We start from the raw sequence: 115,343 nt of genomic DNA on the forward strand, positions 1-115,343 counted from the left end.
GATAATAATTATCATTTTCATTTAGATATTATATCCCCACTTTTTTTAAATAGCAAACTATTTTTTTACTTTGTTAAAATATTAAAAACACTTATTACAATCTCGTTCCAAAACTTACAAATACATGCAAAATAGAATACTGTTATATTTTTGAAATTGTAGTATACTTAGTAATTATTTCGATTTTTCTAATAAACAGTTTGAAGGTGAAACAATGTTTTATGTAAAACAACTACTCTATTTCACTTACGAACAAGCATTATCTTGCTTATTCCCAGTCGTTATTTTTTTAACACTAGCCCTTTCAAAAATCATTTCGATTCCAGGGTTATACCGGTATGATTTCATACTTATCGTATGTCTTCTGATGCAATGGATTATGTACAAGACAGGTCTTGAAACAAAAGACGAACTAAAAGTAATTACTGTCTTCCATCTCATCGGCCTTTTACTAGAAATATATAAAGTACACTTCGGTTCATGGAGTTATCCTGAAGAGGCATATTCGAAGATTTTTGGAGTTCCACTTTACAGCGGTTTTATGTACGCAAGTGTCGCAAGTTACATATGCCAAGCTTGGAGAAGATTACATTTACAAATGCATCATTGGCCTAAAACTATTTTCACAGTACCACTAGGAGCTATGATTTACTTCAATTTTTTCACACACCATTTTCTATACGATTTTAGATGGGTCTTAACTTTACTTTTATTCATTGTATTCTCTCGAACTTTTGTGGAGTTTTCCTTACAAGGGGTTACATATAAAATGCCACTCGTTCTCTCATTTTTCCTTATTGGATTCTTTATTTGGATTGCAGAGAACATCGCAACATTTTTCGGAGCATGGCAATATCCAAATCAACGAGAAGCATGGAACCTCGTTCATCTTAGCAAAATTAGCTCATGGTTTTTACTCGTTGTTATTAGCATTATGATTGTTACACAACTCAAACATTTGAAGGAGTCGAAAAGGTAATATTAATACTGTATTAAGCTCGATCCTTCTTTGCTTGCTCAATAAAAAAACGAAATCCATCTAGGATTTCGTTTTTTTAGCTTTTCAAATCTATAGCGTTTTAATAAGACGTTCCATCGCTTTCATTTGACCGATATGATCCGCTTCATGATAAAGCATCATACCGTAAAGCTCCCCTACTGTTTCCAATCCTAAAAATGGCTCTGGAAGTTTATTTTCAAATGCTTCTGCTGGAATTTCGTTAATACGCTTTGCTTGTTCTTTTAATTGAGCCGTTAACACTTCTAATGATGGTCCTTCTTTTTCCCATTTAGATGGTCTTGATCCATATCCAAACATACCTGGATATTCAGTTGGTAAGTGTTTAAACTCTCTTCCAAACATGAAAGTTTCTGCTGCACTTAACACGTGACCAATATGCCAGCGAATTGTATTGTTAAAGCCCTCTGGCTGCGTATCCGCAGTTTTATCATCTAACGTTTCCATAAATTTAAGCAATGCCCCGCGCGTTAATTCAAATTGTTTTAAACCAACTGTTCTATTCATTTTATCGCTCCCCTTTTTTTATGTACAATTTATTATAAGCTAAGAATGTTCAACTTATTAAAGTTTCACCTTGTTTAATCTATCAGAAACGATTAAGAAAAACATCTAATATGCTTAACGCACTCTAACAATGCGATAAAAAAGGTACAGCTCTTGTAAATATAGAATTACTTACTGCGCAAATATTTCAGTGAACAAAAGAGGAGTGTACTTATATGTTAGATGTTTTAAAACAACAATATAATCTAATTCGTTCTACAAGAGAAACTCTATTTACGTTTTTGGAAGAAATCCCATTAGAAAAATTGCACAGCACAGTTCCTAATTTCGGAAGCGGCAGCATTATCAAAACCCATATTCATGTGGCTGATTGCTATCGATATTGGCTCGGATCATTCGCATTTAAGCAAAAACGAGCAGATTTTTTATTTGCTAGTGATTATGAAATTGAGCATGCCGATGTCGAAAAGGTTCGTGCTAGGTTTAAGTTAGTAGATGAGGTTGTACTACGTTTTTTAGATGAATACAATGACCGGTGGCTCGAAAATGTAGCAAATGAAGTGAAATGGCAAAAGGAACCTTGGAGCACAACTCCGCTATGGCTTTTAACTCATACGGAGACACATGAATTTCATCATAAAGGCCAAATCGTATCTATGGCCCGTCACCTTGGATATACCCCTCCTGACACAGACCTTAATTAATTACTACAACTGAACTTAATAAACACAAAAAAGAAAGAGCATGTTTTGATTAATCTTTTTCAAAACATGCTCTTTCTTTCCTTAAATAAGTTAACCGTTCATTATATCACTTGTTCACCTATAACACCTATTCATTAAAAGACTCCCTCGTTACATCAATAAATTGCTGTAGCGGTGATGTCATCCATTTATCTTTATGCCAAGCGATTTGCGTATAAATCGGAGCGATTGTATTTTCTAAATGTAACTCTTTTATCGTCCCTTCCCGTATATCTTTTTCTACAACTATCGCTGGTAAAACGGCTACACCTAAATCTGCAATAACACATTGTTTAATCGCCTCTACGCTAACAAATTCGATTTTATTTGCCGGATATACGTCTTCTGCGCGAAATAACTCTTCAAATAAAGTCCGATACGAGCAACCGAGTTCTGTTAGTAAAAGTGTTTCACTCTCTAAATCTTTTATAGAAACGGAAGGTTGTTCAAGTAAACGATGCGCTGGAGCCGCCACTACTTTTAATTCTTCTTTCATAAGCGGTTCTACATGCAAAACATCTTCTGTTTTACATTCATCCAAAATAAACACAAGGTCTACTTTCCCCTCCATCAATTGTTCCTTCGCATCTTTATTGGACTGCGCTGGTTTAAATATAAGCTTTATTTGAGGAAACTGTGCTTTAAACCTCTTTAATATAGATGGAAGCCTATATGTACACTGACTTTCTTGTGCACCAATTATTAACGTACCTGCTATTTCTTCATCATCTTTCACAGCCATTTTCGCTTCGTTACTGAGTGCAATCATCTTATCGGCATATAGTTGAAACTTTCTTCCTGCTTCAGTTAAGAAAAGTCGTTTTCCTAACCGCTCAAACAACGGCGTACCAAGCTCAGCCTCTAACGTTTTAATTTGCGCCGTTACGCTCGATTGAGCAAAGTTTAATTTCTTCGCGGTTTGGGTAAAGTTCAAAGTCTCTGCCGCTACTTTAAATGTAATTAATTGTTTTATCTCCATTTATCATCCCTCTTTTCAATCGATATTTCCGATTGATTTTATCGAAATAATCCTCTTTTCCTATTGATATTTGTATTGTATGATAAAGAACATCGACAAACAATATAAATGGAGGTATTCCATATGAAAGCACTTTGTTTCGAAACATTCGGAGACGCTAATGTACTACAATATAAAGAAATACATGATCCAATCATAAAGCCAAATGAAATTCTTGTCCGCACGAAAGCAATCGGTTTAAACTTTGCTGATATTTATAGACGCCGCGGCGATTATCATCTCGCTGGCAACCCGCCCTATGTATTAGGTTATGAAGGGGCTGGGATTGTTGAAAAAGTAGGAGCTGACGTTACGACTATCAATCCTGGAGACCATATTGCATTTGCTGACGTTCCATTCGCAAATGCAGAATTAGTTGCCGTTCCATCTGAAAAAGCAATTCCACTTCCAGATTCTATCTCTTTTGAAACAGCCGCTTCTGTCTTATTGCAAGGTCTAACAGCACACTATTTAACGAAAGATAGCTATCAAATACAACAAGGTGATGTAGCTTTAGTTCATGCCGCAGCTGGTGGTGTTGGTCAACTTCTCATTCAAATGATTAAACTACAAGGCGGAAAAGTAATCGGCCTCACGTCATCAAAAGAAAAAGCAAACGTAGCCACATTAGCTGGTGCCGATCAAGTATTTTTATATACTGAATCATGGTCTACGAAAGTACTTGAAATAACAAATGGTACTGGAGTAAATGTTGTATATGAATCAGTAGGTTCTACACTCGAGGAAAGTTTTAACGCTACTAAAGTTGGTGGTACTGTCGTATTTTACGGAATGGCTGGTGGTAATCCTGCGCCTGTTGATCCGCGTATGCTTATGGATACTTCAAAAACTTTAACTGGCGGAGACCTTTGGAACGTGCTTACTACTTTTGAAGAACGCAAGCAGCGCTCTACTCAATTATTTGATTGGATCGCTAGTGAAAAATTAAACATTGCGAGTCCTACTACCTTCTCTTTACAAGATGGTGCCCGCGCTCATGAATTATTAGAGAGCAGAAAAAGTACAGGGAAGATTTTATTAATCCCGTAATACACAAAAGGAAGCTAGATTTCTCTACCTTCCTTTTCTTATTTCTATATGTGATTTTTTATATTTCTACACTTTCTTTTCCTTTTGCAACATAACTCATATCTCCAACCGACTCGACGATGTACCCCCCATCTTTATATAAAATTTTCGTCACACTTGCATTTTCTACTCCAAGTTTTGTTTTACTATGATCTATCATTTCTATTAATGCAGTTATAAGAAGTCCATGAACTACAACTAAAACGTTGCCTCCGCCATTTTTAGCAGCTTCCTCACTAATTTTATCAATCTCTATTTTTATACGAGTAGAAAACAACTCCCAATCTTCCGCTTGTTTCGTAGGATCTGCTGCTCTAATAAGATCAATAACTTCTTGAATAGAAAACTTCATAAGTTCTTCTGGTGATGTAACGCCCGCAGCTTTTCCAATCGTTTCCCACATATTTTCAAGCTTTTCACCTTCAAAAATACCGAAATTTAATTCTCGTAAAGCTTTTCTTTGCTCAAGTTTCAATTCTGATTGCTCACTATATTTTAATACTAAATTAGCAGTTTCAATCGCGCGGCCACTATCACTACTATACACAGTAGTAAAATGAATATCCTTTAATCCTGTTCCTAAATTTGTGGCCACTTCAACACCTTTTTCTACTAACGGAGAGTCTGCCCAACCTTGCGCGCGATGGTTCGTATTTAATATTGTTTTACCGTGTCTTGTAACATATAACGTAACTACATTCTCATTGCTATCTGTTTCTCGCTTATTCATGCTCTTCTCTCCCTTTACATTTCTATATCAATTTTACCATCTTAATTATTCATTGAGCAAAATATACGTCAGTAAATTTACTGAATAAAAAACACTACCTTTCTGTATATTTCAACAAAAAGATAGCGTTTTTTATGATTAGATTTCTTAATCCGTACTTTTATTCAGAAAAGGCACTAGAGTATTGTACAATCCCTTCTACACCTTCAAGAGCATTCCCTCTTAATTCCATTACCATAAACACTTCATCAGGCACTTCAAATGGTGCCTTTATATTCCACTCACTTGCTTTCTTAAAACCAAATTTCGGATAGTACTCTGGATGTCCTAATACAACAACCGATCCATATCCAAGTTCTTTCGCTTTTTCTAATGCAGCTACAATAAGTTTTCCACCAATTCCTTTTTTCTGATGGCCCCTAGCAACTGAACTGAAACTGGTGCAAGTGCTAACGAATCTACAGAAGTTCCATCCTGTTCTATCGTAATTTTCGATAACAGAATGTGACCGACTATTTCCTCATCTACCGCAACAATAGATAACTCAGGAACAAACGCGTCACATTCTCTAATACGTTTTACAAGTTCATGTTCTGTTTTATCACTCAATTCTTCATGTAAAAATGCTTCTTTTACCACATCTTCTGTCTTTCTATAATCATTTTTTTGTTCTTGTCTAATCGTTACCATTTTAACTTATCCTCTATTCTTTCTCATTTCTTTTTGAATTTTACGGAGTGCTTTTTTCGATCCGCGCTCTATATCATGTTGCATTTTTCTTTCTTTATAATCGACAAATAGTGTACTTAAATCGTATCCTTCTGGGTATAATTCTTTCGCCGCTACCTCTAATGTAATACGTTTTACATTCACTTCTATAAATTCACCGTTATAATATACAACGACGTTATAGAAATTATCTATTTCCTTATAGATGATACCAAAATCATCATGATCCAATAAATTTACACGGTCGCCGATTTTATACTCATAATGATTTTCTCTTTTTTCTTGCACAAATTTCGGTTTTCTAATTTTACTTTCATTCACTTTTTCTAGAGCGTATTCTTTATTTCCCATATACTCTTTTGCTCGTTTCAGTACATGCGCTTTTACGTTCATTTTATTCGCAATCCAAAGTGCATTACTTTCACCCGATTTTCCGATTACTAATTTATAAAGTGGTTCTAACGTTTCACTATTAAATTGCATCGCTGCATTCATAAAATCATCATGCATTTCTGAGAATCGCTTTATTTCACCGTAATGCGTACTCGCAACTGTAATACATCCCGCAAGGTACAACTCTTCTAAAATAGAAATCGCAAGTGCAGCCCCTTCATTTGGTTCTGTACCGCTTCCTATTTCATCAAATAATAGTAACGTATTATTATTTGACATCCTCATAATCTCGGATAGATTTTTCATATGAGATGAGAATGTACTTAGTGCATTTTCGATACTTTGATTATCACCAATATCTACGAATACATTTTCGAAAATAGCGATTTCTGTCTCTTTATCTCCTGCAATATGAAGGCCTGACATTGTCGCTAATGTTAACAATCCAATTGTTTTTAGCACAATTGTTTTTCCGCCTGCATTCGGCCCTGTAATAATTAAACTACGGTACTCTTGACCAATGTCAAAGTTTAACGGTACAACTTGCCCTGTTAATAGCGGATGCTTACAATTCACTAAATGAATGTAGCCATGATCGTTTAACTTCGGTTCTATTCCATCAATAGATTTACTAAACTTTGCTTTCGCAAACACCATATCATATTGACTGATTAGCTCCATATTAATTTTTATACTATAAATGTTTTCTAGTACCATTCCTGATAAAGTCGCTAAAATTTGATACTCTTCCATCGCTTCTTCTGCTTTGAAATTTGCGAGTTCTACATTTAACTTCTTAACCGTATGCGGTTCTACAAATACAGTAGAACCTTTTGCCGAAGCTTCAACAATACTTCCTGCAACTTGATTTTTATAGGATGATTTAATTGGAATCGTATAGCGATCATCCTTTTTACTAATAAAGAATTCCTGAATATATTTCTTATTTGCACTACTATTTAAAAACTTCGTTAAACGTTCTTTTATTTTTCCATCTACAGAATCGATGTGATTACGAATTCTCTTTAACTCTTTACTAGCCGCCGCATCAATACTATTTCCCTTAATTGAAAAGTTAATTTCCTCTTCAATACTTTTATATTCAGTCATTGAATTTGCATAAGAAGCTAATACTGGCGCAAAAAATTCTTTATCTAACATAAACTTTTTAATCTTTCTACATCCACGTAAAAAGTCTGAAACGCTTACTAATTCTTCTGGATCTAAAATCATTCCTTTTTCTAATTTTTGAATTGTACTAGCGATATTAGAAATTCCGAAGAAAGGCACATGTCCTTCTGCATCTAATATAGCTCGCGCTTCGGTTGTTTCGTTTAATCGATTCCTGACTACTTTTATATTCGTACTCGGCTCTAATTTATTTAATAATTCTTTTCCTAATCCACTTACACAATAAGATTTCACTATTTCCTTTAACTCGTTATATTGTAATTTTTCAAAAGTCATCGTATTCATTTTGTTTCTCCTCACTATGATTGTTTTCTATCATAAATGAAGATACCTACTCATTAGATTCCAATGAGCCCTACATTATTCAATTACCATTTTTATACATTAAAAATATATACAAAAAAGCTGCGGGGATACCGCAGCTTTTACATTTACAAGGCATGTGTAATAACATATGAGGAAATAAGCCATAAAAACAGATGGCAGTCCCCTTATTACACGCTTTATAAAGTATTGTAGGTATCTTCATAGGTATCGAAATAAATCCATGACAAAATTAGGGGTATGATGTACATAAAAATCCCCTGTTTTTTTATCTGATTTATTTCATTAAATTTTTCCTATTTAGTACCTACCGCACTCACAAAAAGCACCTCTCATTAATTTATATTATAGTCATTGAAATCTAATTTATTGAAATCATCATACTATATGTATAGCAAGAAGTAAAGGTGTCAGACTATTGTCCTTCACACACCTGAGGAAGGATAATCTTTTCACCTATTAAGCTGTAAAATTTTCATATAATCATCCTTTTTCTCAAGGGTCTTTTTTGCTTCCTCAGCCGTTAATATATAATCCACTGCAATATTTTGTAATACATCCTTATTAGTATTTGGTAACTGAATCGTTATATCTTCCACGCTACTCTTATTATTTTCAAGTGTTTTATTGAATTCCTGAATACTTCTTGCAACCTCCGCTAATATTTCCATATGTGAAGGATTATTTACATCTAAAACCGTATTACTTCTAAAAACTGCCGTATAATACTGCTTCAAATTTTTCTTCTCTATTTCTTTCTCAGCATTCTTATCGGAAACATTATCCCCCGTCTGTATTTGATCGAAAGCAAGTATAGTATTATTCTCTTTTTCTTCATAATATGTATTGAATCTTTCTTGTAAATCATTCGCTTCTTTTTTTATTTTATAGTTATCATTATTTACTTTTGGAGAAATTTGTCCATCGAAATAAAGTTGAAATTGCAAATGCGGTTCATCTACTTGTTGTACAGAAGCTATCCGTCCCTTTGGACCGAGGAAATCTTTTCCGTTATCCAATGTTTCAACTTGATTTAGTTTAACAGAAATACCATACTCCGATTTTGTATAACTTTGTGCTTTTTGTTCAATTTCTTTATCCGATATATCACATGATGTTAATAGTAATAAACTAAACGTCATGCTATATGTCATTGTTATTCTTTTCATATTTTATCTCCTTTAGCTTCTACTTCATATACAGAAATATCCTTATACATTTTTATATAATCACGATGTTTATAAGAAAGACGAGAAGTTTTGAATAAACCTACACTCTTCTAATCTCTCACATTATTTTTTAGCATAACTTCAAATATTTCACAAGTACTTCAGCATAGTTTTAATTTCACATCTTACTCACTTTTGTTTACAATTTACCTATACAGGTCTAACGGAGGGATTTCCATGACAGACTTTCAAAAACAATTTTTCACACGATTAAATATAGAAGAAAAAGAAACAGTTTCATTTGAAGATCTATCTCATATTATGTACGCAATGGCACAAACTGTTCCATTTGAAAACTTAAATATTCTCGAAAAGAACTTTAAAGAAATATCAAAAGAGAATTTAGAAGAAAAAATTTTAGTAAACAACCGTGGCGGTCTTTGTTATGAACTAAACCCGACTATGTATTACTTCCTTAAAGATTCTGGATTCAATGTTCATCTCGTTTCAGGAACAGTTTATAACGCTGCAAATTCTCTATGGGCTGTCGACTCTGGACATATCGCAACAGTTTTAAAACACCATAATGAATTTTATTTAATTGAAGTTGGATTCGGATCGTACTTACCTCTTGCACCTGTCCCTTTCTCAGGTGAAGTCGTTCACTCTGTTACAGGAGATTATCGTATTCGTAAAGAAACGACCGAAAAAGGTAATTACATTTTAGAAATGCGTAAAAACAATGAATTTCTCAATCAATCTTCTGCTGATGATTGGACGTTAGGATATGCATTTTATATAGAAGAAGTAGATGAAAAAAAAGCAAATGCAGCACAAAAAATTATCGTTGAACATGAAGGGTCACCATTTAATAAAATGCCTCTTATTGTAAAACTTACAGAAGATGGGCATGCATCTTTAACGAAAGATAGTCTTACTACAACAAAAGATGGGGCAAAAACGAAAGAAGCAGTTACAGAAGAGCAATATATAAATCTTTTACATTCGAAGTTCGGAATTACATTATAAAATTTCAGCCTTGCTATTTACAGCAAGGCTGAAATTTTCAGCAGGGATTTTTTGCAATTTGTTGTATTTCATAGTTATATAGAAATGTAACTACGTTTTTAGAAAGGAAATGATTATGACAGAACTTAAAGATCGATTACAAGTACCTGCTAATGAAAAATGGAATTTAACAGATATTTACCATACAATTGAAGATTGGGAAAGTGATTATAAAAAAATTGAAGTATTAACGAATGAACTAAAAGAGTTTAATGGAAATATTCACGACGGCAATAGTTTATTAGCTTATTTAACAAAGAGTGAAGAAATTTCTAGCATAATATCTTTAATGTTCGCTTATGCACGATTACAATCCGACTTAGATACACGCGATACTGACGCCCAATCCCTTGTCGATAAAGTATCACAATTACATGTAAAAGTAAGTGCAGCGAAATCATTTTTCTCTCCATTCTTACTTAGCATAGATGAAAACACATTACATACTTATATAGAAGAAACAGAAGGCTTACAATATTATAAAGAAGATTTATTTGAGTTATATCGCTATAAAAAACACGTATTAAATAAAGACCAAGAAGAAATTTTATCACAAATGGGGGAAGCACTTTCCTCTCCGCAGCACACGTTTGGTATGTTAAATAATGCGGATATACTATTTGGTGAAGTGACAACTGATGATGGAAAGAAAGTGAACTTAACACGCGGAATGTATTCAAAGTTAATAGAAGACGAGAATCGTGAGAAACGTAAAGAAGCGTATAAAGCGTATTACAAGCCATATGTGCAGTTAAAGAACTCCATCGCTTCTACTTTATCCGCTGCTATTAAAAATAACGTTACTGTTTCAAAGCTAAGAAAGTATCCATCCGCTTTAGAGAAATCATTATTTGGCGATATGGTTCCGAAAGAAGTATATGACAATTTAATTAATACGACGAAGCAAAACATTCAATCTTTACATACTTATAACGAACTTCGAAAAGCAAAATTAAACGTAGAAGAACTACGCCAATACGACTTAAGTGTCGATTTAGTAGCGGGTGTAAAACAAGATATTCCATATAACGAAGCCTTTGACATCATGATTGCATCACTTGCTCCTTTAGGAGAAGAATATATTGAAACATTAAAAAGCTTTAAAGATAAACGATATATAGACGTGAGAGAAACACCTGGAAAACGTTCGGGTGCTTATAACTTCGGTGTATACGGTGTTCATCCTTTCATTCTTTTAAATCATCACGATGATTTAAATAGCCTTTTCACTCTTACTCATGAATGTGGTCACGGTATGCATACACATTATTCACACGGATACCAACCAAGAATTTCTGCACACTATTCCATTTTTGTTGCAGAAGTCGCTTCTACAGTAAATGAAGTGCTATTAATTCACTATTTATTAAAAGAAGCGAAAGAGACGAACGTGCGTAACCATTTAATTAACTACTTTATCGATAGCTTTAAAGGGACTTTCTTTACACAAATCATGTTTGCAGAATTTGAAAAAATCACACATGAAATGGCTGAGCAAGGTAAACCATTAAACGCACAAGTCTTCAGTGAAATTTATGAAAATCTATTTAGAGAATATAATGGTGATTCACTTGTATTTGATGAAGAAGTAAAATACGGATGGTCTAGAATCCCTCATTTCTATCGTCCATTTTACGTATACAAATACGCAACTGGATTTGCCTCTGCCATTCAAATCGCAGATAAATTATTAAGCGGCGATCCGAATGCTCAGAAAAACTATATTGAATTCCTTAAAGGTGGAAGTTCCGATTACCCACTAAATCTACTGAAAAAAGCTGGTGTTGATTTAACTACGCCAGAACCGATTGAAAGTGCATTAAATCGCTTTAGTGAACTTGTTGAAGAATTTTCAGCATTATAGAAAAAAAGCATGCAGAATATATGATCTGCATGCTTTTTTCACTTGAATCACTTTATTCTATATGTTGCTGCGTCACACAGTGAATCATGCCACCATATGCATACAGTTCATTTACATAAATACCAACAATTCTTCTCCCTGGAAACTGACCTTCAATGATTTGCAGCCCTAACTTGTCATGTTCGTCACCGTATATAGGTACCAATACAACTTCATTACCAATATAAAAATTCAAATATGAGCCCTTACAGTCTGCCTCTTTTACCATTTTTCTCGTTACCGGCACTGGAATAAGTTGAAATGGTTTTCCATCTATATTTCTTGCTTGGCGCAATTCTTGATAATGTTTTTCATACGCCTCCAAAAGATACGACTCTCCTTCCTTAAAAGGATCATATTCATACAGAATCGTATTTTCATTTACAAAACGTGCTGCTCCATCTATATGGTAATCCGTATCTTCATCATAATTATCCTCACCGTGAATACCAGTTATCCATATAAAATTCGTTACCCCAAAATACTTCGTTAACTCCATTTCGATCTCTTTCTGACTTAATGTAGGGTTTCGGTTCTCATTAATAATAGAAGTTTTCGCTGCCATTAAGGTTCCATTTCCGTTTATCTCAATTCCCCCGCCCTCTAGACAGACACTAGATTCAACTTTTGGAATGCTATGCATTTCACTTATTTTAGTCGGAATAACAGCATCGTTTTCATACGGATATTTATCCCCCCAACCATTAAATATCCAATGTGTTAGGCAGAGATTTCCTTCTTTATCTTTTACAAATATTGGACCATTATCTCTTATCCAAATATCATCAGTTTCTTGAACTAAGAAATCAATTTTATCCATATTTACTTTCGCTTCAACTAACTTTGATTGGACATGTACTTTTTCTTCCTCATCAAATACAACTATATGCACATTTTCTCCATAATGAAGCTCCTTTGCCATCGTTACCCAAATATCATCCAACTTAGCTCGGTAACCTTCACCTCTATGTGCTTTATCATGAGGCCATTGGAGCCATGTCCCCTCATGTTTTTCCCATTCTGCAGGCATATAAAACAAACTATTTTCTATATTTCTCATACATGTTCACCCCTTCTCTGAATGTAAGTTCAGTCTATACTTTGACATCGTGTTAAGGTCAACAGAAATATATTCATCTACTTGTGGCAACTTCATAAAGCGACTCTTTATTTCTCCTTGCGATACACTACTTCTCCTTGTAAAACTGTCATTAAAACTTTTGCATTCGGAATCTTATCGGCGCTCATTTTAGTAATTGCTTTTGTATACAGAATAAGGATTGACATAATGTTAATGTCAATCCTTATTCTCATTCTATTTTCGCAACTAAAAAACAAATTTGGGTCACATACTCCTCTACTAAACAATCACATTCAGGTCCCTTTAAATAGACTTCATATGGGGAACTCTTCATTATATAGCGATTCTTTTCCAACCACTCTTCTAACGCCATATATGCATAACCTATATAGTCATAGCTACCATAATGCATAGTAGTAACGATTTGATGTTGATTAAGCTTTTTTATTTCGCACTCTTGTAATACGCCTTTATCGTCATCATCCATAATCGGTATCCTTAATTCAATATCACTGCGATCTGGAATATACTCTTTATCATAAAAAACTACGGATGGAGAGCCAACTATTTGAATACTATTTTTTTGTACTTTTTCATATAAGTCATAAAAATAATCATCCATATCGTCTATATCTATTTGTAATCTTTGAGCAATTACCGTTATTTCATTTCTCATTCCAATTAATATATCGTAACTTCTATGGCGAGCAATATTTAGACCATTGTTCATACTTACCATTTCATTCATTTCTGAAATAACCTGTAAATTTTGTTTCACTTCATGAGACAACTCTATAATTTGCGCTTGCATATGTTTAATAAATGAATCTTGATCTGATGACTGCAGAATTATTTTAATTTTCGGTAGAGGGAACTTGTACTCCCTTAGCTTTTTAATTTTCAATGCTATTTCTAGCTGTCCTTGCTCATAATATCTATATCCATTTACCGGATTCACATATGCTGGTTTCAATATTTCCTCTTTATCATAATGCCTTAGCATCCGTGTACTCATTTTGCAAATCCGCGAAAATTCAGTAATTGTATACATATAAATACCCCTTGAATACATTTTCTTATAAGCTTATTGATTAAAACCAATCAAATATTTTTTTGATTGAAGAACCTTCATTCTGATTGTCCAACCTCTTCATTTTTGAAGGTAACAAATGACTCGGACAATACCACGTTAAACAATTCATTGCGCCTCCCATAGTCGATATTTCTCCTACATAAATTTGAATAACTTGTTTCTCCGTATGTTGTTGAATATATCGTAAAACTTCCCCGTCTTTAGCTAATCCAAACTTAGGAACATAAAGGGCGTCACATGTTTCTAACATATTTATATATAAGCCTTTTGCCGAGGCTATTTCTTGATCATATTGTCCTTTCTCTGTATATGACGAAGGAACAACTATAAATTCAGCTTCTGGCATTTGCTCTTGAATAATCTCTTGAACATTATATCTAAATTCATGATCCCCTAGAAAATCACTAATAAACATTGTGTGTTCATCAATAAATTTAACCATTCCGTCTGCGTGTGCGAGTACATCTCCTTCTTCAGCAGGAATAATAATAACTCGGCTCACATCTAAATCCCATTCTAATTGCTCAATAATCTCCTCTTCTGTCCAATCATCGTTATCATCAAATATGCGTTCTGTTAATATAACGGTATCTTTTTTATTCCAAATAAGATTACCACCATCCAATATTAATGGTGATTTCGCATACTCAAAGTCATTTTTTTTCAACCATTTATTAAATTGTTGATCTAAATATCTTCCTTGATCATCTGGTAAATAATTTGGTCGATATTTAAATTTAACAAGATGATTCGTTACAACTGGTGCAACATCTCTTAGCCAAATATCATCATACTCAAAAAAGCTCGTATGGAATTCTTGTTCTTCAACAGATAAAGAAATAAGTTGGTCTGTAACTCCCTTCTTTTCATTTAAATTTTCATTAAAATAAATAAGTTCTTCATAAAACGGTTCATAATATTCATTTGATTCATCTGGTATCGCAGTAAAAATAATTCCCTTTTGTTTTTGTTCCATATATTTTACCTCGCTTTTTTTTATAATAATTGAGTAGCCGATTTAAAAACGCCCGCTCTTCCTCAATACCTTTCACTTTTCATTACAATTTTTAAAACGTACACATTTCATGAATGGATTATAGCACGGAGAAATATTATATATTTATATAAAAAATATAAAGCTGTCGTTAAGCTTTATATTGACTCTTGACAAGATTTTAGAATGCAGTATTTCATAACAACATTAAAAATGTAATCGCCATACACAATTAACGATTAAATGATCTTTTTATCATGATTCATATCCATTACTTCTAACAAACCATTTTGATTATATAAATGCAACAAATGCGTTTCTACACCTATACAAATCCCTTCTAGCGGAAGATCGTTTGGATCCTGACCAAATGGATCTTCAATTTCAACCCCTATTGCTTCTATCCCTATAAATGCAAAACTTATAAACATAGTTGCCAGTATTGTAACCCAACCAAGACTATCAACAAGACCAATCGGTAAAGTCCCGCAAAATATGAGCAGTAAAATTTTAATATGAGCAAAATATGCAAAAGGAATAGGCGTTGTTTTGATACGATCACATCCACCCACAGCCGTAAGCAGATTATTCAGATCAGCTTCCATATTAATTATTGCATTGGGATGAATTCGACCCGTTTTCAAACCTTTTGATAGTATAGTTTTTAACATAAAAACTATACTAATCGGTAAATGAATAGACTCAATCAATATTTCTTTTTCCTTCTCAGAACAAATATCAAGCAATGATTTGATTTCAGATAAATCTTTTTCGTCTCTCAAATGTCCTTTCGCTATCTTTGGAAAAGCAATTAATAAATGTAAAAATTTCAGCTTTTCCTGATCCGTCTTTTTCCCTTCAGACTCCCAATGACATAAAAAACTAACTGCTAAATTTCTAGTACAGGCACCAATCGTGCCAAATAACTTTCTACCTTCCCAGTACCTATCATAGGCAGTGTTAGTACGAAAAACTAACAGTAAACCTAAAGCTCCTCCAACAATTACCCAAGGAGTTTGATTAATTTTTATTGCTGCATAATAATAATTAATTACAGTTACTACCGTTGAAACGCATATATATAATAAAATTTGTGGGAATATATCTCTTATAACCGTTCCCTTTAATGTAAATATTTGATGTAAACTATTTTGATTATTGTAATGTACCATATTTACAAAAGCCTCTTCCCTTTTTAACTTTTTATTCTTTAAAATTACGAAAGTATACAATTAAATAGTAGAATCATAAACCCTATCATTAGGAAACTGGTTAAAATTATTTCTTTCAATACCGTTACTCCTTTTTTGGCCAAAAGATAAAACACCTTTTAAATTTAAACAACAAATGTTCACTATTCTAAATCACGACGCATTACTTTAGAATTCGCAATGAATAAAGCACAAATTAACACAAGAATCGCGCAGGCGTATAACAATGAATCTATGGGACTATCGTGATCTATAATAATAAGACGAACAATAGCCGTTATACCTATATATATAAAATATCGTAACGGAAAATGAAAATTCATTTGAAAATACTTTATAATCATTACGCTGAATTCAAAATATAAAAAAATACGACGATACTATCAATTAAATGATAACTAGATTCCTCACCATTTAATTTCAGCTCTTGTATAAATTGAATGACTTCTTTTATAAGAAATACACTTAGAACAATCCCTAAACAAATCAAAGCTACATTTAATATGTGCTGTAGAACGATAGGGAAAAACGAAAATACTATTTTTAAATTCTTTAACACGAACATTTTCTCCTTTTCCATATAAAGTGAAACTTTAATCAGTGGGGGTTTTGTTCCTCCCCCACTGATATTAACCCACACCAATCGGGCGTTTATGGGCAGTAAGGCTCCCACCTAACTTCTTTGCTCGAGTCGAATTTTGAGGTAGAAGTCTTACTACCTACAAATAGCGGAATAAAACGAAAAGCGATAGCACACTATAATTTAATTATCATTATATTTAAATGTTTTATTGTTACAAATAATAAAGTAAGACAAAATAGGTAAAGGTAACATTTTACCTATTTTGTCCTATAGATACTAAATTTCAATACATTATTTCAAATTAATCGGTTGTTGTTGCGTCACACAATGAATCATGCCGCCATTTTTATAAAGCTCTCTCACATCAATACCGACTACTTTACGATCTGGATATAACTTCTGAATCGTATCGTTTGCGATTTTGTCATTCGGATCATTATAATTAGGCACCAATACCACTTTATTCCCAATATAATAATTGATATATGATCCCTTATAATTGAGAGTCTTTCCATTTTCTAACGTAACCTTTTCTTTACTAAGCGGTAAATATTCATACTTATACTTCTTGCCTGAAGCATTTTTTGCATCTAATAATGTATCTATATCTTTGTTTGACAACCCCCATTCAGCTAGGTCATCTTCTTTCATCGTTACAATAGTAGATTTATCATGGAATTTAGCAAATCCATCAATATGAAAATCTGTAATATCTAAATTAGGAACTCCATCTAACCAAATAAAGTTTGTCACACCAAGATCACTTATATATTTTTCAATTTCCTTTTCTGATAAATCTGGGTTCCTGTTTTTATTCGTTACAGCGCTCCGAGTTAATAAAGCTGTGCCATTGCTATCTAATTCAATTGCACCACCTTCAAGGACAAATTTCCCCCAATCAATTCTTTCAATCCCTAATTGTTTACTAACGTTTTCTCGTATACGAGCATCATTTTTGTAAGGTGTTTTATTCCCCCAACCATTAAATGCTGGATCTAATATTTTCAGATTTTTGTTTTTGTCATAAACAAAAATCGGTCCACTATCCCTTGCCCATACATCATCAGTAGGAGCGATAAAGAAATCAACTTTCTCCATATTCAGCCCTTTATCTATCAATAGCTTATTGATTCGCTCTTTCTCCTCCTCATCGTATGCAACAATGTGGACTTTTTCACCCTCAGTTAAAGCACTTGCCATCTGAACCCAAATTGGTTCGACTTCTTGTTTATATTCATGACCATATGTGTATTCATGTGGCCATTGCAGCCATGTACCCTCATGTTTTTCTTTTTCATCCGGCATCGCATATTTTCCAGCGTTTTTTTGTACCTCTACTTTTTCACCCTCTTTCCCTTTAGCATTTTCATTACTCCCTTCAAAAGAACATCCACTAATAATCGCTGTAGACAATGCACTTATTAAACAAAGCTTTACTATTTTTTTCATTTGTTCAACCTCCTGTTCTTATCTCCAATAATGTAAAGCTTCACATAGTGTGAAGCTCAAGCTTTTTTATCAATGTAAAATTTACCAATTATTCTTCCGCATAAATTCAATGCAAATAGATAACCTTCATGCAGAAAATTCTCTATATTTAACATCCATATTATTTAACTTCCTCTATAAATTTATTCTAATATTAACTTTCTCTCCTAGCTGCTTATTCACTTCGTAGAACATTGCTCAATAAAAAAATCGGTATTGATAATTTTCATATCAATACCGATTTTAAAATAATTATTTTTCTTCTATTAAATCATTCGCCAACTTCCTAAACTCTTGATTAAACGTATCATTCATACCATTTTGTACGTTAGAGAATAATATTACAAATGTTCGTTTATCCCAGTTAAAATTATTAAATGTGTTCCAACCAGCTAGTACACCATGGTTATGATAATAATCTGGGTAAATATAGAAACTAAATCCATATTTTCTTGCAGGTGATACAGTAAACATATCTGTTAAGCTTTGTTTAGAAAGTAGTTTACCATCCATAATGGCTTCATCTAACTTTTTCATATCTTCAACAGTCGTATACATTTCACCACAACCATACAGCCAATTCATCCTTAAACGAGGCGCAGCTATTAACTTATTATCTTTTTTCGTATAACCTTCTGCTAAGAAAATATCTTCAGGGAGAGTTGCTCCCATTCCAGATTCATGCATCTCAACAGGTGTAAAAATATTTTCTTTCACATATTCAGCGAGCGGTTTCTTCGATATCTTTTCTACAATATACGCAAGCACCATATAATTATAATCTGTATATTTCCATCCTGCCCCTGCAGGAAATTGTAACGTTTGCGCTCCGATCCAATTTACTAACTTTAAACGTGACGCTGCATCAACACTACCTTGTCCCTGTTCAGGTAACCCGGACGTATGTGTTAACAAATTTCGTAACGTAATGTTTTTATCTGCCGGAAACGATGGAATATACTTATTTACATTGTCATCAATATTTAATTTCCCATTTTCTCTTAATTGCATGATAGATATTGCAACAACTGTTTTCGTAATAGAACCAATGCGATATTTCGTTCTTGGCGTTGTTAATACATTATCTTTTACATTCGCATACCCGTAACCTTTTCGTAAAATCACATGATCTTTACTAGCTACAAGAACACTCCCATTAAATCCTTTATCTTTCAAATATTGATCTAGTTTTTCAGCTGCCACTTCATAGCGCTTTTTTTCAGCTATACTAACTTCTTGCGTAGCGTCCTTTTGCTTACCATTTAAATTTGAAAATGCCTGTATATCATATTTTTTATCTTTATTTGCATATATTAGTGCAACGACACTCCCACAAAAAATAGCAAAAATAAAGCAAACGATTAACCATTTCTTTAACATAATAGGAACCCTCTTTTATCTAGTTTCACTTAACGCGCATCCATTCTATTCTATATCTTTTAATTTTCAAATGTTTTATAATATTATCTAACATTCACTCTATTAAAACTAGATCCCTTTTTTTCATATTCAATTTTTGACTACTCTCTATTGTATTTCTTTCTTATAAAATATCCACCATACAATCCGATGCGTCAAACTATAATTTCAATTTCTTTTGTAACATTTGTTACACACCGTAAAGAATGGAGAGGTAATATGAAAAACACTGATAGACACAATCGTTTAGATGATAGAATGTTTCATTATCGGGTAACAAAAAACAATATTATTTTAATTGAATATTACGGAAAACAAATTATGATTTTAAAAGGAATTGACGCTGAAAAATTTTTAAACAAAATAAATTATGCAAATAACGATAAAGAAAAACAACTAATTATGGCTAAAATTACAGGTAATTTTAAAAGAGGAAATGAACGTCATTGAAAACGAATCTCATTAACACTTTGATTATACAGCATATTCAAAAAGAAATGTCGCTCATATGGCATTTCTTTAGACTTTCTTCATAAAAAATTTACATTGCTAACATTTCTTTATTTTTTATTCTTCTTATATAAGCTGACTGCTGAAATATTTAGTAATACAACTATACACAACCACGCATACGTATAGCCTTTCTCATCTACAATATAGCCAAATAACACAGGTGCAACAATAATAGCAATTTGATTTAATGTAAGTGCAAAACTCACTGTCATCCCTACAGATTCCTCATTTACCGATTCTGCAACTTCAACCATAAAAAGACTGAACCACCCAATTGAAAAGAAACCTAATACTGCACTTACAACATACAATACTCCACTCGGTATTGTATGTATGTCTATCACTAACATTAAAATGAAACCGATAGAAGTGCAAACAGCTATAAATAAAGGAATGCGTCTATTTCCCTTATAAAACAAATCACTAATAACTGCCAATACAATACGGCCAATTATTCCAAAAAAGAACATAACTGAAAATACTTTCCCTGCTAAAATAGGTGTAATTGATTGTTCCATTACTAAAAATTTTATAAAGTGTGCAACTAATACCATTTGCAACGAAATCATACAAATACCAGTTATATAAATTGGATACAGCTCTTTTTTACACATCACTGCTTTTAACTGCATCCAAAAAGTGAGTTCAATACGTTCATGCCTTACTTTCTCCTGAACATATGGCTCCTTATAAAATATGAAAAATAAAAGTCCTCCAATTATACAGATGCATGCAATAATATTTATCGCATAAGTCATACTATATTTTATCGTAAGAAACGGAATCAACACTCCCGCTAACGCACCGCCAATCGGTATTCCAGCTTGCCTGATCCCCATCGCCAATCCACGATTTTCTTTTGGGAACCATTTTAAAATCACTTTACTTCCTCCTGGCTGGGAAACACTATAAAACGTTCCTATTAATAAAAGTACAAATAGTAACCCATTAAATCCACTTACTATATTAGTCAGTAAAAGCGAACTCCCTAGCAAAAATGAACTGATAGAAATTAATATTTTTTCATTATATTGATCAAGTAGCCGACCGACAAAAAGCATACAAAATAACGGTCCAACATTTACAACACTTACTAACAATCCACTCTCCATATTCGTAAGCGCATATTCTTCTTTCCAAAATAAAGCGAAAGCTCCGACACCATATGTTATAAGTGTCGCTGTTGTTTGAGCAATCATCGCAACAATTAACATAACCCACTTATAAGTACTATTCATCCTTTCTTCAATTAACACAATAATCCCTCCATCCCCTTCCATTGTATGAAAGTTCTGATATCATATAAAATAAAAATTCATCATATAATCCATCAAAAAAATTGATACCTTTTTGGAGGGATGATACGTGGACATAAAAGATTTAATTGTATTTTACGAAGTCGCGAAGGAAAATAATATTTCTCGCGCAGCGAAAAATTTGAACTATGTACAATCAGGCGTAACAATGCGTATGAAACAACTAGAAAATGAATTAGGCGTGCCTTTATTTTACCGTAACGGAAAAGGTGTAACTTTAACTTCTAACGGTGAGATTTTATTAACGTACGCCAAAGAAATTATCCACTTAATGGATCAATCTATAAAAGCGGTTCAAAGTAATGGAACTGAACCAAAAGGCACTTTAAAAATTGGATGTACAGAATCTACAACTGCTGTAAGGCTTCCATCTATATTAACGTCCTATTATGAGAAATACCCAAAAGTTGAATTGATTTTAGAAACAAATACGACTGAACAACTAATTAGGCTTGTGTTAGAACGAAAACTAGATGGAGCGTTTATAGCTGGATCTACTCAGCATACCGAACTTCATACAAGTGTATTTCATGAAGAAGAATTAGTTCTCCTTAGTAAAAAATCTTTATCCTCTCTTAAAGACATAGAAGATATGAATTTACTCGCTTTTAGTCACGGTTGCTATTATAGAAGTTTATTAGAAGACTGGCTTCAAGAAGAAGGAATCTCACCTAAACGAGTTTTAGAGTTTGGTACAATTGAAGCAATACTTGCATGTGTAAATTCAGGTATGGGCATAGCAATTATGATGAAGTCTATTTTAAACGGCCATAAACATGACGTATCATTCAACCCTTTACCAAATAGCTTTAAAAAAGTTCCTACTACTTTTATTACTAGAACCGATATATTTCGCACAGCTGCATTACAAAAATTTATGGAGTTAATTCACAATGCGTGAAAAGAAAATACGTGGTATGAAACGAAGAACAAACACTATGATAAAACGAATTGAAGAACATACAAAAACGTTCCCTTCTACTTTCCAAACGTTGCACGTTCAAGAAGTCATTCATGATGAAGGTGAATGCTATAAAAAAGAGATTTGGTTTATTGGAGAGTTAGCGTAAAATAGAAGAATTGTCTTATATTAGACAATTCTTCCAAGCTACTTAAAAATTACATAATAAATGATTCATTACCTCGTTAAGCACTGTACCTAGATTTGCTACCTCTATTTCCGAACGCCATCCAATAAAGCCATCTGGTCTAATTACTACAGCTCCTTCATGGCCTATCCCATATCGTTCACGAAAAACATTTTCTTGAGCAATAAAGTCTCCACTTAAACCAACTCGATACACTTTTATATTTATTCCTAATTTAGATGAAACATCCTGTGCAGCTTCAGCCCAAGAACTATTTTCTACTCCAGTAAGTAATACAAAATTGTTACCGAATAAATCAAGTATCGAAGCCTCTTTTCCATCATACGTTCCCCAGAAATGTGGTGCTCGTGTGCCAGGTCTTCCGTTCAATGCTACTATATCCATTCGATGTGGAATGGCTGAATCATCTATAACCGCATCTGAACCATATTGATATCCGACAGTAACAGCTAAACCGTCCATATTACTCAAACTTCCTTCCTCTCTCTTGGCGGCACGGAACAGCAAACTATTCGCATAATCCGTCGTTAATTTTGCAACAGGATATCTTTCCTCATGGTACGTTTCTAACAATTTGGGATTTGCTTGCCCTTTTATAACAGCTGCCAATTTCCATGCTACATTATGCGCATCTTGTATTCCTGTATTTGAACCAAATCCTCCTGTTGGTGGCATAATATGTGCAGAATCGCCAACTAAAAAAGTGCGATTTTCTTGAAATTTCGTAGCTGTACTTTCAGCCGCTTCCCACGGTAAAACACTTAATATTTCCGGCTCAACATTTGTACTCCCAATTGCTGTTTGAATAATTTGTTTACAACGTTCCATATTAAAATCTTCTGGTCGTTCTCCTTTTAATGGGTCGTAGGATACATGATAAATCCATTTTTTTACGTTATCGACCGGAATGAGCGCACCAAGAACCTCCGGATGAAGTACCATAGAAAAACCGAATGCGTCCCCTTGTATAAATTCACTTAAATCCGCTTCAAAATAAATATTCATATAATACCCACCGATTGTACCCCGTCCCTCGGTCGTAATCCCTAACTGCTCGCGTATCTTACTTTTCGCCCCATCTGCTGCAATTACATAGTCACAATGTATGACACTTTCTTTTTCTGTTTCCCGATCTCGAATAATCGCTATTACCCCGTTTTCATTTTGCTCATAAGAAACCAGTTCATGATAAAAAGATAGCTTTCCGCCTAATTTTTCCGCGTACTGTAACATCATCTCTTCTAAAATAATTTGATAACAAGCAGTTTGTTTTGATGGACTAATCTCTTCTACTTTTTGAAGTAACTTTTCATCGTTTCCATACTGAGTTTGTGCAAACTCTTCATTATTCACCTCAGCTATTGTATGAACCGCTATTCTTCCTCGGCAATTCTCTAATGCTTTACCTGCCAACCTAATTTTATTTTCTAAACCTAACTCTCGAAATAACTCCATCGTACGTAAAGTAAGCCCGCCTGCTTTCGGATGAATTGCCGTAGTCTCATGCCTTTCAATAAGCATGTAATCAATGTTATGTTTTGCAAGAAATAACGCAGACGCTAATCCTGATAATCCCCCTCCAACAATTAAAACTGGTACGTAATTTGATTTCATATATTTACCCTCCACATCATTCTTCTGAGCTCAGTGACATTAATATAATCAAAAAAGACATAAAAATATAGACTTATATTTCATTTTGAATTATCATATAGATAGATTACGCCCCAAATTACTTTTATCCTTTCATACACAGACAATTCGCCTAAATTTTGTGTGTATGAAAGGATAAAATTGAAGAGCCTGCTTTACGTTGAATTATTTTCTGACAGAGACATCAAAAATATTATAAGCGGTCGTAACCCTATAGATTATACGGGGTTACGACCGCTTATTTTTTTAAAATGCCTTTTCTATCTCCTATAATTTTCAATACATAAAATTTGATTCGTCTCGATTTTCTTTCTCAATATTGCAGCTCATGCAACTATCATGTAGCATTACCGTATCGATATAATGGTCCATCATCTTAAACCTTTCGACTAATTACCAGGAGGCAAAGTGATTGAAATGAATAAACACGAACAATTAAATGTTATAAAAAAAGATTTTATTGATTCTCAAAAAGTATTATTGGCAATTGGTGATGAAACACGTCAATCTATTTTGTTAGTTCTCATGGAAACGGAATGTCAAACAGGATTACGTGTAGGAGAAATCACGAAGCAAACACACCTTTCTCGACCAGCAGTATCACATCATCTTAAAATTTTACGAGAAGCCGGTATAATTTTAATGCGAAAAGAAGGTACAAAAAATTTCTATTATATTGATATACGTACAAAATTAGGTTTATTAAAAAACCTTGTATTAGATATTGAGAAGCTATTGCAAAACTTTTATTGAAATAAAGATACGGTATTTGGAGGTTTAAGAAATGAAAGCAATGATAATTGATAAGTATGGGAAAGTCCCAATGCGTATGACAGAGGTGCCTACTCCTGAAATAAATGAGTATGAGGTGCTTGCGGAAATTCATGCAGCTAGTATTAACCCAATTGATTTTAAAATACGCGATGGAAAAGTAAAGATGTTGCTTAAATATGAAATGCCCCTAATCCTTGGGAATGACTTTTCCGGTGTCATCGTGAAGATTGGAGCAAAAGTAACTCATTTTAAAGTTGGTGATGAAATATATGCCCGTCCAAGAAAAGATAAAATCGGTACTTTTGCAGAATATATAGCCATTCATGAGGATGATATAGCCTTAAAGCCAAAAAATTTAAGTTTTGAGGAAGCTGCCTCAATTCCACTCGTTGGCTTAACATCCTATCAAGCATTACATGACATCATGCACTTACAACAAGGACAAAAGATTTTAATTCACGCTGGATCCGGTGGTGTTGGTACTTTCGCTATTCAGTTGGCGAAAATAATGGGTGCTACCGTTACAACGACTGCTAGTGAAGCTGGTGCGAATTTAGTAAAATCTCTTGGCGCAGATGAAATTATTAATTACAAAACAGAAAAATTTGAAGATATACTAAAAGATTATGATGCAGTATTTGACACAATCGGTGGAACAACACTTGAAAAATCATTCAACATTATAAAAAGCGGAGGCAACATCGTTTCCGTTTCAGGAATGCCGAATGCTCGATTCGGTAAAGAATTTGGTTCCGGATTTTTCAAAACATTCTTATTTTCATTAGCAAGTAAAAAAATTACTGCACTTGAAAAAAAACATAATGCTCAGTACTCATTTTTATTTATGAAGCCAAGCGGGGATCAATTACGTACTATCGCAAACTATATTGAAGCTGGAAAAATCAAACCGGTAATCGACCGAGTTTTCCCTTTTGAAGATGCTCAAAAAGCAATGAAATATTCGGAGTCTGGCAGAGCAAAAGGAAAGATAATTGTAAAAATTAAATAATAACAAAACTCCATTTTAATCAATCTTTTTGAAAAATGGAGTTTTTGTATTTGCTGTAAAATAGACACAATGCACTGAAGTCCTTACAATAGATTGCAAGGGGAAATAATACATTATACTTTTAGTTAACTTTACAAAGAATACATAAATACAAATACATAATTAAAATACAAAAAGGAGGAGATACAATGACTAAAAATAATAAAACAGGTTGGGATTTAGATAATAGTTATTCGACTTTACCACAATCATTTTATACAGAAATCCCCCCTACTCCCGTAAGTTCACCGGAGCTAGTTAAACTAAACCATTCACTAGCGATATCTCTTGGCTTTACCCCTGAAGAACTGAAAAAGGAAGCTGAAATTGCTATTTTCGCTGGTAATGCACTCCCAGAAGGAGCTCATCCATTAGCTCAAGCATACGCTGGCCATCAATTCGGACATTTTAATATGTTAGGCGACGGTCGTGCTCTTTTAATTGGTGAACAAATTACTCCTTCAGGTGAACGTTTCGATATTCAACTAAAAGGTTCCGGCCCTACTCCCTATTCACGCCGAGGAGATGGTCGTGCTGCACTCGGTCCGATGCTACGTGAATATATTATAAGCGAAGCAATGTATGCACTTGATATTCCGACTACTCGTAGTTTAGCAGTTGTCACAACAGGTGAGCCTACGTACCGTGAAACAAAGTTACCTGGAGCAATTTTAACTAGAGTAGCAAGCAGCCACATTCGCGTCGGTACTTTTCAATATGCTGCAGCTCGTGGCTCAATCGAGGATCTTAAATCGCTTGCTGACTATACGATAAATAGACATTATCCAGAAATTGAGTCCCATGAAAACCGATATACTGCATTACTACAAGAAGTTATTAAAAGACAAGCAAGTCTCATCGCAAAATGGCAACTCGTCGGGTTTATCCACGGCGTAATGAACACTGATAACATAACAATTAGTGGTGAAACAATCGATTACGGTCCTTGTGCTTTTATGGACACTTACGACCAAGGAACCGTATTTAGCTCTATTGATACACAAGGTCGCTATGCATATGGAAATCAGCCCTATATGGCCGCATGGGACCTCGCGCGATTAGCTGAATCTTTAATACCGATCCTACACGAAGATGAAGAAGAAGCATTAAAGATTGCTCAAGACGAAATTTCAAGGTTTAGCGTACAATATGAAAACCATTGGTTCCTTGGAATGAAAAAGAAATTAGGACTATTTGGCAAAGATGAACAAGACAAAGCACTTATTGAGAAACTTTTAAAACTGATGGAGAAATATAAAGCTGATTACACAAATACATTCCGTTCATTAACTCTCGATACATTAGAAAATACACCACTATTTGAAAGTCCAGAGTTTAAAGAATGGTACGGACTATGGCAATCTCGATTAGAAAGACAAGAAGAATCGAAAGAGAACGCCTACGAGATGATGAAAAATAATAACCCCTCAATCATCCCAAGGAACCACCGTGTAGAAGAAGCACTAGAAGCAGCTGTTACAGATGAAGACTATAGCGTAATGGAGCAGCTTCTTGAAGCTTTATCAAATCCTTATGCGTATTCTACAGACCAAGAAGCATACTGCGTTCCACCTGTGCCGACGAATCGTCCTTATCGTACTTTTTGTGGGACTTGATTGTTTAATATCTTTTAATGTGCTTTCAATTTTTGAAAGCACATTTTTTGTTTAACATAAACATAAATCTTATTCCAATCAAACCGTAGATATACCACTATTCCAATCATATTAATTGATTATCTTCGTGAAAAATGTTGAGAAATATAAGTTTTGCTTTTTAATATTATTATTTTTGTTATCATTAATTATAAGAATATTCCAAAAAGGAGGAGTCTTCATGTTTACACCCACTAAAAGTGAACAAATCACACAACTATTAAACGAATGGTACATAGAAATCCGTTTAAGACGCATTGACAGTGCAAACCGTTTTAAAGAACAAATAGATAATAAAATTAACATTTTAAAAAACGAATATCCAAATGGTTTACCTGATCAAAACTTATTACTCTATTATTCTCTACTAAACTTCCGATACAATTATTTAATTGATAACTTAGGCGTCTCTAAAGACAGTTTTAATAAAATTGAGTCGTTTGAAATTCCAACAAATAATTTCTTATCATATTACTATCATTTCTTTAAAGCTATTCACTCAGATGCAATTGGAAACTATATACTAGCGAGGGATCATTATGATAAAGCTGAAGCTTTGCTTCAATACATTCCAGATGAAATTGAGAAAGCAGAGTTCTACTATAAACTAGGATATTCCTACTACGATAATCAACAAGCACTTCAAGCCATCAAAGAAGTAACAAAAGCTAAAGATATGTTTTCTAATCATCTAGGATATGAAGTGAATGTAGCTTTTTGTGATAATATTTTAGGTTTAGCATGTATAAATTTAAAAGAATGGGAACTTGCTGAAGAACACTTTACAGCTGCAATGAATCAATTTCAAAAAACAGGAGGAGAAAAATTCATTTTAATGGTTCGACATAACTTAGGATGGATGTATTCAAATCAAAACCTTAATGCATTAGCTATTCGTTATCTCTCTGAAGTTGTCGAGAAATCCCCAAATCATTATAAAGCTATCTTTGCTAGCGCTTTAGAATACTACAAACTAAAGAAACTTAACGTCGCAGACGAGCTAATAAAAAGAGGATTAAATATTAGTAACGAACTAAAACAAGAGGAATTCCAACACCGCTTTATGATTTTACAAGAACTAAATAACAGTTCACCTGCTAAAACATTTAAAAAAGTAGCATTAGCAGGAATTAAATATTTCGAACGAGAAGAATTATATGAAGATGTTCAGGAACAATATGAAACATTGGCAATTAAATTCTATGATGAAAACGAACATTCTGAAGCAAGTAAATATTTTTATATGGCATTACAAGCAAAGAAAAAAGCAAATGCTAAAGGAGGATTAAAATGAAAAAGTTACTCTTAAGTTTTATGGGAATCGTTACAATTCTAGCATTTAGTACTGGTATAACAAGTCCAACAAAGCTGGATCATTCTAATACTAAGATACAAAACCTTTCTGTAGGTGATGGCGGCGGTTGATCTATACTTTTTTTACGCAAGAATATAAAAATGAAGTCATGCATTATTGTATGACTTCATTTTTATTCGTTGAAATTTTTACTTCTTTTTCCTAGCTCTCTTATTTCATTTACATTACCAAGATCAATAATATATAACTTATTTTTCTATTACAACGAATTCCACGTCATCATTCTAGCTATCTCCCTACTCCCCTCACTTCCAACTTTCTCAAGTTCCTCCACAACTAAATTCCGCCTCTCTACAGAATGATTTTGACTTAATTTCGCTTTTCCTTCTATTTTATTTATCTTTATCTTGAACCCAACTATTCCCTTGCTTAATCCTGTCATATAATTCGGATCTACATCATTTAGTGAGTACGTGCTATTTGGATCTTCATATTTATGTACTAAATCTTGAAGAGATTCTATTAATTCCTGTTCATCTTCAACAATTTCTAATTCACCGTATACATGTACTGCAACATAATTCCATGTTGGTACTGCCCATCGCCATCAAGTTAAGAAATTCCTTGTTCCCCAAAATGAAAAAATGCGATGAACCTATATAATTAACTAACCGTAGAGAAGTAAAATTCTCGTTTAGGGGGACCTCAAAATCTTAAGTTGACGGGCATGTGGCAGGACCCTGCACCACTCAATATAGAGGCTGATGTTTTGTATTAGTTCCCAATCAATTTTTCCGAAAAAAAGTTCATTAAAATGTTCGTATACTTCTTCCTTGCTAGAGCGAAAAAAACTCCAATTTTTCCCGATTTCGAATTCGAGGCAGCAACTGAATTCCAAGCAAAACTGCTAACTAAAATAGGAGCCTACTATTCTCCGTGTTATTCTTCATATATTTCCACCAGCCCCAAATAAATTAGTATCTCTCCAATAGAGGCACATTAATTTAAGTTATAATATTTTTTGCATAAAAGGAAATGTTGTTTTTCATGTATACCTATTAAATGAATACTTTGTATTAAGTTTGGATTATGAGCGATTGGATCCGGGAAACGTATGTGGCCAGCAATGTCATCTTCAATTTTAGAAAGTATTTTTTCTAAATTCTTCGTTTCATTATCCAGCCCTTTAATTAATCTTTCGAATGAAATTTTACTTTCTATTCTTTTAGGTGGTAGCAAAATAAAAGGTGCTTTCATTGGTTTGTTATGTTTCTCTTTATATTCAGTATATATGTCCTTACTATGGGTTTTGTAAGGTGACTTTTTTCTCGCTGCAGCAATTGGTCTAGACAGTGGTAAATATAACTTATTTAATTGTCGAAATCGCTTGACCATTAAGTATAAATGATAATATGTTTCTCCAAAAGACCACTTATCCTTATAAGGCCGCTCCCATTCTTTATTTTTGAAATGCTGTATTTCATTAGCGAATTCTTCTCTTTGTTGATAAATTTTGTTAAAGTGATTAGTCATGTAAATACTCTGCATAATTCCCCCTGTGTATGCTAGTTAAAGTTTCTATAATTTGCGAATAGCACACTAACTTAATATTATAGTTAGTAAAGTTCTTTCCGCTTAACAAACACCAACTATAATTTTCGATAACCCCACGTACATAATGAAATAATTCACCTTCAATTTCTGTTTCATCCTTAATAAAAGAATTCCTTACTAAAGGTGAAGTGATATTGTTTTTAATATCGAATAAACTAATCCCTTTACATTTCACATAACTTTCTTTAAAAGTCCATGCATCTGTAAAAAAATTGATTTGTTCTCTTTGTGATAGAGTTAATAAGTGTTTTAGTTCTTCTTGAGTAAAGAAGAATTGTGCTAACTCATGATTGCACCGCTTATATTCCTCAATATCAGCCCCTACGGCAGCATTATCACTGTAAGTACACATAACCCATTCATTACAATTTGAAATATTAAAGAAGCCTTTCGATAATAGAGGTTTCCCTCGCATATTATAGGTTATACTCAACGGATATTTCATTCTTTGTTTTGTGAACAGTACATACTGTATAAGTAAATCGCTGTACATAATATGAAGCTTTTTTTTAGGATGTGTAGTTTTTTTTAATCTCTGTATAGCTCGTTTAGTGAGAATTCTTCTTGATATAAGATTACTTTGGTTTTTATTTATCTTACAGAAGAAAATATCCATAATTAATCCTGAAAGCTCGATAATAAAATTGAGGCATTATGTCCACCAAACGCAAATGAATTATTTAAGATCTTACCACCATTATAATTAGATACCTCTTCTAGAAGAAGGTTAACTTCTATATCCTCTCCAACACTGTCTCTTGATACATTAATAGTAGGAATTAATTTTCCTTTTTTAATCATCATACAACATAATGCTATTTCAATTGCTCCAGCAGCCCCTAAAGCATGTCCATGTAAAGATTTAGTCGAGGATACTAAAGGATTGTGATTAAATACTTCCTTTATAGCCTTTGATTCAGTTAAGTCGTTAAGTTTAGTAGATGTACCATGAGCGTTTATGTACTCTACCTCATCAGAACTACATTTAGCATCAATTAATGCATTTTCCATACATCTTGTAACACCATTGAGGTCAGGCGCCAATAATGAAGTAGCATCTGATGAACTTCCATAACCTTCTATTTCACAATAGATATGAACCCCACGCCCCTTTGCATGATTAAGCTCTTCAAGAATAAGAAAGGCCGCCCCTTCACTCATTACAAATCCAGATCTATCTTTTGAAAAAGGGACACTAGCTTTATCTAAGGTTTTAGAGTTCGTCAAAGTTCTTAACTTTCTAAAAGCTTCTATAACTTGTGGAATAACACATGCTTCTGCTCCACCTGCTACTATTATTTTTTTGCTACCATTTTGAATTTTTTTAAATGCTTCTCCTACCGCTACTGTTCCTGAAGCACAGGCAATTGAATAAGCAAGAGATTCACCTTTTATACCTAAATCAATACTAATATTTGCTGTTATCATATTAATTAGATTTCTAGGTATCACAAGCATTGTCATTTGATCTACACCTTTTACAGCTGCAGTTCCAAACTCATCTGCGAGGGCACGAATGCCCCCAACAGAACTTCCAACAAACACAGAAACATTTTCATTATTTTCATCATTAATTAATAAATCTGCATCTTTAACGGCTTCTCTTGATGCAATTACGGCCATTTGAGTACAACGATCCATATACCGCTTATCCTTTGTTGTAAGTGGTTCATTAAAAATGTCATCTACTTCCCCAACAAATTTTGTATTTTCATATTTGGAAGGAATAATACCACTTTCAAGGTTAACAATACTTTCCCAGGAACTTTCTCTGGTAATACCATTTGGTGAAACAATACCTATTCCTGTTACCACGACTCTATTCATAAACTCGTCTACCTCCATTGTCATTTCAAATGCATTTCATTTTTGACCTTATTCTTATTAAAAAGAAGGTAAATACGGCAATTATCATTCCATTACTTGCAAATATAATGTTTAGATTATCAGTAACTCTAACAAAGTTGACAAAGTCAAACATAATTTGATCCAAAAACACTCTTACACCTATTCTTGATAAAAGGTATGATCCAATAATAGTTAGGACCGCAATAGGAAAACTAAAGGCAAAATGCATTCTCATTAGTTCTTTTAATGAATAACCTTCTAATTTTAATGTCTTAATTGATTTGATACTATTTTGATAACTGAACTCAAGAAGTGAGTAAAGTAATGCAACTTGTAGAACTATAGCAAGCCCTAAAATAAGTGTGATCTGTTTGTTTATAACATCTAAGATATTTTTTCCCGAAGTTATTATCTCGTTCCTAGTCAATGTAGCTTCTATCCCACTATCGTTAGCATTATCATATGGGTTTGATAGAGCTACTGCAGGTACTGAATATGTTTCATGGTTGAACATTTCTCCGTTATCGGAAACTAAATATATATTACTCACTGTAGTAACATTGTTGACTTTATTAATTTTAAATGAGTAATCTTTTTGATTAGTTACATCTTTTAGTAGTAACTTATCTCCCACTTTTTTCCCATATTTATCAGAGAATGCTTGAGTAATTATTACATCTCCATCTGCCAGCTTGAGATTATAATTATAATACTTAGAATCAGAACCGATTACATAAACACTTTGTGTAATACCGTCTTCATCATGTAAGTTATATAGTTTAAACTCTTCACCCTTGATATCATGTTGATTAGGTGGATTTAAAAACAAAATTTCTTCAAAAATATTCTCTGATGCTAAGTCATCGACATACTTAGTTACAGAGCCTTTCAATAAAAACGAAAAATTAATCAGTAAACCTACAAAGAAAATCAGTACTATAAACAAAGCCATTTCCTTTTTATTTCTATTTATCCGCTTTAACCGATACCGGTAAGTAAAAGGAATGAACTTCATGATTTTGCTACTTCTTTTTCTTATAGATTTAACTTTATTTTTCTTCTTTTTAAATTTTATATAAAACTGATAAACTAAAACAAAGTTAATCACTAAAACAATAGCTAACGAGAAAACTAAACATTCCGTCAATAGAATATAATCAATTTTAAGAATTGGATAATTATATATTTGGCTATTCATTTGCATAATCGTATCAATCAAAAATATACCGATTGTACTACCGATAAACCATGCAATTAAAAGTGTTAAGCTCGTTTCAGTTATATAATGTTTAAAAAGCATCCATTTGTTAAAGCCTAACTTATTAAATGTTGCTAGGTTATTTGATTCTTTCTTGGATACTTCAAAATGGTAAACACTTAAAAGAACCCCAACTATTAGATATAGTAAGCATGTTAAAAGCAACGCAAGATCCCTTGGTGCTTTTGCATCACCTATTACTTGTTGTATCCTCGTGTTATTTTGAGAATCATTTATATAAGTTGGTTTAACGATTTCCGAAACCTCTTGAACATCTAGATTGCTAGTATAAGCATAATATGAAGAGAACTCATTACCGAACAGCCTTTGAAACGTTTCTTCATTTACAAATGCTATACCAAAAACTTCAGAATTAGCTTGCAACACTAGATTACTATTTTTGGTTGTAATATAATCCGGTGATATTGCAGTTCCAACTATTTTTAATTTTTCTCCATTAAAGGTCAATTCATCATTGAGCGCTAATTTATTTGCTTTTAAATAGTTATTGTCAATTAGAATCTCTTTATCGTTTTGAATATCACGACCGCTGGTCACTTGATATTTATTAATTTTTTTTCTTGACTGGAATATTCGAACTGTACTGCCGCCTTCCCTCACTTCCCCATTTTTAATTTGTTCGAAGGAAATATCCTTAAATTTCTCGTCAATATCGTCATTAGTTATAAATATACCGTCCTCTACGTTATATTCGCTGTTGAATTTTTCAACTGATTGTAGAACGCTACTTGTACCAACAAAAAAGCTTATAAAGATACCAGTTGTAGCAAAAACAACAAGAAATATAACTAGAAACTTTAATTTATAAGTGTTTAATCTTCTTATTGTACGTTTTCTGAATTTTCTCTTTATATTTTGATTTACCATTCTAAATTCTCCGCTAATTCAATGTCTTCATTTACCATATCATTAACCTTTTTCCCATCATGAATAGTAATAACACGATTGGAAATTTTCGTTATTTGTTCATTATGGGTTATAAGAACAATCGTAGTTTGATGACTTTGTTGCAGCTTTTGTAATACTGTTAAGACCTCCTTAGATGAATTCCCATCAAGTGCTCCTGTAGGTTCATCACAAAAGAGTATTTTAGCTCTTTTCACTAAAGCTCTTAATATCGCAGCTTTTTGCTGTTGACCTCCGGAACATTGATTAGGAAATAAATTAATTGCTTTACGAATATCCCAATCATCGATAAGATTTTCAATTTCCTCAGTAACACCATGTTCTAAATAGATATTCTCATGCAAGGTTAAATCATCAATTAAGTTATATTCTTGAAAAATAAAAGCAATATCATTTTTTCTAAAAACATTTACTTCTTTTTTAGAAAGATTACCTATATTTCTTTTATTTACTTGAATTTCACCTGAAGTAACACTCTCTAGTCCCGATAAGCATTTGAGAAGTGTAGTTTTACCCGACCCAGATTTCCCAATAATTGTACATAATTCACCCTTAGTTATACCTAAATCAATTCCTCTTAACACTTTTAATTCATTTTGCTTATTTGCATTAAAAACCTTTATAACGTTAGTAGCATTAATCATTTGTACCTCCATATTTATGTTTAACTGTAATAAAATACGAATAATATGTATCATCTGCTGGTGCAATTTCACTTACTTCAAATCCTGATGAATCTAGTAAATTAAGGAAAATATTCCACTGTTCCGCTTGAGCAAAATCAATAAGCATATTATTTAATACAACTTCAGCTTGGAGAATACTATTACAGATATCAAATTTATAGCGAGATATAAGATTCCAATCCTTATTATGCTTTGCCATTAGCTCTTGATAAATCTCAAAGTTAGGATAATACTGACAAATCACAATAGAACCGTCCCTATGCAAAATTTCTTTTAGTCGCTTGAAGAGCTTTTCTTTTTCGTCTTGAGTAAGATAAAATAACATGTAGCTCATATTGATCATGTCAAATTTACATTCAAATGAAAGGTCTATAATGTCCTCGTTATGTATAACAACATTCGATTTATCCTTATATTTAGTTTGTAATTTTTCAAACACCTTCTTTTGTCTTTCTACACCAACAATTTGTTTATCATCAGAACTCAAATGAACATCAATATAATTACCATTTCCACATCCAATATCAAGAATTGACTTAAATTGTTTTTGAGAAATAAAAGTTGCATAGTTTTCTTTTGTGTAAATATTAAACGCTAATTCTCCAAGATCCGTGTAAAAATCCTCTGAAAAGCTAGGAGATATTTGTTTAAAAAAATCCAATTTATTAATCTCTTGTAAATAGGTAAGAACCTCTTTAATATATACAAACTCTAATTTTCCTATTATTTTTCCTAATGTTGTATTATGTTCTGTATCAATTACACGCTCAATAAACTTGTAATCGCTTTGTATTTTATTTACAATCTTACTATAATTTTTGTCTTCAAATGCAACTAAGCTGTTTCTGTCCTTTACTGCCAAAAGGTATTCTTGATTTAAGGTATATACATTCTCATTTTGTGAAATCATCCCCAACTGGATACCTAAATCCATAAATGAATGAAATATATTATGATGCATATTTCCTTTTGTCATTTCTTGAACATTATCAAAATTTTCATATATCTTCCTTAATACAATAAATCTTATATAGTTTTTAACTTTTGAAAACAAAAGTAATTTGAATAAAGGAGTATCTCTTATCCCTACAATCTTAGATAATCGAACTAAAATGTTTATACGAATGGACTTCTCCGGTAACTTATAACGTTTGTTTGGAGAATATGATTGATACTTGCTCATTAACAAACTGTATTGCATTTAATAACCTCCTCTTCTTTTAAAATTAATTGATAGGAAGCAGAAAGCTCCCTATCTATATAAATTTCCACGTAATTTATAAAGGTATTAACACGGACTCATTGTACGTAGATAAACTTTGAATGTTTTCTTTAATTACTTTTAAAGTCATATCCAGGTCTTCTCTTGAATGAGCAGCTGAAATGAAAAATCTTATTCTAGCTTCACTCTCTTTTACTGCAGGGTAAATTATTGGCATTGCATTTATTCCATTTTTAAATAATATTTCCGAGAATTTAAGAGCTTCATCAGAGTTTCCAATGATTAAAGGTACTACTGGAGTGTCATAGCTTTTACCTGTATCCACTCCTAGTTTCTTTAATTCATTTAAGAAATAAGTATGGTTTTCTTTTAATCTTACAAATAAACTTTCTTCACTTTCACAGATTGTTAACGACGCTAATGCCGCAGCTGCATTAGCTGGTGTCATTCCTACACTGAAAATAAATCCAGGTGAATTGAATCTTAAATATTTAATAAAGGATTTGCTACCAGCAATATATCCCCCACAACTATTAAGGGATTTACTTAATGTTCCCATTAGAATATCTACTGATTTAGGGTTAACATCATAATAACTTGTAACACCTCTACCATTCTTACCAATAGTACCGATTGAATGCGCTTCATCCACCATGAGAATAGCATTATACTTTTCTTTTATTCTGATTAGTTCTGGTAGTTTACAAATATCTCCATCCATGCTGTAAACACCTTCTACCACGATTAAAACCCTGCGGAATTTCGATCTTAGCTTTTTCAGCTCATCTTCTAGATGATCCATATCATTATGTTTAAAGGGTTTTCGCTTGGCATTAGAAAGAATTGCACCTTGAATAATACTATTATGAGCCAATGCATCATGTAGAATTAAATCTTCTTGATTGACAATATTTCCTATAGTATTAACGTTAGTACTGTGTCCTCCCACCTGAATTAGAGCATCTTCTACATCTAAGAATTCAGCAATTTTTCTTTCAAGCTTTTGATGGATTTCAATTTCTCCGCTAAGTAACCTACTACCAGAAACACTCGTTCCATAACGATTTATCGCTTCAATGACGGCCTGGTTAATTATATTTGAACCATTAATACCGAGGTAATTGTAAGTGGAATAATTTATCTTCTCTTCTCCATCTATAATAATTCTATTTGATGCTATTCCATGGTTTTTTCTGAAATAAGGAATGTATTCTCTACTTTTAAGATATTTATGAAACTCTTTAACTTCAGTGAAATCATCCAGTAATGAAGCTGTCTCTTGATTCATTTCCATCCCTATTTCCTTATATATTAAATGTAAAATATTATCTACAGTTGTATCCTCTTGTTGAAAAACTTCTTCCAAGTCGACTTCTTTCATTTCAGGAAAGTCATGTACTACTAATCTATGAAAATCCATAATCATCATTGAGTCAAGACCAAGATTATTAACTAACGAATCAGTTACAGCAATATCACTTTGATCATAACCTGTTATTTCAGCCAAATGGCTAATGATTTTATCGTATACTTTATTCATGGTAAACCTCCATTATTCTTTTATGTGATAGCGAAATGATTTATTAAGAAGTTAGCAGCATTTACTGGACCATCAATATTTTCTAAAAGTTCCTGCATTTCTTTTGCCTTATTATGCATCTCTTTATTTGTTAGAGAGAAGTCTATCAATTCACCAATTTTCTGAGTCGTAATATCTTTTCGTTTAAGTTCCAATGCATTACCAAAAAGAACACATTCATTTATATTGGCTTTTTGTTCTGCTTGCAGTCCAAGCCCAAGGAATGGTTTTCCAGACAAACAAGCTGTTTGAACTGTACCTTCACCGCCATGAATAATAGATAAATCTATTATATTTCCCAATTTATGAGCAGGAAGCAACTCACAAAGGATAATATTCTTATTGCTAGAAAAAACATTGCCACTAGACGCAAGTATTTTCTTCATAGGACATATAACTGTCACCGGAAGTTCCTTTAAAATATGTAAGAATTTCATTACAATTTCTTTACTTCCCGAGCTTCCCATCGCAAAATAAATAACTGGTTGATCTGAGGCAAGATTATCTAAAAATGAAGGTATGGGCATATCCAGTTTTGCATAAACCGGGCCAATATATTTATAGTTAGCAGGAAGATCGTCCACACCACTAATTTCAGGAATGGTTGTAATTAAATTATAATCGGCATCCAGTGCATCTATGGTGTATTTTGGAAGTTCTACTCCTTCTTCTTTTGCCAATTTAGAGAAAGATTTTGGTTTATAAGTAATACCTAAAGCAACCTTTTTATAGAGATTCATGGTGACTTTTTTAGGTAAGAAAGGCTTATTAATTATGGGAGGTAATTCTAGGTGTCCTTTTAATAAAAAAGTTCTGGTGTATGCTAGTGGTTTAATATATACAAGTGGTGTTTGACAAGCTCTCGCTGAAATAAACATACTTAATGTAGTTCCGATAACGACAACCGCCGGACAATAAGTATTTATAATTCTTTTCTCATTCCCAATTCGTTTTTTAAGATGTTCGTATGTAAAGGGATGTTTTATGCCCTTCATCTGATCAACTTTCATGAGCTGAGTGATATCGTCTTCACTTAAAACCGGTTCAAGGTGGATAAATTCAAAGTTAGCTTTTTCAATAAGATAAGCATATTTTCTAGAGTAGCCTATAAATATGCAATGAAAGTATTCGGAACATTTCTTTGCCACTTCTATTGATCTGGTAGTTTCGGCCAAGTTAAAAGTTTCTGGTGCAAAAATAATGTTTTTTTTAATTATTCTCACCCTCCTTAAGTGTATTTACAATATATATAAATAACTACACGTAATATGCAGTTTATATATAACTTTTTACTTTCATTCCATTTATGGCTAGATAATAGTTAGTAAGTTTTTGTCAGGCAAATAGGTACCATAGCTTTAATTCTTACTTTTGACTTCATTTGTTTATATCCTTCCAATATATTTATACCTAGCGTTATAAATTAATGTTAATACTAGGTACCATCTTTTGTCAATGAATTAAAATGAAAATAATGGTAATTGAATGACCACTGGAGATCCTGCCAAACATCCATCAACTTAAGGATTTAGACTATTCTCGACATTAAAAGCGCGTTACTATTCTCGTATGTTAATAAGAAGGGTGACGTGCTTTTTATGCATCAAACACAAAATTTGTCTTTATTTTCCGAAGAGTTATATCAATAAGCATTTTAAATTATTCCTCCTAGCATTTGTTTAACAAAATGATAGATAACAAACAACGTGTCGTTTATAATAAATTCATATTGTTTATAATGGAATTATATCCTTTTTTTCACAAAATTCAATTTACACTTAAGGCATAAATGTAAGATAAGAAACAAAAGGATGAAATCTGTTGTTTATAATGACAATAACGAACAGGGAGGCATAAAATGTTGAATAAAACGGATCTGCGGATTATTCGAACGAAGAAATTTATATATGATGCTTTTATCAAACTGATAGCGGAAAAGGGATACGATGCTATTACCATTCAAGACATCGCAGATGAGGCACTCATCAATCGGGCAACATTTTACTCGCATTACAGAGATAAACAAGATTTATTAACAAAGGTTAGCGAGGGTGCACTAGAAGAGTTGACAAGTAAGATGGTCCTATATGCCCATGTGCAGGGACATCAAATAGATCTCTCGAAATTCGAGGAAGTTTTACAATCGATATTTGAGTGTATGGTAAAACATGCAGACTTTTATAAAACCATGTTTGGGCCTCATGGCATTCATGATTTTAACCTACAAATGCAGCAGACTATAATGGATAACCTTGAACGAAATTACATTGAACTTAAAATTGGAGAACATAACTCAGATATTCCAAAGGATATGGTATTACGTTTCATCACTTCCTGTGTTGTTGGGATGGCAATTTGGTGGCTTCAAAATGACATGAAATATTCACCGAAATATACTGCACAACAATTAGTGGAGCTTATGACTAAAGGACCCTTTGGTGCAGTGGGTTTTACTTTTTTTAATGAGCGCTAGAAGGAGAAACTGTGCCGGGAAGCGCAAAGTTTTCTCAATAAATGTATTGAAAAGAAACACGAAGTTTTTTACTTCTGTGTTTCTTCAATTTCCCGCTACTTGATGGGCATGTGGTACTGCTTTATTTGTTTCATACCATGACGGAGAGATGTAACTATGCGGTCCTTGAAATATAGCTAGTACTTGTTGATTCCCACTATCTTTCCACTGTTCATTCGGACGTGCGAAATGGCCATGTAGAGTAAGGGTCTCCCTATTTAGTAACAACGGTAAATGCGTTGCATATGATTCTCCATTATGCTGAGAAAATAACGTCGCAAAGCTATTTTGTTCAATTATTTCATACTTCATCTCTTCAACTTGTATTGCGAAATATTTTGGTATGTACATAAACTCCCTCTTTTCCGTTCTTTTATTTCTAATTATATTTAGAAATCAGTTCATTCAACAGGGCCAGTTTGTGTTTGTTTTACAATGGCAGCTTTCTAGCTAACAAGAATAGGCCGCATGTACTTCATGCCGCCTTAGTTTATTTTTTCTAATATATTTGTCATAAATGCCGTCTTACCTTCACTATAACTTGTTCGATTTTTCGACTCTCTTGCTAACTTTTCCTTTAAGCGTCCATATTCAATAGCAACATCGTCATGTTCACGAAGGTAATCTCGAAACGCTACATGTCTTCTCAACTCTTCACTATTCTTATCACACACATATAGATGTTGGTCCATCCAAACTGTATGTTCCTCGCTCCACGGAACGAAAGCATCCTTTCTTCCAAACGCCTCTCTCCCTTTGTAGCTCCATTCTGCTTGATGATAATACCCTATCGTTTCCAGCTTTTTTACTACTTCAGGAAAAATTTCGTAATCTTCTATTACTATATCAATATCTAATATTGGTTTTGATGCAAGTCCTTCAACCGCTGTACTCCCAACATGTTCAATGGATAAAACGCTGTCTTTCATTACATTATTAATGAGAGTTTGTAGTTTATGAAATTCACTTTCCCATTTGACGTTATATTCTTCAATAATAATTCTCTGTTTCACTTAGCTCTCTCCTCAGACATATCAAAAAACAATTATAACCTCTGAATATGAGTATCTTTAAAATCCGTCTCATATTTCAACCCATATCCAAACATTCGATCCATTCCAATATGTGCTGTCCATATTAGGCCCACCATTAAAATCGTATCCATCTTTAAATAGACCCCTATTAAAACAAGTAATATTGATATAATATATGTGTGAAATAGATTATAAATTTGCGCACCGACACGATTATTTATCGTGTATGCTACCATCGCTAAATCAGGTGCAAAAAGTAATACGATAAATAATAACCAACTAAATCCACATAATGAATATATATAAATCGCAGCTAATAAGACAATCAATCCTTCAAAGTGTATAATTCGTTTCTCCAAACTTCATCATTCCTTATCTGTTAACTTGAGAATTTTATTTGGATTCAAAATATTTTGCGGATCAAGAGCTTTCTTTATTTTCTCCATTACGAATAATGCCGCCCCATGTTCTTCTTCTTGATACTTTCGTTTTCCAATTCCAACGCCATGTTCTCCAGTACACGTTCCACCTCGTTTAAGAGCATATAAAACGATACTTTCGTTTATTTCGTCTGATTTTTTCACTTCTTCTTTATCATTTGTATCAATCATTAAAAGCACATGGAAATTTCCGTCCCCAACATGACCGAGAATACCACCAATAAGACCTACTTTATCTAATACGTCTTTCGCATGATGAATAGCGCCAGCTAATTCCGAAATCGGTACACATACATCCGTACTCATTAACTTTTTACCAGGATAACTATGTACGTAAGAGTACGCTAAGTTATGTCTTGCATCCCATAATTTATTTCTCGCCGCAGTTTCAGTCTCAAACGCAATTTCTTTACACTTATGATCGAGAACAATTTCTTTCGTAAATTCAATATCTTGCTTTAGCCCTGCTTCATTGCCATGAAACTCTAAAAATAATGTAGGTTCTTCTCTGTAACTTGTTTCATTATAATGATTTACTTGCTTCATAGATAATTCATCAACAAGTTCAATTCTCGCAATTGGGATACCTGCTTGTAATATATGAATAACAGCTTCTACTGCATCATTTATAGTTGGAAACGATGCTCTCGCAGCCATAACATGTTCTGGTATGCCGTATACTTTTAAAGTTAACTCTGTAAAGCATCCAAGCGTACCTTCTGATCCGACGAAAACACCATTTAAATGATAACCTGATGATGACTTCGCTGCTAAATTCCCCGTATGTATCACTTGCCCATCAGCAAGTACCACTTCTAAATCACGAACTTGATCACGCATAACACCATACTTAACCGCTGTCGTTCCACTCGCATTTGTAGCAGCCATTCCACCTAACGTTGCATCTGCTCCTGGATCTACACTAAAAAACAAACCGTATTTCTTTAGTTCTTTATTGAGCTGAGAGCGCGTTACTCCTGGCTGTACTCTCACAAGAAAATCTTTCTCTCTTATTTCTAGTATTTTATTCATAAGCGAAAAGTCCATTGTAATTCCTTTTTCATAAGGAATTACATGTCCCTCTAAACTGGATCCTACTCCAAACGGCACGACAGCTGTTCCTTGCTCACCTGCTACTTTCATTATCCCGCTAACCTCTGCTGTCGTTTTCGGAAAAACAACTACATCAGGTAAACTACTAGCATGGTAAGATTCATCTTTACTATGTAACTCCCTTACTGTCGTATTGATTACTACTCGATCTTCAGGAAGTATATCCTTTAATTCATTTACTAAATGTTCAATTGTTATCTCCATAACTACCTCTCCTTTTTTAATTTTAAAACCAGTATACCATTTTTATACAAAACAATCAGAAAAATAAGATTATTAGCTTTCAGCACAACAAAAAGAACTTGCAGCACTCGCTACAAGTTCTTTTTTTATTTCATATTAAATGACTTCTTTATTAACAGCATAAACCAAACTAAAGTAAATGCCAGCATAGAATGAGAGAAACCTACAATATACGTTAACCCTTTAAAGTCTGCTCCATTTAGTTGAAGAAGCCCTCTCGCTGCCAGAGAACCTAACATTAGAGTTAGTGCAATGTTATGTAAAACAAACCATTTATTAAAACCTTTCACTTCATGAAACGCGAATACTTTTGCTAATCCTAAAGCAATTAAGAAGAAGAAAAAGCCAAGTACAAGCGTATGCGTATGCAAAAGATTTAATAGTGTAGATCCTACAATCCCTTTTAATTTTCCATACTCCCTAGCAAATATTCCTGACAATAAACCGATAATCAAATACGTAAACGATGCATTATATAATTTTTTCATTATGTACCTCCTTGAGTAGAATGTGTAGTGTGTCATATTTAGTAATAATGATAGTTATATAGTAAAAACTCCTAGTTGCCTAGGAATCATTGTATAAGCATCTCACTCTTTACAATCAATCCTAATTATAAAATATCCTTCTATACAAAACAATCGAACTTTATGTGAACAAGTAGAGCCCTACTGAAATATGTTGCACTTTTGTTTCACACAATCCATACTAATTGTTATAACTTTTAAAGGTGGTGCAATAAATTGATAGTTCTTGAAACTGAACGACTCACTCTTCGCTGGTTTGATATAAAAGATGCTCCGTTTATTCTCGAATTAGTAAACGATCCTGCATGGATTCAGTTTATCGGTGATAAAGGGGTCAAAAACTTAGAAGATGCAAAAAACTATATCGTAAACGGACCAGTCGATATGTATAACAAAATTGGATTTGGTCTTTACTTGGTAGAAAGAAAAGAAGATCTCACGCCACTTGGTATGTGCGGTCTTATTAAAAGAGATTCATTAGAAGATATTGATATCGGCTTTGCCTTTTTAGAAAAATTCCGCTCACAAGGATACGGCTATGAGTCAGCTTCTGCGGTAATAGACTACGGTGTACAGAAGCTAGGAATGAAACGAATTGTAGCAATTACTTCTACAGATAATGTTAATTCAGGAAAACTTTTAGAAAAGGTTGGACTGCGATTCGAAAAAATAATTTCAGACTCAGGAGAAGAGCTAAAGTTATTCGGGTATAACGCATAGTAAAAAAGGGCGCCATTCACGGCGCCTCTTTTATTACTTCACTTCTACCGTATAATTCCCTGTTCCCCCACCATACTGATATACATGTAAATAATATTTCCCTGGATACGTATAGTAGCTGCCCACTAATTTATTTCCTTGCGGCTGGGCATACGTAACATAATTATTTAAATCTGCTTCCGAATAAAGAACCCAGTTTACCCCAATGTTATTTTCCTTCGTTACATTAATTTGAAGGTTTTTCGCAGTTTCTACATTTATTTCAAAGTAATCACTTGTATCACCGTTTCCTAAACTAGCACGTAAAACTTGATTTAACTGGAGTTTATTTGCTGTTTGGAATGAATTGTTTGGTTCTTTTTCTATACTGTTATCCTCTTTCTTTTGAACAGTAACGCTTGTTGTATTAGTATTCGTTGCTCCTTTATCATCTGTTACTGTCAATTTCGCTGTATACGTTCCTTCTTTTGTATAAACGTGAGTTGGATTTTGTTCATTACTTACAGTACCATCACCAAACTCCCATTTATAAGAAGCAATTTTCCCATCTTCATCTTTTGATCCATCGCTTTTAAACGAGATCGCTTCATTCACGTTTCCATTGTACGGACCATTTATAACTGCTACTGGTGCTTTATTCTCTGTACCTTCTTCCGTATTAATACCGTGGAATACAACATCATATTCAAATTGCCCAGATGCATTCACACGATAATTTACGAAGTATGCTGTTACTGTTTTATAGCCTGTCCATTCTTTTGCACTTAAACGTTTTAGCGTATCGTTAACGTTTTGTGTAATTGTTTTCCAGTCTTCATACTCTCCTTTTGCTGCAGTTCCTGTATATGTTCCTTGTAGTGTAAATGTATTAAAGAACTGTGATTTATTTTTCTTTACTGATACATTACTTAATTTTGCTTCCACTGTAATTTCTGCCGCAATATCTGAAACTGGTTTTGGTGCATGAGTTGCTACATAATCGTCTGATACGAGCGGAACATTATATTTATCACGATTATCAACTAACATTTGCATGTAGTCTTGATATTCTTTATTTAAATTTGCATCTTTACTTAAAGCAGAGCGATATGCATCATATGCTGTTACATCATTCTTTCTAATAAGATCATGAATTTTATCGAACATATCATATCTCTTATTGTACATATAAGATTGCAAAGCAAAGGAATAGTTATAAAAGTCCCAAGTTCCATACTTTGCATTTAACGTTCGCTCTGCCGTATAACGTTCTGCTGGATTTGAAGATAGTCCTCCTATCATGCTCTTTCTTGGAACAACATTATCCGTTCTCGTTGCACCTGCAAAAAATTCAGCATTCCCTTCTTCAAACCAAGATAATCGCTCATTTTCATAAAACTTACCTTGCCCCCAAAATCCTGGCACTTCATATCTACCTTGTAAATAATGCGTGAACTCATGTCGAAATAACTCTTCTAAACTATATATACTCTCCTGTGGTGTACGTTCATAAGTAAAGAACGTTCCTGTTCCTTCTATATAAATACCACCATTATTTGTTTCATATCCGTATAATTGACGATTAAATTGATATTCAGCTGGGCTATTATAAATAACCATCGTCAACACATCATCAGGATTTCCTTTTTCTAAAGGCTGGTCACTTTCAACAGTACGATGAAATTGTGCCTTTACCTCTTTCGCTGCCCAATATAGACGTTTTACTTTTTCCTCAGTCACTTTATCTCCAGCTTTTAACACAATTGCCCCATCATCAAACGTATACGTTTTCGGCAAATATTTTTTCTTTGCCTCTTCCCGTATTTGATCTAAATCAACCACTTTACCATTCGCATCTTTTCCGCTATAATTCGTCGTAATTTGCTCAGCTGCTACGAAATATTGCTCACCTAAATACGGATAGAGTTTCATCGCATCCGTTACAACTTGCAGCCCTTTCGTTCCTGTACTATGGAACGTACCGAGTCTACCTGTATAATAGATTCCATTATTAATAAGCCATCCGTTTTTCGCTGTAACTGTTCCAATTAACGCAAACCTACTTAATTCGTTAATATAACTATCTATTTTTTGATACCACATTGTATCTTTCGGCGCCTTTTCCGTGTCATATAAATAAGATTGAATATCATAATCTACACCTTGCATAATATCGTACACTGCATTACCTGCTGAACGATTATCTATAAATGTAGAGAGATTATCATTATATTGTTTAAAAATGTTCGCAGCCGATGTAACCGTTTCTGCATCACTAGAAGCGTTTCCTATTAATTTCCCATATAATGATACGACTTTATTTTGTTCTAATGTACCAAGTTTAAAATCCGGATTTTGGGCAATCGTTTTCAATGCAGGTAAGCACTTGTCATGATAGCTTCGCTCATTTAGTTTGCTTAATTCTGTATGATAAAAACCTAAATAAAACCCAGACCGCAATACCTCTACTAATGTCTCAATCCCTTTTGAATCATCTTTCGTATAAGCTTGCCCTTGCTGCTTCAATTTATCAATAATCGCCTGCATCCTACTATCATTTTGATAGAATGCTAGACTGTCTTTATTAAACTGAAATAGCCCCGTAATTTGCTCCCAATCAATTGTTACAAGTAAATCTACCAACGCCTGATTGCTCAATTGATTTAATTCAGCTATTGTATAAGTTTTCGCCGCAGCTAACTGCTTACTTTCCTTTTGGACTTCAGGCGGTCTTTGCGATAAATCAGCAAATTGTAGCCTTTTCTCAAAAGATTTATTTTCTAGCACTTTCGATGAATGAGCTAATTCTTGCACTGGCAATTGCACACCAACCGGCTCCATTTTAAGCACATTTCGATAAGAAACTTGCTCTCCCTTAGTATCTTCTGCCGATATGTTTCCTTGAAAACTCCCTAACATTAAACTAACAAAACTTACCCCTACTAACACTTTTTTTGAATAACCTTTCATACTCTCCCCTACCTTACATTTTTTAGTGTCCCGCTCCATCATCTTACTATTCTGACTATTTATTCTGTATTGAGAAAAAATAAGGGAACGTTCACACATGTACCCACTCAATGCAAAATTAACGCTTGACTTTCCGTACATTTTATATCAAAAAAGGATAGATAATAGCGAAATTTCTGCTACATCTATCCTTTTTTAACGCTATAATTTTAACTTTATCCCTCTATTTGCGGGCAGTAAAACTCCCCCTCAAAATTCGGCTGAAGCAAAGAATTTTGGCGAGAGTCGGACGCCCGTAAACGCCCGATTAGTACAGGATAATAATCAGTACACTCCCACTGATTATAGTTTCACTTTATAAACTTGACTTCCGGTAATGATTATATTTGTTGAATACATGCGTTCTTCTCTTCTGACGATATATTTTCCAGCTGTATTCCTACCTTATAAACTATCCCTACGTCTTGCTCTAAAGCTTCAATTTCATATGAAAGTATTGGAATACCTGTCACTTGTAGCACTTGTAATATTTGTTGTACCACTTTGTATTAATAAACATTACACCTTGAATCAACATGTAAGTTCACAAACACTTCCCCCTTTCATTCATTATAGATAAAACAAAAATTATCACACACATCCATTTATCGATATAATGGCAATTTATTAAAATACACTTAATATATAGAAATATTTATGTTAATATTTTAAATATTAACATAAATAAAAAAACACCTTACTTTTCATACGAAAAACTTTAAATTTCAAAACGAAACTAATTTTTATTTAAAAACAGAATGTGGATTGCATAAAATGAGGTTGAGAAAACAAGAAAACGTTTTCATAATACGCTGCAATTTTGTGAAATAAAACGTCAATCAAAGGAGCCTACAAACAATGAATGTCTCTTTACTTACACCTACTACTGATTTACAAGAAGAATACTTAGATTTTTATAACGAATGGAAAGATAGCGGTGAAACGATGATTCCGTGGGTTATTTCAAAAGACCCTTCTGACTTCCCAGCTATGATTCAAGAATTACTCGATGCACATAACGGAATAAATATTCCTGAAACGTGGGTACCAGATTCTACATATTGGCTCGTTACAGATGATAATAGAATTGTAGGAGCTGTTAATATACGTCATCGTTTAACTGATCATCTATTTAACGCTGGAGGTCATATCGGTTATGGCATTCGCCCTTCTGAAAGAAGAAAAGGTTATGCTACGAAGTTACTAGAGTTATCATTAGAAAAAACAAAAGAATTAAATATTAAGAAAGCACTTGTCGTTTGCGACGAAGTGAATACCGCTTCTGAAAAGACAATTTTACATAACGGCGGTCTCCGTGATGAAGATTACACTGAAGAAGACGGGAATGTAGTAAGAAGATTTTTGATTGAACTTTAAATGATGAATCAAAATAAGCCAGAAAGTGTGTAATCACTTTCTGGCTTATTTTATACTGCTTCTATTTCAAACTGGACTGTAATACCACTTGGATCTACCACTGTAAATCCATTTGTAGTTTCATTTATTTCATGTTGTTTTTCTATTAATCTTTCTTTCACTTCATCTACCGCTTCTTTATGTGGCAGTATAATGGTATACACCTTCAGTCCAGTTGCATAGACTGGCGGATGCGGGTTATTTATCCCGTTCCACGTATTTGCACCAATATGGTGATGATAGTCTCCTGCTGAAATGAATAAGCAATCCTCTTCACGCTGTTGTACTTCAAAACCTACAGTTTCTACATAAAACTCATACGATTTTTCTACATCAGCTATTCGTAAATGCACATGTCCAACAACAGTATCGGCTGGTAAACCGTCAAACTCATAGTCAACGAGTGTTGCCAGTTCTTTTAAATCTAGTGGCGTACTTCCTCCTGGTCCTTCTCCCCATTGATCGCGCGGACGGTCTGCATAAATTTCGATACCATTCCCCTCTAAATCTTGCAAATAAAACGCTTCGCTATACGTATGATCACTTGCACTATTAAACCTTGAAATTGGTAAAATTTCATTTGAATATGTATAACGCCCTTCTTGCTCAGCCGGACTATCAATTACGTTCTTATTGCGAATAACACCAAATAGTGCCGAAGCAAAAGCTTCACGAGTCGGAACTAAAAATGCAACATGATATATACCAGTCGTACGTGGTTCTTGCAGTACCCCGTCCTCTAACTTTTCAAGAACAAGTAGCGTACTATTACCACCCTTTCCTGTTAAATATGCCTTATTCCCCTCTCTCTTAATTACCTCTAAACCTACAACATTCTCATAAAAAGCAATTTGACGCTCTAAATCTTTCACTTTAAATTCAACATGACCAATGCGTGTTTTCGGATGAATTTGTACCATGGATAACTTCATCTCCTTGTCCTTATATATTTTCCAATACATATAACCGTTACTATGAAGGATACAACTAAAATCAACCTATGTAAATAAGAAAAGTCTGAATTGAAAATCTTTTTATTTTCATAACAAAAAAGTCATCTCTTCTAATTTTTAGAAAAGATGACTTTATAAAAATCAATCTGCTATAATTCTTATCTCATTTTATGTACTTCAGCAACTAACTTTCCACCTTGTATGCCCATATAAAGCTTCACAGGTGCATCATTCGTATTTTCAAATACTAAGTCTAAATATGGATATGCAATTGTAGCGTCTCTTCCTTGTGGAACATAACCTACTGTTTTAGAGTGTGTTGTTCTTTCCACCATTTTCAAACCAGCTTGATCTGCTGCATTAAATAAAGTTGAAGATGTTTGACAAACACCACCACCATATCCATCTACTAATTTACCATCTACAATTTCTTTTCCTAATTGATAGCCTTTATCTGGCGTTGTATCACCGATTAATGCATTAAAAGAAAAACTATCTCCTTTTGCTAATACAACTCCATTTATGCTTTCTGCTGACAAACGAATATTTTCAATACGACCACCAGTTGACCCACCTAAGTTCGTTTCATATCTACCAATTACAGTACCACTTCCTTGAGCATCAGCAAGTGTTGCAACAGGCTTTTTCTCCACAATTGGTAACTGATAAGTAGAATCCCACATGCCTACATTTAATAATTTATTCACTAATTCTTTTTCCATTAGTTCATAAGAAGGTTTTCCTTCTTGCCAACTTCCATCAGGAGCCATACGTGAAGGTACCATCTTTTGATCGACACTTTTCCCAACCTCACTAGCAACCTTCGTTACCGAATTTTTAAATTTCGCTTCATCTTCAAAATAACCTAAACTCGATAAATCTAGCTTTTTCACTTCAGTACCAGTACGACCATCAACTAAACTAATCGTATCCTGCACTTCTGCTTTAGCTTCTACAGTGTGTCCACCAATATCACTTACTAATGCAACGTCACTTACTTTTGCACCACAACCACTCACTACAGCTACGCATAGCACCCCAACTAAAATACCCTTTATTTTACGGAACAATATACTCTCTCCTTTTCCCCGATATTACTTTTATGTATCATTTCATTTTATGTATGTTTTGTTACAATCATTTTACAATATGTTTATAAATTGTTACAAGTTATTTTTCACTCTATTAAAATTACTCTTTTCTTTTGTAAATGTCTATACATATTTATATAAAAATTAGAGTATAGCAGATTTTTAACCTTTATGTAACTTCTCCCCTTCTATCCAGTATATACCATTAAACGAAAGGACAACAAATTTTAACTACTCCATGTTCTTATTATATGAGAGGAAATCCTATGAACATAATTAGGTATTTGCCGTGCCACCCCTCCGCTTTTGCACATACATTATGGTGAATTTAACCTAATTTAAAGAAATGGAGGATGTTTTATGTACCCCTACAATCCATATGATCCATATAATCAATATGCGTACCAACAACCACAATATGACTTACAAGCACAATACCAATCCTATATAGATCAAGCAGAGCAAGCGAATCCATATGATCAAAATCGACAATTTCAAATTCCAATCTCTTTTCCTGGGACTGGTGGACGTCAATTAGAAAGACGAGTAAATGAGCTTGAACAAAGAGTACGTCAACTAGAAAACACGGTTGAGCGCCATACACGTAGACTAAACCGCTTAAACCAACGTTTACGTACAGTAGAAAACCGATTGAACATTCCATTTTCAGCATTAGAAGACGGATTTTAATTTCAAAAATAAAAAATATATGAAGGAAGGGACTCACCCTTCCTTCTTTAAATTGACGAAAGTTTTTTCCATCTCTATACTGATAAGAGTTAATGAAATGAAACAAGGTGATAAATATGGATTTTGAAATAAATTTTCTTTCCTTTTATGTTGTACAAGTAGAAGGAAAAGGTGAAGCAGTTGATAAACGCTATAAACATTTTCAAACTTTAGATGCTGAGGAATATGAAGATAGCTCCTTAAAAGAATTTTTGAATGGTGAATTATTAAAAATTTCAAAGCGAAAAGTAGAACGTCACGCAAAAACAGAACAAGCCCCAACAAAAATCGGTCGCTTTATTGTAGAAGAAGGGCACGAACTCGATTCAAACCCTCATTACAACTTATTTAATCGTATTCGCTTTGCAGACACAAAAGAAAACTTCAAAGATATGAGCGAACCTCTCGTTTATACATATCTTGACACAAGTGCTGTACGTGGTGGTGTATTTTTAATCGCTCAAGCAAAATTACGCAAATACTTTGATGATCCATTCGTATTCGTAATGAAATGTGACTTCGAACCAAAAGTCGCTTCCATTTCTGATGAATCAACGCTTATTCGTAACGTTGAAATGGCCATCACAACAAAGAATATGAAATCTATCCAATACCCATACATGCCTGAAGAAGGCATGGTCGAAGTAGGCGAACTAAAAATACACCAAGCATCACACGCCCGCTACTTTGAAGACTTCTTAAAATTCGTCGAGTACGAACGCTCTATGCCTGAAATTATGAAAACACAAGTAATGGACATGGTATACGACCAAATTGAAGACGTCTTTGAAGAAGGTACAGAAGAACGCGAACAATTCGACCAAGCGATGGAAGTATGGGCTGCCAGTCCCAAACGTGAAATTATGGAACAATTTTCAACCGAAGAAGTAATGGAAGCGACTGCTCAAATCGTCGAGCACGCCCCTGAAGTGGAATTAAAGTTAAAAGCAGATCATATCTCTGTGAAGGCTCTGCTGGCTGATTTTGGTGATCAAATACATATTGCGAAGGTAAATGACCGATACGTACTAATGATCGAAGCAGACACACTTACATTCGAAAAAGGCTTCTCTCCGATTGAGTTCTTAAAACCAGATGAGTTGCAAGATGTGATTGAGCGAATTGAGAATAAGCAGCAGTATAGCTATGGCTCAGGGGAAATTGAATAGAACAATGTAAAAAATCCTANNTAGGATTTTTTACATTGTTCACATACTTTTCTATTACTATCATAAGACAACTTTCTAATTTTATATACTTGATTTAAGGAGGGAAATACACATGATTATAGACTATAGTCCTCATTCTTTAACTGAAATCCGCATGATTCCCATTGAAAAAATAAATCCATTGTATAATCCACACATTACAAAATCTTATTCAAAAAAAATGCCCAGTACTATTGAATATCTCGATACATTTGATTTACTCTTACCAGTTGAAAAACATCCTCAAAAAGATGAATACATTTTAGTAGGGAAATATGATTGTTACAACTTTATAACTAATACCCCACATATAAGACAAGTGCCCTGTATTATTGAAGATTTCACAGAAAAATCTTCACAATACCTCAAAATACTTCGTAGACTTCATACTAGAGGCGATTCCCATAAAACTAATAGACAATTTATTTTAAATAAACTCGAGGAAAATCATTTCCCCCTTTTACAAATTTTAAAACAGACAGGTTTTACTAAACACGATTTACGCGATTACAATTATAAAATAACCGTTCCAAAAAACTACATAAACAGCCATACCACTGAAAAAACTTTGAATTGGATTAGTGATTTAAAGTTAAAAAGCACTATTAAACAATTTTTATATACATGTGCAGGTCTTCCAATAGGGAATCATATGAGATTAACTGAAGAGAAGAAAAAATTCCTTCAACATTTCTTTGCACATGCAAACGAATTTGAACAATTAACTAATCGTCAACAGATTAAGATTCTAACCAACGCCTTAAATTTCAAAGCAATAATGACTGCTCAATTACAACAGCAAATTAATTACTATTTAATAAAATGAATTTAAAATTATTTACTTAGAGATAGGAGAATGTCACTTAACCTCCGCATTCTCCTCCATCTCAGCCAAATACTTAAGCTGCCTTTCCGCCTTTCTTACCGCCGTACAAAAATGCTTTTTCAGAAGTTCTACTGTATTTTCACTTATATAATATCTTTCCGTTATACTTTCCCACGTGTCACTGCTTTCAAATGCACTCCATACAAAAGGTCGTTCTGTATTTTTCCGCAGTTCTTTAAATACCCATTTGCGCATCTTTTTTTTCGCTTTTTCTGTTAATTTCCCGTTCTTTACAAGTTCAAGTTCCCCATGTCTTTTGTATCGTTTATAAATATCTCTCTCGCTATATACTTTAAGAAGTATTTTCGCTGTATTCTCAGCATCTGCTAAAGCACGATGCTGTTTTCCTTCCCATGTTAAACCAAGCTGTTCCACTGCAAATTGTAAACTTGGCGTATGTTCAAATAATTCTTCATACGCTTGAAAAACAAATTTTTGCAAATCAAATCTACTTTCTTTTTCCATACATGGGCATTCTACACCGTATAATGTACAATCATGAGATAGAAAACGATAATCTTCTGTTCCCCATGAAACAAATATAGAATCTTCTCCGATGAACTGAATAAATTTCTCTATAATTTGAGGGAATTTTTCTACACCAATTAAATCTTTCTTTGTAATTCCCGTTAATTTCGTTGTATGACGAGTTAATCGAGCACTCGGTTTCACTAACTCCGAAAATTCTCCAATAATCTTCATTGTACTTGTATCTATTTTTACAGCTCCGATATCAACTATCTCTGACGGATCTTCTGATTTATATGGCCTGAAATTCCTCTCAATATCGAACACAATAAAATGTGTAGCGTTTTTCAATTTTGATACCTCTTTCTAATTCCTTTTAATACGATAGCTTAATTAGCACTTTAAAAACCTTTTCTATCTATTAGAAGTTTCGCTTTTATTTTCAGTATCTATTTATAATTGTAGTTTATACATGAGATACCTTTAATTAAAAAATGAAAATTCAGTCTCATTATCATATGTAGGTAGGAGGACATCTATAAAAATGCAAAAAAAAGAAGGGCTCGCCCTTCTTTTTTCAAAAATTACTTCTTGTTTACGTTTGTAGCTTGAGGTCCACGGTTACCTTGTTCTACTTCGAAAGTAACTTCTTGACCTTCTTCTAAAGATTTGAAGCCGTCGCCTTGGATAGCTGAGAAATGAACGAATACGTCTTCTCCGCCTTCAACTTCGATGAAACCAAAACCTTTTTCTGCGTTAAACCATTTTACTTTACCGTTTTGCATGTAAAAAATCCTCCTACAATGTACCTATATGTACATATTCATTTTCAACCACTTTACAATAATACGTCATAAATTAAAAAACTGCAACCCCCGAAGGAGATTTAACATTGCTATCCTCCTCGGAAGTTACAGCTCATTTAAATCTCTATATTATTAAAAGTAAAATGGTTTAAAGTAACTATATCATATCAATATAATAAATGTAAAGTTTTTTTGCTATACAACTTTTTTCTGCCACTGCATCGCTTTTGATTCACCTGATCCAGCTACAACATAACCTTCTTTTTGATTAACGATGCGCCAACCATGCCCTTTAACTGAGTCACATACTGTAACAATACCTTCATCAAGATGAACACGGCAAACCGTACTAACCCCTGCCTTATTTTGCGTTGAAGTCGTATATAGCACGTGTTGATCTACACTTAAGTCTAAATAACTACTTGCTTTCTGCTCATTTTGACATATATGCCAACGTATTTTTTCAATCTCAATACTTTCATCTATTTTACAAAAAGAAATATTTCCGCTAATTCCCTTACACGACCCACTTGCCGCTACTAAATAAGAATTATGTATAGTCAACGCAGAAATCATCTGATTCTTCGCTATTTTAATCCTTTTTAATTTACGTGTCTCTAAATCAAATAGCCAAACACCACCATTTTTCGCATGTATTTTCGTACCGATAAATAAGTAATGTTTATATAAAAATAACGAACGAATAGACGGTGCATCACTACCGTAATCAAGAAATGGATGAATGGTCTCCCATGTAGAACCGAAATTATTAGAATGATACAACGTTTTATCTCCATGAGCAACAACCGTTCCACACTCATTACTACACACATTCCAGCTCGTTGCTTTCGTCGGGAAACGCCGAACCTCCCATGAGTCTCCACCATTCATACTACGAATAAAAACTCCTTCGTCTCCTACTCCGTAAACTACGTTACCTTCACTGTGTAAATCTCGAATTCGTTTTTGAAACCCATTAAAAATCTGTTTCCATTCTCCATCTTGTGCAATGAATAAACCATTGTATGTAGTAGCTAACAACAGTTTTCCATCTCTCAACTTTGTAATAGCAGTTGCACTTAGCATTGTCTCCACGTTGACACTCCCATTCTTAGAACTTCTCAGCAAATGCAATTGCAAAATCACTGCATTTTTCGATATCCTCTTTATCTTCTGGAGCTAATTCGATTTTCAGTCCTTCTTGTACAAGCTCTGCACCACGTTCTACGAGACGTTCTTCAAATATCGTCACCGCTTCACAAAACAGTTCATACGCCGTATCACCTGATCCGAATACCGCTACTTTTTTCCCTGATAAATCTATATTTTCTAAGTCCTCATGAAAATCTTCCGCTTCAAATGGTAATTCACCATCGCCCCACGTATAAGATCCTAAAATGATTCCATCATAAGCTAACAAATCTTCAGCATCCATACCTTCCATTTCTTGCAATACTACTTCATGATCAAAAGCATCTAAACTTACTTTAATTAAATCAGCAATACTCTCTGTATTTCCTGACATACTTGCATACGCTATTAAAATTTTTGCCACTTTGGCATCCCCCTCTTACAATAAATGATTCTCATTCTCATTATATTAATAATGATAATCAATTTCAATTATAATTTTTATTTTTTATTCCATAAAAAAAAAGCACAGATGTCTATACGACCATCTGTGCTTTTTTTACTTTTTAAAAATACCAAACGGCTTCCCAACTGGTAATACAACTTTTCCGAAGTGTGTATTTAACACTGCTGCTGCTGAACCATAGAAAGATAATAATGAAATACATAGTTCAGAATACGCTGCTAAATTATGCATTGCGTGCGGCATAACACCTAAAGTACTTAATGAAAGACCAATAAATAAGAAATCAATAAGTACGAAAATCATAAATAATACTTTATGTGTTTCCATTGCACCAATTGTCATAAAGATTGTAAAAATCAAGTATCCGATAAAGGCTACACCAAGCTGTTTTGAATCTGCAGTTTGGGCTAATTTTTCGCCAAATACGCCAAGTTGAATTAACCAAGTCGTTCCAACACCTAACCAAAATAGGCCGTACGCACCAAATGCTGTTGTACCGAACGTATTGTTATGCTTTGCATCGTGAATACATGCAAAGATTTGTGCAAATCCTCCTAAAAAGATTGCCCATGGTAATATAAGTGAAACACCATCTGTTAAACCTAATTTTTGAGATGATGCTACAAGTGTTACCATTGCTAATCCAAATAAACCGATTCCAGATGGATCTGCTGTGGTCATTTTCACATGATGTGTATTCTGATTGCTCATATAAACCTCCTGATTATAAACATACTCGAATACAATACTTAAATCAGAAGGCTATGTCAATGGTTTTTTTTGTATGTTGTCAGACCTTAAATTTTATAATAATCGAGTATACTTTCGACCACTTCATAAGGTTTTATATTCACATTTTCCAACTCGTTTATCGGCATCCATAACGGAATATAACTTCCTCTATCTTTCTTCTTAAACTCCTCAGCTTTTCCACTTCCGAAAACTCCATCCGTAATATAGGCATCATAATAATATTCGGTCCCTCTATACTTTACCTTTGTAATAAGGCGCTTCACTTCTATATGCACTCCTAATTCTTCATACACCTCTCGCTTCGTTGCTTCTTCAGGTGTTTCATCTTCCTCAATTCCCCCGCCTGGAAAAACAAAATATATCTCATCTTCTCGAACACGTTTGATAAGGGCAATTTTTCCGCCCTGCACAATGATAGCTGCACCGCGATTTCTTATCATTTCATTACCTCAATACCAATCGCAACTGTTCCCCACTTTTCTTCTTGTTCTTTCGTATATATTTTGTATGTACTTTCTAACATTTCCTCTAAACTATCATTTTCACAATCCAATAATTTTTTATCCATTTGTTCATACATTTCTTTAAAACGTTCGTATCGTTTTATCTCCGTTACTTTTACAGCCATCGTTTCTGCTGTTGTAAGGTTCGTAAATACAATTTCATCGCCTTCTTTAATAAGTTGACGTTTTTTATCGTATAGCCGTACTTCATATACTTTTTTTCCTGATTGGATTGACTGAAAAGGTCTATTATATAGTCCCATTTCGTATCGCATACATTCCACTCCCTTTTATTCATTTCTCCCACTAACATACTTACACATTACCAATTCATGCAACATATTATCCATATCCATTACTTGCTTTAGAAAGGATGCTAAATTTATATTTAGATCAAAACCTGAATATAGTAAATATGATATAGATGATTATATTTATAGTAAAGTCGGTCCAAAACGAAGTTGATCTCCAACAATGTTAGCATCTCCTTCTTGGACAGTTACAAATACTCTTCCTGTAACAGTTCCCGTAGACGGCATTGCAAAACCTGAAATAATAGCATCAATGATTTCTTGACCTATATACACTGATAAATTTCGAAGTGGTAAACTCTCATTTTGATAAACTCCCTCAAAGTTTCCAGCCTACCAATTAAATTGGCAGCAGTTCTTGCGATAGAAACACTCTCAGTTGTATATGTCCTGGCTCCTCCATTAACAAAGTTTGTTACATTGACAGATCTAGATCCTTGTTGAGCAGTTAGAGAATCCGGTGCAACTGAAAATGTTCCTGCCGGTGTTGTAAAACGGTTCATAAAAGGCACATAATCATCTCATTTCATCTATAGTAAAAAGTAATTTATACTATAAAATGTAGACAACCTATGGGATGTACGTTGTCCAATAAAATTCTGCACATACGAGAGGGGTTTGTAAAATTATGCGCTATGTAATCATAACAGGAACTTCACAAGGTTTAGGTGAAGCAATTGCCACGCAATTATTAGAAAAAAATACAAAGGTCATCTCTATTTCTAGAAGAGAAAATAAAGAGCTTACTAAACTCGCAGAGCAAAATAACAGCAATTATACTTTCCATTCCGTAGATCTTCAAGATGTACATAACTTAGAAACTAACTTTAACGACATCCTTTCATCTATTAAAGAAGATACTGTATCATCTATTCATTTAATTAATAATGCAGGCACAGTTGCACCAATGAAACCAATCGAAAAAGCAGAAAGCGAACTTATCATTTCGAACGTTCAAATTAATTTAATTGCACCAATGATTCTTACTTCCACCTTTTTGAAACATACGAAAGAATGGAAAGTAGATAAACGCGTTATAAATATTTCATCTGGCGCAGGAAAGAATCCTTATTTTGGATGGGGCGCTTATTGTACAACGAAAGCTGGTGTAAATATGTTTACACAATGCGTTGCTACTGAAGAAGTTGAAAAAGAATATCCAGTAAAAATTGTCGCTTTTGCACCAGGCGTTGTTGATACAAATATGCAAGCACAAATTCGTGAAACAAATAAAGAAGACTTCACAAATTTAGACCGCTTCATCGCATTAAAAGAAGAAGGAAAACTACTGTCACCTGAATATGTTGCGAAAGCAATTCGTAGCTTACTAGAAACTGAGGAATTCCCTCAAGGTGAGGTTATTAGAATTGATGAATAACAAAAAGGCGTGCCAGAATAGCACGCCTTTTTTGTTCTACTTCTCTAAAAATATGAGCACAGACTCCGCAATTTGTTCATAACCAATTTCTTGATAAATTTTATTAGATGTCGGATTCGCTAGATCAGTATATAATGTAGTCGTCTTGTACCCTTCATCTAACAAATGTTGACTGAGGGCGGCTACACAAATAGATGCAAATCCTTTTTTCCGTTCTTCTTTCGGTGTATATACGAAATTAACTGTTATGTTATTTTTAGTTGGTCGCGTTTTTGCAGCTACAGAAACAAGTTTCCCGTCCACTTCCAAACCGAATAGACGATGATTAGTGAGTAATGTATGCGAGGTTTGTTTTGCTTCTTCTTCCGTCGTAGGTAGCCTCACATCTTCGCAGAATCGATATATCCACTGCTCTATTAATGGTAGCTCATCACTACTTACTTCTCGAAAAATTCCATCTCCGTTCCACTTCTTCTTTACTTGTTTCAACTCATACACACCTTGTTCCATTACAACATTCGTTTTCTTATTTTCTAACACCGCAATCTCTTCCGCTAATTTTTGTACAACTTTTTTATTACCGATCAATCCAGGAATATCTGGATATACTTTTGTTAATTTTTTTGCAAGTTCCTTGATAGCTACTACCGAAATTTCAGAAGTTGCAACAATTATTTGTTTTTTTTCTTCTGTTTGAAGAAATACAACTGCAATTTCTTCCCCTTGTTTTGCTACCCCCATAAATGTTGGTTCTTGGACCATTTGTAATACACCTAATATGAGATTATTTTCCTGCTCATTCTTTTCTAAAAATGGTGTAACATCCTCTTTAAAGCGAAGAATCTCTTCATATACTTGTAAGTGAATCATCGACAATCTCTTCTCTCTATTTATATTTTTTATTAAGTATTGGCGATTAATTCATTAAATCCTTCTTTTACGATTCAACAATATTCGAAATTAATGCGTTCAATTCATTTTCGACCTGTAAAATCCTTTGCTTTTCAGCTTCAAATACTAATTCTTCTTTTACATAAGATGCTTTACGATTTTGAATCATACGCTCCATTTCTTTTTTACTCGGTCCACCATATACATTTCTTTTTTGAATAAAAGCTTCTGGTGATATAATTTCTTTCCACTCTTCTTCTAATAAATGCACTTTCAAATTTTCTTGTAAATACAGATTTACTTCTTCGAAATGTAATTCATGAAGCTCCTTTTTCTGCTCTAATGACATATTTGCAATCGTACTTGCTGCATGATGCGCATGCCGAAATGGAATGTCATAGTTTTTTGTTAAAATATCTGCGAAATCTGTAATCGTAATTGCATGTTTATAGGAACGATTTTTTAACGTTTCTTCCTCTACTCTCATCGTCCGAATCACTGCGTTCATAATACAAAAAACACGAATCGCCTTTTCAATTCCTTTATATAAATACGGCTGCAAGTCATCCTCCGTATCGACAATATCACCAAATGGTGTATTATGAATCATTTGAAATACAGTGAAAGCCTCCCCTAAAGCACTACTCGTAATAGCACGCGCATGCTCAATTGAAACGGGATTTCGCTTTTGCGGCATAATACTACTAATTTGTACATATGGATTCGCAACAGTAATCCCATTATATTCTTTCGTCGCTAATAATAAGAAGTCATGAATCCATCTACTCGCATTTGTCATAATTACCATAAGTAATGAGCTAACTTCTAATAAATAATCTGCTCCAGCAACAGCATCATATGAGTTCTCGATTATATTTGTAAACCCAAGTAAATGGGAAACTCGTTCTCGTTTAATGGGGAAACTTGTTGTAGAAAGGGCAGCTGCTCCCATTGGAGACTGATTTACAAGATGATACGTTTTTTTCATCCTTTCTAAATCTCGTTGCATCGTATCATAAATTGCTAAAGTATAATGACCAAATGTTGTTGGCTGCGCTGGTTGGGTATGTGTATAAGCTGGCATGATTGTTTCCTTATGGTCATCTGCAAGTTGCAATACACTTTCTTGCAATAACAAATGATGTTCCATTAACCGTAATACATATCGCCTTAAACTCATGCGATACATCGTTACCCCCATATCATTTCTACTTCTACCGATATGCATATTACTTACAAAATCGCACTTTGCTTCTTGAGAAATTAAATATTCCACTAAAAAAAAGAGATCTTCGTGCTGTTCCGTATATACCAATTGATTTTTTGGTATTCCTTCTACCTTTTTAAGTGCGTTTAATATTACTTTAGCTTCTTCCTTTTTCATTAATCTTTCTTCCGTTAGCATCATAATATGCGCTTTATGCACCTGAAACATATCTTTCAATAAGTAGTTACGTTGAAAATCAAATACATGTTGTAATACGCAATCCACATATGTTCTTCCAGGGAAATCAGCGCCTTCACTCTTTATAAACTCCTCTTTACTCTGTTTCATCACCTTTTCCCCTTTCACCTAAGTATTACTACCCATCATACCCAGTGATGGCAAAAAAGTGCTTGTAAATAAAAATAAACTCGGCGCTTAAAGCACCGAGTTTATTTAATAAAAGTCGCATCATACTTATCACTTTGCAACACTTGGAAGTGTAAATTCGCTAAATGTTTACGTATTTCTGCGCTGTCGTCTTCATTTAAATTATTTGCTAAAAACACAATTTCTGTACAGTTTCCGCGTTTATCCATTGCATAAACTGCTTTTGTAACCGTCCATGGTGTATAACCATTTTTTTGCCCAGCATGTCTGAATGTTTTACGATATTTCTTGGCACTCATATCTGTTTCAACGATATTCGCCCACACTTTTTCTTCTGCTTCTGTCAGGCCACCTTTATGATTTGCCTTTTGAAGCAATACCATATAATCATTTGCCGATGCAGCAGGAAGTCGATCTGACCAAATTTTATCATATTGTTCCTCTAAATAAAGAGGAATTTCTTTCTGTAATAATGGTCCTTTCTTTTTTAAGCGTTCATGAATGATCATCGCATATTCACGATACTGCTCTTGAGACATTTCTTTTAACTTTTTCTCTATTTTATATTTTGGAACATGTAATTCTTTATGCAAATATCCGGGAATGTATAAAGATGAAACAATCGGAAATAGCGGTTGATGTGCAGGAAGCGCTAAACTTTGTAAATTCTGATTAATATTGTCTAGTCCTAATACCTCCATTAAATATTCAGTATTTGCATTTGAACTGAACTTAACCATTCCTTTTGCAACTTCTTCTAAAGAGACTGCCCCTTCAGTTATCTTTCCTTTTTTTTGCAAATAGCTTTGCCATCTATCTTGTGCACCACCATCTGTATTCGGTACATAATAACGATTCACATCGTTAATTGAAACGAAACTAGACGGATCAATTTTCCCTTCTGTAACTTGTTTCGTATATTCAAGCGCCACAATTAACTTCATCGTACTAGCAACTGGCAATACAACATTTGGATTTACAGAATACACAACTTTATCATTTCTCTTTACTAGAACCGCGCTATTTTTTTCATCTTTATGTTCTTCAATAAAAGATGCTATATACTGCGCATCATCATTATTTGAACTCCACACTTTTTTCACTAAAAAGTTACCCGATATTAGCAAAACAAAAATACCCACAATTACTGCGCATACTATAGTTTTTTTCAAGTAAAATTCCTCTCCTATTGTGTAACTCTTCTCTCTTTATCTTTTTAAACATAAAATAATGGAGATGGTTATGTACATAACCATCTCCATTATTTTAACTTGTATGTTCCTATTATGTCTACGTCATAATTTTCACAAAATCCTCAAGAAACTTTTTATAATGCAATGACCAACCAATTCTCACCCAATTTTTCAATGCTTGCGTATCAGGTTGCGGGCGAAAATCAGCGATACTTTCTCCTTTTGCAACTCCAACCGTATCAACATCAACACGGCGATACACGTAATCTAAAAGAGATTGATTTGCCGCTACCATCATCGTAACTACATCGTGCACTGGGCTCCCTTTTATTTTTGGATCCAGATTTTTATAAGCTTTATAATAATAATTGAAAATCGGCTCTATTAATTTCTTGAAATTCGTTTTAGAATGTTTCGTAATGTATTTCACCATTTCCGGTGTAATAATCGCTTCTGAGGTAACGTTAAGCGGTATCAATGTCACATTTTTTGCATTTTGCATAACTAATTGTGATGCAATTGGGTCACCATGAAAATTTGCCTCTGCGACTGGTGTAACATTTCCAGGCATTAAAAAAGCACCGCCCATTATATAATATTCCTTCACATACTTCATCATCGGTTTCTCCAAAATAAATGCTGTCGCTAATGTTGTTGATCGACCAGCATCAACGATAATTAATTCCCCTTTATATTTTTCCAAAATGCGGAAAAACTCACAAAATGATTTTATATTTGGAGAAAAGGCTTTCGGAGGCTTTATAGGTCCCAAACCATCTGATCCGTGAATTTCCGGATAATATGTTACAAACCCCCCTGATAAAGGAATTTTTGCTCCATTAATAACAGGTATATCTTCTCGTCCTGCAAGTTGCAGTAAATACGCTGCATTACTTGTCGCCTTTTCTTGTGATACATTTCCATATCCCGTTACAACACCAACAATATCAATATCAGGATGCATAATTCCATACATGATAGCTAAAGAGTCATCTATTCCAGGGTCTCCTAAAAATAACACTTTTTTCATCGACCTCAACTCCATCCCCTCTATTGTTATTAATTTATGAATAACAATAGATATAAAGAATAAAAAAGAGCAAAATCATACGAAAAAACGCAGCCCTATTAGGACTGCGTTCTCCCTCTTACCTATACTGTTTTTCTCACAGTAATCATACTTCCAATTACATAAGCAATAAATGCAAAGCAAATTGGGAATACAACTGTATGTATACCGAATGGATTAGGGAAGCAAAGGTGAATCAACATATATGAACCTACCCCCACTATAATAGATGCGAGGGCTCCAGTTGCATTGCCTTTTCTCCAATACAGTCCTAACACAATCGGCCAAATGAATGCTGCTTCTAAACCACCGAAAGAAAATAAATTTAACCAGATTAAAAAGTCTGGAGGCTTAATAGCCGCAGCATATACAAATAACCCTACGATACCAGTAATCCACAGACTACCTTTTTTTATCGTACTATTCGTTGCATCTTTATTTATGTAATTCACATATATATCTTTAATAATTGACGAACTTACAAGTAATAATAATGAGTTTACAGTAGACATGATTGCAGCCATTGGTGCAGCCAAGAAAACTCCAGCTAACCAAGGTGGCAATACTTCCATCGCTAATAGCGGCATTACTTTATCTGGTACTGTTATACCTGGAAGTACTACTCGTGCAAACACACCTGTTAAATGCATACCAATCATAATTGTACCAACGACAATCGTCCCAATTATGAGCGCTTGATGCATCGCTTTTGAATTTTTATACGACATTGCACGCACGCTAATTTGCGGTAAACCAACGACGCCAATTCCAATTAAAATCCAATACGATGTAACATATGATTTCGTTAAACTACCATCCGCTCCGAATGGTGTAATTAAATTCGGATTAATTTGAACGAGTTCGTGCATAATCTTTTCAATTCCACCACCAGCGATGACAGTCGCAACTAAAATGATTGTCGTTCCAACTAGCATAATGATACCTAATATCGTATCTGATAACGCGACTGCTCGAAACCCACCAATTAATACGTAAACAAGTACAGAAAATGTAAATAAAAATAAGGCTGTTGTATAAGAAAGACCGGTAAGCGACTCAATTAATCGTGCACCGCCAACCCACTGAGCTACTGTTGCTGAAAATAAAAAGATTATGATACATATTGCAGAAAGAATAACTACTGCTTTATTGTTGTATCTTCCCTTTAAATAATCAATAAGCGTAATCGCTTCCATCTTCCTTGCGATAATCGCAAACTTTTTACCGATAACCGTTAAAACGATATATCCTGTTACAACTTGAATCGCTGATAATAGCACCCATCCAAGTCCCATATTGTAAGCAATACCAGGCCCGCCGATAAAGCTACTTGCACTACCGTACGTAGCAATCATTGTCATAGCTAATAATAAGCCGCCGAGCTCACGTCCACCAAGAAAATATTCTTGTAAAAATTTATTATTAGCAGTTGCTTGTACACGTCTTGATGCGTATACACCAATTAAAAACACAACGATAAATGAAATTATCATTGGAATGATTACATACCAATTCATCTCTTATTCCTCACTTTTTTCTTCCTCATCGAGTGAAATATCTTTAAATACAAAACGAACAACTAAACTAAGCAAAATAACCATTACGATAAATCCAACGATACAGCTATAAAAAAACCATGCTGGAAAACCTAATATATATGTATATTCACTTGGATCCTTGCTACCAAGCCCATAAGCAAATCCATACCATATTATGAAATTAATAATAGCTAATCCAAGACCAATTAACGCTTCTCTATGAGCAATTCGAAAGCGCGGATCATCATGATAATTCTTCATTTTCTCCCTCCTCTCACGATGTATAATTGTACCACTGTTCTTCTAGTTTTTCCTACTAGAAAACAAAAACGTGCAGGATTTTTTGTAATTGTATAGAATACCATGTATCATTACATATTTTTTACAATTGTAACACAATTGAAATTTGAATTTTCAGTATTTATTATTTATGATTTTAATTAGAGGCTTTTCATCTAGTTCCCACATCCTTGATTTCGGAATAAACGCCGTCTCGTACTGCGTTTACATTATATTTTCAAGGGGGTTATACAATGAGTCAACTAGCTGTAAATCTTCATGAAAAGGTAGAGAAATTTCTTCAAGGCACGAAAAAGTTATATGTAAATGGATCTTTTATTGAAAGCGCTTCCGGTAAAACATTTAAAACACCTAACCCTGCAACTGGCGAAACACTTGCTGTCGTTTCTGAAGCTGGTCGTGAAGACATTCATAAAGCTGTCGTAGCTGCCCGAATGGCTTTCGATGAAGGCCCTTGGTCACGCATGAGTACTGCTGAACGAAGCCGCCTTATGTACAAGCTTGCTGATTTAATGGAAGAGCATAAAGAAGAACTAGCACAGCTTGAAACTTTAGATAACGGAAAACCAATCCGCGAAACTTTAGCAGCAGACGTCCCTCTTGCAATTGAACATATGCGCTATTACGCTGGCTGGGCTACCAAAATCGTCGGTCAAACAATCCCTGTTTCTGGTGAATATTTTAACTATACACGCCATGAAGCTGTTGGTGTTGTCGGTCAAATTATCCCTTGGAACTTCCCACTTCTTATGGCAATGTGGAAAATGGGTGCAGCCCTTGCAACAGGATGTACAATCGTTTTAAAACCTGCAGAACAAACTCCACTATCCGCCCTATACTTAGCTGAATTAATTGAAGAAGCTGGATTCCCGAAAGGCGTTATTAATATCGTTCCTGGATTCGGTGAATCAGCTGGACAAGCTCTCGTTAATCATCCACTCGTTGATAAAATTGCATTTACAGGTTCTACTCCAGTCGGTAAACAAATTATGAGACAAGCATCTGAATCGTTAAAACGAGTTACACTTGAGCTAGGTGGTAAATCACCAAATATCATTTTGCCAGATGCTGATTTATCTCGCGCGATTCCGGCTGCACTTTCTGGTGTTATGTTTAACCAAGGGCAAGTGTGCTGTGCGGGCTCACGCTTATTTATTCCAAAGAAAATGTACGATAATGTCATGGCTGATCTCGTTCTATATTCTAAAAAATTAAATCAAGGCGTTGGTCTAAATCCAGAAACTACAATTGGTCCTCTCGTTTCTGAAGAACAGCAAAAGCGTGTAATGGGCTATATTGAAAAAGGCATTGCAGAAGGTGCCGAAGTACTTTGCGGAGGCAACAAACCATTCGATCAAGGATATTTCGTTTCTCCAACAGTATTTGCTGATGTAAATGATGACATGACAATCGCTAAGGAAGAAATTTTCGGTCCAGTTATTTCCGCATTGCCGTTTAATGATATTGATGAAGTAATTGAACGTGCAAATAAATCACAGTTCGGTTTAGCTGCTGGTGTCTGGACAGAAAATGTTAAAACAGCACATTATGTTGCAAGTAAAGTACGTGCTGGTACAGTATGGATAAACTGTTATAACGTCTTTGATGCAGCATCTCCATTTGGAGGATTTAAACAATCCGGCCTTGGCCGTGAAATGGGATCTTACGCATTAAATAACTATACAGAAGTGAAGAGCGTTTGGCTCAACTTAAACTAATGAGAAAGAACCTGATCTATCCGATCAGGTTCTTTTCATTATGTATTCCTTTAAACCTGCAGTCCCCCGCTCACGTTTAATACTTCTCCCGTAATATAAGATGCATATTCTGATGCTAAAAAGGCCGCTGCATTTGCAATATCTTCTGGTGTTCCAATTCTACCAACTGGAATCGATCCAACCATCTTTTCTTTCACTTTATCCGGTATTGTTTTTGTCATATCTGTATCCATAAACCCTGGACAAATTGCATTACAAGTAATACCGAAACTTCCGACTTCTTTCGCTGCTGTTTTCGTTAAACCAACAACTCCAGCTTTCGTTGCCGCATAGTTTGCCTGCCCAATATTTCCCTCTCTACTAATAGAAGAAATATTAATAATCCTTCCATACTCTTGCCGTCTCATATATAGAAGAGCTGGTTGCATACAATAAAACACACCTGTTAAGTTTACTTGCAGGACTTGTTCCCATGCTGGTTTCTCCATTTTATGTAACATAGCATCTCGCGTAATTCCTGCATTATTTACTAAAATGTGTAGTGCACCAAATGTTTGGACAGCATATTCAATTAATGATTTCGCATCATTTTGATTACTCACATCGCAACGATATTGCTTCACTTCATATCCTTCTGCTATTAATTCATTTGTCGTTTCTTGTAATTTTTCTTCATTCACATCACTTATTAATACTTTAGCCCCTAATTTCCCAAAAACCTTTGCGATTTCTTTTCCTATCCCTTGTGCACCACCTGTTATAACAGCTGTTTTCCCATTTAGAAACTCCATTCCTATCCCCCATTTCTATTACTTATACTGTATATTTCTGCTCGTTGCTTTCCAAATCCTCTTTGTGTCAACTACCCCTACTGAGTTAAAACGTTTCAGTGGGGGCTTGAGTTAGAACGCTAGGTCTTTTCGTCTATCGCTAGACAGTTTGACGCTCTAGCATTCATGCCACCTTACGGTAACACCCCAAGTAAGTTTTTGGTTGGTACTGGCAACGAACGATTGTTTTCCCACTTGCACCACCCTTTCGAAAAAGAGCAATTCTTCCTTGCAGAAGAAGCCACCACTCAGATGAATCTGGCGTGTGCTACAAGCCCCGACAAATCGAGTACACATAGATGGTTGACGCACCCACTAAGCTATGCGCGAAGCAACAGCCTTACGTTTTTGCACTTCTAATAAAATCGGCGTTTTCACTTTGAGATTGTCGTCCAATTCTACAACTTTTGACTTTTGCAATGTATTCAATGCACCATTAATATCCGCATGGATACAAGTTCCTGCTTTACTTTGGTATAGACCACGAGTGATTCGTTTGCCACTAAAGCGATAATGGGTCCCATCATCCTTAGACCAAACAGGAATCCTATCTTTATCAAAAAAACTAGCTTTTGAAGTATAACTTTCTTCTTGTTTCAAAAATCGGATGCCTTCTTTTACACATTTATTCTCAATTGCTGCAATCAGTTTATGAAATGGGATTTGAACAAATGTTTGATTATTCTTTTTCCCCATATCAGATTTTTGTTTCCAACCAGCGTTATACCCTACGACAACCGTATCTATGTTGCACGCTTTCACTTTTTTAAACAACAGGCCTACAGTTTGTGAAATGTAACCATTTATTTGTCTTTCCCGTTTATGCCAAAGTGCAGCCATTTTATTCGTTACAACGCGTTTTGAAAGTCCATTTTCCATATTTTTCAGTTGCAGATTACGTATCATTTTGTTGAAGTACTGGTTAATAGATTTTAATTTTTTCCCATCAATTAAAAATGTATCACCTGTATTTGTTACACAACTTACTAATCTGTCTACACCTAAATCGCAACTCAAAGCGTTACTAGTAGTCGTGGATTGCCTCTTCATTTGAGGAACGTGCATTTCATATGTATAATGCACCTCAAAGAACCGACCTTTTTGCTTCGGTACAATCTCAATGTAGGAGATTTTTTTATTCCTTAAGTTTTTAGGCATACGTATTTTAATAGAACCGAATTTTTTTCTGAATGCCACATTCATTGGAATCATCCAATATCCGTTCTCATCCACTTTTGGCACTTGATAGATTTCAATAATTCGTTTGTCAGTGGAACGAGAATAATTCGGAAACTTAGGACGACCTGTGAATGTTTCAGGTTTTTTCTTCCACTGTTCCAACGCTTTAAAAAAGCTCTTCACTTCTGTAAATAAGGCTCTACGAATGGCTTGAACAGAGTTTGATTGCATGCCCCAGTAGTTCATATCGGCTTGCATGGCAGTGTCCACTTCTTTTACAGTAGCCATTTTATTATCGTTCAAATAACTTTGTTTAATGGTATACAATCCAACATTTCGCAACGCTTTTGAACTATGCGACATACGTTGCAGTAAGCGAAATTCTTTTGCAGTAAGGCAAGCTCGTCCAATATTCTGTTTCTGCGTGAATCGTTGCATGTTTTCTCTTTTCTTTTGTTTACGTAATACTTTCACCGCTTTCTTTTTAGCCATTGTTTTCACCGCCTTTCTTAGAGAGTTTATTAAAATTTTTACTTTTGGCTCAAATAACCAAGTGATTATGATTATCTAATTTCGTTCCCTTACGATATATTCCCTCCTTATCTAAGGGCAGATTATATCGTAAGACAAAAAGGAGACAAATATTCGCCCTCAAAAAATTGTTATGAACGAAACAAAAGAGTGCAACTTACCTTCTGAAGACAATTCATCTCCACCTGAATTGTTGGGTTTCACCCGTAACACAAATCAGATGGGGTCTTCTTGCCGAAAGGTATAAAAAAGTCTATTTGTGTCAAACTAACTTTGCAACGTCGCATAAAGTGAAACTTTAATCAATGGGGAGATTGTGCCGAATGAACAAAAAGAATTTCAAACAAAACAAAGCTACTGATGGCATTGATGTTGAGTTCTCTCGTGAACTCGCTGACCACAATGACTTAGAAGCAAACGCACGTGCAAATGCCGCCGATGCACGTCAACAACGCCAGTCAACAGAAAAATAAGGTGAATAACAACCTTATTCTTTTCAACAGGGACCTACTACCCAACGAAATAAACCGAGAGATATCTCTCGGTTTATTTTCTATATTTTTTTATATAATGCGCCAGAGTAAGTAGCGGATATATATGGGGATAGCTATGGTAACGAATATAAAACCCACCTGGTAAACCTGTTCCAGTAGGGTATTTTTCATTCATTTTAGGATTCGCAAGCAGATAGGAAATACCTTTTCGAATAGATGGTGTTTCATTGTCATAATAAGAAATGAGGGCATCTAATGCCCATGCAGTTTGTGATGGTGTACTAAATGGTAAAGTAACAAATCTTTTCTCCACGCTACTTTGGCAAGATTCTCCCCACCCTCCATCTTCATGCTGTATATGTTCTAGCCATAAAGCGGCTCGTTTCAATGAAGGATGATCAGAAGGAATTCCTAGTGATTGTAAACCAGTCATCACTGCCCACGTACCATATATATAACAAATACCCCATTTCCCATACCATGATCCATTTTCCTCCTGCTCATTTATTAACCAATTTATCGCACTTTGTTTTTGTTTCTCGGGCAATTCATTCTGCGTGTATGTTCCGAAAAACTCTAACACTCTCCCTGTAATATCTGGTGTCGAAGGATCAGTTATCATATCACTTGCATTCTCGATTGGTAAATTTGCTAATATACGGCTCGTTACCCCCTTTTCAAACGCTCCCCAGCCACCATCCTTATTTTGCAATCCTTTAATCCAATCAATCCCTTTCTTCCAAGCATCATCTACATTTTCGTTTCCTCTACTTCGTACCAATGCTCTTAAAGCGGCTGTTGTGTCATCTACATCTGGGAGTGTCGTATTCACATCAGAGAAGCCCCATCCACCCGGAGCAAGCATTGGTGCATGCACACTCCAATCAGTTTTTTTCTTATGCTGTTTTTTCAATAAATACGATGTCGCATTTCGAATCATCTTACTTTCTTGCGGCACACGAGCCTCTTGCAATGCATAACTAAGTAAAGCTGTATCCCATACAGTTGACGGAGAGTTTTGTAAATGATCTCCTCTTTCCATTTTCCATACATAAGATGTTATCCCCGTTATAGCCTTTTGAATAATTGGCGATTGAATCGAATGTCCTAATGCAAGTAAAGCGTAAATCATATAAAATGAAGCACTTGCGTAACTATATAACGTTCCATTTTCATCGATACGCTCTTTCATAAAACGTTCTACTTCCTCATATCCTTTATGATGTAAAGAAAGCGGATACGATATAATTTGTTTCACATCACTTACTAATGTTTGAAAGACTGGAGATCGCTCTTCTCGAAACCACCCTCCGCCCACGCCCGCAATATGACTTACATTCGGCAATAGTTTTTTTTCGACACGAAACCTTTTATTTAAACAAACCATCATTGGAATTAGATGGATACGTGCTGAGCTACTTAATTCAAATATGCTAAGAGCCGAATCATTCTGTAGAAACATAATCGGTGTTGGCAAATGAAAGAGTGAAGGATATTCATACTCTCCATGAATCGCTAATAAAAACTTCGTCATAAAATGAGCACGTGCCACTCCTCCGCGTTCTTTTATAAACATTTCTGCTCGTTTCATATTCGCATCTTCTTTTGTATATTTTTTTGAAGCAAGTAAGGCTGCATAAGATTGAATTGTAGCAGATAAATTACCACCCACTTCATCCTCATACAATTTCCATGTCCCTTCATTCGTTTGGAGTGCCGCTAATCTTTTCACAAACGGTTCTATCTCTTTATCTCTACCTAATAATTTTAATAAAAAAATCATATGGCAATCGGTTAATGGTGCTCCTTCAAAACAAAACCTCCATGTACCATCTTGCCTTTGCATCGTCTGAAGTGCAGTTGTTCTTCTCACTATTTCTTCTTGCACTTTTTCATATAATAACAAGGTATTCACCCACCCTTTCGAAATCCGTATAACGATATTCAAAAAAGTAGCCGAATATGTGTAAAAACAAAGAAAAGCAGAACACATATTATGTTCTGCTCATAAGCAATATCCCACTCCGACAATAACCCCTAATAAAGCACCGACTACTACTTCATACGGCGTATGTCCGACAAGCTCATTTAACTTCTTATATTCTGTTTGTCTACCGTGAAAAAACTCATTCAATATTTTCGCTTGTTTACTTACTGCAAGTCTTACCCCTGAAGCGTCATACATAACAATGATCGCAAAGATTGTAGCAACGGCAAATATGGTACTTTCCACACCTTCCACAACTCCAACACCTGTCGCAAGTGCTGTAACAGTTGAAGCATGAGAACTTGGCATCCCACCTGAAGCGAAAAACTTTGCAAAATCAAATTCACCCGTTTTAACTAATTTAAAGACTACTTTCGTTAACTGTGCGATAAACCACGAAATCACAGCAGCCATCAGCGGATCATTATGTACAATTGTTTCCATGTTCTCAGCTCCCTACTAGCTATAATGGAAATTCTATATAGTACCAGTATAAAGAAAAATGCGTAGAAAATACTACGCATTATGATACTTTTGCTGATTTATTTTTTATAAATTTCGGTTGTTTCTGCACTAAAAACTTTGTCTTCGCTACCGAGAATACAAATAAAGCAACCCATATACAGCTAAACGCAATCATATGAGTAGATGTGAAATGTTCTCCAAATACGAATACACCTAAAATTAAACTAATCGTCGGCGCAATATATTGTAAAAACCCTACCATATAAAGCGGAATGAGTTGTGCTCCTTTTGCGAAATAAAAAAGTGGTAACGCTGTAACAATGCCTGCTCCTATTAATAGTAACGTCGATAACATTGAAATAGATCCGAATGAACCAAAACCATGTGCTCCTGTCATAACGAGATAAATGAGCGCAAACGGCGTCACTAACATCGTTTCCATCGTAAGTCCTATTGTCGCATCATAATTTAACAATTTTTTCGTTAATCCGTATAACCCAAACGAAAGGGCAAGCGATAAAGAAACCCATGGAATAGATCCGAAACGTACCGTTAAAATGATAACCCCTACTCCAGCTAAGCCAACTGCAACATATTGCCAAAAGTTTAACTTTTCCTTTAAAACGACTGTACCAAGTAAAATACTAATAAGCGGATTAATATAATAGCCAAGACTTGCTTCAATGACATGATTATGATTTACAGCCCATATGTAGACGAACCAGTTTCCGCTAATCAAAACTGAAGAAATTGTTAATGACATTAATAATTTAGGTCGTTTAAAAAGATTCACGAACTCTCCCATAAACTGACGAAATCTCTTCGTAACACCTAATACGATTAACATAAAAGCGAACGCCCAAACGATGCGGTGCGCTAATATTTCATCTGCTGGAACTTCCTCAACCCATTTCCAATAGATTGGTAGTACTCCCCACATCGTATAAGCACCAGCCGCATATATAATCCCTTTTTTTTGCTGTGCTGATTGACTCCCCATCTTCCTTGTTCTCCTCTTTTCATTTTTCTCCATTATACGGTCTCACATGCTTACTTTACCAATAATCAATCTGCAATTCTTTCGACATTTCTTATACGGCGAAAAGTAAACATACCGTTACTACAACAAGTAACGGTATGCCAAAAACAAATTTCTTTTTATGAGTTTTATGGTGAAACATATACATACCAATCCAAGCCCCAACCGCTCCCCCAGCTGCCGCTGATAAAAACAACGTACTTTCTGGCGTTCTCCACTGTTTCTTCTTTGCTTTTCGTTTATCAAGCCCCATAAGGCTAAAAGCTATAACATTAATAATAATAAAATAAATCCATTTCATCGCTTTCTCTCCCTATGAAAAATTCGCTTAATGGTAACATGAAAAAACGATGGAAACAACTGAAGAACACTTTTTAGCAAACTAGTTTAATTCCTTTTTCTTAATTAGTTATCTTCATATTTACATAACCAATGAAAATTGCGATTACAGCTATTAAAAAGAAAGATGTTATGAGCATCCATTTATATTTCGTTTTCATTTCTTTCACCTACTGTAGCCATACCCTTGAAAAAGTTTCTCTCAATCTCTTTTTCATCAAAACGAAGAAATACAAATAAACCTACATATAAAGCAACCAAATTTAAAAACCATTCCCCGTTATCATCTTTCTTAGCTAGACATTTAAATATCTCTTGAAATTGCATACGTTCATCGGAAGCAACAACCGGGCGCACACCAAAATATTTCAATACGAGATGTAAGTTTAATTGCACAGATAATGATAAAATATATTTTAATAGCTCCGTATACTCTGCACTATCTTTTTGACTATACAACTTCACAAGCTTTTGATGTAAATTAGAAATCGATAATTCTTCGTCAGTCACTTTAGTTGCTTCTATCGCTTCAATCATCTTTTTCATATCCATCACATTCACCCCTTCTGTAAAAAACAAAGCCAAAGAGTATTTATCTTATAATCAGCAATAATTGCGCATTTCTTGTCTCTCGTTCTTCCTCACTAACTAAGTCAAACTTTTTTAGAAGATGAAAGACATCATTTAATATTTTCTGTGAATGATTACCTTGCAAAAATCCCTTTAATTCTGTAAAAATCTCCTCAGATAAAAACCCCTTCTGACTTTCAAGCTTATTCATTACATCTTCAATAGAATGATCAATATTACACGCCATACTAAACTTCCTCCTCTATCCTCTATAAATAATATCCTCTGCTAACGATGTAAACACTTCTCCAACAAGAGAATCTTCATCATATACAGATGAACCATTATTTTCTTCACGTTTTGCAAAAGGTATTTGGGCAATTACTTCTGTTTGCAATTGTTCTGCGAGCATTTCGCCGCCACCTTTTCCGAAGAGATAATTTTTCGACCCATCTTGTTCTTCATAATAAGCCATATTTTCCACTATACCTAAAATTTCATGATTCGTATGTTTGGCCATTACCCCTACTCTTGAAGCAACGAATGAAGCTACATTGTGCGGAGTTGTAACAATTATTTCTTTCGCCTGCGGGATCATCGCTGCAACATCAATCGCAACATCTCCTGTACCTGGTGGTAAATCAAGAAGTAAATAATCTAATTCTCTCCAGTGTGTATTCGCAAGGAAATTTTGAATCCATTTATTTAACATCGGTCCGCGCCACATGACTGGATTATTCCCTTCCGTAAAAAATCCCATCGACATAATTTTAACACCGTGACTAACGACTGGAATTGCTGTTTGATCAATCATCGTTGGTTTTTGATTCGTTTCCATCATAGCTGGAATACTAAAACCATATATATCTGCATCTAATATCCCCACTTTTTTGCCCATACGTGCTAAAGCAGTTGCAAGATTAATTGTCACCGTTGATTTTCCGACTCCACCTTTTCCGCTCGTTACAGTAATAAAATGTACACCTGAATCCGGGCGTAGCATACTCGGCATACCTGTTTCTGTTCTACTATTTTTCTTTAATTTTTCTGTTAGTGTAGCTCTTTCTTCTTGTGTCATAGAACCAAATGTTAAATCTACTTTAGAGGCACCAATTGCGTAAAGTGATTCTTCAATATCTTGCTGAATTTTTGCTTTTAACGGACAACCTTGAATTGTTAGTACTACTTCAAGTTTAACCTCTGTTCCATTCATTTGTATATTTCTAATCATGTTTAATTCTACAACACTTTTGTGTAACTCCGGATCCTCCACATGTTTTAAAGCGTTCATTATCTGTTCTTGAGTAAGCATAGAACTCATCCCTTCTCGTATTCGAATTTATATACAGCTTCTTATCGCTTCAACAGATGAAAGAAAGTCACCACTTTTCTCATCTGTTTTGAACTCCTTAAGTTTCTTAATAACTATCGCTATGAAAAACTATTCATGTTTTCCTGATTATCCCCCACTAACGGGCGGGATTAATGCGACTATATCTCCATCTTTTATCATCTCTTCACTCGTTACAAACTCTTCATTAATCGCAACCATTACTGTATCCAAAGATTGCAAATGATAACTTTCTTTCACCCGATCTTTTAATTGCCCAACATTCATTTCTTGTTTCTCTAAAATTACTAGTCGATCTAATCCGACTTCCTCACGCAAATTTGCAAACAATAAAATTGTAATCATTTCTCATTCTTCCTTCTTCGGTTTTCCTTCTGGATAAGGCGTATTCTCAAGTTGATCTCCAATCCACATCGTTCCATCTTCCCAAAATTCTTTTTTCCATATTGGGACGATTCGTTTTATACGTTCAATCGCGTACTCATTCGCTTCATAAGCTACTTTACGATGCGGTGATGAAACTGCAATGACTACCGCAATATCCATTATTTCTAGCCGCCCTACACGGTGTGTAATTGCTACTTTTGCATCCGGCCATCTTTCACTAATCTCTTCACCAATTCTCATAAGTTGTTTTACTGCCATCGGTTTATATGCTTCATACTCTAAATGTAGCGTTCGTTTTCCTTTTGTTAATTCTCTCACCGTACCAATAAATGTTGTAATCGCACCTGCTTCTCTTCTTGCAACCTTATTCGTAACGTCTTCAACTACAATCGGTATATCTACAATCTCAAATAGTGCTTTTCCCATTAGAACCACCTCTCACTTTACAAAACGACCAAGGCCATTCACTACCTTCGTTATCCTCCAACAAGAGAACATCTACGAACATATCTTTTTGATAACCTCTCGTTCCACCTGGAAGTACAATAAATATATTTGTCTCCGCTAGAGAAGAAACCGAGCTAGATTTATCAAACCCTGACGGATAAGCGGTTAATTGTCCTTCGTTATATGTCAGTTTTGCTCGTACAAACCTTGTAAATGGATTCGGCTTTAGAAAATCTTCTCCTAATAATGCTCTTTCTCTTTTTAAATGCACTTTTTCACTAAACATATACGTACGAATACACGGTCTTACGAATAACTCAAACCCTACATAGCAAGCAGATGGATTTCCCGATAAGCCAAATAATAGTTTGCCATTTAATTGCGCTACAGTCGTAACACTTCCCGGACGCATTGCAACTTTATTGAAAAGAACGTATGCACCTAACTTCTCATATATAGCTGGTAAATAATCATAATCTCCTACTGATACACCACCCGTTGTAATTAACATATCTACTTGGCTTAACGCTTCTTTCACAGCCGTGAAACATGTATCAAAATCATCGCTAAACTTTCCAAAATATTTTACTCTTCCGCCCGCTCTTCTAATTTGAGACAATATCATATACGTATTACTATTTCGAATTTTCCCAGGCTCTAATGACTCATGTACATCAAGTAATTCACTACCAGTCGCTAACAATCCAATTACAGGCTTTCTCGCAACTGGTACCTCGCTATAACCGAATGTGGCTAGAAGAGCTGAAATACCTGGATTAATGTATGATCCTTTCTTTGCAAGGACTGTTCCTTTCTGGGCATCTTCACCTTGAAAAGAAATATTATCACCCGTTTTGAACGGTCGTTTTACTTCCATATATCTGTTTCCAGCATTCTCATATTGACGAGTCAGTTCTAACATGACAATCGCATCACATCCTTTCGGAATTTGTGCTCCTGTCATAATTCGAACCGCTTGAAACGGCCCGAATTCTTCATGAAATATCGAGCCTGCTCCAATTTCTCCAACTACTTCAAATGTAGTTGGACTTTCATAGCTTGCTAATATAGTATCTTCTGCTCTAATAGCAAAACCGTCATACGGTGAACGATTGAATGAAGGTACATCATGGTCAGCTACTAAATCTTCCGCTAATATACGTCCGTAAGCTAATTCAAGAGGTAATAGCTCCTTTAAGCCCTTGTTAGCAAATCCCATCACATTACGAACAGCTTCTTCTACCGAAATTGGCACTCTTCTTTCCATTATCGACAACCCTTTCTATTAACCGAATACGCGATAATATAGTTGTTTCGCTTTCGGAATATCATTTGTACCATGAATAAAAACACGACCATCTTGAAAAATAACTACGCGGTAATTATCTAGTTGGCAAGATAGTAAATACGGATTCCGATTTACTTCCCCAAGTTTTTTTAATACTTTTTCAATATCATCAAAATTGTACTGTCTATTTTCTACCGATCTAATTTGAACGGTATTTCTTCCGCACAAAACAGCTACCTTCGTTTGGTTTTCGTATGATAAATAAGGATAAGTTCGATTCAAACCGCACGAAGGACAAGCGTCTGTTTTTATTTTCCCTAGTTTTATAAAATGATTTTGATTACTCCATATATCAAACATGAAAAATGTTTTTCTAATTGCTGAGAAATCTTCTACTAAAATTTTGAGTGCTTCTGCCACTTGATATGCCGCAACGATTTGAACAGCTGGACTAATAATCCCAGCCGTGTCACACGTCACACCTGTAACAGGAACATTCTTCAGTACACAATGTAAACACGGGGTTTTTTGCGGAATAATCGTATAACTCATACCGTATGATCCAACGCAAGAGCCATACACCCACGGAATATTATGTTTTTGTGATAAATCATTTATGACAAATCGGATATCAAAATTATCTGTTGCATCAATGATTACATCGACATTTTCTAATAAACCTTCCAAATTTACTGCACATGCATCCATTACGAAAGCATGTATTTTCACTTCCGAATTAATTTGTTCCAATCGATTTTTAGCAGCTATTGCTTTCGGAATTTTCCCTTTCGCATCTTCTTCAGCGTAAAGTTGTTGCCTTTGTAAATTACTCCATTCTACGTAATCACGATCAATAATCGTCAACTGCCCAATACCTGCACGTACGAAACTTTCTGCACTTGCACTTCCTAATGCACCCGCGCCTACAATTAACACATGTTTATTCCGAATTTTTTCTTGTCCTTTATTCCCAATCGGTTTGAACAACTGTTGCCGGGAATACCGCTCCTCCATTGCATACCCTTCCTTTCAAGAAATCTATTTCACTTTAGATACTTGTTTTTGATAACAAGCAAAGTAAGCAAATCCTACAAATCCAGCTCCTCCAATCACATTCCCAATAAAAACAGGAACAAAGTTCTTAGCAAGATCCATCCACGTTAGATGACCCGCAAAAATAACTGCTGAGATGACAAACATATTTGCTACTACTTGTTGAAATCCAATCACTACAAATGCCATAATTGGAATCCATATTCCGACTATCTTTCCGACCAAATCACTCGTCCCGTAAGCAAGCCAAAGTGCAAGGCAAACGAGCCAATTACAACCGATCGCTAAAATTAAAGTTCTCCCAAATGATTCATGCAGTTTTCCTTCCGCTATTGCTACTGTTTCATTTAAATAATCTCCTTCTGTTAATCCGCCAAGATGACCAAAACAATACGCAACGAAAATAGCTCCCACAAAATTCATAAAAGTAATCCAAACCCAGTTATTTAGTACACTTATCAATGTAATTTTCTTTGCATAAAGCGCCATTGACAGTGACATCATATTTCCTGTAATTAATTCTCCTCCTGCTAATACTACGAGCATAAGACCAATAGGAAACACTGCTCCTCCTAAAACATTCACTAAACTCCCCCAGCGATCAGGTAAGTTACCTAAGACTCGAATGTTAAGTAAAAATCCTAATGAAATAAACGCTCCTCCTAAAAAACCGAGAATAAGCATTGCTGGCAGCGTCTGACTTACTTTTTGAACACCGTCCTCAATTACGAGTTCAGCAATTTGTTCCGGTTTATGAAATGCCATTACCAATTCCTCCATTTTCTCCAAATAAAAAAGCAGCTTCAAAAAACCTCCTCAAAATAAAGGTTTTTGAATGCTGCTTAATTTCTCTGCACATCTTTTACAGAGACATCAATCATCACTTTTACTATAAAATAGAAAATCTACAATTCTTGTACACTCTCCATTTTTCACTATTATGTTAGCTTTATACATTAACCACCGATATGTGACATTTCAATTTTAGGCACTCTTTTTTTATTATCATTACTTAAGCGTTCCTCTGAATATCGATCTTCTCGGTTATTCCATATATCGCGTACGACATCTGTTATCTCCTCGTCAGTGTCTCCAGATCGAAGTAATTCTCTCAAGTCATTTCCTTTGGATGCGAACAAACAAGTATACAATTTTCCTTCCGCAGAAATGCGAGCTCGCGTACATGATGAGCAGAAAGCGTCGGTTACTGATGAAATGATACCTATTTCCTCATCACTACCTTTATAACGGTACCTAGTGGCCACTTCACCAGGATAATGTGCTTCTACACGTTCTAACGGCATAACTTTATGAATCGTATCTACTATTTCTTGTTTAGAGACGACCTCTTTTAACTCCCAACCGTTATAGTTTCCAACGTCCATATACTCAATAAAACGGAGAATATGTTTATTTTCTTTAAAGTATTGCGCCATTTGCAAAATGTCTTGTTCATTTTTCCCTTTTTGAACAACCATATTTATTTTAATTTTCATACCAACTTCAGCCGCAGCCTGTATGCCTTCAAGAACTTTTTGTACTTTGCTTCTATTCCCATTTAAATAGAAAAAGCGCTCTTCTTCTAAGGAATCTAAACTAACTGTCACACGTGATAACCCCGCTTTATATAAATCAGGCGCAAATTTTTTAAGTAACGATCCATTTGTTGTTAAACCGATATCCTCCACACCGTCTATTTTATGAAGCCGCTCAATAAGCTGCGTGAGACCTCTTCTAAGCAACGGTTCTCCGCCTGTAATTCGTAACTTTCTCACACCTAAAGAAACGAAAATACGTGTTATCCTTTCAATCTCATCAAAAGATAAAATTTTATCATTAGACAAAAACGAATAATCAGGACCAAATATTTCTTCTGGCATACAATATCGGCACCGGAAATTACAACGATCAGTAACTGAAATACGTAAATCCTTTAACGGACGGTGCAATTTGTCTAATGTAACTGATTTCATCTTTATTGCCTCACTTCTACTTATTTTATATTTAAAACTCGCTCTGGATGCGTATATACATTTAATGACTGATTACGAATAAACCCTATTGTAGTAATACCTAATTCCTCAGCTAACTGTAAGGCTAACTCGGTTGGTGCTGATTTTGACAAGATAATTTCACAACCAATCTTTGCAACTTTCAATAATATTTCCGAAGAAATACGACCACTGAAAACAATGATTTTATCTTTTATCGAAATATTATTTTTTAAACAATAACCGTAAATTTTATCTAGCGCATTATGTCTACCGATATCCATTCGACTTAAAATAATACCATTCACATCGCACAAAGATGCATTATGAACCCCGCCCGTATGACGAAACGTATCCGCAGATTCCTGCATTTCATTCATTAACCGAAAACAATCCCCGGCAGCAACCTGTACATGGATACCATTCATTTTCTTTGCGCTTAGTGCATCATTTGCGAAAACAAATCCTTGTCTACTCATACCACAACACGAGGTAATATAACGTTTGTTTTGCATTTGTTCATAATATGGGTTTACTTTTGTCGTCGTTACATGTACAAACCCTTCTTTCTCCTGTACCCATATGTCATCAATATCTTCATACTTCCGAATGATTCCTTCAGATGCTAGAAAGCCTATTACCATGTCTTCTATATATTCTGGAGTACTAACCATTGTAACAAACTCCTGTCCGTTCATTTTAATCGTGACTGGAAACTCTGTTACAATGCTGTCCTCTATATGCTTAAATGCCCCTTGTTCATAACGGAAAACTTCTCTTTCTACCTGTATCGGTTTCACGATCAGTACCCTTCCCTCACGTTATATTTTTATCAAAAACAAACACAGAAACTGCGATATCTTCTTCTACTTTCATATCTGAAAATAGATTCACTAATTTCGCTCCAACAAGTTCCTCCAAATGTTCACCTGGATTTGCAGCATATACTTCTTGGATCATTTTCGTTCTAGCCATATGAACCATTTCCGCACCATCCATAGTACTTGAAATAAATTTTTCAGTAGGTGTTAAATTTCCATAAAGAGTTGCAATAGCCATATTTTCAGCAAATACAGTATGAATTCGTTCTGGTCCTTTTCCGAAAAGTTCCTTTCGAAGTTTTCGTATCATATCGTTAAATTCATGTACTTTTTTTGTCATACAATCCTACCCCCAAAAACACTCATTTTACTTTCATATATATTTTACCAAAAGGACCCTTTCATCCAAACTATTTTGCATAAACATTTGGACGAAAAGGTTCACTTTTTGAAGCTTATTCGTCTTTTAATCCTTTACCCATACCTTTTAAGAAATGAAGACCAAACCCAATAGCCCGATTAATATCTGGATCTTTTAATACTTTCATAAGATCGAATATCCCCACTTTTTTATTACTTTCTAGATGTTCATTACCTTCTTCCAGTCCTACTAATAAACTAGCTATAAGTTTTTTCGTAAGTTCTGGGTCAAGTTCTGTTAAAGCACCTGCAGCACCCATCATATTATTAATTAAATTTGTAACGGGTTCACGAGTTACTTGACCGAGGACAATCTTTGCGATCGGTTCTTTCGCTTTCAGCATAGAATTTGCTGCTTCTAGCATACCAATATCATTCAATTCCCCTACTATATTAAACATTTGATTTAGAGCTTCCTCATTATTAGCTAGAAGTTCTTTTAAATCATCTAACTTTTGCTGTTTTATTTCTTCTTCAGTTCGTTCTTGTTTTTGGATCGTTTTAATAGGTGCAGCCATATTCTTTTCTCCTCTCTACTTATCCGTTAAATGCACATACCCCGGACGGGCCCACTTACGATTAACCTCAATACCAGCTTGAGGATGACGCTTTTTATTTCGTGGGTTCGCTTTTGGCATCGGATTTTCGCCATCAACTTCTAACACTTCCATACGCACTTTCGTTTGTTTATAAGCAGGTGTACTCGTACGTATGTCAACTGCAGGACCTGTTAAGAAATTAATTGCCGATTCATTATCTGTAGAGTTCATTGGTAAATATAACTCGTTCGCTTTTACACGGTCTGTTACAAGTGCACGTAATTTTAATGCTCCAAAAGGAGAAACAAGGCGTACTAATGAACCTGTTTTCACTCCACGTTCTTTTGCAAGTTCTGGAGAAACTTCAACGAAAACGCCAGGTACTTTCGTTTGAATACCTGTTGATTTATTTGTCATATTCCCTTCATGGAAATGCTCAAGCATACGACCGTTGTTAATGTGAAGGTCGAACTCAGCTGGGAATTCAGCTGGACGTACCCAGTCAGCAATCGCAAAACGAGCTTTTTTATCTGGGAAGTTAAATCCATCTTGGAAAAGTAGTGGTGTATTCGTTCCATCAAAACTTCCCCAATGGAAACTATTCCAACCTTCCAGCACTTCATAATTTGCTTGTGAGAATAGTGGTGATAAACTTGCCATTTCAGCAAAGATTTCACTTGGATGGCTATAATTCCAATTTGCACCTAATTTATTCGCAACCTCCTGCACGATCCACCAGTCTGGCTTCGCATCTCCAAGTGTAGGAAGAACTTGATATAGTCTTTGCACACGGCGCTCTGTATTTGTGAAAGTACCTTCTTTCTCAAGAGATGGTGCTGCTGGTAATACAACATCGGCATATTGAGCAGTTTTAGAAAGGAAGACATCTTGCACAACGAAGAAATCAAGACTTGATAACACTTCATGTACATGGTTCGCATTAGAGTCTACAAGAGCCATATCCTCTCCGACAAGATACATAGCCTTCATTTTCCCTTCGTCAATTGCGCGAAGCATTTCAATATTATTAAGACCTGGTTCACTACCAATTTTCACTCCGTAAGCCATTTCAAATTTCGCACGTTCCATCTCGTTCGTAACGTGCTGATATCCTGGAAGCCATCCTGGTAAGGTCCCCATATCACAAGCACCTTGTACGTTATTATGGCCTCGAAGTGGATATGCACCAGCACCTGGACGACGATAATTCCCTGTTGCAAGAAGTAAGTTTGAAATCGCAGCGGAAGTATCAGATCCACCTGTATTTTGCGTTACACCCATACCCCAAAGAATACATGTACCATCTGCATCACGAATCATTTCAGCCATTTGAATAAGTGTTTCTTTTGAAATGCCTGTCACTTCTTCTGCATATTCAAGTGTATATTCTGTAAGACTCTCTTTGAAATCTTCAAAGAAGTTTACATTCTCATTAATAAATTGTTGATCATGCCAACCTTGCTCAATCATATATTTCGTCACAGCCATTAACCAAACTTGGTCTGTTCCTTGTTTTGGGCTAATAAAGATATCAGAACGCTCTGCCATTTCTGTTTTACGAAGATCAGCTACAATTAGCTTTTGTCCGTGCAACTTATGCGCACGTTTAATACGCGTAGCTAAAACAGGGTGACCTTCTGTCGGATTACATCCTACAATAATAACAAGACCAGATTGTGCAATATCTTTAATCGTTCCTGCATCACCGCCCATACCAATTGTACGGAATAATCCGTCCGTTGCTGGCGATTGACAATAGCGTGAGCAGTTATCAATGTTATTCGTTTCAAACACTTGTCGAGCTAATTTTTGAATGACATAATTGTCTTCATTCGTAATTTTAGAAGAAGAAATAAAACCGATAGACCCTTTACCGTACTCTTCTTTTATAGAGCCTAATTTATTCGCCACTACATTTAATGCTTCTTCCCAAGTTGATTCAACAAACGTTCCATTTTTACGAATTAAAGGTTTCGTAATTCGTTCTTTAGAATTTACGAAATCCCAACCGAATTTTCCTTTTACACAAGTAGAAATTGCGTTAACTGGCGCATCTGAAGATGGCTGTACTTTAAGGATTTTACGCCCCTTCGTCCACACTTCAAATGAACAGCCAACACCGCAAAATGTACATACTGTTTTCGTCTTCTTCGTACGAGTCTCGCGCATGGACGCTTCTACTTCGGATATTGCGAAAATACCGCTATATCCTGGTTCTACTTCTTTAATAAGATCGACCATCGGTTCAAGAATATCTGGCTTTAATCCCGTCATAAATCCTGCTTCACCGAGCATCGATTTCTCCATTAAAGCATTACAAGGACAAATTGTTACACATTGCCCGCAACTTACGCATGAAGAATCATTTATATCTACTCCATCGTCCCAAATAACACGAGGACGTTCAGCTTCCCAATCGATAGATATCGTTTCATTTACTTGTAAGTTTTGACACACCTCTACACATTGACCACATGCGATACATTGATTAGGGTCATAGCGATAAAACGGATGAGTCATATCAACCTCACTTACATCAACTTTTGGCTCGTAAGGATATTTTTGATGCTCAATCTCCATTAATTCTGCAGTATTATGCAATTTACAGTTCCCATTATTGTTGTCACATACCGTACAGTATAATAAATGATTTTCTAATAATCGATCCATCGCCTCTGTTTGTGCTTCTTTCGCACGAACAGAAGTACGTTCAATGTTCATACCTTCCGTCACTACTGCCGAACAAGAACGCATTAACTTTCCGTCAACTTCTACAATACAAGTGTCACATGTTTGAATAGGATCTACTTCTGGCACGTAACAAATTTGCGGATGTTCAATCCCGTTTTCATTAATAACACCCAATATCGTTGATCCGGGCTCCGCTGTATACTTTTTTCCGTCAATTGTAATATGAACCATGTTGTCATTCATGGTCTTTCCCCCTTTTTGAGAATAAAAAAAACTCCACCACGAAAATATACGCACCACATTTTGGGTACGCTATCATCATGGTGGAGTAGTTTATTAGCACATCTTGCTAAAATACCAATCCATTTATTCATAAATAAAACGATAGATTCATAACAGGTCATATCACGATTCCATCTTTAACACTATAATTATAGCGTTTAATTTTAAAATATACAATATAAAATTTAAGCTATGCATATGTCTGCATGCAATTATCCATAATAACCCATATAAAGTGAAACTAACTCCACTTATTACAAAACAACTAAACAAAGATTTAAACGGATTAATCCACAAAATTCAAAAACAGCAACTTGATCCATTCGGATTTAGTGATTATACGAGAGCATTTCACTATAAAGAGTGGAAAAAGGTTGAAGATGATTGGCCTAGTGCTTTTTCAAAAGCTAGTGTGAAAGTAACACCTACTATCAAAACTTTAGAAAGTGGTATTATTAAATAAGAAAAAACACTCTATTTGCTCTTATACGTTCAAAGAGCAAATAGAGTGTTATCATTCGTATTTTGAAACTTCCTATACAGTCACGCTTCAGTTTCTTTTTCTTCGTTTTCCGCCTGTTCCAATCTTTGTTGCTCTGCTATTTCAGCTGAAATCATCCCGTAATAAATTTCTGGATATAATCCAAATATTTGATATACACTTCCTAAAAATGGCATCAGAATCCCTCTTTTCTAAAGTTGTATTGCCACTCTTAAGGATTCCCTTTTCATTCATTATACATTCGTTTTTGGCGATTCTTCTTCATCGTGAACGTGTAATAAATTTTGCCACTTTTTATACGGTGCACTATTTGGATCCACATACCCTTTCGCATACGAACGATCCCACAATTGTTTAATAAACATTTCTTTTTCTTTCTTTGCAACCATATCGGAACCTGTACCGTAATAGTTTTGGAAATACAGCTCAATTTCATCAAGGAATAACCTTAATAATTCATCTGACGTTTCTTCTAACGTCGGGTCATATTTCGCTTCACGGTCATACATTAAAATCATATCTAATAGATTGTGAACATGTTCTTTCCTAAGCCATCTTACATCTTGGGCTCCTAATACGAACGGATGTGTATATAAATGTCCGCCTTGTATCATAGCTTTTTCTTGTTCTTCTTCAAACCTGGACAAGATGTTTTCATAAATAAATGGATTATGAAGTAATGCCCGGTGTAATTTATAACTTTCATTTGAAATATTTTTCCCCATCGACTGAATGAGAAAGCTTCTTCCAACTCCGTTATATTGATACACAAACTGTCCATCAACAGCAACTAAACTAATCCAGCGATACATATACGCATACAATAGCGCTCGATTACATTTATCATAATCTAACTTCGTTTGAGTCGCATTCAAATCTGGCATAAAGGCCGGTAAGTGCCAATACTTATCTAAATGCGGCGTTAAACTAGATTTTTTACTATTTAATTTGTTTACGCGTCGATAATACGATTGGAAGTAGTCACCTTTATCATTCATAAACCCGTTCGCAATATGCCCTGATGATAATTTCGGAAAGTCTTGCAGTGATAATCCGTAATGCGCCCGATAACAGATTACTTCAAATGGTGAAAAAGCTTCATGTACTGTATCTTTTTCTTTAAACATTTCTTGAATTAATTCCTCTTGTAGCTCTTTCTTTAACGAAGGATGTATACCCCAATATTGTAATTCCCTATGATGTGCAACTTTTGGAACGAACGGACTTGCTAAATGGAACAGGTCTTCAATTTTTTCACGAACGTATTCATCACGATCACGCTTCTTATAATCTGCTTCTTTTCGTAACGCCTCAACGATATTCAGCTCTAATTTATCACGATAGCGTACTTGCAGTTCATCATAACAATAGCTCAGTATATGCTCGCGGTAGAAATCTTCAACCTTTTTCGACTGGATCTCTTCCGTTTTCGCATCCCGGCAATATTCTCCGTACAAACTCATATAAATTTCCGCTGATATATCTTTCGGTAATACACCTAAATTTAAATGTTGTTGCATATCTTGCCAAATCTTTTCTTGCAACTTCTCTTCAGCTAATACGTATACATTCGTTGGATTTGTTTTCCCTTCAAACTCCTTACTTCGTTTTTGAATTTCAAACAATAAATTTTCACGTGTTTCATGTAAATTATCAAAAAATCTTTCCCAATATTGAATCATTTTATTAACCGCTTGGTATAGCGATTGATACACAAGTTCTAATAACATTTCTTTACGATATTCATTTAATTTGTGTACATATTGCGTTACGATGTCTTCAAATTCTTTTTTGAACAAACGTTGCTGATTATTAACCATTTTTCCAAACCAGCCTTGTTGCTGAGCAATTTCAACGCGGCGAACAGCCGTTACCGTTCCATCAATATTACTCACATTAAATTTCTTATCGTAGTTTTGAATTAAATTACGCTTTTGTTCATTATTCTCATGTAACCGATTCATTTTTTCTACTAACTGCTTTCGAATTTCATATAACATAAAACGCGCTGCTACCGGATGAACGGGATCTGTTTTCTTTAAAAACCACGTATTTAATTGATAGGACTGCCCTTCAGAACCACTTGGTGAAAAACGATCTGATTCAATCATGTCATATAATAGCGTCGTTACATGTTCATGTACACGGCTCGGAATTGCATACGCATATAAACGCACCGCATGATCAACTCTTGCTACTTCACCTTTCATTTGTTCCATCATTTTCAGTTTCGCACCCGATATTTTACACTCATGTTGCAGGCGGTTTAATTCTTCATCTTTTTGCACTGTACGGTGTACATAGCTTTCGACAGCCTCTAAAAACAACTTAGACTTTGCGACACCGACCTTACCACCCTCTGCTCCTTCACGTGTTTCATTGTACATTTGTCTATAGAAAATATGAGCTTGTTCTGGACGAGTAGCAAGATGTTCTAAATCTTCTAAATAACTTTTACCACGCTCTGGTTTTTCACGCTGCATACCACGTTTTACATCTTGATCGTATCTTTGCTTCTTCTCTTGAAACAGTTGATCTAAATGAAGCCACGATTCATCTAAACCTTGCACAGCCCATTTTAAAGCACAATATTTTAACACATGTTCATATGGATAAATGAGCTTTGCCGTTCCTGCCCCGCAATATCTACCTTTCCCACTCGATTCTGCCAATTGCTGAATTTGATTATCCTCTTGTGCAAAATGACTTGTAGACATTGGACTGAATAACTGTAAATAAATCGTATTTGTCATTTGCTCCATATAATCCGATAAATTGTGTAAATGATGCCCATGTAAATTTTCATAATCGTATAAGAAACAATAATTGTATGGTAAATGGTGCTGTTTAATCGTATGATTCGTTCTTCCATCCTCATCCACTTGATCAGGACGGTATTCTAATTCAATTGTTACACCACCACGTTTTGATAATTCCCCAGTAGAACCGAGTGTAATAGCGTGCAACTCTTTCAAAGACGCGTAGCCATTCGCTTGCACAGTTTCAAATTCTTTCGCACTAACCGTCCTCGTCTTCACTAAAACATCCGGCATTAAAAACGCACCGCGAATTAAAATGTTATGATGCTGCAATTTCTTCCGAAGCATTTCACGTAAATATAATGCGATTTGTAGAAACATCCCTGAACCTGTTCCACCTGCTAGCGACGTTACAATAATGACACGCACACCATATTCTGTCTGATCACTTGTAACCGGAAAAATTTTCTCAATTTCTTGCCAAAAAGAAGTTAATTTATCTTCCTTCATCGCAGCACGTAAAGCTAACCGGGAAATGACGCGCAACTGCCCCGCCCCTTCTGTTAACGGTTTATCCAGTATAGTCGGGTCCATCGGAAACCACTCTGGAATCGTTGGATCTCCCGCAATGTACTCTCTCGGTGTTTTACTCGAACTCGTTTGCGTCTTAAATTTCCGAATATGATCAAATTTACTCAATGTATTCACATCTGTATCAAATACATGCATCGCTACCTTCTTACGACGTTCTTCTGGTAATTTTTCATATATTTGATGTGTCACAGTACTACCGATTCCACCTAAACCAATTAATATCGTTGGAACTTGTAATGTCATGTGAACCACCTTCCTATTCTTGCTTGTTTAAAAAGAAGGGGAAAGGGAGTAACGAATCCACCACCCTCTTATCCCGATCTACCTATTCACATTCGTACCTGTAAATTTCCTTACCATACCCTCTATCAATTACTAAAAGTTCATTTGGATACAGTGTCTTATGTTCCATTCCTACTTCGTCCTCGGTTATAAACATCCCATCAATAATCATTCCTACTACTTGTGATTCTTTTGCTACAAATATCGATTTCGATCCTTTCTTTGCTATAAACGTAACGGATTGCACAGTCTTTCTTTCTGCTCTAAACGGGATACCAAAATAATGTTTCCACCATTTATTCCGAAGTAACTCTGGTTCAGATTGATATAGCCAATCTTTCGCCACCTCTTGATCCCATTCGTAATATAATAGTGCTTTCCGGTGAAATCTCGGTCGAACAATCCATCCTAAAACGATTATTCCTACTATTAACAGTAATAAAGTGATAGGAATGACAAACTTAAAAATAAGCGCATATTTTTCATAAAACGGTGCATTTTGAATATGAAGTAATATTTCTTTCTTTACTTCTTGTAATCTTGAATCCTGCACTATGATGGTAGCTTCTACGGTGCCGGTATCTGTAAAATTGAATGTGTCGGAGTAATAAGGACGTGGATAAACGTAAATTTGATTACCATGTTGTTTTATTTCATAGTTGATTGATTGTTTAGATGTGACACCAGTAGATTTTAATAGTTTCTTTACAGCCTCTTCTGTCATTGGCTTACCATCTAACTCTGGTTGCAGAATAAACGGTTTACTATTCTCTAAATTTGTTACTTTTTCTTCATAACCTCTCGTAACAGCTTGAAGTGATAATTTTGGTTTTTCAGTTGTTTCGATTTTAAACTCTTTCGTCTGTCTGTAAAATCCCTTTATATTCATATGAACTTTTCCGCGTATTAACCCTTTATCAAGCTTCGTTTCGTAATAAAAAACATGTCTTTTATCGTCCCACTTCATCGTATATTGTTTCCCGTCTATTTCTACTTCTGCTTTAAAGTAAGAAGATTGAATTGGTAATTCCGTAGGCTTCGCTTCAATAACAGCCGTAGCACCTTCGTACATTTTTTCAACGTTCTTTTGACCATTATCATCTTTGTCATAAGTAGAAACAGTATAGTTAAGCGCCGGTTCAACAAGTACTTGTAACCCCTCTTTCTCAATGTCCTGGTCCACTTCTATCGTATATGTTCCTGGCTTAATGATTTCCTGATTCTCCGTACTTATATGAACTATATTTCCAAATAATTTTGCTTCTCCTGGTGCATGTATGGAAAAAGAAGATTGTAATTGTAATGGTTTAGAAATTTGTGTGACCTGATAATCGGGCAGTGAAGGCGATTGTCGTACAAGTGTCATGCGCTTTAATGGAAATGGTGTCGTAATCTCTACTTTTTTCCCTACTACTTTCGTTTTTACAATCGATTCAACAGAAGAGAATGGATCTCGATTTGCCACTAATGCTGCTACTTGATTTACACTTTTCACAATACCATCCTCACCACTAGATGGCATCGTAACACCATTTATCTCTTTCTTCCATATTTCTTTAAACGTATTTAGCTGTTCTTTTTCTTGCTGCCCTAAATCCTCTTCCATCGTAATTAAGACTGGATGTAACGATATCTTTTTTGCATCCATTTCTTTCTTAAACTGTGCTAACTTCTGTGTAATTTGTTCTTTTCCGCCAACCTTATCTTTCTCCAAATCGTTAAATGCCCCGTCAGTTAATACAATAAGCCAAAATTCACGTTTTCCATCTATATCTGCTTCCTTTTTTATAGATTGCATCGCCGTTTCTACTGCGCTAAATGGAGTATTTAAATACGTTTTCCACGCTCCGATTCCATCAATTTCTGTTTGCCTTTTATCTTTTGTTAACGTAATATTTAACGGATCATTCGGCCGACTCATTGGAACGTAAGAAAATTTATCTTTCTCATCTAATAGTGCAACTAAACTTTGCAAAGCGTAGTTGGCATACTTCCAGCGATCGTTATTTCTCATGCTGCCCGAATCATCATATACAAGTGAAACGACCCTTTCCTTTGCCTCCTCTCCTTTTGCAAAAGTCCAAAAAGGATGTAACCATATAAATAGAAACAATATGAACGTGGCACAAATTCGAATTTTCATGATGAGGCTTCGCCACCTTTGTAGACAAATTCCTATGTTTAAATTTATGAGAGGAAACAAGATATATGACTTGTATTTTAGGACAACAGTTCACAGCAATATCATTATGTAAATAAAAATGAAATAATTCCACATTCCATTTCAAATCTTTTCCTTATTATATATCCGAGATAACACATAACTTTCATACTTTTCCCCCTATAAATTCCACCATTAAAGTTTGATTTTCTACTCCATACAAAAAGTAAAGAGCACGCTACTACTAGCGCACTCTTTACTTTTTCACATATACTTCAACAATCGGGTTTTCCTTCTGATCCGCATGTAAGCGTATATTTTCTTCACCTGTATGATAAATACTTGCTAACAACATAACCGTAAGTACATTAGGCGTCTTCGCATCACTTCCATATTGCCTTTCAAGTGCTTCCTTATATTCAAAATCCAAATCCCCCTGCACATATGTATACACTTCAAAACCATCTTCCAAATTACAAACTATTGTATCAATAATATCCGCTCCTACTTGTTTCTTCATTTCACCTCGCAAGGCTTCTGTAAACTCTCTCCAAGGAACTTCATATGTTTGAAATTGATCTGTAGACTCCACTTTGTATCCTCCTCAATATATGCTTCTTCGTATATTTCCCTTTTCGCGTAAGATATACAACAGCAAAAGAAACTTATATAAGCTGCAACTTTAATGAGTGGGTTTTTTCCCTATGAACCTTAATACAGATTCTCTTGAACGTTCAATTTCTTTAATATTTTCATCGTAATATTTAGATGCATACGCATAGAAGATTATGTCAATAGTCAGAAATTGGGCAAATAATGAACTTGTTGCTGCACTACGAAATTGAGCCTCTGGTGCACGAACATGATGTAAGGACATATCAACTTTATTGGTTAATCTGTTATTCCCAAATCGAGACAATCCAATTGTTTGAATACCAGATGCTTTAGCAATGTCAACAAGTCGCAATACTTCTCCAGTTTCTCCACTATTGGATATACTAAAAAACACACAATTTTTTGTTGATGCAGCAAGTGCTGTAGCCATGATATGTGCATCCTGATATGCACTTACAATCTTTCCTAAACGTAACCATTTTTGAGTAATATCTTCCGCAACAAGCCATGAAGCTCCTAATCCATAAACATAAATAACATCTGCATTTCTCATAGCTTCAATTATTTGATCGAGAACAACTTCATCTAAATAAAGTGCCGTTTCTTGTATCGCTTGTACAGAGTTGGAAACTATTTTTTCTTTAATAGCCGTTATTGTTTCATTTGGTTCAATATCATAAAAACCTTTCTTTTCTGGATATGAAAGATGTGATGATAAAGATACCTTTAACTCTGAAAAACTAGAAATTTCAATAGAACGACAAAGCCTAGTGACCGCAGAACTGCTCGCATTAGCATGAGTAGCTAATTCATGTATAGTCATTCTAACAACTTCTTGTGGATTGTTTAAAATATATTGTGCTATTTTCCTTTCAGATTTTGGTAATTGATGTAATAAACTTTCAATTTTTAATAATACATTCGCTACATGCATTTTGGATTGCCCCTTTAACTTTTAATTAGCCCATATATTTCAGAGCTAAATAATAACATCCTAATGTAGATGATACATCTTTTAAAATAAATTGTACTTCCGGTTTTTCTTGTTTGATTTTCCTAATAAAGGAAGTCTGTACGATTGGTATATTAGTTAACACACTCCCTTTAATAGCAATTGTAACATTGTTGTCAAAATTTAATTTTTTACAAACATCAAGCGTAATCTTAGCAAGATGATCCCCTGCTTGTTTGAGAATATTCTTTGCAAAATCATCACCTACTTTTGCTTGTTGAACGATTATCGGAACAAAAGAAGCAATCTCCGCCTTAGTTGAGGCATAAATATATTTTTTTAACTCAAGCACACTCTGATAACCTAGTTTTGTTAGTATCAACTTAGTTAGGTCACTATAACTTAATCCCTCATCTTCTTCTTGCGTCATTTTAATAAAAACCTGCATGGCAATCCAATAGCCACTTCCTTCATCACCAAGAATATGTCCCCAGCCACCTGCCGATTTTTCAATATCATTTTGAACTCCAATACTAACAGATCCCGTCCCTGAAATTGTTAAGATACCATTTTTACCTTTTAGTAAAGCAGCATGTGCAATAATTCCATCATTTACAATCATAAATGGAATATTAAACGCATCAGAAAGAGCATCTTTTATACCTTTTGTATTTTTAACCCCTCCATACCCAGCTAACCCTAAGCATATATACTGGCACCCTTCATTTTTTAAAGGCACTAAGCATTCTTTAATAGCATCAATAATGTTAATAATGGCTTGTTTTTCACCTAAAAGTAAGTTTCCGCATCCAGCTTTACCTTCACTTATTTTTTCACCAGTTAAATCATAAGCCACTGCTTCAGTTTTAGTACCCCCACCGTCTACTCCTATAATATAATTCATATAGATTCCTCCTCCATAAAATAAAACCTCAATCAATGCCCTATTGATTATTCCCCCTAACCAAACGAGCTTTTATGGGTATTTTATCTCCTATCTTACAGCTTCGCTTCCACCAACTTTTGAGGTGAGATTATTCCTATTCTCCAATAATGGGATAAACAAAAAAGGAAGGAGCGTTCTGTTCCTTCCTTTCCCCCTTTTTGGGATTTTTTTCGCTAAAATCAATTAATTAAAAATTGGAATTTCTCCCAAGGATCTAGATAATCAAGGAGAAAAATTTCTTCCTCAATTATCCTGCCAACTACATTTGTTTTACCTGAATTATCCATTTCCTTCAATGCAATTTGCAATTCACCTTTATATTGTCCGTATAACTTATTTTCAATTAAAATGTCTCCCCTTCTAATATTAGGGGTATAAGTTGGTTCAAATTCTTCTCGTTTATATTTTACACGTGATTGAGTCGAGCGAATAAGATATTCTGAAACGTCTCCACGATAGAAATGAGGTTCTTCTAGCACAATCTTTTTTTCTAGCTCTGTAATCGTGTCATATAGTTCTATATTAAACGTAAACAGCTCACTGTTTAATTTACCGAGCGCTTCTAATTCAACCTCTGATGCATATGCGTTAGCAATAATCACATCATCGATTACTCCGGTTGCAAATAAGTGTTTTGCTTGCGTTTCTATTGGTAATTCACGATGCATTTCAAGTGTACATAAACCTTCCGTTACTGGCCAAGGACCGTAAGTTGCTGCTTGCGAACTAATAAAAGCGGACGTTCGAATATTATGAATTTTGAATTTTTCGCAACACTTTAGAAAATGATCATAGCTTAATCCTGCATAACGATGAGGATAAAAGTTATGTGAACCAACTAAGTTCTCTTTATTAGGCTTATAAGCAATAATATTATCTAAATAATTCGTTGCATTACTCATATTAATTTCAATTTTTAAATTATAAGGATTATACGTCATGATAGACTCTTCATTCCCTGTAAATCCCATATCAAGGCGGATTCCATGCGCTCCTAAATCAGCAAAGAATGATAAATCAGCATAGGATATATCTAAATCCCCAAATACACGAGGAGAAATATCGACCATTACTTCCATATCTAATTGATTTGCAAATTCAATTATTTCTTTAAATTCCTTAATAATGTTTTCTTTATCACCTTCTACCGAAAGCAGGCAAGTAAAGATTTTTTTGAACCCATATTTATGCGCTAATGCAATATACTCCTTATCCTTTGCTATGGTTGAATGTTCCGGGTAAATAGAAATACCTAATTTTCTCATCTTTATATCACCTTTACCTTTCTACATCTCCCATTATTGCTGCGGTGCTAGTTTTTTTATAATGCGAATCATATGTTCAATGAGCTTTTGTTCACTTATCGCTGTCATCAAGTGATCTTGAGCATGAATCATTAACAATGTTTTTTCACTTTGAGCTCCATTCAATTCAGCTTGAATTAACTTTGTTTGTGTTCTATGAGCCAAGCTAAGCTCTTCCCCAGCTTGGTTAATAAGTTCTTCTGCTCTTTCAAAGTTAAATTCTTCTGCAGCTGTTAAGGCTTCATAAGCTAGTCCTCTCGCATTTCCACCGTGAGAAATAATTTCAAAAATTTCCATTTCATTATTATTGATTTCTGTTGACATATCATGACACTCCTAATCGTAATAAATTTTAGACACGGCACTCTCTAAAAGAATCAATATTTCAAAGAATATCAGATTGCAATTAGTCCTTAATATTACATTTATTATTATTCTAATCATCTAAAAAATAGTGGTAAATACTCTTTATGCGCTTCTAATAGTTTCTGTAATACGGCTTCTGCTAAATCATCACTTGGAATAAGTGGATTAATTGATAATGCTAATAAAGCCTTATCATAAGAACCTGTTACAGCTGCCTCAGCACCTACTCTTTCAAATGATTTAATTTGTTGAATTAATCCCTGAACCTGAACTGGTAATTTCCCCATTGTTATAGGAACTGGTCCATTCTTTGTTACAATACAACTGACTTCTACAGCTGAATCATAATCGATTTCAGTAATGGATCCTTTGTTCTGGACATTTAAAACTTGAATGTCTTTTTTATCATTATAAATAGAAGAAATAACATTACACGCTGCGTCACTATAATACGCACCACCTCGTTTTTCTAATTGCGGAGGTTTAATGTCAAGTTTTTCATCTTTGTATAAATCAAATAGATCTTCCTCTAGTTTTTTGACAATTTCAGCACGAGTTTGCCCCGATTTAAATGCTTCTAATTCTTCTTCTAAAATATTCTTTGTTTTATAATAATAACGATGATATGGGCAAGGCACTACACCTAATGATTTCAAAAATCTTGGATTCCAAGGAAGAGGTGCAATATTCTTCATTGTCATTTGGATTTCTGGATTTCCTAGCATATCAAGCACTTTCTCCGTCACTTCCTGATCATCAACGTACACGTGTGTCCCAAATACCATGTGGTTTAATCCAGCAAAATCAATGTGTACTCTCCTCATCTCCACACCTAGCATTTTTGAAATAGACATATGCATATTAAATGGCACATTACATACACCAATAACTTTTTTATGCTTGCTGTAACGAAGAAGAGCTTCCGTTACCATTCCAGCAGGATTTGTAAAGTTAATTAACCATGCATTCGGACAAAGTTCTTGCATTTCTTCTGCGATTTCTAAAAGCACGGGGATTGTTCGTAATGCTTTAAATAGCCCACCTGCACCATTTGTTTCTTGGCCAATTAGTCCCATTTGCAAAGGAATACGTTCGTCTTTAACTCGGGCATCTAGTAAGCCGACTCTCATTTGTGTTGTCACAAAATCAGCACTCTGTAAAGCTTGACGACGGTCTAATGTTAAATGGATTTCCATTGGAACTCCCGCTTTTTCAACCATTCTTCGTGCCAAGGCACCTACAATTTCAAGTTTTTCTCTTCCTTCCTCAATATCCACTAGCCAAATTTCCCTAACTGGTAACTCATCATACCGTTTAATGAAACCTTCAATTAATTCTGGCGTGTAACTAGATCCGCCACCAATTGTAGCAATTTTTATTCCTTTTTGCTTTTCCATTTCACTAACACCTCATTTTAGATAACGAACTTTTTTACTTTACGCGTAGACAATGGGGTAACAAATTAGTGCACTTACTACTATTAAAGACAAGAACAAAATTAACGCTTGTTTCTTGTTTTTAAACTTACCTTCAACCAAAGTAATAATAACGGTTAATCCTGCACTGAAGGCAAAGGTATTACCTAGGTACAGTGACAATTGTTTATCTATTCCACCTACATTCATTAAAGGATTAAAGATAAGATTAAAAACAAGAATAAAACTAAAAAGTAAAAATGCACTTTTGTAACTAAAAAAGTGAATTTTGGATGTTGAATTCATTTTTATCCCCCTTTTCTTTTTCATATTAAAAGGAGCTTGAAGCCATTAGTCCCAAGCTCCCTTTCAGATATTTTTATAAGACCGCGCTTGTTTCCTCAGTTGTTTCTGTTGGATTTTCTTGTGCTAAAAGCTTTTTATCATACATTTTAAAGAATGGTAAATAAATAGTAACTGAGATTGCAATATTAACTAATACAAGAATAATTGCTCTCCAATCACCACCTGTCGAAAGGTAAGCACCTATTGGGGCTGGCAATGTCCACGGAACCATTACATACGTTGGACTAACTAATCCCATTGACGTTGCTATGTACGCAAGTGTCGCACCAATTAATGGTGTTATAACAAACGGAATAATTAAGATTGGATTTAGTACAATTGGCATCCCAAAAATAACAGGTTCATTGATATTAAATATACTAGGAACAATTGTTGCTCTCGCCATCGTCTTACTATAACTAGATTTTGCTGTTAATAACATAGCAATTACTAGCCCTAATGTTGCACCAGAACCACCAATCCAAATAAACCATTGGAAGAATGTTTCAGGAGCTATGTGCGGAATTGCCTCCCCAGCTGCAACTGCTGCTGAGTTATTAGCTAAGTAAACCTCCCAAACTGGACGAGCAACAGCACCTACAACTGATACCCCATGAATACCGAATGACCAGAAGAATGTTATTAAAAAAACAGGAATTAATACGCCCGGTAATGTATCTCCCGCTTTAATAAGTGGTGCAACAGCTTTATCAACAAGTGAATGTAGATCAATACCAAAGACTACTGTAATTATTGTCATGATAACCAATACAATTGTAACTGGTATTAATGCTTCAAATGAACGGGCTACAGAATCTGGAACGGACTCTGGCATTTTTATTGTGAAATTTTTGGTCTTACATAGACGTAAAGTTTCAACCGCAAATATGGAAACAATCATCCCTACAAAGAGTCCATGCCCGCCAAGATTTGACATTGGCAATACAAAACCTACACCCTCTATCATTTTTACACCTATTGTAAACAAGAATGCAGCTACCGATAGTAACCCTCCTGATAGAGGATCTAACTTATAACTTTGAGACAAGCTATAACCTATTCCAAAGGTAATATATAGTGTCATAATAAACATCGTTAATCGATAGGGTATTAGAATCTCTGCGACATGTTTTGCTGCCCATTCACCTATTGCGGAATCTGGTGCTACAGGTGGGAACGCAATAATAAGAAATAAACTCCCGAAGATGATGAATGGTAGAGCGGAAACTACCCCGTCACGTATTGCACGTAAATGTTTTTGCTCAGACAATTTAGCCATGGGTGTTGAAAGATTATTTTCTAAAAAATCGACAAATTTATTCATTTGCATTTTCCCCTTTAGCCATTTAATGGTTAAACCTATTTGTTAGATTATTACTTTACTAGTTCGTTTACTAACCTTAATAGAGTGGGTCCACCCAGAGGACTGTATGCTTGAGCTGGGATTACTTGACATGGCACTCCTGCTTCATCTGCAGAGTTTTTAAAACTATCAAAACGATGTTTTACTTGTGGAGCTACCATTGCAACATCCCAACCTTTACGTACTTCTAAATCAAATTCTTGAGTACCAACTGCCAATACCTCTAAAGCTATCCCTTGTTTTTCGCCTTCCTTTTTTAAAGCGTTTACAATAATTGCACTTGACATTCCACCAGAACATACGAATAATACCTTCATCTTTATTCCCCCTACTAATTCTTTTTTATTTAATACATTTTAAATCGCTTTTCTTATAAATCCTTCTGCTGCTTTTAAGCGTTCTACTGCCTCTTCATAAGAAGCACTTGTCAAAATCATGACAATAGCAATTTTAGGCTGATTATTTGCCTTTACTAAGTATTCTTCCGCCACTTTGTAACTACATTCAGTGGCATCCATAATAATACGCTTTGCACGTTCCACTAGCTTTTCATTTGTTAACTGTAAATCTACCATTAAATTCCCATAAACTTTTCCAATTCCAACCATAGAAGCTGTCGAGAGCATGTTGCATACTAATTTTTGAGCAGTTCCGGCTTTTAAGCGCGTAGATCCCGTCAATATCTCAGGTCCGTTTACAACTTCAATAGCAACTGTAGCAATTCTTCCAATCTCTGACTCTTTATTACAGCTTATTGAAACTGTGCCTGCCCCAATTTGATTTGCATAATTTAAGCCTGCAATAACATAAGGAGTACGCCCACTTGCAGCAATCCCTACTACAACATCCTTACTAGTTAATTGAATTCCCTCTAAATCTTTAGGGCTTAATGTAAAACTATCTTCTGCCCCTTCAACCGCCTTAACAAATGCACTTTCTCCACCTGCGATTAGACCTATTACTTTACTAGGATCAGTATTAAACGTTGGTGGACACTCTACAGCATCCAATAATCCAATCCGTCCACTTGTTCCAGCTCCTAAATAGATTAATCTCCCACCTTGTTTCATTGATGCAACAATCATCTCTACAGCCTTTGCAATTTGAGGAAGTTCCTTTTGAACACTGTAAGCAACTTTTATGTCTTCTTCATTCATCACCTCCAATAAATTAAGCGTTTTCATTTCATCTAAAAACATAGTCTTTTCATTGCGACACTCCGTTGTTAAATGCTCTATCATATACATCATCCCTCTACCATTCGTAATCTAATCGCTTTCGTTGATACGACTATAACACCATTAAAAATAAATTTCAATTATTCTCTAAAAAATTAAAATGAAATTTCAAAACTGTATACAACTAGAATATTAGAGAGTATAATACATAATTGTTAACGCTTACAAAATATGAACTATACAGATAAGAAAGGGATTCATACTATTGAATAAAAAGACTTCGTCGGTAAATTACATTACCTTCAAAGACATAAACTGATCTTTCTAATCTTAATGAAATACCTGAAATCATCAAGATTATATAATACCTCACGGACAATTATACTTTTATCCAAGTATTCCAAAAGAACAACAATTAATGATTGACGCTACCATGTGAAATATTGGGAAATATGACATCAATGTAGATCTATCCTTACCAGATTACTAACGTCACTTTTCCTGGTGAACCTATATAGTACATTTATAAATATAGGAGACTGGCGCTGTGACAATGTAAATAATCTTGTTAAACGTATTTAAACAAAACATTAAGTTTCAACTTATCATGGTTTTATAAGAGCGAATATTATAATTTAAAAATATATGTAAAGTAGGTGTAATGATAATGTACATTGTTGGTTTAATGTCCGGAACATCATTAGATGGTATTGACGCTGCGCTTGTACGTGTAAATAATTACGGTGTAAGAACGGAAATAGATATGATTGAGTTTATAACATATCCTTTCCCAAAGGATGTTGAAGAAGAAATTATACAGTCTTTGTCTGTTGATACCTCCAACGTGCAACTAATTTGCAGTTTAAACTTTAAGCTCGGAAAATTATTTGCAGATGCTGTAAAAGAAGTTTGTAAGAAAGCTAGACTACCTTTAGAACAGGTGGATCTTATAGGATCCCATGGACAAACTATTTACCATCAACCTACACAAGAAAAAAACTGGGTACCCTCAACGCTACAGATTGGTGAACCCTCGGTAATTGCTTATGAAACAAATACAACCGTAATTTCTAACTTCCGTACCATGGACATAGCAGCAGGTGGACAGGGCGCTCCTCTGGTACCTTATACTGAATATATTCTTTATCGAAGTAAAGCAAAAGGAAGATTATTACAAAATATAGGTGGTATTGGAAATGTAACTGTTTTGCCTAAGCAAGCCTCGCTTAATGAACTGTATGCCTTTGATACAGGACCCGGGAATATGATTATCGATGAAATATGTCGCCAATTGTTTAACGTAGAGTACGATAAAGGTGGTAATTTAGCTAAACAAGGAAAAATAAACGAACAGCTCTTATCATACTGTATAAATCATCCCTATATTATGAGCCCTCCACCAAAAACAACAGGTAGAGAATTATTTGGTAAGCAGTATGTTGACATACTATTAAGTAAGTTTGATTCACTTTCCAACCACGATATAGTAGCGACCATAACAATGTTCACAGCAAAATCCATTGTAGATAATTATTGCAAATTCATCTTTCCACAAGTTAAAATCGACGAAGTCATTATTGGGGGCGGTGGCAGCTATAATAAAACTTTACTCAACATGATTCAATCACTACTTGGGGAATCAATTCAAGTTTATACCCAAGAAGAGTTAGGATACTCTTCTGAGGCTAAAGAAGCTGTAGCATTTGCTCTTCTAGCAAATGAAACATACCACGGTAACGCAAGTAACGTCCCAAACGCTACAGGTGCAAAAAATGCTGTCATCCTAGGAAATATATCCTTTCCTTTCCCGAATCAATGGATTAAGAAAAGAAATTCTGCGGAATAAAGTGAATTTCCCATCAGCAAGAATCTTCTTCATCTCCAGCTGATTATTAGATCGAACCACTCTAGATTTTTACGGTATTTTTGTGCATGGTTATCTTTAAACGAGTTTATTATCTTCATACACTAAATAATATAGTTACTATAATTAACACAAATAGTTTTTTAGTGTCACTGCCATTTTTAATACAAACTACTGCCCGTCCATATTTCCCCTTTCCTATAACAATTATGATAGATAGGTCATTCGTACAAGCCGCACTTGTCCCCCTTACATATCGTATTACTGTAATGGGGAAGGAGGAAAGAACATGCATAGACAAAAATGTTATGATACATGCCAACGCTATTTCGGAAAAGTTGTTCGAATTGAAGATCGTGATGGTCGAATTCATTTAGGAAAAATAATCGATGTGACAAAAGATTCCGTATGGATCGAACCAATGCAGCAGCGCTCATCTTTTGATACAGGATTCGGATACTATGACGCGTATGCAAGCGGTGGTTGTGATCTTTGCGGCGGCCTTAGTAGATGTGATAACTGTGGATTTGGATGCGGTGGTGGATTCAGTGGTGGATTTAGTGGTGGATTTAGTGGCTGTGGATGCGGCGGTCGTGGTTGCGGCGGTTGTGGCGGCGGTGACTGGGGCCTTGAACTCGGATTTGGCTTTATTTTTGGAATTACTTTGGCTGCATTATTTTTCATCTAACTATAATAAAGAGTTGGCTATCCTTAGCCAACTCTTTTTCTCTATTTTTCACATATAAAAATCCGATGTCCTAAAATATGTTGATACATAAGCAGTACTTGTTCGTGTTGTACCCACGCCTCATACAATTCTTCCGGAATATACGGTGATGCATTCCACTCCGGCTCTTCAATATGCACTGCAACTGTTTCTGCAATGGTACCGCCACCGACAACTGTGATTCTTTTAAAGTTCGCAGCTTTAAATAATTGAATCCACTCATTCTCCGTTAATAATTCTTTCATACCGTATAATTGTACAATCTTTTCTTCCTCATTCTTCTCAATGTGCCTATCAATAATCATTTCAATCACAACAAGTTTCCCAGCCTTCTGTAATACACGATAACACTCCGAAATAACCTTTTCTTTATTCGTGAAAGCGATTATTGATTCTCCAAGTACAAGTTCATACGAATCATTTAAACACGGTAATTGTTCCACATCACCTGGTATCAATTTTATATTCAAACCATTAAACAACCATCTATCTCTCGCTTTTTGAATCATAATTTCATTCTTTTCAACCGCCGTTACTTTATAACCTAATTCTTTTGTCATGTAAGCAGCTGTTTTCCCTGTACCACAACCTATCTCAAGGACATTTGCTCCATGTCTAAGAGGCAGTTGTGCTAACAATTTTTTTGTTAACGTAAAGCCACCAGGATGAGCACTCCCTATTCCGTAATAAGCTAAAAAATCGATGTATGTGTTTCGTTTCATGGGATTCTCCCTTTTTTATTTTATATATTCGGAGCAGGAAGAAAAGTGCATAGAAAAAAGGGCGCATCACGCGCCCCCTCATCTTACTTATCATCAGAAATATATGCCCATTTGTAGCTGTAATCTCCACCAACTGGATGGTGAACAATACCTTTTACTTTCGGTCTTTGAACGATAGCATCACCACGTTGATATAACGGTGCGATTGCAGCATCTTCAAGTAACATTTTCTCAGCTTTTAGCATGCTATCCCAACGATCTTTCGTTTTCGTTAATAGCTCACCTTTACCTTTTTCTACAATTTCATCATATTTTGGATTTGAATATCCAGTTTGGTTATGAGGACCATTTGTAACGAACATATCAATGAATGTCATTGGATCTAAGTAGTCAGGTCCCCAACCAGCGTAAGATAAATCATAATCTTGATCTGATTCTAATTTTAATTTTTGTTTAAACGGCTGGTTTTTCAAATTCACTGTTAAGCCTGGTAAGTTCTTCTCAAGTTCACCTTTTAAGAACTCCCCTACTTTTTTCGCATTATCGCTATCATAATTTAATAGCTCTACCGTTACTTGATCTTTTCCAAGTTCTTTTTTCGCTTTTTCCCAATGTTCTTTTGCCTTTTTCAGATCTGTTTTTAAAATATCTCCGTTCTCTTTACGGAAATCTTTTCCATCCGGACTCTTCGCAAATTCTTTTGGCACTAAGTAATCTGCAGGTGTAGATCCGTCATTTAAAATAACATTCGTTAAGCCTTTCTTATCGTACGCCATCGCAATCGCTAAACGTAAGTCTTTATTCTTTAACACTGTATCTTGGCCACCACGTTTTTGGTTTATACGTAAGAAGTACGTTGATGGTGTTTTTTGTGTATAGAAGTCTGGATTTGATTTATATTTGTCAACGAATTCAGATACAAGTCCTGTTCGATCAATTTGTCCACTTTCATATAAGTTAACACGTGTACCACTATCTTTTACTACGTTAAAGTTGATTTCATCTAGCTTAACTGTTTTATTATCCCAGTATTGTGCATTTTTCTTTAATTTCCAACTTTCTTCATGTTTCCAGTCTGTTAATGTAAATGGTCCGTTGTATAACGTTGTATCTGCTTCTAAACCGAATTTTTCTCCTTTTTCTTTTACGAATTTTTCATTTAACGGATAGAATGTTCCGAATGAAGTTAATTCTACAAAGTAAGGAACTGGATTTTCTAATTCTACTTCTAACGTGTAGTCATCTACAGCTTTTACACCTAACGTATCAAGTGGTGCTTTTCCTTCATTAATGTCCTTTGCATTCTTTACATCAAACATAATGTATGCATATTCCGCTGCTGTATTTTTATCTACCGCACGTTTCCAAGAGAATACGAAATCTTTCGCTGTTACAGGGTCTCCATTTGACCATTTTGCATTTTTATTTAATGTAAATGTATACTTTTTGCCATCATCACTCTTTTTATATGATTCAGCAACCCCTGGTGTTGCTTTATTATCTTTATCAAGTCGATATAAACCTTCCATTACGTTGTTTAAAGCAAGAAACGATACTTGGTCTGTCGCTTTTGTAGAATCCATTGATGGAATCTCTTGGCTATCTGTTAGATTCAGTACTTGCTTTGCAGCTAATTTTCCACCTTCTTTTTCGCCACTTTTCGGCGTTGTGCTTGCCTTATCTTTTTCCCCTGATCCAGAGCAAGCTGTTAATGCCATACTCATTACTAGAACTGGTGCTACAACCGCTGTTAATTTTTTCATCTTTTTTCTCTTCATTTTTTTGTACCCTCCCCAATTATATGTACGATATTAACATTTAGAGATTCTCTATTAACTTTCGTTATCAGAAAATTCTTATTAATTAATATTCTACTAATTTTTCAGGTTTTGTAAAGTGTTTTTGCAAATTTTCTAAAAATTTATTTTTTTATGATAGTAACTTGCTATTTTACCATTACTACTATATGAATTATCCCCCATCTACTATATGTAAACATATCTCTCCTTATTCTTCTCTATTGCTAAGTTCTATATTTTCCTTATCCATATAAAATCTTTCACTATCATTTATCTTTCCAACTGTTGAATTTTTTTCTAATATCCTACAGTAAAACTTTAAAAGTGACCCCGGCGTTTCTCAAGAATTCAATAAGCCCCATTCTCCTTATACTAAAAAAGCATTTCAAAAGCAGCTTAGCCACTTTTGAAATGCTTTCATGCTATTTCTTTCCGCCATCCTCAGTTACATACGCCCACTTAAAGCTATATTCTGGACTAATGTTGTGTTTCACAATTCCTTTTACATTCGGTTTCATTACATATGATCTTCCTGTTTGATATAAAGGAACTAATCCTGCATCTTCTTCAAGGAATAATTTCTCTGCTTTCCCTAATGTTTCCCAACGCTTCTTCGGATCAGACAATAACTCATTACCTGCTGCTTTAACCATTTCATCGTATTTCGGATTTGAGTAACTCATTTGGTTATATGGGCTCTTCGAGTCAAACATATCAATAAATGTCATTGGATCCGCATAGTCTGGACTCCAACCTGCATAAGAAATTTCATAGTCTTGTGCTGACTCTAATTTCAATTTTTGTTTGAACGGCTGAATTTTCGTATTAATCGTTACACCTTTTAAATTTTTCTCAATTTGATCTTTAACATAATCAGCAATCTTTTTCGCAGTTCCATCATCATAGCTTAGTAATTCAATTGTAACTTGATCTTTTCCAAGTTCCTTTTTCGCTTCTTCCCATGCAGCTGCTGCTTTTTTCGTATCTTGTTTCAGACCATTTTTAAACGTATCTTGGTAATCTTTACCGTCAGGTCCCATCGCAAGCCCTTTTGGAACCAATTGATCTGTTGCTTTTGATCCATTATTTAAAATAACGTTTGCTAAACCTTTTTTATCAACTGATAACGCAATTGCTTCACGCAGCTTTTTGCTCTTTAACGGTGTATCTTGTCCGTTACGCTTTTGATTTAAACGTAAGAAGAATGTACTTGATTCTGCATACTCACCATACTCATCTTTATTCGATTTATATTTATCTACAAATTCTCCTGATAGTAATGTAAAGTCAATCGATCCTGTATCATATAGATTTACTTTTGTAGCTACTTCTTTTACAACGCTGTAATTAATTTCTTCTAATTTCACAGTCTTCTTATCCCAATACTTATCGTTTTTCTTCAATTGCCAGCCTTGTTCATGTTTCCATGAAGACATTACGAATGGCCCGTTATATAGCGTTGTGTCCGCTTCTAAACCAAACTTCTCTCCTTTTTCTTTTACGAATTTTTCATTTAACGGATAATAGGACGGGAATGCTAATAAATTTAAAAAGTACGGTACTGGTTTTTCTAATTCTACTTCTAGCGTGTAATCATCTACCGCCTTCGCTCCTAATTCAGTTACAGGTTTTTCTCCTTTATTAATCGCTTCTGCATTTTTAATATAGTAAGCAATAAATGCATATTCTGCAGCTGTGTTTTTATCAAGTAAGCGCTGCCATCCGAACACGAAATCTTTTGCTGTTACAGGATCCCCATTTGACCATTTCGCATCTTTACGCAGTTTAAACGTATATTTTTTGCCATCTTCGCTTTTCGTACTAGATTCTGCCGCAGCCGGAATAGGCTTATTATCTTTATCAAGGCGATATAACCCTTCCATCGTGTTTCCTAAAATTTGTGCCCCTAACGTATCAGTAGATTTAGAAGTGTCCATCGTCGGAATTTCTTGGTTTTCCGTACGATTTAATACTTGCTTCTCTGCATATTTAATATCAGATTTTTTTTCTTCCCCACTATTTGATGTAGTAGTCGTTTTCTTTTCCCCACCTGATCCAGAGCATGCTGTCAATGCAACACTCATCGCTAAAACTGGTACTACAACTGCTGTTAACTTTTTCATCTTTTTTCTCTTCATTTTTGTATCCTCCCTAATTATATGTACATTACCAACCCTTGAGAGACCCCTTGCTAACGAATGATTTTTCAGAAAATTACAACTAATGTTATTCTACTCTTTTTTTCGGATTTGTAAATAGTTTTATTTTAAATATTCTGATTTTAATCTTCGTAATTTAGTATAATGTATCCCCCATCTACTTATATGTCCATACTATACGCCTTATTCTTCTCTATTTAACTACACTAAAAAAAGCATTTCAAAGTAGCTCAGCCACTTTAAAATGCTTTTTCAACTCTATTATTTTTCAGTCACATATGCCCACTTAAAGCTAAATTCTGGACTGATATTATGTTTTACTACACCTTTTACATTTGGTTGCGAAACATAAGAATCTCCACGTTGATATAAAGGTACAATCGCTACATCTTCTTCAAGTAATGTTTTTTCAGCTTTCCCTAACTCTTCCCAACGTTTTTTCGCATCACCCATTAATTCAGTTCCAGCTTTTTTCACCATTTCATCATACTTTGGATCTGAGAAGCTCATTTGGTTATGAGAATGCTTAGACTCAAACATATCTAAGAACGTCATTGGATCTGCATAATCTGGATTCCAACCACCATATGAAATATCATATTGTTGCTCACTTTCTAATTTCAGTTTTTGCTTAAATGGTTGAAGTTTAATGTTAACTGTTACACCTTTTAAGTTTTTCTCAATCTGGTCTTTAATATATTCGCCAACTTTTTTCGCATTACCAGTATCGTAGTTTAAGAATTCAATTGTAACTTGATCTTTTCCAAGTTCTTTTTTCGCTTCTTCCCAAGCTGCAGCAGCTTTTTTCGGATCTGGTTTCAAACCATTTTTAAATGTTTCTTGGAAGTCTTTACCGTCCGGTCCAGTCGCTAAGCCTTTTGGTACTAAGAAATCAGCTTCTTTTGATCCATCATTTAAAATTACGTTTGCTAAATTCTTTTTATCAATTGATAGCGCAATTGCTTCACGCAGTTTTTTGCTCTTTAATGGTGTATCTTGTCCATCACGTTTTTGGTTCATACGAATGAAATACGTACTCACTTGTGAATATGTTCCGAATTCATCTTTCTTACTTCTGTATTTATCAACGAACTCTCCATTTAATAATGCAAAGTCAACTTGACCGCTGTCATATAAATTGACTAAAGTCGCAGCCTCTTTAACAACACTAAAGTTAACTTCTTCAAGTTTTACAGTCTTTTTATCCCAATATTGATCATTTTTCTTTAATTGCCATCCTTGTTCATGCTTCCAATCTTTAAGAACGAATGGTCCATTATAAACTGTTGTATCAGACTCTAAACCGAACTTCTCGCCTTTTTCTTTTACGAACTTTTCGTTTAACGGATAGTATGATGGGAATGCTACTAAGTTTAAGAAATACGGTACCGCTTGCTCTAATTCAACTTCAAGCGTAAGATCATCTACCGCTTTTACGCCTAATTCAGTTACAGGTTTTTCTCCTTTATTAACCACTTCTGCATTTTTAATTGGGAATGCGATAAATGCATACTCAGCAGCTGTTTTTGGATCTAATAGACGTTGCCAAGCATATACGAAATCTTTCGCAGTTACTGGATCTCCATTTGACCATTTTGCATCTTTACGTAGTTTAAATGTATATTTTTTGCCATCTTCACTTTTCGTGCTAGATTCTGCAGCAGCTGGAATAGGCTTATTATCTTTATCAAGACGATATAACCCTTCCATCGTATTTCCTAGCATTTGTGAAGATACTGTATCTGTTGATTTTGAAGAATCCATCGTTGGAATCTCTTGTGTCACTGTTCGATTCAACACTTGTTTCGCTGCTAGTTTTTCTCCTGATTTGCTATCTCCACTAGAGCTAGAATCCGTGCTTGCCTTCTTGTCTCCACCTGATGTAGAACATGCTGTTAACGCCATGCTCATTGCTAAAACCGGTGCTACAACTGCTGTTAGTTTTTTCATTTTTTTCTTTTTCATTTTCTGTACCCTCCCTAATTCTAAACGATATCTTTTCGAGAATTTTCTGATAATTCTGTTTTTCTTTATATATTTATCAGACGATTCTTACTAATTCTTATTCTACTAATTTTTAAAAATTTGTAAAGTGTTATTATTGAAAATTTTTAAAAAATTATTTTATTACAGTAATATTCATAAAAATTCCACATATTGTTCAAACCTTTTTTTCTCATTCATACACATGTGTTGACTTAATAACATTCATCTTATTCATTTCATTACTAGTTGTTAATACTTAGTGTATACAAAAAACATCTTTCCTACAAAAACAAAAAAGCCAGCAATGCTGACTTTTTATCCGGCCATTTTCTCTCTTTTCATTTCTTCTACTACGCTCGTATACTTCTCTTCATTAAATTCATTTTCACTTTTTGCAACAACTACAGTCGCAATACCGTTACCAATTAAATTAACGATAGCACGTGCTTCTGACATGAAACGATCAACCCCAAGTAAAAGTGCTAGCCCTTCTAATGGGATAACATTCAGTGCAGATAACGTAGATGCTAGTACAATAAATCCTCCACCTGTTACTGCTGCTGCACCTTTAGATGTAACTAACAAAATAGCTATTATAGTTAATTGTTGACCTAGTGAAAGATCGACGTGAAAAACTTGTGCTAAAAATATGGTTGCCATTGATAAATAAATTGTCGTTCCATCTAAGTTAAAAGAGTAGCCCGTTGGAATAACTAAACCTACTACCGGCTTTGAACACCCGAAGTCTTCCATTTTTGTCATCATACGCGGCAGTACAGATTCTGATGATGATGTACCTAGAACAATGAGTATTTCTTCTTTAATATGCGCTAAATATTTCCACAAGCTAAATTTATACAATTTACAAATAAAATTTAAAACGATAAAAACAAATAATGCCATTGTCGCATATACACAAATCATTAATTTACCAAGTGGTATTAACGTACTTATACCATACTTACCAATTGTAAAAGCCATTCCGCCAAATGCCCCAATTGGTGCCAATTTCATAACAATCGATAATATGTTAAAGAACACTTTCGACAATCTATCAAAAAAATCGATAACAGGTTGTCCATTTTTTCCAAGCATCGTTAACCCTGCACCAAATAAAATGGAGAAGAATAACACTTGTAAAATATCCCCTTTAGCAAATGCCTCAAACATATTAGAAGGAACGATATGTAAAAAGAAGTCCATCCACTGCATTTCTTGCCCTGTTTGGACATATTGCGAAACATCTCCACCCTGTAATTTTGAAGGATCTAATCCATCCCCAGGGCGTACGACATTCGCTACAATAATACCAATAACAAGAGCGAAAGTTGTAACAATCTCAAAATATAATAACGCTTTCCCACCAACGCGTCCTACCTTTTTCATACTACCCATACTTGCAATACCAAGTACAATTGTTAAAAAGATTATTGGTGCAATGACCATTTTAATCATATTAATAAACGTCTCACCAATTGGCTTCATTTGTTGTCCGACGCTTGGCCAAATTGCACCTACTGTAATACCACAAATAATTGCCACAATAACTTGGAATGTTAAATTCTTTGCAATCCTCATTTTTAAATACTCCCCTGTTTTTTCATTTCTCCCATACGATTTCAATCATTGACAATCCTTTATTTTATGTAATTGCCCCCTTGCTATTTAACTTGAACCCCTTTATTATGTTACACTATTATGGATAAATTTTAAATAGTATATAACAATTAATCATAAATGATATACTATTAAACAAAAAAGCCCACCTTTTCAGTGGACTTTCTACTTTATAACGGTAAATCTCTCTTCCTAAATACTACAATTGCTAGTATAAAGATACAAATCGCTCCAGCAGTTAAGCCTATACTTACTGGCCATATACTATACGTTCCTTCAGCAATTTCTTTCGGACGAAACAGCGTAAATAATGATAGACTTCTCATCCACTCTAACTTATCGCTTAATTTACCTACCATATCTAATACGAAAAATAAAATTGTTAAACTTGCTGAATAACTCAGTGCCTTTCTTTCATCATTACATATGCAAGAAAAGAAAAATGAATATGCACTAACTACTAAAAATATGAGCCCTCCGACTACATTTATCTTCAAAAACAATTCTTTATTTAAGTTATTATCTTTTAAAAACCATTCTGCACCTAATATACCCGCTACATACGTAACAAAGACAATGATTAATAATCCCAATATAAGAACAGCCGCTTGCGTAATGGCAATTCTCACTCTAGATATAGGCGTCGCTAACAAGTATGCCATCGCTCCTTTATCTACATGACGAGCAATTAAATGTGTCGCAACTGTTACGCAAAAAATTGTTAAAATAATAATAAACAATAGACTATAATATTCACCAGCTAAAAAATCCATTACGTTTTGAATCGGACTTTCCATACCAACAATTTTTTTCACACTATCAGGCATAGCACTTATTAATTCATTTAAACCTTTCGCTGAAACCATTGACGGGAATATCCAAATTAATAACCATAAATATAGAGCGGCACCAGTCGCATAACTCAAAATACTTTTTTGCGTTTCTTTCAAACTAGCTAAAAACAATTGCTTATTCATGCTTTATCCCTTCTTTCTTATCGTAATAATGCATAAATAAATGTTCTAAATCAGTCGCTCTCGTTTGAAGTGCAGTTACATTATAATTTGAAAGTATTTGTAAAACAGTTTGATAGTTTCCTTGCACAATAATTGATGCTGTTTTCCCTTTCACAGCCTCGAATTGTAAATTTGATTGTGTAAGTGACAGTATTTCCTCTTGAGATGATACTGTTACATCTATCACCTGTCGTCTCATTCCTTGTAAATCATGAATATTTTCAACCGTTACAAGGCGACCGTCTTTAATAATCGCTACTCTATCACACGTTCTCTCAATTTCAGTAAAAATATGTGAGGACATAAGAATCGTTTTCCCTCTTTGCTTTTCCTCTAGTATTAAATCTATAAACACTTGTTGCATAAGTGGATCGAGCCCTGATGTCGGTTCATCTAAGATTAGTACTTCTGGATCGTGCATAAATGCAGCGACAATCCCTACTTTTTGCTTCATCCCTTTAGACATTTTTCGAATCGGTGTTTTCACATCAAATTGCAGACGTTCTATTAGTTCATCTCGTCTTTTCGTATCCTTTAGCCCACGCATTCCTTGCATTAACTTTAAAAACTCTAATCCATTCATTCCTTCAATAAAAGAAATTTCTCCTGGTAGATAGCCAACTTCTCTTTGAATTTTCGCTGCTTCATTCCAACAATCTAATCCGAAAATTGTCGCTTTACCTGATGTCGGTTTTATAAACCCCATTAAATTACGAATCGTTGTTGATTTCCCAGCACCATTCGGTCCTAAGTAACCGAATACTTCCCCTTCTTTCACATCAAATGTAATATGAAACAAACCTTTTCCATTTGAAAATTGTTTTGTGACATCTTGAACTGAAATCATAATTCCACCTCATTTTTTGAAATATTTTATTCATGATATTTCAAAATTATTGTACTCCTCATCTTTCATATTCGCAACAACTTTTTGAAATATTTATATGTCCATATTTCAAAAATGTTGTTTTCACCTACATTTTCTTGTATATTTTAATTGAGGTGATTGCATTGAACGGTTTTGAAAAAGTGAAAGAAAAGAAAAAACGTGCCATTAAAAAAGCAGCCTTCGTTTTATTTTCAGAACGTGGATTTAATGAAGTGAAAATAGAAGATATTGCAAAAGAAGCAAACGTTTCTCAAGTTACAATTTATAATCATTTTGGAAGTAAAGATGCTTTATTTAGAGAGCTTATACAAGAATTTGTAGAGAACGAATTCCATTACTATAAAGAATTAGCAGCTGAAGATATACCTTTTCACGAAATGATGCAAAAAATGATTATTAGAAAAATGGAAACTGGTGGGTTATTTCAGCCCGATATGTTGTTACAAATGATGCAAAAAGACGAAGCGCTCCGAGAGTTTATTTATCGTTATCAAAACGAAAAAATCCTGCCCTGGTATTTAGAAATATTAGAACGAGCTCAGCGTAAAAATGAAATAAATCCTCACCTTTCAAAAGAAATGATGTTACTTTACATTCAAATGTTCACTAAATTAGGTGATGATTTCGGAGCAAAACTTCTTGAAAGAGATCGAGAAAAGCATATACAAGATATAGTTACAATGTTTTTTTATGGTCTTTCTGTTCCACAGTAGAGTAGAAAACTGAAACAGATTAAATTTCTTTAGGGATGGCTTTGCCATCTCTTTTCTGTTTCAGCCTCCCCTCATCAAACCGTACGTGAGGTTTTCCCTCATACGGCTTTCCGATGTT

The 115,343-nt window shown here is 34.7% G+C and carries 105 protein-coding genes and 7 pseudogenes; 26 read left to right on the forward strand and 86 right to left on the reverse strand.

Annotated features, from left to right (window positions below; genetic code table 11):
• Nucleotides 1-214: 214 nt before the first annotated feature.
• Entirely contained in the window at nucleotides 215-979 is a 765-nt protein-coding gene (locus tag COI75_RS21150) for a DUF817 domain-containing protein (protein ID WP_000500242.1), read from the forward strand.
• 90 nt (nucleotides 980-1,069) lie between these two features.
• Here the strand turns inward: COI75_RS21150 and COI75_RS21155 are convergent, their stop codons facing one another.
• Nucleotides 1,070-1,525: a DinB family protein gene (locus COI75_RS21155; protein WP_001082397.1), complete on the reverse strand. Its 456-nt coding sequence runs from the start codon at nucleotides 1,523-1,525 to the stop codon at nucleotides 1,070-1,072.
• Nucleotides 1,526-1,740: 215 nt separating this feature from the next.
• Here COI75_RS21155 and COI75_RS21160 point away from each other — a divergent pair, with 215 nt between their 5' ends.
• Nucleotides 1,741-2,229 carry a DinB family protein gene (locus tag COI75_RS21160; RefSeq protein WP_000887835.1) on the forward strand — a complete coding sequence of 163 codons (489 nt, stop codon included), beginning with the start codon at nucleotides 1,741-1,743 and terminating at the stop codon, nucleotides 2,227-2,229.
• 127 nt (nucleotides 2,230-2,356) lie between these two features.
• Here COI75_RS21160 and COI75_RS21165 read toward each other — a convergent pair whose 3' ends face one another.
• Nucleotides 2,357-3,247: a LysR family transcriptional regulator gene (locus tag COI75_RS21165; protein WP_000403891.1), complete on the reverse strand. Its 891-nt coding sequence runs from the start codon at nucleotides 3,245-3,247 to the stop codon at nucleotides 2,357-2,359.
• A gap of 123 nt (nucleotides 3,248-3,370) precedes the next feature.
• Here COI75_RS21165 and COI75_RS21170 point away from each other — a divergent pair, with 123 nt between their 5' ends.
• Nucleotides 3,371-4,336 carry a quinone oxidoreductase family protein gene (locus COI75_RS21170; RefSeq protein ID WP_000645276.1) on the forward strand — a complete coding sequence of 322 codons (966 nt, stop codon included), beginning with the start codon at nucleotides 3,371-3,373 and terminating at the stop codon, nucleotides 4,334-4,336.
• 58 nt (nucleotides 4,337-4,394) lie between these two features.
• On the opposite strand, the gene COI75_RS21175 is transcribed toward COI75_RS21170, so the two are convergent.
• From COI75_RS21175 to COI75_RS21190, 4 genes and pseudogenes are all read right to left on the reverse strand, one after another.
• Nucleotides 4,395-5,105 carry a histidine phosphatase family protein gene (locus COI75_RS21175; RefSeq protein ID WP_001042053.1) on the reverse strand — a complete coding sequence of 237 codons (711 nt, stop codon included), beginning with the start codon at nucleotides 5,103-5,105 and terminating at the stop codon, nucleotides 4,395-4,397.
• Nucleotides 5,106-5,265: 160 nt separating this feature from the next.
• A pseudogene (locus COI75_RS21180) lies at nucleotides 5,266-5,795 on the reverse strand (GNAT family N-acetyltransferase).
• Between the two features lie 6 nt (nucleotides 5,796-5,801).
• The gene (locus COI75_RS21185; protein WP_098448629.1) at nucleotides 5,802-7,703 is read right to left on the reverse strand and encodes an endonuclease MutS2; all 1,902 of its coding nucleotides are present in this window, start codon (nucleotides 7,701-7,703) and stop codon (nucleotides 5,802-5,804) included.
• Nucleotides 7,704-8,194: 491 nt separating this feature from the next.
• Entirely contained in the window at nucleotides 8,195-8,911 is a 717-nt protein-coding gene (locus COI75_RS21190) for a hypothetical protein (protein ID WP_000822808.1), read from the reverse strand.
• 237 nt (nucleotides 8,912-9,148) lie between these two features.
• Between COI75_RS21190 and COI75_RS21195 the strand changes: the two genes are divergently transcribed.
• Both COI75_RS21195 and pepF read left to right on the forward strand, forming a co-directional pair.
• On the forward strand, nucleotides 9,149-9,940 hold the full coding sequence (locus tag COI75_RS21195; protein WP_000129231.1) for an arylamine N-acetyltransferase family protein: 792 nt from the start codon (nucleotides 9,149-9,151) through the stop codon (nucleotides 9,938-9,940).
• 115 nt (nucleotides 9,941-10,055) lie between these two features.
• Complete coding sequence (pepF, locus tag COI75_RS21200) at nucleotides 10,056-11,843, forward strand: oligoendopeptidase F (protein ID WP_000137584.1); 1,788 nt, start codon at nucleotides 10,056-10,058, stop codon at nucleotides 11,841-11,843.
• A 52-nt stretch (nucleotides 11,844-11,895) separates the two neighbouring features.
• Here the strand turns inward: pepF and COI75_RS21205 are convergent, their stop codons facing one another.
• From COI75_RS21205 to COI75_RS21235, 7 genes and pseudogenes are all read right to left on the reverse strand, one after another.
• Complete coding sequence (locus COI75_RS21205; RefSeq protein ID WP_001244189.1) at nucleotides 11,896-12,942, reverse strand: agmatine deiminase family protein; 1,047 nt, start codon at nucleotides 12,940-12,942, stop codon at nucleotides 11,896-11,898.
• Nucleotides 12,943-13,192: 250 nt separating this feature from the next.
• Nucleotides 13,193-14,014, reverse strand: a complete 822-nt coding sequence (locus COI75_RS21210; protein ID WP_000288090.1) for a MerR family transcriptional regulator — start codon at nucleotides 14,012-14,014, stop codon at nucleotides 13,193-13,195.
• A 40-nt stretch (nucleotides 14,015-14,054) separates the two neighbouring features.
• On the reverse strand, nucleotides 14,055-15,032 hold the full coding sequence (locus tag COI75_RS21215) for an agmatine deiminase family protein (RefSeq protein ID WP_000435970.1): 978 nt from the start codon (nucleotides 15,030-15,032) through the stop codon (nucleotides 14,055-14,057).
• Between the two features lie 257 nt (nucleotides 15,033-15,289).
• Nucleotides 15,290-16,222 carry a bestrophin family protein gene (locus COI75_RS21220; RefSeq protein ID WP_000233826.1) on the reverse strand — a complete coding sequence of 311 codons (933 nt, stop codon included), beginning with the start codon at nucleotides 16,220-16,222 and terminating at the stop codon, nucleotides 15,290-15,292.
• Nucleotides 16,223-16,404: 182 nt separating this feature from the next.
• Nucleotides 16,405-16,820, reverse strand: a pseudogene (gene psiE, locus COI75_RS21225) (phosphate-starvation-inducible protein PsiE).
• 315 nt (nucleotides 16,821-17,135) lie between these two features.
• A complete protein-coding gene (locus COI75_RS21230; RefSeq protein WP_000724921.1) occupies nucleotides 17,136-18,293 on the reverse strand; it encodes an agmatine deiminase family protein in 1,158 nt (385 codons plus the stop codon).
• A gap of 291 nt (nucleotides 18,294-18,584) precedes the next feature.
• Nucleotides 18,585-19,712, reverse strand: a complete 1,128-nt coding sequence (locus COI75_RS21235; protein ID WP_000915176.1) for a serine hydrolase domain-containing protein — start codon at nucleotides 19,710-19,712, stop codon at nucleotides 18,585-18,587.
• A gap of 258 nt (nucleotides 19,713-19,970) precedes the next feature.
• Between COI75_RS21235 and COI75_RS21240 the strand changes: the two genes are divergently transcribed.
• Nucleotides 19,971-20,201 carry a hypothetical protein gene (locus COI75_RS21240; RefSeq protein ID WP_000798805.1) on the forward strand — a complete coding sequence of 77 codons (231 nt, stop codon included), beginning with the start codon at nucleotides 19,971-19,973 and terminating at the stop codon, nucleotides 20,199-20,201.
• 110 nt (nucleotides 20,202-20,311) lie between these two features.
• Here COI75_RS21240 and COI75_RS21245 read toward each other — a convergent pair whose 3' ends face one another.
• On the reverse strand, nucleotides 20,312-21,544 hold the full coding sequence (locus tag COI75_RS21245) for an MFS transporter (RefSeq protein WP_033657933.1): 1,233 nt from the start codon (nucleotides 21,542-21,544) through the stop codon (nucleotides 20,312-20,314).
• Nucleotides 21,545-21,629: 85 nt separating this feature from the next.
• Between COI75_RS21245 and COI75_RS21250 the strand changes: the two genes are divergently transcribed.
• Complete coding sequence (locus tag COI75_RS21250; RefSeq protein WP_000351663.1) at nucleotides 21,630-22,481, forward strand: LysR family transcriptional regulator; 852 nt, start codon at nucleotides 21,630-21,632, stop codon at nucleotides 22,479-22,481.
• Entirely contained in the window at nucleotides 22,474-22,650 is a 177-nt protein-coding gene (locus COI75_RS26645; protein WP_001208347.1) for a DUF3916 domain-containing protein, read from the forward strand. The genes COI75_RS21250 and COI75_RS26645 overlap by 8 nt, the downstream gene beginning before the upstream one ends.
• A gap of 42 nt (nucleotides 22,651-22,692) precedes the next feature.
• On the opposite strand, the gene COI75_RS21255 is transcribed toward COI75_RS26645, so the two are convergent.
• Complete coding sequence (locus COI75_RS21255) at nucleotides 22,693-24,303, reverse strand: FAD-dependent oxidoreductase (protein WP_000841667.1); 1,611 nt, start codon at nucleotides 24,301-24,303, stop codon at nucleotides 22,693-22,695.
• Between the two features lie 447 nt (nucleotides 24,304-24,750).
• On the opposite strand from COI75_RS21255, the gene COI75_RS21260 reads away from it, so the two are divergent.
• From COI75_RS21260 to COI75_RS21280, 5 genes are all read left to right on the forward strand, one after another.
• Nucleotides 24,751-25,095: an ArsR/SmtB family transcription factor gene (locus tag COI75_RS21260; RefSeq protein ID WP_000571864.1), complete on the forward strand. Its 345-nt coding sequence runs from the start codon at nucleotides 24,751-24,753 to the stop codon at nucleotides 25,093-25,095.
• Nucleotides 25,096-25,126: 31 nt separating this feature from the next.
• Nucleotides 25,127-26,125, forward strand: a complete 999-nt coding sequence (locus COI75_RS21265) for an NADP-dependent oxidoreductase (protein WP_000646429.1) — start codon at nucleotides 25,127-25,129, stop codon at nucleotides 26,123-26,125.
• Between the two features lie 188 nt (nucleotides 26,126-26,313).
• Nucleotides 26,314-27,780, forward strand: a complete 1,467-nt coding sequence (locus tag COI75_RS21270; RefSeq protein ID WP_000164940.1) for a protein adenylyltransferase SelO — start codon at nucleotides 26,314-26,316, stop codon at nucleotides 27,778-27,780.
• A 220-nt stretch (nucleotides 27,781-28,000) separates the two neighbouring features.
• Complete coding sequence (locus COI75_RS21275; RefSeq protein ID WP_000494975.1) at nucleotides 28,001-29,113, forward strand: tetratricopeptide repeat protein; 1,113 nt, start codon at nucleotides 28,001-28,003, stop codon at nucleotides 29,111-29,113.
• On the forward strand, nucleotides 29,110-29,244 hold the full coding sequence (locus COI75_RS21280) for a Phr family secreted Rap phosphatase inhibitor (RefSeq protein ID WP_000735068.1): 135 nt from the start codon (nucleotides 29,110-29,112) through the stop codon (nucleotides 29,242-29,244). Before COI75_RS21275 ends, COI75_RS21280 begins: the two co-directional genes overlap by 4 nt.
• A 149-nt stretch (nucleotides 29,245-29,393) precedes the next feature.
• Here the strand turns inward: COI75_RS21280 and COI75_RS21285 are convergent.
• The 9 genes and pseudogenes from COI75_RS21285 to COI75_RS21325 form a co-directional block, all read right to left on the reverse strand.
• A pseudogene (locus COI75_RS21285) lies at nucleotides 29,394-29,732 on the reverse strand (FMN-binding negative transcriptional regulator); the annotation flags it as partial.
• Nucleotides 29,733-30,133: 401 nt separating this feature from the next.
• Nucleotides 30,134-30,682 (reverse strand): DinB family protein, encoded by a 549-nt coding sequence (locus COI75_RS21290; RefSeq protein WP_001190819.1) that lies wholly within the window; start codon nucleotides 30,680-30,682, stop codon nucleotides 30,134-30,136.
• Nucleotides 30,660-31,364 (reverse strand): 4'-phosphopantetheinyl transferase family protein, encoded by a 705-nt coding sequence (locus COI75_RS21295; protein WP_000350757.1) that lies wholly within the window; start codon nucleotides 31,362-31,364, stop codon nucleotides 30,660-30,662. The genes COI75_RS21290 and COI75_RS21295 overlap by 23 nt, the downstream gene beginning before the upstream one ends.
• Nucleotides 31,365-31,366: 2 nt before the next feature.
• A complete protein-coding gene (locus COI75_RS21300; protein WP_001082775.1) occupies nucleotides 31,367-32,575 on the reverse strand; it encodes a beta-ketoacyl-[acyl-carrier-protein] synthase family protein in 1,209 nt (402 codons plus the stop codon).
• A gap of 25 nt (nucleotides 32,576-32,600) precedes the next feature.
• A complete protein-coding gene (locus COI75_RS21305) occupies nucleotides 32,601-34,742 on the reverse strand; it encodes an ABC transporter permease (RefSeq protein WP_000248023.1) in 2,142 nt (713 codons plus the stop codon).
• Entirely contained in the window at nucleotides 34,736-35,425 is a 690-nt protein-coding gene (locus COI75_RS21310) for an ABC transporter ATP-binding protein (protein ID WP_000606307.1), read from the reverse strand. The genes COI75_RS21305 and COI75_RS21310 overlap by 7 nt, the downstream gene beginning before the upstream one ends.
• Nucleotides 35,418-36,668 (reverse strand): class I SAM-dependent methyltransferase, encoded by a 1,251-nt coding sequence (locus COI75_RS21315; protein ID WP_001200137.1) that lies wholly within the window; start codon nucleotides 36,666-36,668, stop codon nucleotides 35,418-35,420. The genes COI75_RS21310 and COI75_RS21315 overlap by 8 nt, the downstream gene beginning before the upstream one ends.
• Before the next feature lie 76 nt (nucleotides 36,669-36,744).
• Complete coding sequence (locus COI75_RS21320; RefSeq protein WP_001045575.1) at nucleotides 36,745-38,229, reverse strand: aminotransferase class I/II-fold pyridoxal phosphate-dependent enzyme; 1,485 nt, start codon at nucleotides 38,227-38,229, stop codon at nucleotides 36,745-36,747.
• Nucleotides 38,230-38,249: 20 nt separating this feature from the next.
• Nucleotides 38,250-39,491: a glycosyltransferase gene (locus COI75_RS21325; RefSeq protein WP_001220178.1), complete on the reverse strand. Its 1,242-nt coding sequence runs from the start codon at nucleotides 39,489-39,491 to the stop codon at nucleotides 38,250-38,252.
• A gap of 635 nt (nucleotides 39,492-40,126) precedes the next feature.
• On the opposite strand from COI75_RS21325, the gene COI75_RS21330 reads away from it, so the two are divergent.
• On the forward strand, nucleotides 40,127-40,741 hold the full coding sequence (locus tag COI75_RS21330; RefSeq protein ID WP_000932970.1) for a TetR/AcrR family transcriptional regulator: 615 nt from the start codon (nucleotides 40,127-40,129) through the stop codon (nucleotides 40,739-40,741).
• A 93-nt stretch (nucleotides 40,742-40,834) separates the two neighbouring features.
• Here COI75_RS21330 and COI75_RS21335 read toward each other — a convergent pair.
• The 5 genes and pseudogenes from COI75_RS21335 to COI75_RS21355 all read right to left on the reverse strand — a co-directional run.
• Nucleotides 40,835-41,131: pseudogene (locus COI75_RS21335) on the reverse strand (FMN-binding negative transcriptional regulator); the annotation flags it as partial.
• Nucleotides 41,132-41,265: 134 nt separating this feature from the next.
• Entirely contained in the window at nucleotides 41,266-41,793 is a 528-nt protein-coding gene (locus tag COI75_RS21340; RefSeq protein WP_000813560.1) for a GrpB family protein, read from the reverse strand.
• A gap of 32 nt (nucleotides 41,794-41,825) precedes the next feature.
• On the reverse strand, nucleotides 41,826-42,173 hold the full coding sequence (locus tag COI75_RS21345) for a DUF4260 domain-containing protein (RefSeq protein ID WP_000415339.1): 348 nt from the start codon (nucleotides 42,171-42,173) through the stop codon (nucleotides 41,826-41,828).
• A gap of 6 nt (nucleotides 42,174-42,179) precedes the next feature.
• Nucleotides 42,180-43,571, reverse strand: a complete 1,392-nt coding sequence (locus COI75_RS21350) for an FAD-binding oxidoreductase (RefSeq protein WP_000406562.1) — start codon at nucleotides 43,569-43,571, stop codon at nucleotides 42,180-42,182.
• Between the two features lie 125 nt (nucleotides 43,572-43,696).
• Entirely contained in the window at nucleotides 43,697-44,098 is a 402-nt protein-coding gene (locus COI75_RS21355; protein ID WP_000737886.1) for a DUF2871 family protein, read from the reverse strand.
• A gap of 255 nt (nucleotides 44,099-44,353) precedes the next feature.
• Between COI75_RS21355 and COI75_RS21360 the strand changes: the two genes are divergently transcribed.
• Nucleotides 44,354-44,857: a GNAT family N-acetyltransferase gene (locus COI75_RS21360; RefSeq protein ID WP_000636216.1), complete on the forward strand. Its 504-nt coding sequence runs from the start codon at nucleotides 44,354-44,356 to the stop codon at nucleotides 44,855-44,857.
• 33 nt (nucleotides 44,858-44,890) lie between these two features.
• Here COI75_RS21360 and colA read toward each other — a convergent pair whose 3' ends face one another.
• Both colA and COI75_RS27445 read right to left on the reverse strand, forming a co-directional pair.
• Nucleotides 44,891-47,806, reverse strand: a complete 2,916-nt coding sequence (gene colA, locus COI75_RS21365; protein WP_000679578.1) for a collagenase ColA — start codon at nucleotides 47,804-47,806, stop codon at nucleotides 44,891-44,893.
• Nucleotides 47,807-48,186: 380 nt separating this feature from the next.
• Nucleotides 48,187-48,354: pseudogene (locus COI75_RS27445) on the reverse strand (MgtC/SapB family protein); the annotation flags it as partial.
• A 349-nt stretch (nucleotides 48,355-48,703) separates the two neighbouring features.
• Between COI75_RS27445 and COI75_RS21375 the strand changes: the two are divergent.
• Nucleotides 48,704-49,222 carry a GNAT family N-acetyltransferase gene (locus COI75_RS21375; protein ID WP_001103115.1) on the forward strand — a complete coding sequence of 173 codons (519 nt, stop codon included), beginning with the start codon at nucleotides 48,704-48,706 and terminating at the stop codon, nucleotides 49,220-49,222.
• 50 nt (nucleotides 49,223-49,272) lie between these two features.
• On the opposite strand, the gene COI75_RS21380 is transcribed toward COI75_RS21375, so the two are convergent.
• Nucleotides 49,273-50,181 (reverse strand): VOC family protein, encoded by a 909-nt coding sequence (locus COI75_RS21380; RefSeq protein WP_000249881.1) that lies wholly within the window; start codon nucleotides 50,179-50,181, stop codon nucleotides 49,273-49,275.
• Between the two features lie 191 nt (nucleotides 50,182-50,372).
• Entirely contained in the window at nucleotides 50,373-51,284 is a 912-nt protein-coding gene (locus COI75_RS21385) for a VanW family protein (protein ID WP_000488646.1), read from the reverse strand.
• Nucleotides 51,285-51,665: 381 nt separating this feature from the next.
• Between COI75_RS21385 and COI75_RS21390 the strand changes: the two genes are divergently transcribed.
• The 3 genes from COI75_RS21390 to COI75_RS21400 all read left to right on the forward strand — a co-directional run bounded on the left by COI75_RS21390 (nucleotide 51,666) and on the right by COI75_RS21400 (nucleotide 54,068).
• Nucleotides 51,666-51,995, forward strand: coding sequence for a hypothetical protein (locus COI75_RS21390; RefSeq protein WP_000283710.1), 330 nt, complete (start codon nucleotides 51,666-51,668; stop codon nucleotides 51,993-51,995).
• Between the two features lie 116 nt (nucleotides 51,996-52,111).
• Nucleotides 52,112-53,203, forward strand: coding sequence for a DUF3900 domain-containing protein (locus COI75_RS21395; RefSeq protein ID WP_000345020.1), 1,092 nt, complete (start codon nucleotides 52,112-52,114; stop codon nucleotides 53,201-53,203).
• A gap of 112 nt (nucleotides 53,204-53,315) precedes the next feature.
• Nucleotides 53,316-54,068, forward strand: coding sequence for a hypothetical protein (locus tag COI75_RS21400; protein WP_000582686.1), 753 nt, complete (start codon nucleotides 53,316-53,318; stop codon nucleotides 54,066-54,068).
• A 33-nt stretch (nucleotides 54,069-54,101) separates the two neighbouring features.
• Here the strand turns inward: COI75_RS21400 and COI75_RS21405 are convergent, their stop codons facing one another.
• The 8 genes and pseudogenes from COI75_RS21405 to COI75_RS21440 all read right to left on the reverse strand — a co-directional run.
• Nucleotides 54,102-54,947, reverse strand: coding sequence for an exonuclease (locus tag COI75_RS21405; RefSeq protein ID WP_000786408.1), 846 nt, complete (start codon nucleotides 54,945-54,947; stop codon nucleotides 54,102-54,104).
• A gap of 233 nt (nucleotides 54,948-55,180) precedes the next feature.
• A complete protein-coding gene (gene cspB / locus COI75_RS21410; protein ID WP_001179147.1) occupies nucleotides 55,181-55,381 on the reverse strand; it encodes a cold shock-like protein CspB in 201 nt (66 codons plus the stop codon).
• Nucleotides 55,382-55,597: 216 nt separating this feature from the next.
• Complete coding sequence (locus tag COI75_RS21415; protein WP_000449485.1) at nucleotides 55,598-56,497, reverse strand: WD40/YVTN/BNR-like repeat-containing protein; 900 nt, start codon at nucleotides 56,495-56,497, stop codon at nucleotides 55,598-55,600.
• A gap of 16 nt (nucleotides 56,498-56,513) precedes the next feature.
• Entirely contained in the window at nucleotides 56,514-56,957 is a 444-nt protein-coding gene (locus tag COI75_RS21420; protein WP_001062750.1) for a flavodoxin, read from the reverse strand.
• A 135-nt stretch (nucleotides 56,958-57,092) separates the two neighbouring features.
• The gene (locus COI75_RS21425; RefSeq protein ID WP_000070820.1) at nucleotides 57,093-57,710 is read right to left on the reverse strand and encodes an acetate uptake transporter; all 618 of its coding nucleotides are present in this window, start codon (nucleotides 57,708-57,710) and stop codon (nucleotides 57,093-57,095) included.
• An 86-nt stretch (nucleotides 57,711-57,796) separates the two neighbouring features.
• The gene (locus tag COI75_RS21430) at nucleotides 57,797-58,192 is read right to left on the reverse strand and encodes an NUDIX hydrolase (protein WP_000620838.1); all 396 of its coding nucleotides are present in this window, start codon (nucleotides 58,190-58,192) and stop codon (nucleotides 57,797-57,799) included.
• Nucleotides 58,189-58,530 carry an ASCH domain-containing protein gene (locus COI75_RS21435; protein WP_001268369.1) on the reverse strand — a complete coding sequence of 114 codons (342 nt, stop codon included), beginning with the start codon at nucleotides 58,528-58,530 and terminating at the stop codon, nucleotides 58,189-58,191. The genes COI75_RS21430 and COI75_RS21435 overlap by 4 nt, the downstream gene beginning before the upstream one ends.
• 171 nt (nucleotides 58,531-58,701) lie before the next feature.
• Nucleotides 58,702-59,087: pseudogene (locus COI75_RS21440) on the reverse strand (hypothetical protein); the annotation flags it as partial.
• Nucleotides 59,088-59,194: 107 nt separating this feature from the next.
• Here COI75_RS21440 and COI75_RS21445 point away from each other — a divergent pair.
• A complete protein-coding gene (locus COI75_RS21445) occupies nucleotides 59,195-59,944 on the forward strand; it encodes a (S)-benzoin forming benzil reductase (RefSeq protein WP_001271051.1) in 750 nt (249 codons plus the stop codon).
• A 36-nt stretch (nucleotides 59,945-59,980) separates the two neighbouring features.
• On the opposite strand, the gene COI75_RS21450 is transcribed toward COI75_RS21445, so the two are convergent.
• The 6 genes from COI75_RS21450 to COI75_RS21475 all read right to left on the reverse strand — a co-directional run bounded on the left by COI75_RS21450 (nucleotide 59,981) and on the right by COI75_RS21475 (nucleotide 66,490).
• The gene (locus COI75_RS21450; protein WP_000581577.1) at nucleotides 59,981-60,814 is read right to left on the reverse strand and encodes a GNAT family N-acetyltransferase; all 834 of its coding nucleotides are present in this window, start codon (nucleotides 60,812-60,814) and stop codon (nucleotides 59,981-59,983) included.
• Nucleotides 60,815-60,881: 67 nt separating this feature from the next.
• On the reverse strand, nucleotides 60,882-62,390 hold the full coding sequence (argH, locus tag COI75_RS21455; RefSeq protein ID WP_000814008.1) for an argininosuccinate lyase: 1,509 nt from the start codon (nucleotides 62,388-62,390) through the stop codon (nucleotides 60,882-60,884).
• A 101-nt stretch (nucleotides 62,391-62,491) separates the two neighbouring features.
• Nucleotides 62,492-63,601 carry a serine hydrolase gene (locus tag COI75_RS21460; protein ID WP_000751374.1) on the reverse strand — a complete coding sequence of 370 codons (1,110 nt, stop codon included), beginning with the start codon at nucleotides 63,599-63,601 and terminating at the stop codon, nucleotides 62,492-62,494.
• A gap of 118 nt (nucleotides 63,602-63,719) precedes the next feature.
• Entirely contained in the window at nucleotides 63,720-64,652 is a 933-nt protein-coding gene (locus tag COI75_RS21465; protein WP_098448630.1) for a nucleoside hydrolase, read from the reverse strand.
• A gap of 122 nt (nucleotides 64,653-64,774) precedes the next feature.
• Complete coding sequence (panF, locus tag COI75_RS21470; protein ID WP_001104840.1) at nucleotides 64,775-66,208, reverse strand: sodium/pantothenate symporter; 1,434 nt, start codon at nucleotides 66,206-66,208, stop codon at nucleotides 64,775-64,777.
• 3 nt (nucleotides 66,209-66,211) lie between these two features.
• Entirely contained in the window at nucleotides 66,212-66,490 is a 279-nt protein-coding gene (locus tag COI75_RS21475) for a YhdT family protein (protein WP_000800719.1), read from the reverse strand.
• A 272-nt stretch (nucleotides 66,491-66,762) separates the two neighbouring features.
• Here COI75_RS21475 and dhaS point away from each other — a divergent pair, with 272 nt between their 5' ends.
• The gene (dhaS, locus tag COI75_RS21480; protein WP_000080275.1) at nucleotides 66,763-68,247 is read left to right on the forward strand and encodes an aldehyde dehydrogenase DhaS; all 1,485 of its coding nucleotides are present in this window, start codon (nucleotides 66,763-66,765) and stop codon (nucleotides 68,245-68,247) included.
• 50 nt (nucleotides 68,248-68,297) lie between these two features.
• Here the strand turns inward: dhaS and fabG are convergent, their stop codons facing one another.
• Nucleotides 68,298-69,038, reverse strand: a complete 741-nt coding sequence (gene fabG, locus COI75_RS21485) for a 3-oxoacyl-ACP reductase FabG (protein WP_000395017.1) — start codon at nucleotides 69,036-69,038, stop codon at nucleotides 68,298-68,300.
• Nucleotides 69,039-69,392: 354 nt separating this feature from the next.
• Nucleotides 69,393-70,748 carry an RNA-guided endonuclease TnpB family protein gene (locus tag COI75_RS21495; protein WP_098448631.1) on the reverse strand — a complete coding sequence of 452 codons (1,356 nt, stop codon included), beginning with the start codon at nucleotides 70,746-70,748 and terminating at the stop codon, nucleotides 69,393-69,395.
• Between the two features lie 362 nt (nucleotides 70,749-71,110).
• On the opposite strand from COI75_RS21495, the gene COI75_RS21505 reads away from it, so the two are divergent.
• Nucleotides 71,111-71,260 carry a YfhD family protein gene (locus COI75_RS21505; RefSeq protein WP_001035809.1) on the forward strand — a complete coding sequence of 50 codons (150 nt, stop codon included), beginning with the start codon at nucleotides 71,111-71,113 and terminating at the stop codon, nucleotides 71,258-71,260.
• A 73-nt stretch (nucleotides 71,261-71,333) separates the two neighbouring features.
• Here the strand turns inward: COI75_RS21505 and COI75_RS21510 are convergent, their stop codons facing one another.
• The 17 genes from COI75_RS21510 to fdhF form a co-directional block, all read right to left on the reverse strand.
• Nucleotides 71,334-73,187 carry a terpene cyclase/mutase family protein gene (locus COI75_RS21510; RefSeq protein WP_000928167.1) on the reverse strand — a complete coding sequence of 618 codons (1,854 nt, stop codon included), beginning with the start codon at nucleotides 73,185-73,187 and terminating at the stop codon, nucleotides 71,334-71,336.
• A gap of 99 nt (nucleotides 73,188-73,286) precedes the next feature.
• On the reverse strand, nucleotides 73,287-73,712 hold the full coding sequence (locus COI75_RS21515; RefSeq protein ID WP_000448002.1) for a divergent PAP2 family protein: 426 nt from the start codon (nucleotides 73,710-73,712) through the stop codon (nucleotides 73,287-73,289).
• A 79-nt stretch (nucleotides 73,713-73,791) separates the two neighbouring features.
• Nucleotides 73,792-74,733 (reverse strand): EamA family transporter RarD, encoded by a 942-nt coding sequence (gene rarD / locus COI75_RS21520; RefSeq protein ID WP_000535557.1) that lies wholly within the window; start codon nucleotides 74,731-74,733, stop codon nucleotides 73,792-73,794.
• Between the two features lie 91 nt (nucleotides 74,734-74,824).
• A complete protein-coding gene (locus COI75_RS21525; RefSeq protein WP_000871328.1) occupies nucleotides 74,825-75,073 on the reverse strand; it encodes a DUF1294 domain-containing protein in 249 nt (82 codons plus the stop codon).
• A gap of 182 nt (nucleotides 75,074-75,255) precedes the next feature.
• Nucleotides 75,256-75,663: a hypothetical protein gene (locus tag COI75_RS21530; protein WP_000367282.1), complete on the reverse strand. Its 408-nt coding sequence runs from the start codon at nucleotides 75,661-75,663 to the stop codon at nucleotides 75,256-75,258.
• A 40-nt stretch (nucleotides 75,664-75,703) separates the two neighbouring features.
• Complete coding sequence (locus COI75_RS21535) at nucleotides 75,704-75,928, reverse strand: hypothetical protein (protein WP_000752370.1); 225 nt, start codon at nucleotides 75,926-75,928, stop codon at nucleotides 75,704-75,706.
• 15 nt (nucleotides 75,929-75,943) lie between these two features.
• Complete coding sequence (locus COI75_RS21540; RefSeq protein ID WP_098448632.1) at nucleotides 75,944-76,993, reverse strand: P-loop NTPase; 1,050 nt, start codon at nucleotides 76,991-76,993, stop codon at nucleotides 75,944-75,946.
• Between the two features lie 147 nt (nucleotides 76,994-77,140).
• Nucleotides 77,141-77,377, reverse strand: coding sequence for a molybdopterin converting factor subunit 1 (gene moaD, locus COI75_RS21545; protein ID WP_000628481.1), 237 nt, complete (start codon nucleotides 77,375-77,377; stop codon nucleotides 77,141-77,143).
• A 3-nt stretch (nucleotides 77,378-77,380) separates the two neighbouring features.
• Nucleotides 77,381-77,845: a molybdopterin synthase catalytic subunit MoaE gene (gene moaE / locus COI75_RS21550; RefSeq protein WP_000513565.1), complete on the reverse strand. Its 465-nt coding sequence runs from the start codon at nucleotides 77,843-77,845 to the stop codon at nucleotides 77,381-77,383.
• Nucleotides 77,826-79,133 (reverse strand): molybdopterin molybdotransferase MoeA, encoded by a 1,308-nt coding sequence (locus COI75_RS21555; protein ID WP_098448633.1) that lies wholly within the window; start codon nucleotides 79,131-79,133, stop codon nucleotides 77,826-77,828. The genes moaE and COI75_RS21555 overlap by 20 nt, the downstream gene beginning before the upstream one ends.
• An 18-nt stretch (nucleotides 79,134-79,151) precedes the next feature.
• Nucleotides 79,152-80,168 (reverse strand): molybdopterin-synthase adenylyltransferase MoeB, encoded by a 1,017-nt coding sequence (locus COI75_RS21560; protein ID WP_000392753.1) that lies wholly within the window; start codon nucleotides 80,166-80,168, stop codon nucleotides 79,152-79,154.
• Between the two features lie 24 nt (nucleotides 80,169-80,192).
• A complete protein-coding gene (locus COI75_RS21565; RefSeq protein ID WP_000864004.1) occupies nucleotides 80,193-80,972 on the reverse strand; it encodes a formate/nitrite transporter family protein in 780 nt (259 codons plus the stop codon).
• A gap of 191 nt (nucleotides 80,973-81,163) precedes the next feature.
• Nucleotides 81,164-82,180, reverse strand: coding sequence for a GTP 3',8-cyclase MoaA (gene moaA / locus COI75_RS21575; RefSeq protein ID WP_000844112.1), 1,017 nt, complete (start codon nucleotides 82,178-82,180; stop codon nucleotides 81,164-81,166).
• 20 nt (nucleotides 82,181-82,200) lie between these two features.
• Nucleotides 82,201-82,998 carry a formate dehydrogenase accessory sulfurtransferase FdhD gene (gene fdhD, locus COI75_RS21580; protein WP_000802698.1) on the reverse strand — a complete coding sequence of 266 codons (798 nt, stop codon included), beginning with the start codon at nucleotides 82,996-82,998 and terminating at the stop codon, nucleotides 82,201-82,203.
• 16 nt (nucleotides 82,999-83,014) lie between these two features.
• A complete protein-coding gene (locus COI75_RS21585; protein ID WP_098380824.1) occupies nucleotides 83,015-83,359 on the reverse strand; it encodes a DUF2294 domain-containing protein in 345 nt (114 codons plus the stop codon).
• A gap of 115 nt (nucleotides 83,360-83,474) precedes the next feature.
• On the reverse strand, nucleotides 83,475-83,957 hold the full coding sequence (locus COI75_RS21590; RefSeq protein WP_000729915.1) for a DUF1641 domain-containing protein: 483 nt from the start codon (nucleotides 83,955-83,957) through the stop codon (nucleotides 83,475-83,477).
• A gap of 15 nt (nucleotides 83,958-83,972) precedes the next feature.
• Nucleotides 83,973-86,912 (reverse strand): formate dehydrogenase subunit alpha, encoded by a 2,940-nt coding sequence (gene fdhF, locus COI75_RS21595; RefSeq protein ID WP_000999395.1) that lies wholly within the window; start codon nucleotides 86,910-86,912, stop codon nucleotides 83,973-83,975.
• A gap of 274 nt (nucleotides 86,913-87,186) precedes the next feature.
• On the opposite strand from fdhF, the pseudogene COI75_RS21605 reads away from it, so the two are divergent.
• A pseudogene (locus COI75_RS21605) lies at nucleotides 87,187-87,414 on the forward strand (Ger(x)C family spore germination C-terminal domain-containing protein); the annotation flags it as partial.
• An 80-nt stretch (nucleotides 87,415-87,494) separates the two neighbouring features.
• Here COI75_RS21605 and COI75_RS21610 read toward each other — a convergent pair.
• The 13 genes from COI75_RS21610 to murQ all read right to left on the reverse strand — a co-directional run bounded on the left by COI75_RS21610 (nucleotide 87,495) and on the right by murQ (nucleotide 101,796).
• Nucleotides 87,495-87,629 carry a hypothetical protein gene (locus COI75_RS21610; protein ID WP_001116172.1) on the reverse strand — a complete coding sequence of 45 codons (135 nt, stop codon included), beginning with the start codon at nucleotides 87,627-87,629 and terminating at the stop codon, nucleotides 87,495-87,497.
• Between the two features lie 57 nt (nucleotides 87,630-87,686).
• A complete protein-coding gene (locus COI75_RS21615; RefSeq protein ID WP_000175125.1) occupies nucleotides 87,687-91,049 on the reverse strand; it encodes a tubulin-like doman-containing protein in 3,363 nt (1,120 codons plus the stop codon).
• Nucleotides 91,050-91,131: 82 nt separating this feature from the next.
• Nucleotides 91,132-93,231: a vWA domain-containing protein gene (locus COI75_RS21620; protein WP_000702051.1), complete on the reverse strand. Its 2,100-nt coding sequence runs from the start codon at nucleotides 93,229-93,231 to the stop codon at nucleotides 91,132-91,134.
• Between the two features lie 274 nt (nucleotides 93,232-93,505).
• Nucleotides 93,506-93,841 carry a hypothetical protein gene (locus COI75_RS21625; protein WP_000446155.1) on the reverse strand — a complete coding sequence of 112 codons (336 nt, stop codon included), beginning with the start codon at nucleotides 93,839-93,841 and terminating at the stop codon, nucleotides 93,506-93,508.
• A gap of 90 nt (nucleotides 93,842-93,931) precedes the next feature.
• Nucleotides 93,932-94,798 carry a MurR/RpiR family transcriptional regulator gene (locus COI75_RS21630; protein ID WP_000557845.1) on the reverse strand — a complete coding sequence of 289 codons (867 nt, stop codon included), beginning with the start codon at nucleotides 94,796-94,798 and terminating at the stop codon, nucleotides 93,932-93,934.
• A 25-nt stretch (nucleotides 94,799-94,823) separates the two neighbouring features.
• On the reverse strand, nucleotides 94,824-95,720 hold the full coding sequence (locus COI75_RS21635; protein WP_001106570.1) for an N-acetylglucosamine kinase: 897 nt from the start codon (nucleotides 95,718-95,720) through the stop codon (nucleotides 94,824-94,826).
• Between the two features lie 221 nt (nucleotides 95,721-95,941).
• Nucleotides 95,942-97,027, reverse strand: coding sequence for a DUF871 domain-containing protein (locus tag COI75_RS21640; RefSeq protein ID WP_001228531.1), 1,086 nt, complete (start codon nucleotides 97,025-97,027; stop codon nucleotides 95,942-95,944).
• 33 nt (nucleotides 97,028-97,060) lie between these two features.
• Nucleotides 97,061-97,390 (reverse strand): PTS lactose/cellobiose transporter subunit IIA, encoded by a 330-nt coding sequence (locus COI75_RS21645; RefSeq protein ID WP_000102497.1) that lies wholly within the window; start codon nucleotides 97,388-97,390, stop codon nucleotides 97,061-97,063.
• Nucleotides 97,391-97,506: 116 nt separating this feature from the next.
• Nucleotides 97,507-98,829 (reverse strand): 6-phospho-beta-glucosidase, encoded by a 1,323-nt coding sequence (locus tag COI75_RS21650; protein ID WP_000414821.1) that lies wholly within the window; start codon nucleotides 98,827-98,829, stop codon nucleotides 97,507-97,509.
• 39 nt (nucleotides 98,830-98,868) lie between these two features.
• Entirely contained in the window at nucleotides 98,869-99,153 is a 285-nt protein-coding gene (locus tag COI75_RS21655) for a hypothetical protein (protein ID WP_001089442.1), read from the reverse strand.
• Nucleotides 99,154-99,226: 73 nt separating this feature from the next.
• Nucleotides 99,227-100,516 (reverse strand): PTS sugar transporter subunit IIC, encoded by a 1,290-nt coding sequence (locus COI75_RS21660; RefSeq protein ID WP_001032261.1) that lies wholly within the window; start codon nucleotides 100,514-100,516, stop codon nucleotides 99,227-99,229.
• 50 nt (nucleotides 100,517-100,566) lie between these two features.
• Nucleotides 100,567-100,872: a PTS sugar transporter subunit IIB gene (locus tag COI75_RS21665; RefSeq protein WP_000865883.1), complete on the reverse strand. Its 306-nt coding sequence runs from the start codon at nucleotides 100,870-100,872 to the stop codon at nucleotides 100,567-100,569.
• Nucleotides 100,873-100,911: 39 nt separating this feature from the next.
• Nucleotides 100,912-101,796 (reverse strand): N-acetylmuramic acid 6-phosphate etherase, encoded by an 885-nt coding sequence (murQ, locus tag COI75_RS21670; RefSeq protein ID WP_000569543.1) that lies wholly within the window; start codon nucleotides 101,794-101,796, stop codon nucleotides 100,912-100,914.
• 604 nt (nucleotides 101,797-102,400) lie between these two features.
• Here murQ and anmK point away from each other — a divergent pair.
• The gene (gene anmK / locus COI75_RS21675) at nucleotides 102,401-103,579 is read left to right on the forward strand and encodes an anhydro-N-acetylmuramic acid kinase AnmK (RefSeq protein WP_098448634.1); all 1,179 of its coding nucleotides are present in this window, start codon (nucleotides 102,401-102,403) and stop codon (nucleotides 103,577-103,579) included.
• 307 nt (nucleotides 103,580-103,886) lie between these two features.
• Nucleotides 103,887-104,285, forward strand: coding sequence for a hypothetical protein (locus COI75_RS21685; RefSeq protein WP_098448635.1), 399 nt, complete (start codon nucleotides 103,887-103,889; stop codon nucleotides 104,283-104,285).
• A 41-nt stretch (nucleotides 104,286-104,326) separates the two neighbouring features.
• Here the strand turns inward: COI75_RS21685 and COI75_RS21690 are convergent, their stop codons facing one another.
• The 7 genes from COI75_RS21690 to COI75_RS21720 form a co-directional block, all read right to left on the reverse strand.
• Nucleotides 104,327-105,046, reverse strand: coding sequence for a class I SAM-dependent methyltransferase (locus COI75_RS21690; RefSeq protein ID WP_000828236.1), 720 nt, complete (start codon nucleotides 105,044-105,046; stop codon nucleotides 104,327-104,329).
• Nucleotides 105,047-105,129: 83 nt separating this feature from the next.
• A complete protein-coding gene (locus tag COI75_RS21695) occupies nucleotides 105,130-106,824 on the reverse strand; it encodes a peptide ABC transporter substrate-binding protein (RefSeq protein ID WP_098448636.1) in 1,695 nt (564 codons plus the stop codon).
• 443 nt (nucleotides 106,825-107,267) lie between these two features.
• Nucleotides 107,268-108,983, reverse strand: coding sequence for a peptide ABC transporter substrate-binding protein (locus tag COI75_RS21700; RefSeq protein WP_000823475.1), 1,716 nt, complete (start codon nucleotides 108,981-108,983; stop codon nucleotides 107,268-107,270).
• Nucleotides 108,984-109,265: 282 nt separating this feature from the next.
• Entirely contained in the window at nucleotides 109,266-110,969 is a 1,704-nt protein-coding gene (locus COI75_RS21705; RefSeq protein WP_000727507.1) for a peptide ABC transporter substrate-binding protein, read from the reverse strand.
• Between the two features lie 336 nt (nucleotides 110,970-111,305).
• Complete coding sequence (locus COI75_RS21710) at nucleotides 111,306-112,568, reverse strand: dicarboxylate/amino acid:cation symporter (protein ID WP_002095423.1); 1,263 nt, start codon at nucleotides 112,566-112,568, stop codon at nucleotides 111,306-111,308.
• A gap of 209 nt (nucleotides 112,569-112,777) precedes the next feature.
• Nucleotides 112,778-113,584 (reverse strand): ABC transporter permease subunit, encoded by an 807-nt coding sequence (locus COI75_RS21715; RefSeq protein WP_001041442.1) that lies wholly within the window; start codon nucleotides 113,582-113,584, stop codon nucleotides 112,778-112,780.
• The gene (locus COI75_RS21720) at nucleotides 113,577-114,470 is read right to left on the reverse strand and encodes an ABC transporter ATP-binding protein (protein ID WP_000626575.1); all 894 of its coding nucleotides are present in this window, start codon (nucleotides 114,468-114,470) and stop codon (nucleotides 113,577-113,579) included. Before COI75_RS21720 ends, COI75_RS21715 begins: the two co-directional genes overlap by 8 nt.
• A 155-nt stretch (nucleotides 114,471-114,625) precedes the next feature.
• Here COI75_RS21720 and COI75_RS21725 point away from each other — a divergent pair, with 155 nt between their 5' ends.
• Nucleotides 114,626-115,225, forward strand: a complete 600-nt coding sequence (locus COI75_RS21725; RefSeq protein ID WP_170958505.1) for a TetR/AcrR family transcriptional regulator — start codon at nucleotides 114,626-114,628, stop codon at nucleotides 115,223-115,225.
• The last annotated feature ends 118 nt before the right edge of the window (nucleotides 115,226-115,343 follow it).

Source organism: Bacillus cereus (genome assembly GCF_002564555.1).
Classification (GTDB): domain Bacteria; phylum Bacillota; class Bacilli; order Bacillales; family Bacillaceae_G; genus Bacillus_A; species Bacillus_A cereus_K.

Bases quoted from the DNA above. Each gene is read 5' to 3' on its own strand.
- COI75_RS21190 (WP_000822808.1), bottom strand. From the start codon at position 8,911: ATGAAAAGAATAACAATGACATATAGCATGACGTTTAGTTTATTACTA.
- COI75_RS21720 (WP_000626575.1), bottom strand. From the start codon at position 114,470: ATGATTTCAGTTCAAGATGTCACAAAACAATTTTCAAATGGAAAAGGT.
- murQ (WP_000569543.1), bottom strand. From the start codon at position 101,796: ATGATAGAGCATTTAACAACGGAGTGTCGCAATGAAAAGACTATGTTT.
- colA (WP_000679578.1), bottom strand. From the start codon at position 47,806: ATGAAAGGTTATTCAAAAAAAGTGTTAGTAGGGGTAAGTTTTGTTAGT.
- COI75_RS21315 (WP_001200137.1), bottom strand. From the start codon at position 36,668: ATGCAATACAGTTTGTTAATGAGCAAGTATCAATCATATTCTCCAAAC.
- COI75_RS21690 (WP_000828236.1), bottom strand. From the start codon at position 105,046: ATGAAACGAAACACATACATCGATTTTTTAGCTTATTACGGAATAGGG.
- COI75_RS21160 (WP_000887835.1), top strand. From the start codon at position 1,741: ATGTTAGATGTTTTAAAACAACAATATAATCTAATTCGTTCTACAAGA.
- COI75_RS21430 (WP_000620838.1), bottom strand. From the start codon at position 58,192: ATGATAAGAAATCGCGGTGCAGCTATCATTGTGCAGGGCGGAAAAATT.
- COI75_RS21350 (WP_000406562.1), bottom strand. From the start codon at position 43,571: ATGGAGATAACAATTGAACATTTAGTAAATGAATTAAAGGATATACTT.
- COI75_RS21560 (WP_000392753.1), bottom strand. From the start codon at position 80,168: ATGGAGGAGCGGTATTCCCGGCAACAGTTGTTCAAACCGATTGGGAAT.
- COI75_RS21565 (WP_000864004.1), bottom strand. From the start codon at position 80,972: ATGGCATTTCATAAACCGGAACAAATTGCTGAACTCGTAATTGAGGAC.
- COI75_RS21210 (WP_000288090.1), bottom strand. From the start codon at position 14,014: ATGTATACAATTACTGAATTTTCGCGGATTTGCAAAATGAGTACACGG.
- COI75_RS21665 (WP_000865883.1), bottom strand. From the start codon at position 100,872: ATGAAGGTATTATTCGTATGTTCTGGTGGAATGTCAAGTGCAATTATT.
- argH (WP_000814008.1), bottom strand. From the start codon at position 62,390: ATGAAACAGAGTAAAGAGGAGTTTATAAAGAGTGAAGGCGCTGATTTC.
- moaD (WP_000628481.1), bottom strand. From the start codon at position 77,377: ATGATTACAATTTTATTGTTTGCAAATTTGCGTGAGGAAGTCGGATTA.
- COI75_RS21525 (WP_000871328.1), bottom strand. From the start codon at position 75,073: ATGAAATGGATTTATTTTATTATTATTAATGTTATAGCTTTTAGCCTT.
- COI75_RS21175 (WP_001042053.1), bottom strand. From the start codon at position 5,105: ATGAATAAGCGAGAAACAGATAGCAATGAGAATGTAGTTACGTTATAT.
- COI75_RS21290 (WP_001190819.1), bottom strand. From the start codon at position 30,682: ATGCAGAGTATTTACATGACTAATCACTTTAACAAAATTTATCAACAA.
- COI75_RS21205 (WP_001244189.1), bottom strand. From the start codon at position 12,942: ATGAGAAATATAGAAAATAGTTTGTTTTATATGCCTGCAGAATGGGAA.
- COI75_RS21235 (WP_000915176.1), bottom strand. From the start codon at position 19,712: ATGTTAAAGAAATGGTTAATCGTTTGCTTTATTTTTGCTATTTTTTGT.
- COI75_RS21230 (WP_000724921.1), bottom strand. From the start codon at position 18,293: ATGAAAAAAATAGTAAAGCTTTGTTTAATAAGTGCATTGTCTACAGCG.
- panF (WP_001104840.1), bottom strand. From the start codon at position 66,208: ATGAATTGGTATGTAATCATTCCAATGATAATTTCATTTATCGTTGTG.
- COI75_RS21610 (WP_001116172.1), bottom strand. From the start codon at position 87,629: ATGCCATTTTTAGGAAGTGTATATCAAATATTTGGATTATATCCAGAA.
- fabG (WP_000395017.1), bottom strand. From the start codon at position 69,038: ATGGAGTTTCTAAATGGGAAAACAGCTGTTATAACAGGTGGTGCACAA.
- COI75_RS21305 (WP_000248023.1), bottom strand. From the start codon at position 34,742: ATGGTAAATCAAAATATAAAGAGAAAATTCAGAAAACGTACAATAAGA.
- moaE (WP_000513565.1), bottom strand. From the start codon at position 77,845: ATGGGAAAAGCACTATTTGAGATTGTAGATATACCGATTGTAGTTGAA.
- COI75_RS21165 (WP_000403891.1), bottom strand. From the start codon at position 3,247: ATGGAGATAAAACAATTAATTACATTTAAAGTAGCGGCAGAGACTTTG.
- COI75_RS21245 (WP_033657933.1), bottom strand. From the start codon at position 21,544: ATGGAAGGGGATGGAGGGATTATTGTGTTAATTGAAGAAAGGATGAAT.
- pepF (WP_000137584.1), top strand. From the start codon at position 10,056: ATGACAGAACTTAAAGATCGATTACAAGTACCTGCTAATGAAAAATGG.
- COI75_RS21650 (WP_000414821.1), bottom strand. From the start codon at position 98,829: ATGGAAAAGCAAAAAGGAATAAAAATTGCTACAATTGGTGGCGGATCT.
- COI75_RS21540 (WP_098448632.1), bottom strand. From the start codon at position 76,993: ATGCTTACTCAAGAACAGATAATGAACGCTTTAAAACATGTGGAGGAT.
- COI75_RS21300 (WP_001082775.1), bottom strand. From the start codon at position 32,575: ATGAATAGAGTCGTGGTAACAGGAATAGGTATTGTTTCACCAAATGGT.
- COI75_RS21635 (WP_001106570.1), bottom strand. From the start codon at position 95,720: ATGAATTATATTATAGGAGTAGACGGTGGGGGTACTAAAACTGAAGCA.
- COI75_RS21695 (WP_098448636.1), bottom strand. From the start codon at position 106,824: ATGAAGAGAAAAAAGATGAAAAAATTAACAGCGGTTGTAGCACCAGTT.
- COI75_RS21265 (WP_000646429.1), top strand. From the start codon at position 25,127: ATGAAAGCAATGATAATTGATAAGTATGGGAAAGTCCCAATGCGTATG.
- COI75_RS21270 (WP_000164940.1), top strand. From the start codon at position 26,314: ATGACTAAAAATAATAAAACAGGTTGGGATTTAGATAATAGTTATTCG.
- COI75_RS21445 (WP_001271051.1), top strand. From the start codon at position 59,195: ATGCGCTATGTAATCATAACAGGAACTTCACAAGGTTTAGGTGAAGCA.
- COI75_RS21275 (WP_000494975.1), top strand. From the start codon at position 28,001: ATGTTTACACCCACTAAAAGTGAACAAATCACACAACTATTAAACGAA.
- fdhF (WP_000999395.1), bottom strand. From the start codon at position 86,912: ATGAATGACAACATGGTTCATATTACAATTGACGGAAAAAAGTATACA.
- COI75_RS21585 (WP_098380824.1), bottom strand. From the start codon at position 83,359: ATGACAAAAAAAGTACATGAATTTAACGATATGATACGAAAACTTCGA.
- COI75_RS21310 (WP_000606307.1), bottom strand. From the start codon at position 35,425: ATGATTAATGCTACTAACGTTATAAAGGTTTTTAATGCAAATAAGCAA.
- rarD (WP_000535557.1), bottom strand. From the start codon at position 74,733: ATGGGGAGTCAATCAGCACAGCAAAAAAAAGGGATTATATATGCGGCT.
- COI75_RS21705 (WP_000727507.1), bottom strand. From the start codon at position 110,969: ATGAAAAAGAAAAAAATGAAAAAACTAACAGCAGTTGTAGCACCGGTT.
- COI75_RS21700 (WP_000823475.1), bottom strand. From the start codon at position 108,983: ATGAAGAGAAAAAAGATGAAAAAGTTAACAGCAGTTGTAGTACCAGTT.
- COI75_RS21685 (WP_098448635.1), top strand. From the start codon at position 103,887: ATGCATAGACAAAAATGTTATGATACATGCCAACGCTATTTCGGAAAA.
- COI75_RS21155 (WP_001082397.1), bottom strand. From the start codon at position 1,525: ATGAATAGAACAGTTGGTTTAAAACAATTTGAATTAACGCGCGGGGCA.
- dhaS (WP_000080275.1), top strand. From the start codon at position 66,763: ATGAGTCAACTAGCTGTAAATCTTCATGAAAAGGTAGAGAAATTTCTT.
- COI75_RS21220 (WP_000233826.1), bottom strand. From the start codon at position 16,222: ATGGTACATTACAATAATCAAAATAGTTTACATCAAATATTTACATTA.
- COI75_RS21330 (WP_000932970.1), top strand. From the start codon at position 40,127: ATGTTGAATAAAACGGATCTGCGGATTATTCGAACGAAGAAATTTATA.
- COI75_RS21195 (WP_000129231.1), top strand. From the start codon at position 9,149: ATGACAGACTTTCAAAAACAATTTTTCACACGATTAAATATAGAAGAA.
- COI75_RS21555 (WP_098448633.1), bottom strand. From the start codon at position 79,133: ATGGAAAGAAGAGTGCCAATTTCGGTAGAAGAAGCTGTTCGTAATGTG.
- COI75_RS21150 (WP_000500242.1), top strand. From the start codon at position 215: ATGTTTTATGTAAAACAACTACTCTATTTCACTTACGAACAAGCATTA.
- COI75_RS21355 (WP_000737886.1), bottom strand. From the start codon at position 44,098: ATGAAAAAATTATATAATGCATCGTTTACGTATTTGATTATCGGTTTA.
- COI75_RS21590 (WP_000729915.1), bottom strand. From the start codon at position 83,957: ATGGCTGCACCTATTAAAACGATCCAAAAACAAGAACGAACTGAAGAA.
- COI75_RS21280 (WP_000735068.1), top strand. From the start codon at position 29,110: ATGAAAAAGTTACTCTTAAGTTTTATGGGAATCGTTACAATTCTAGCA.
- anmK (WP_098448634.1), top strand. From the start codon at position 102,401: ATGTACATTGTTGGTTTAATGTCCGGAACATCATTAGATGGTATTGAC.
- COI75_RS21620 (WP_000702051.1), bottom strand. From the start codon at position 93,231: ATGAAAATTCGAATTTGTGCCACGTTCATATTGTTTCTATTTATATGG.
- COI75_RS21240 (WP_000798805.1), top strand. From the start codon at position 19,971: ATGAAAAACACTGATAGACACAATCGTTTAGATGATAGAATGTTTCAT.
- COI75_RS21400 (WP_000582686.1), top strand. From the start codon at position 53,316: ATGATTATAGACTATAGTCCTCATTCTTTAACTGAAATCCGCATGATT.
- COI75_RS21475 (WP_000800719.1), bottom strand. From the start codon at position 66,490: ATGAAGAATTATCATGATGATCCGCGCTTTCGAATTGCTCATAGAGAA.
- COI75_RS26645 (WP_001208347.1), top strand. From the start codon at position 22,474: ATGCGTGAAAAGAAAATACGTGGTATGAAACGAAGAACAAACACTATG.
- COI75_RS21535 (WP_000752370.1), bottom strand. From the start codon at position 75,928: ATGGCGTGTAATATTGATCATTCTATTGAAGATGTAATGAATAAGCTT.
- COI75_RS21615 (WP_000175125.1), bottom strand. From the start codon at position 91,049: ATGACATTACAAGTTCCAACGATATTAATTGGTTTAGGTGGAATCGGT.
- COI75_RS21495 (WP_098448631.1), bottom strand. From the start codon at position 70,748: ATGGCTAAAAAGAAAGCGGTGAAAGTATTACGTAAACAAAAGAAAAGA.
- COI75_RS21630 (WP_000557845.1), bottom strand. From the start codon at position 94,798: ATGCATGTAGCGAATGTATTATTAAAAATTGAAAGTTTATTACATCAA.
- COI75_RS21380 (WP_000249881.1), bottom strand. From the start codon at position 50,181: ATGGTACAAATTCATCCGAAAACACGCATTGGTCATGTTGAATTTAAA.
- COI75_RS21640 (WP_001228531.1), bottom strand. From the start codon at position 97,027: ATGAGAAAATTAGGTATTTCTATTTACCCGGAACATTCAACCATAGCA.
- COI75_RS21255 (WP_000841667.1), bottom strand. From the start codon at position 24,303: ATGAAATCAAATTACGTACCAGTTTTAATTGTTGGAGGGGGATTATCA.
- COI75_RS21170 (WP_000645276.1), top strand. From the start codon at position 3,371: ATGAAAGCACTTTGTTTCGAAACATTCGGAGACGCTAATGTACTACAA.
- COI75_RS21185 (WP_098448629.1), bottom strand. From the start codon at position 7,703: ATGAATACGATGACTTTTGAAAAATTACAATATAACGAGTTAAAGGAA.
- COI75_RS21515 (WP_000448002.1), bottom strand. From the start codon at position 73,712: ATGGAAACAATTGTACATAATGATCCGCTGATGGCTGCTGTGATTTCG.
- COI75_RS21320 (WP_001045575.1), bottom strand. From the start codon at position 38,229: ATGAATAAAGTATACGATAAAATCATTAGCCATTTGGCTGAAATAACA.
- COI75_RS21295 (WP_000350757.1), bottom strand. From the start codon at position 31,364: ATGGATATTTTCTTCTGTAAGATAAATAAAAACCAAAGTAATCTTATA.
- COI75_RS21390 (WP_000283710.1), top strand. From the start codon at position 51,666: ATGTACCCCTACAATCCATATGATCCATATAATCAATATGCGTACCAA.
- cspB (WP_001179147.1), bottom strand. From the start codon at position 55,381: ATGCAAAACGGTAAAGTAAAATGGTTTAACGCAGAAAAAGGTTTTGGT.
- COI75_RS21715 (WP_001041442.1), bottom strand. From the start codon at position 113,584: ATGAATAAGCAATTGTTTTTAGCTAGTTTGAAAGAAACGCAAAAAAGT.
- moaA (WP_000844112.1), bottom strand. From the start codon at position 82,180: ATGAAATCAGTTACATTAGACAAATTGCACCGTCCGTTAAAGGATTTA.
- COI75_RS21435 (WP_001268369.1), bottom strand. From the start codon at position 58,530: ATGCGATACGAAATGGGACTATATAATAGACCTTTTCAGTCAATCCAA.
- COI75_RS21710 (WP_002095423.1), bottom strand. From the start codon at position 112,568: ATGAGGATTGCAAAGAATTTAACATTCCAAGTTATTGTGGCAATTATT.
- COI75_RS21425 (WP_000070820.1), bottom strand. From the start codon at position 57,710: ATGAGCAATCAGAATACACATCATGTGAAAATGACCACAGCAGATCCA.
- COI75_RS21450 (WP_000581577.1), bottom strand. From the start codon at position 60,814: ATGATTCACTTACAAGTATATGAAGAGATTCTTCGCTTTAAAGAGGAT.
- COI75_RS21530 (WP_000367282.1), bottom strand. From the start codon at position 75,663: ATGGATATGAAAAAGATGATTGAAGCGATAGAAGCAACTAAAGTGACT.
- COI75_RS21375 (WP_001103115.1), top strand. From the start codon at position 48,704: ATGAATGTCTCTTTACTTACACCTACTACTGATTTACAAGAAGAATAC.
- COI75_RS21660 (WP_001032261.1), bottom strand. From the start codon at position 100,516: ATGAATAAATTTGTCGATTTTTTAGAAAATAATCTTTCAACACCCATG.
- COI75_RS21215 (WP_000435970.1), bottom strand. From the start codon at position 15,032: ATGGAACAAAAACAAAAGGGAATTATTTTTACTGCGATACCAGATGAA.
- COI75_RS21655 (WP_001089442.1), bottom strand. From the start codon at position 99,153: ATGAATTCAACATCCAAAATTCACTTTTTTAGTTACAAAAGTGCATTT.
- COI75_RS21645 (WP_000102497.1), bottom strand. From the start codon at position 97,390: ATGTCAACAGAAATCAATAATAATGAAATGGAAATTTTTGAAATTATT.
- COI75_RS21465 (WP_098448630.1), bottom strand. From the start codon at position 64,652: ATGAAAAAAGTGTTATTTTTAGGAGACCCTGGAATAGATGACTCTTTA.
- COI75_RS21395 (WP_000345020.1), top strand. From the start codon at position 52,112: ATGGATTTTGAAATAAATTTTCTTTCCTTTTATGTTGTACAAGTAGAA.
- COI75_RS21505 (WP_001035809.1), top strand. From the start codon at position 71,111: ATGAACAAAAAGAATTTCAAACAAAACAAAGCTACTGATGGCATTGAT.